Below are 115,343 nucleotides of genomic sequence, written 5' to 3' on the forward strand. Positions count from 1 at the left end.
CCCCCGCTGATGACCATTCTCCCCTTTTCCATGCGCCGTTTGGCGGCCGCGCTGATTACTGTGCTGGCCTTGCTGCTGGCGGCGGGCGTGGCTGCGGCGCAGGATTTCCCCCCGCGTCCGGAAGGCCCGATCTATGATGGCGCGGAGATCCTTTCTCCCGCGACAGAGGCAGAACTGGACGCACGGCTGCGTGAATATAACCGGCAGACAGGGCGGGCGCTAATCGTTGCGACCATCCCCTCGCTCGAAGGGGAAAGCATAGAGCCTTACGCAACCGGGCTGTTCGAGACATGGGGCATTGGCGGGGAGAAGCGCGATCAGGGGTTGCTGCTGCTGATCGCCAAGGAAGATCGCGAAATGCGGATCGAAATCGGCTATGGTCTGCATCCCTATTTCGGCGGGATCATGGCCGGCCGCGTCATTCGCGATACGATTACGCCGCGTTTCAAAGCGGGTGATTTCGACGGCGGTGTAACCGCGGGCATGGACCGGATCATCACCCATCTCAACCGCAGCCCAGAAGATGCGGTCGCAATCGAGGAAGCGGCGCAAGCCGCGCGGGGAAACAGCAGCAGGGATGGCGGTTTCCCGATCGGCTTGCTGATCTGGGGCGGATTTATATTCCTGTTCTTTATCTTGCCGATGTTCCGCGGCGGAAGGCGCCGCCGTTATGGCAGAGGCGTGGGCGGCGCGGTTGGCGACATCATCCTGTGGGAAGCGGGCAAGGCAATCGCGCGCGGCGCCAGCGGAGGCCGCTCTGGCGGGTTTGGCGGCTTTAGCGGCGGAGGCGGCTTCTCCGGCGGTGGCGGCGGATTTGGCGGCTTTGGCGGCGGCATGTCCGGCGGCGGCGGTGCATCGGGGGGCTGGTGAATCATGAAATATCTGAACGCTGACCAGCATAGGATCGTGACCGAGGCGGTGGCCGAGGCAGAGCTCAACACCTCTGGCGAAATCCTGACCGTGCTGGCCGACCGGTCGGACGGATATAGCGACGTGGTGATGGCGTGGGCGGCAGTTGCGGCATTCACCGCAATGACTCTGTTCGCGGTGTTCCCCGACCTGTTCCTCGACAAGATCGACTGGCTTTTTGGCGGCTGGGGTTCCGAATGGACGATGGCCGAAGTGCTGTCGATTGCGGTCGGCTTCGGATTGCTCAAATTCTTGGGCGTGTGGCTGTTCCTGATGTGGGATCCGATGCGCTTTGTCCTGATCCCCGGTCCGGTTAGAACCAGCCGCGTTCACGAACGCGCGGTTGCCCATTTCAAAGTGGGCGCCGAACGCCGCACGCATGGCCGCACCGGCATCCTGATTTATCTGTCGATGCGCGAACATCGCGCCGAAATCGTCGCCGATGAACCGATTGCCGAACTGGTCGATGCCGAAGTTTGGGGCGAAGCGATGGCGGACATGCTGGCCGAAATCAAACAGGGCCGCATTGCCGAAGGGATGGCCGCTGGCGTGCGCGATGTGGGCAAGGTTCTTGCCGAGCATTTCCCGCGTTCGGATGTCGATGAAAATGAACTCCCCGACCGGCTGATCGAGGTTTAGGGCCAGACCCCGCTTTCCATGAGCACGTCCACACCCGATGCCGACCAACCCGAACAGATCGTCTGGGAAGGCCGCTATATCTCTGCCAAGAAACGCGGCCGCTGGGAATATGTTGGCCGCCCGCGCAATATTCGCGCCGCGGTTATTCTGGCGGTTGAAGACGGGCCATCCGGCGACGCGCAGGACAGGCACGTCATTCTGGTCGAACAATACCGCGTTCCCTTGGGCAAGCGCTGCCTGGAACTGCCCGCCGGCCTGATCGGCGATCATGACGATGTCGCGGGCGAGCCCGACGAGGTTGCTGCCGCGCGCGAGCTGGAGGAGGAAACCGGCTATATTGCCGGGCGGATGGAAAATCTCGGTGAGTTCTTCTCCAGCCCCGGCATGGTCAGCGAGAGTTTCACTCTGTTTCGCGCGCATGGCCTCAAGAAAGTCAGCGAAGGCGGCGGGACCGACAGCGAAGATATCATCGTTCACCGCGTCAGACTGGATGAAATCCAGCAATTCATTGCAGATTGGCGCGCAGCGGGCCATGCAGTCGACGTGCGGCTGGCAATTCTGCTGGCCGGGGAATTTCTGAAGGATAAGTGACTTATGGTGGATCGCGTCAAAGGCAAATTGGCATTGGTTACGGGCGCGGCGCAGGGACTGGGCGCAGCGCATTCGATGCTGCTGGCGCAGGAAGGCGCGCGCGTTCTTTGTACCGATATCAATGGCGAAGGCGCGGCGGAAACGGCCAAAGGCATCAATGATGCGCTGGGCGCCGGGACCGCATTTTCGATCCAGCATGACGTGACCGATCCCGACGCATGGGAAGCCGCGGTGGACCATGCGCGCGACAATATGGGCGGGCTCAACGTGCTGGTGAACAATGCCGGCATCGGTGTCGCGGGCAATATCGAGACATGCAAATTCGAAGACTGGCAGCGCTGCTTCGCGATCAATGTCGATTCAATCTTTCACGGCTGCCAGAAGGCGTTGCCGCTGATGCGCGAACATGCGCCGGGTTCGATTGTGAATATCAGTTCGATCGCCGGACTGATCGCCAGCGACACAATGCCAGCCTATAATGCGTCAAAAGCGTCGGTGTGGATGCTGAGCAAATCCATCGCGCTGCATTGTGCGAAGAACAATATGCAGATCCGCTGCAATTCGGTGCATCCAACATTTGTCGACACGCCTATCCTCGACGGGACGGCGAAGCATCATAATATCGAAAAGAGTGTTTTGATGGACAAGCTGGCGCGGCAAATTCCGCTCAAATTCGTTGGTGAGCCCAACGATATCGCCAATGCTGTGCTGTATCTGGCCAGCGACGAAAGCCGCTTTATGACCGGGGCCGAAATGAAACTGGATGGCGGCATTTCGGCAATGTGAACTCTGTCGTCGCCCCAGCGGTTACGGAGTAGGCCGAAGGCCAACGCTGGGGTCTTTTCCAGACTGGCGCGCCATTCCGCCAGCGATCCCTGCCTCCGCAGGGATGACGGCCCCCTTTCGGGAGACCGTCAGTCTGCGATCAAGGCGATTGCTGCGTAAACCAGAAGCAGCGAACCGAAGCCGATCAATGTGCCAGCAACAAAGCCGATGCGGACCAATGTACTGTCAACATTGAAGTAATTGGCGATACCAGAGCACACGCCCCACAATTTGGCATTGCGCTTGTCGAGACGGAAGCCGCTGGATGGCGGGCCGCCGGCGGTTTTGCGTTCCAGATTGCTCATGCGATTGCTCCTGTGAGTGCAGCGTTCTGCGTTGCGGGTGCGATGGCGGTTGCGAGCAGGACGGCCGAGAAAACCAGCGAACCGGCGGCTGCCACCATGCGGTTGGTGAAATATTCAAACGAAGTCATTTTTCTTTCCTTTGGTTGGTGTGGTTGGATTGGATCAGGCGATCATGCCGGTCATGGTTGCATTCGGTGTTGCCGGTGCAATGGCGACGGCGAGCACGAAAGCGGTTGCGGTCAGCGAAGATACTGCGGCAAAAACCCGGCTGCTGATTTGGTCAAAGTTAAGCATTTTATTCCCTCATAATTTGGTTCGATGGGCCATTCCCGCCGATGCCAACCACTCTGCAGAGACCGTGCCAGTTTTGAAAAATGGCGGAATTCTGCGGTTTTTCCGGTTTTACGCCCATTTGCGAATATTAACGGATACTGAATGTTGGGATTTTTCACCAACTGTTGGAATTGCGGTTTGCGGTGGCGTTGAAACGCATGGCTGGTTAGGGCGATTGCAGTCATGGCGCTCGACCAAATCACCCTTTCCCATTTCCGCAATCACGCCGAAACGCGGATCGAGGGAACGCGCCAGTTCAATCTGCTGGTGGGTGAAAACGGGGCCGGAAAAACCAATGTGCTGGAAGCGATATCTTTATTCGCCCCGGGCCGCGGCCTGCGGCGCGCCGCCTTGGCGGAAATGGCCGGCAGCAGCGGCGATGGGGGAATGGCGATAGGATCCTCGCTCCGCGCGGAAGCCGACCAGGAACCGGTGCGTTTGGGCAGCTATTCCAAAGCGGCCAATCCTGGCCGCCGGCTGGTGCGCATCAACGGCAGCGAGACAAGCGCGATCGCGTTGGGCGAATGGCTCTCCATCGGCTGGCTGACCCCGGCAATGGACCGCCTGTTCACCGACAGCGCGGGCGCAAGGCGGCGCTTCATCGACCGTATGGCGCTGGCGCTTGATCCGCTGCATGCGCGCCACGCGACGCGCTACGAAGCGGCATTGCGCGAACGCAACCGCCTGCTGGGCGATGAGAGGGAACCCGAAGCCGCGTGGCTCGATGGTGTCGAGGCGCAATTGGCCGAACATGGCGCTGCGCTGGCGGCGGGCCGCGCAGGCCTGATCTCGCGGCTGATGGAGGAACTGGCAACGCTGCCCCCGCAACCCTTCGCCCGCCCTGCCCTGTCTTATCTCGCTGGCGGACCGATCATCCGCGAAGATCTTGCCGCCGCATTGCGCAGCAACCGCGCCAAAGACCGCGCCGCCTCGCGCACGCTGACCGGCCCGCATCGCGACGAATTGGGCGTCGCGATGGAAGGCAAGCAGGCCCCCGCCGCCAGCTGCTCTACCGGAGAGCAAAAGGCGATGCTGATCGCCATCGTCCTCGCCCATGCAGGGCTCGCCGCGCGCGGCCGCCCCAACCTGCTCTTGCTCGATGAAGTCGCCGCGCATCTCGACCCGATCCGCCGCGAAGCGCTGTTCGAACGCCTGCGCGATAGCGGCGCGCAAGTGTGGATGACGGGGACCGAGATTGGTCCGTTTGCGGCAATTCGCGATGAAGCTGCAGTTTGGCGGGTCGAGGACGGAAAGCTCACGCCGCTATAGGGGCAAGCACGCGCCGGAAATTACGCTTCCTCTTCCTCCAGGAAACGCGCGATATATTCATCCGAATAATCAACCTCCAGCTCGATCCAGATCGGCAAATGGTCGGACATTTCGAAGGTGCACCACTGCGCATAGCTGCGTTCGAAATCGGTATAGGGCTGCTTGCCGTTGGACCGGCGTTGGGCATCGCAGATGGGCCGGTAATGGGCGAGCATATCGGCATGCGAAATGCGCGGGCAGGAACCGGTCTTTTCCGCATCGGGCAGCAGATCGAATTCGTCCTGCGGGTATGGTCCGAAAATGGATTTGCGCCAGTCAAACAGGCCGTGACGGATCAGTTTCGTCTTCAGAGTGGCCGCACCCTTATTGGTGAACGCCATCTGGTCATAAAGCCTGTCGCCCTTCATATTGGTCGCGGGAAATTCCGGGACGATCATTTTGCTGTCGCGCAGCGCCTGCATGATTTCGCCATTGGTGGATTCGATGTTCATATCCCCCAGCAGAACATAGACCTGGTCTTCCTTTTTCGCGCGGCTGACCAACATCTTGGTGATCGCCCGGATTTCATCCGCGCGCATTTTCTTGGCATCGGCCGACGCGCCGCCAAAGATCACGTGAGTGGAACACAGGCAGAAACGGAACCAATCGGCCTGGAATGCGGCGAAGAAGGGAGAACGGGCAAACTGGTCGCTATTCTCCAGATCATCCTTGTCGATCACCAATTCGCCGATCAGGCGGCGGAAGAACACCCGATCGGTGTTATACAGAAACGCCATGCGTTCATTGTTGCCGCCCTTGTGGGTCGACACGTCGGAAACGAAATATTCCCAACTCGGGCCTAGCAGCTCGCGCAAACGCTCCAGCGGTTTCAGGTCGCCTTTCACTTCCTGCACCGCACAAATATCGAAAGCGCTGATGATCTCGGCAATATAGTGATAGCTTTCGTCAAGCCGTTCCGCCCCGTCATCAAAGGCGCGGATGTTCCAGCTGCCGATAATCAGCGAATTCGGCCGCCGGTCATTGACGATCGTTTCCGCAAGGTCTTTGCGAAGATTGAGCAGTCGGCTGGCAATCCAGCGTTTCTTGCCCGGGTAATTCGGATAAATTCCCGCTTCGGGGGTATGCCCGTAGGATTTGAGCCCATGATAAAACGGCATTCTTTCTTACCCTCCGAAATAAAACAGAACGCGACCTCTATCCAAAAAGCCTATCACCTTTCAAATATAAAACAAATATTCGCCTGAACTCGCACCAATTCGATTGCTGTATTTATGATTTTTGCAATAGAATTATCGGAATGATCGATTCAATTATAGATCAGGCAGAGCATCCTTGACCGCGGCCTTGGTCGCATCGACCAGCGCATCGATCCCTTCTTCGGTCGGGTGCACCCGATCGCTCTGGATCAGTTCGGGATTGGCGACCATCGGTTCCATAAAGAACGGCACCAGATCGGCATCATATTGCGCGGCCAGTTCGGGATAGAGATTGTCGAAATCATCCTGCAAATCGCCAAAATTGGGCGGCGCGCGCATCCCCATCAGCAAGACGGGAATCTCGCGCTTTTGCAATTCAGCCAGCATGGCTTCGATATTGGCGCGGGTTTCCTTGGGCGGGAGGCCGCGCAGCAGATCATTGCCGCCCAGCTCCAGAATAAACAGCTCCGGCTTTTCTTCCTGCGCATCGAGTGTGAAAGCCAGCCTCTGCAGCCCTGCGGCGGTTGTATCGCCCGACACGCCGGCATTGAGGACGCGCGCATTGATACCGCCCGCCCGCAAAGCTGCTTCCAGCTTTGCCGGGTAGCTATCGCTTTGGGCAACGCCATATCCGGCGAAAAGGCTGTCACCAAAGGCAAGGATGCGCCGCTCCGGCCCCATGACCGGCAGATCGGAAGCAGCATCGGCCTGCGCGCTGGCCGTTTCCTGCCCGGCAGGCGCGGGGGCTTCGCTGCCGCATGCGGCAAGCAGCGCGGCGGATAAAAGCACCCAAAATCCGCGGGGAACAATCGACAAACGGCGTAGTTGCATCGGTGAGCCTCCTTGCTCGTCCCTATCACCTATGCAATTGGGCGGCCGTGACAAGTCCTAACTCCATCTCCGCCAAAAATCTCACGCTGACCTATGATCCGGACAAAAATCCGGTCGAGGTGCTGCGCGGGATCGATCTCAACGTTGCCACCGGCGAAGTGCTCGCGCTGCTCGGCCCCTCTGGCTCGGGCAAGAGCTCGCTGATGGCGGTGCTATCGGGTCTGGAGCGCGCATCGGGCGGCGAACTGACCGTTGCCGGACAAGATTTCACCACGATGGATGAAGACCAGCTGGCAAAGGCGCGGCGCGGCCATATCGGTATCGTGCTGCAGGCGTTTCACTTGCTGCCGACGATGACTGCGCTGGAAAATGTCGCAACGCCGATGGAACTGGCGGGCGATCCCGATGCCACCAGCAAAGCCCAAGCCGAACTGGAAGCGGTTGGTCTGGGCCACCGGCTCGACCATTATCCCACGCAGTTGTCGGGCGGTGAGCAACAACGTGTGGCCATTGCCCGCGCGATTGCACCCGGCCCCGAACTGATTTTCGCTGACGAACCGACCGGCAATCTCGATCTGGCGACGGGGCATGACATTGTCGATTTGCTGTTCAAACGCCGCGCTGACACCGGGGCCACGCTGGTGGTTATCACGCATGATGTCGAACTGGCCGAACGCTGCGACCGCGTCGTCACCATCGGCGACGGTCTGATTGCCACCGACACAAAAGCAGCGTGAGCCAAACCATTCCATGGGGCACCGCTTGGCGGATTGCACGGCGCGATCTGAACGCCCGTTTCAAGGGCTTGCGGCTACTGCTGGTGTGCCTGTTCCTGGGCACCGGCGCATTGGCCGCGATCGGCACGCTGACCGGCGCGATCGAGAATGAACTGGAAAACCGCGGGCAGGAACTGCTCGGCGGCGATCTGGAAGTCGAAGTCTGGCAGCGCGATCTGCTCGATACTGAAAAGGCCGCCTTGGCCGAATTGGGCGAAGTATCCGGCGGAACACGGCTGCAGGCCATGGCGTCAGCGGGCGACAATGCCGCGCCGGTCGGGCTCAAAGCGGTCGATGGCAAATGGCCGCTCTATGGTACATTGACGCTGGCCGATGGCAGCGAGGCTGCGGCACCCGGCCCTGGCGATGCCTTACTGGCACAGGGCGCGATGGACCGGCTCGATATCGCGGTGGGCGACACTTTCCGCATCGGTGACGCTGAGCTGGTGGCCACGGGCGTTATCGGGACAGAGCCGGACAAACTAAGCGAGGGCTTCCAGCTTGGCCCGACAATCCTTGTTTCCGAAGACACACCGGCAAGGGCCGGATTGCTGGCCCCCGGCGCGATGTATCAGAGCAAATACCGCGTTGCGTTTGACAGCAACCGGTCACCCGAGGATGTTCAGGAAGAGCTTGAAGAGCAATTCCCCGATGCCGGGTTCGATTTCCGCACGCGCGACCGCGCCGCGCCCAGCGCGGACCGGTTTGTTTCGCGCATGGGTGAATTTCTGACACTCGTCGGGCTCGCTGCATTGGTGATCGCGGGGATCGGCATTGGCGGCGGCGTGTCATCCTATCTCGAGGCGCGGCGGCGCAGCATTGCTACGCTGAAGGTTCTGGGCGCGTCGAGCAGCGATATCGCGCGTATCTATGCCCTGCAAATCGGCGCGGCGGCGCTGGCCGGCAGCGTGGTCGGCCTGGCCGCCGGCGTGCTGGTCACGCCGATGCTTGGTGCCGCGCTGGAAGGACTTCTGCCGGTTGATACAGGGTTCGTATTCAAACCCGGCGCGCTGCTAATCGCTGCGGCCTATGGCTTGCTGGTCGCGCTGGTATTTGCCGCGACACCCATTCTGCGCGCCAGACGCTTTCCCGCAATGGCGCTGATGCGCGCGCGGGTTGTGCCGCTGTCGCGCGACGGACGCGCACTGAGTTGGGTGATCGGCGGGATGCTGGGCATCATTGCGCTCGCGCTGCTAACCGCGCGGCAGCCGATCCTGTCGGGCCTGTTTCTACTGGGCGCGATGGTGGTGCTGGGCCTGCTCGCGCTGCTCGGTTGGGGTATCCGCAAATTGGCGGAAAAAGCACCGCGGCCGTCGAACCCGCTGATCCGCAACGCGCTGGCCAATCTGCACCGGCCCGGATCCTCAACCGGGGCGCTGGTGACCGCGCTCGGCTTTGGCCTCAGCGCCTTTGTCCTCCTCGCCGCAATCCAGAGCAGCATCAATGGCAATATCGACCAGCGCGTTCCGCAGCAGGCCCCCGATTATATCGCGCTCGATGTGCCGCTCGACGGGGTCAGCCGGTTTGAAGAGCTGGTGAAGGCTGATCAGCCGGAGAGCGAGATCCAGACCGTGCCCGCGCTGCGCGGTGCGATTCTGGCCTATGGTCCGGCGGATAATATGACCCGCGTCTCCGATCTGGAGGAGCTTCCCGATGGTGCATGGCCGCTGCGCGGCGAACGCGGGCTGACCTATTCGGACGACGTGCCGGTGGGCAATGTACTGACCGAAGGCGAATGGTGGGACGCGGACCATAGCGGCGCGCCGCTGGTCTCGGTCGACGAGGAATTTGCCGCCGCAATCGATCTGAAAATCGGTGACAAGATCACCGTTGGCATATTGGGGGTGGAGAAATCCGCCCAAGTCGCCAATTTCAGAAGGCTCGATTGGGAGAATATGGGCTTCAACTATGTGCTGGTTTTCTCGCCCAATGCGATTGCCGATGCGCCGCATAATATCGCCGCGACAATCGACTTGCCCGACGGCGCGCCCACCGGGCCGTTGCTGCGCCAGCTGATCCGCGAATTTCCCTCCAGCTCGGTGATCGAAATCGGGCAGGTCCTGTCCGAAGCGCGGGTGATATTGAGCCAGGTTGGCGTTGCCACCTTCGCCGCTGCTTCGGTCGCGGTTTTGGCGGGGCTCGCTGTGCTGATCGGCGCGATAGCCGCCGCGCGGGCTGCACGAACATATGACACGGTTGTGATGCGCGTGCTGGGCGCGAGCAGGCGCCAGGTGCTGGTCATGCAGCTGGCCGAATATGGCATTCTGGCCGCAATCCTCGCGGTGGTTGCGCTGGGTCTGGGCAGCGGGCTTGCGTGGCTGGTGATCACCCAATTGTTCGAATTTGACTGGCTGCCCAACTGGTACGAAGTGCTCGCCGTTCTCGCCGGCGGGCTGGGTTTCGTACTGGTCTTCGCGCTTGCCGGATCATTGCCGCTGCTACGGGCCAAACCCGCCCAAGCGCTGCGCGAGCTGTAAAAGCAATCGGGGGAGGCAGCGCCCGCTACCTCCCCCGATCATTTTACCAATGCTTTTGGTTCTTATTCGAACACTTGCGTATTCGCCGGATCCTTCGGATCTTCGCCAAACCGGTTCGGCCCCGGAGTGCCGGGCAGGAACATGATCACGATGAACGCGATCGAGGCGATGAAACCGATATAGGGGATCATGCCCAGAACGATAAAGCCGAGATACCACCAGCCGGACATATCGCGGTCATGCAGCCTGCGCACACCGACAGCGATTGACGGAATAAGGATGGCCAGCGCAAAAATACCCAGCAGGCCTGCGCCCAGCCAGAAGATCGCGCCCAGTTCGCCGCTCGCGCCCATTGACGATGCGCTGAAACCGCCAGCGAACATCAGGCCGATAAAGATAAGATAGATAATGGTCGTCGCGAGTGCGAAGCTCCAATACTCCATCCGCCGCGACCGGCCTTCAAATTCTGCATACCGCTTCAGCGGCAACATTGCCCAATCCAACATTATCATCCCCTCTTTCTTGGTTGAACGGGCAAACCACCATACTTTACGGTAATTCGCAATAGCGGCTCCCAAGAAAAAAGGGGCCGCCTCGCGGCAGCCCCCTTCTTTATTGTATGTGTGTTCGGCTTAGAACTTGAAGCGGATTGTGCCGCCGTAAGTGCGCGGTGCGCTTGGATAGCCGGATACTGTTCCGGCCTGTGCGACACCGTCGAACACGGTCAGGATGTAATCATTGTTGAGCAGGTTACGTGCCCAAGCGCCGATTTCCAGCCCGTTGTCCAATGCCAGCGTCATTGACGCGTTGACCAGGTTCACTTCGCGATTGAAGTTGTTCGGGCCAAATGTAGGCAACCCGTTATTGATCGCGGTGTTGCTTTCGTGGCTGTAGTCCACACGGCTGATCAGACGATTGCCGCTGGCGCCGAATTCGTGCGTGTAAGTCGCCGAAGTCGAAATCGCCCATTCGGGAATGCCGCCCGGACGCTGGCCAGAAAGATCGCCAACCGGGCTCTCGGTGAAGCTGTCATAAACCGCATCGAGATAGGTCGTGGCGAAGGTAAACACCAGATTGCGTACCGGAGTAATGGTCGAGTTGAATTCGAAACCGGTTACCGACTGCTGACCGGCATTGTTGAGCTGGAAGCCCGTGCCGGTGAACAGGAAGCTCTGGAAACCTTTGATCGTCTGGTCGAACAGAGCAAGGTTGAAGGTCACTCCGGGGAAGTTACCTTTCAGACCGATTTCATACACCTCTGCTTCTTCCGGCCCGGCGAAACGCGAACCCGTGGTGAGGTTGGTCACGGCAAGGCCCGCATCGGTTATAGGCGAAGAAGGTGCCGCAAAGGTCGAGCGGACCGGACCGGGGATGAAGTCACCGAAGGCCGGACGCGAATCGCGCGACAGGTTGACCGAACTCGCCTTGAAGCCCGTTGCATAGCTGAAATAGGCGTTCAGGTTTGGCGAGAATTCATAGGCCGCCCGCAGCAAATAGCTCCAGTCGTCATCGCGTGTCTTGCCGTCTTCGACCGCATTCGGGATCGTCAGGAAAGGCGGCTGGAACTGGAACGGGGTGAGACCCAGGAACGGGTTGCCCGGGCCGGTCGCCAGGTTCAGCAGAGCAGCCTGGTTCGCAGCCGGAAGCGCCTGGAACTGCGCCCGGTTGGTCACCGCACCAGCAGAAGCAAGAGTGATGAACGCATCGACCACGTTGATGTTGGCAAGCGGGTCAAATGCCTGCCCTGCCAATGCGAAGTCCTTCTTGTCGTCGGTGTAGTTGAACCCGCCGGTCAGCGTCAGACCATCGAATGGTTCGAAATCGACCGTGCCGAAGATCGACCAGGCCTGGTTATCCATCGAATAACTCTCTCTGGTCAGCGGACCAGCGGCAAAGATGCTGTTCTGCTGGACCCCAAGCGGAGCAAGACCTGCTTCGACCTGGTTGAAAGTAAAGGTCGGATCACCTGTGGCAGCGCGCGCCAGCAAGGTGAAGAAATTGCGCGAAGCGGTACCCGTGGTCAGCGCGCTTTCCTGGGCCACGCCTTCATCGAAGTAGAAGCCACCAAGAAGGAAGTTGATCGGACCGTCGAAGTCCGAAGCAATCCGGAATTCCTGGGTGAAAGTTTCGACCTGCTGGTCGCGCACTTCGCTGACGATGTCGGCGCTGGTGAAATCGACGTCCTGATCGACGAAGTTCTTCAGTTCGCGATAAGCTGTGATCGAAGTCACCGAAATCGGGCCGTTGTCCCAATCAACCTGAACCGAGCCGCCATAATTGTCGACCTTGTTGACCGGCACCTGGTTGAGGAAAGTGTCATAGCTGAAGAAGTCGGTGCTGAGCGCCCCGCCCACACCGAATACGGCTGCCGCGGTTGGGCCAGCGACCAGCGTGCTGACTACGCAGCAATTTTCGTCGATCTGCGAATAATCGGCAATCGCGCGGATTTTGAGGTTGGACGTCGGCTCAACCAGCAACTGGCCGCGTGCGGTCCAGCGATCACGGTTGCTGATGTCCTCGCCCAGATTGACGATCGTGCCGTAGCCGTCGCGCTTGTTGTAGCTCGCGTCGAGAGAGAATGCGGCGCTTTCACCGATCGGGCCGGTCACATCACCTTTGACAAAGATGTTGTTGTAATTGCCGTAGCTGGCTTCGATCGAACCGCCGAATTCATATTGCGGTTCGCGGGTGATGACCGAAATCACACCAGCCGAAGCGTTCTTGCCGAACAGCGTCGATTGGGGGCCGTTGAGAACTTCGATCCGCTGCACATTGGCAAGGTCGTTAAGCGACGAGGCCGAGCGCGAACGGAAAACGCCATCGATGAATACGCCAACCGATGGCTCGATGCCGAAGTTGTTATCGCCGTTACCGAAACCGCGAATGATGAAAGTCGAAGACGAAGAGTTCTGCAACTGGCTGACGCGCAGCGAGGGGGTAACAGTTTGCAGATCGAGAACGTCGCGGATTTGCGCGCGCTCAAGCGTTTCGCCCGAAGTCACCGAAACAGAAATGGGGGTTTCCTGCAGCGTGGTTTCACGCTTGGATGCGGTCACAACGATAATGTTGTCGTCGAATTCGGCGTCGCCTTCTTCGGCGGCCTCGTCAGCGTCCTGCGCCATGGCAGAAGCTGGCATCGCCAGACCGATTGCTGCGACACCTGCGAAAAGCGTAGCACGCGTTGCCACGCCAAAATTACGAGAAGTGATTTTCATGGTATCTCCCATACAGTAAGATGGTCGAGCCGTTCATCTTGAACGTTGTCTCGCCAGTGTTCGATTACTCTGGCGGCGGCTATGCGTGCAAAACACTGAAAGTGGAAGCATTACGTTACGTAAGCCCACCACCAAATCCGCCCGGCCGCCTGATTTTGTTGTAAATTCGCCACAAAGCATACTGCATGACAAAGCTTGCCGAAATGCAGCCCCTCAGCTAGGGCGCGCGCCATATTATCTCCCCGATGTTGCACCGCACAATTGCCTGCACTCCAATGAAAGCACAATCCGATGTCCGCTAACCAGCGCAACGTGGCGATTATCGCCCACGTCGACCACGGCAAAACCACGCTTGTCGACCAGCTTTTCCGCCAGTCAGGCACATTCCGCGACAACCAGCGCGTGGAAGAGCGCGCGATGGATTCGAACGATCTGGAAAAAGAGCGCGGGATCACGATTCTCGCGAAATGTACCTCGGTCGAATATGGTGAAGGCGACGATGCGCGCCGGATCAATATTGTCGATACGCCCGGACACGCCGATTTCGGCGGCGAAGTGGAACGCATCCTGTCGATGGTTGATGGCGTTATCCTGCTGGTCGATTCCAGCGAAGGCGCGATGCCGCAAACCAAATTCGTCACCGGCAAGGCGCTGGCGCTGGGCCTCAAACCTATCGTCGTGGTCAACAAGATTGACCGTCCCGATGGCCGCGCTTCCGAAGTGCTGGACGAAGTGTTCGATTTGTTCGTCTCGCTCGACGCCAATGACGAACAGCTCGATTTCCCCGTGCTCTACGCATCAGGCCGCGATGGATACGCCAGCGAAGACATCGATGCCCGCGACGGCGATCTGACGCCGCTGTTCGAAACCATCGTCAATCACGTCCCTGCACCCGATGCAGACGCTGATGCGCCGTTCAAATTCCTCGTGACCCTGCTCGACCGCGACAATTTCCTCGGCCGCGTGCTGACCGGGAAAGTTGAATCGGGCACGATCAAGGTCAACTCGCCGATTCACGCGCTCGATGCAGCGGGCAAAGTGATCGAGGCAGGCCGTGCATCCAAGCTGATGTCATTCGAAGGTCTGGAACGCGTTCCGGTGGAGGAAGCCAAAGCGGGCGATATTATCTCGCTCGCCGGTCTGGCGGTGGCAACCGTATCGAACACCATCTGCGACCCCAGCGTCACCGAGCCGCTGCAAGCACAGCCGATTGATCCGCCGACATTGTCAATGCGCTTTGCCGTCAATGACAGCCCGCTGGCGGGCCGCGAAGGCAGCAAAGTTACCAGCCGGATGATCCGCGACCGGTTGGAGCGCGAGGCAGAAAGCAACGTCGCGATCAAGGTCACCGAATCTGCTGACAAGGACAGCTTCGAAGTCGCCGGGCGCGGCGAATTGCAGCTGGGAGTGTTGATCGAAACCATGCGCCGCGAAGGATTCGAGCTCGGCATCAGCCGCCCGCGCGTGCTGTTCCGCGAAGACGAAAACGGCAATCGCACGGAGCCTTACGAAACCGTGGTGATCGACGTGGACGATGAATTTTCCGGAACCGTCGTGGAAAAGCTCGCGCTGCGCAAAGGCGAAATGGTCGATATGCGCCCCAGCGGCGGCGGCAAGACCCGCATTACCTTCAGCGCGCCATCGCGCGGGCTGATCGGCTATCACGGTGAATTCCTGACCGACACGCGTGGCACCGGCATTATGAACCGCCTGTTCGAGAAATACGGACCCTACAAAGGCAAGATCGAAGGCCGCCAGAACGGCGTGCTGATCAGCCGCGAAAATGGCGAAGCGGTGGCCTATGCTCTCAATGCCTTAGAAGAGCGCGGCGAGCTGTTCGTGCAGCCCAAAGAGAAGCTCTATGAAGGCATGATCATCGGCGAGAATGCCAAGCCCGAAGACATGGAAGTCAATCCGCTGAAATCCAAACAGCTGACCAATTTCCGTTCAAGCGGCAAGGATGACGCAATCCGCCTGACCCCGCCCAAGATCATGACGCTGGAACAGGCCATCGCCTATATCGACAATGATGAAATGGTCGAAGTGACACCGGAAAACATCCGCCTGCGCAAAGCCACTCTCGACCCGCACGAACGCAAGAAAGAAAAGCGCCGCGAAGAGGATTGAGTTGCAGCTCTGTCACCGACAAAAGCTGGACGATCCGCACATATAGCTGGAGGATTTTCCTGCAAGATATCGCATCTGCGAGCGGTCCATATAGCCCTGGATCACATCGCCCGCCGTCGGTCCGGAAGGCGGGCGGGCCGAGGAGCGCGAGGCGTAGATCGTCGAGGATGCTGCCCACGGGTTGTAGCGACGCTGCACCGGCTGCGGCGGGAAACGATAACGGTACTCGGCTGTTACGGCAGCGCTGGTGGTGCCGCCGCTGTTGATCCTGCCTTCATAGGCCGTCGTAACCTCGCCATCGTCGAGTAGGTCGGCCCGGCCGGCTTCGATTATGCTGCTGTAGACATCGACCGCGAGATTGAATTTCTCCTCCGAATACCCTGTGCGCTGCTGGACCAGTGCACGTGCCAATGCCCAATCGCGGCGCGCAAGGGCAGCGCGAGTCTCGCTCAAGACGCGCTGCCGTTCGGCAAAAGCCTGCCGCTCGCGTTCGCGCCGCGCGAGACCTGCGGCGAGCTGTTCGGGAGTAAGCGAGCGGTTGTGCTGCGCGATCACCGCCGCTCTCATGTTCCGGGCGAAAAACGCCCGGCCTTCGGGACCAAAAGCTTCCTGCGTGAAGCTATCGGCGGCGGTCGCACCTGAAAGCGGTTTCGGGTTGAGGATCACCGGGTTACGAAACAGGATCGGGCGATTGGTGACATCCAGACCATAGCCTCCGCGCGCCGCCATCCCTTCTGTATAAGCAATAATGTCGATCGTGCCATCGGGCCGCGTCGCCCGGACCGCTGCGCGAACGATACTCTGCGCATTTCCGCCAGCTCGCTGCAGCGCCTCCGGCACGGCAATCGGGTCGAGCGCAATATATTGCGCCAACTGCTTCGTCCCGCCGAGAAGATCATAATGATAGCGCGCCTCGAGCTGGTGCATCGTCGCAAGCGGAAACTGGCATTCTCCCATCTTGCGATATGGATCCTGCCCATCACATTTTTGCGTCGTATAGTAGTTTCGAAAATACGGAGCGAGCCTGATACCTTGCGGGGTCTGCCACACGGCGGCAAGAACGCTTTCCGGAAAATGGAGCAACGGCTCGTCTTTGCTCTCGACAGTAACCCCGAGGCCGATCGGTTTCATGCCCAGCAGGTTTTGATATTGCTCGCGCGATTGCCGGTCTTTATCCGCATTCAATCCCCATTCGCCATAGACCGTCTTGGCGACGACCGCATCGGAATAGGGCATGAACAGCTGACGTTCAGCGTCGATCACTTTGAATATCTCGCCCGACGGATAGGATACCGCGAAATTCCCCTTAAGCGCTGTCGTTCGTGCCCAATCTACCGATGGATAGGACTTTTTCTTCCAGAACAGAAAACCGTCATAGAGCCGCGCCTCGACCGTGCCGTCGGCCAGCGCGACGCGCACCAGATTGTCGTGCTTCGGCAGGACGATCACCGGCGCCCGCTCTCCATCGCGTCCGGGGCTGATGACGTTCGGTATCGGCGGATTGACCCGGACGTTGTTCTTGAACGTATCCCAGCGCAGCAGGCGTACGGTCTGCGTTGAGCCGTCATCGTCGCTGGCCAGATAATAGCGGTAGAGGTTGAAATAGGGCCGCATCACCAGATGATCGCGATCGGCCATCTCCTTCACCCGAATATACCCCTCGCCGAGCTTCTGCAGCTTCCCGCGCGGCAGGGACAGCGCGTACCATGTGTCCTTGCCCGGCTTGCGCACCAGCGCGAGATCGGAATTGACCGCGAACAGGCCCGAATATTCGGGCGGAATTATCCAGCGAGCGCTGCCTTGGGCATCGAGGTGATAAATGCCGAAGCGTATCGACTGATCCCGCTCGGCGCTCAAAACTGGTGTGGCTTCATCAACAAAGCGCGCAAAGTGATACGTGCCTTCGCCCCATTGTGCTCTGGCCCGGGCTGTCACTGGCATGTCAGCTTGTTGCAACTGCCCCGACGCGTGAAGGCTCAGGCCGGATGGCGTTGAGGGAGGTGCACTGCCAAACGCCGCCGAGGTGAACGCTAGACATGAAGCCAGAAAAACCAAGACAGAATGAACAAGTCGCATCCACGATTACTCCCAATTCACCGAGGAAGCGGAACATACCGGCCTGCAAGTTCTTGGCAAGACTGGTGAAACCATCCGCTTTGGCGCAACAGGTCTCCTCCAAAAGCAGCGGCTGTGCCCTAACACCACCCCTTGCCCCGCCCCGACCAACGCAATACCATCCCCCAATGACCTTCCTTCGCACTCTCGCCGCTGCGCTCTTGCTGCTTTCCGCCCCCGCCTTCGCCAATGATAGCGAGGCGGAATGGGCGGTTGGCGGCCTGGTGCTGAAATCGAACGACCAGATCAGCATGGATAGCGAGGATCTGTTCATTTCGGCCGAGGAAGTCCGCGTCGATTACATCTATACCAACCACGCCGATCGCGATCAGGATGTGGTTATCGCCTTCCCGCTTCCCGCGCTGCCGATTGCGGATAATGGCTATGCCGATCCCTACGCCTATCCCGACTGGGATGAATTCGGCTTTGCGACAACGGTGGATGGTGATCTGGTCGGTTTCGATCAGATTGACCGTGCGGTGGTGGGCGCGCGCGATGTTACCGATTTCGTTGTCGCGCGCGGCTGGCCAATCCACTGGTATCGCGATGAAAGCTTCGTCGACCGGCTGAATGCGCTTCCCCCGGCAGAACGCGATGCGGCCCACGCGCTGGGGCTGCTCACCACATTGCCCGATGCCGAGCTGGTTATCCCCGCATGGAAGGGACAGCGATATATGCTGCGTGTGCAGACTTTTCCGGCGGGCAAAAGCGTGCGCGTGGGGCACCGTTACACACCGATTGCCGGCGGCAGCGTGGGCGGGATGCTCTACCCTTCGGCGCGCGAGGATATGCCCGAGGCAATGGCCGAATACCGGACACGCTGGTGCATCGACGACAGCTTCCTGTCCGGCGTTGATAGACGGCTCACCGCGCATGGCGCTGACGAGACAGTCTATTATTCGGAAACCTGGCTCGGCTATGTCCTGTCGAGCGGGGCAAATTGGCGCGGGCCGATCAAGAATTTCCGGCTGGTGGTCGACAAGGGATCACCCGACAACCTAGTCAGTTTCTGTATGAACGGCGTGCGCAAGATCTCCCCCACCCAATTTGAAGTGGTCAAGAAAGACTTTGAACCCACCGGCGATCTCAACATTCTGATCACCGGGTTTCACAAGGTCGACGAATAGTTTCGCGAATGGTGGGGCGTGGCCCCTCTCCTATCCGACAACATGCCTATTCGATAAGCTGTCCGCAGGTCAGGCAGAACTCGGGCTCCAGCACTTCGAGATCGCCCGTCGTGGCTTTTTCATTTTCAAGCGCATCCTTGGCAATCGCTTCGAGCAGCGCTTTCCAATTGCTGGTGTCCGAGATCGGACCGATGCCCAACCGGCTGCGCAGCGCGCGCACTTCGCCATCGGTTTGCGGGCCCCAAACCCCGTCGCGGCCAATCGGCGTCTGATAGATCAGCGAAATCACATTCTGCAGAAAGATCACATGGCTTTTCGCCGCCGATTTGAATTTGACCGAAGTCCCGTTGTCGAAATGGAAATGGTCCTGATGCGCGCGGTTGTAATCATAAGACAGCACGGTGCCGAAATGGCGGCGCAGGATTGCCTCTATGCCCAGATAAAGCTGCGGGCGCTGGGGGAATGTGTCGGTCACCCAATTGCTGCCGTCGTCGAATAGAAACGCATCGAGATCGAAAGCGCGGTTCTGGTGATGCAGGCTCGACCCGCTGCCCGCGCGGCTGACCCCGCCGCTCAAAATCTTGTCGACTTTCAGCCCCGCAAATTGCTTCAGCTTGTCCACCACTTCGGTGAAACAGGCTTCGCATTCGGCCGCAAAACCGGATTCGATGAAGGGGCTGAAGGGAACACCGGCAACGCCATAATGGCCGGTCACCGAACGATCATAGAGCAAGGGCTTGCCCGCAAGGTTGTCTATCCGAATATCAGCCATAGTTCCTCCTAATAAATTTCATATCAATACGAATCCAGTCGTGTAGATTCGATATCATTACATAATTTCTATTATAATACGATTCTCAATCCCGCATTTTATAAATAGCCTTCTCCGAATACGATAATAATTTTAGTTAAAGGTCGCGGCGGTACTTGACCCGAAGGCGCCATCATAGGCCAGAGGCAGCGGTGGCCAGCGCGGCGCGCATTTGGTACGGCGCGCGCCATGCAAACCGGAACTTACATCTCGCTCGCCGCCTATTTCATCCTGATGCTCGCCATCGGGTTTTACGCGTGGCGCAAATCCACTTCGGACAGCGAGGGGTATCTGCTCGGCGGGCGCAATCTCCACCCGGCGGTGGCGGCGCTGTCTGCCGGCGCATCGGACATGTCGGGCTGGTTGCTGCTGGGGTTACCGGGCGCACTTTACGCAGCCGGTCTGGTTGAGGCATGGATCGGGATCGGGCTGTTTTTCGGCGCGCTGGTCAACTGGATCGTGGTTGCCCCGCGCCTGAGGCAACAGACCGAGGAACTGGGCAACGCGCTGACCATACCGCAATTCCTCGCCAACCGTTTCCCCGACAAGGCGGTGGCGCTGCGCGTGGTATCGGCGGTGATCATCGTCGCGTTCTTCGCGGTCTACACCGCATCGGGCCTGACCGCGGGCGGCAAGCTGTTCGAGACAAGCTTTGCGGGTCTGTTCGGCGCGGCAGGGATGTCCGATTACATGATCGGCATCTGGATCACCGCGGGTGTGGTGCTGGCCTATACCATGGTGGGCGGATTTCTGGCAGTCAGCCTGACCGACTTTGTCCAAGGCTGCATCATGGTGGTCGCGCTGGTACTGATGCCGATCGTGATCCTGACGGGCGGCACCGATCTGGACGCAGCCGCCAATGCGGCAGCGGCAGCGGGGAATGCCAATTATCTCAGCCTGTTTGGCGGGCTCACCGTGGTCGGCTTTCTCAGCACCGTCGCATGGGGGCTCGGCTATTTCGGCCAGCCGCATATCATCGTGCGTTTCATGGCGGTCCGCAGCGTCGCGGATGTCAGAACCGCGCGCACTATCGGCATGAGCTGGATGGGCGTGGCGCTGATCGGCGCAGTGGGCGTGGCGATTGCCGGGCGCGCCTATGCCGAACAGAACGGCATCGTGGTGGAAGACCCCGAAACGATCTTTATCATTCTGGCCAACACGCTGTTCCATCCGCTGATCACCGGTTTCCTTCTGGCCGCGCTGCTCGCTGCGGTGATGAGCACGATCAGTTCGCAGCTATTGGTCGCATCGAGCAGCCTGACCGAAGATTTCTACCGCCTGTTTCTGCGCAAACAGGCGAGCGAGCGTGAAACGGTCAATGTCGGACGGATCAGCGTTTTGCTGGTCGCGCTGCTGGCGATTGCGATTGCCAGCGATCCCGATAGCCAGGTTCTCGGCCTGGTCAGCAATGCCTGGGCTGGCTTTGGCGCGGCCTTTGGCCCGCTGATCATCCTCTCGCTGACATGGAAGAAGATGACCGGCGCGGGCGCGGTGGCCGGTCTGGTCACCGGCGCAGCGGTGGTTGCCGGATGGATCGCGATGGGCTGGAACGCGCAATTTATGGGCGGGCCGGGCCTTTACGAGATCATCCCGGGCTTCGTTGCCGCGTGGATTGCGATTGTACTGGTCAGCAACCTGACTGGAAAAGGCGAGGCATCGGCGGCCTGAACCGCCCCGCCCCGCCAATTCCTGTTGCATCGCCCCTAACCGATCAAACGCGTCACACCAGCCATGCCAGCGCGGCAAATATGGCGGTGCCAAAGATAAAGGCACCGGCGGTTTTGCGGCGGTAAGGCTTGGCCATCAAGCCCACTGCCAAGCCGCCGGTAATGACCAGAAACAGCGCGATACCGGCAATGATCTGATAGAGTTTGAACCATGCGGGGCCATGGCCCTTATGCAATTCCATCAGGCTGTATTGTAGATCGGGCTGGTTCAGCGTCGCGCCCCACTCGCCATCGGTATTGCGCAAGCGGACAAAGCTGCGCGAGGTTGGCCGCGTGGTGATCAGATCGGGCGTAACCCGCAGGCTTTCGAAATGTGTCGGCAGGTCATTGGCCGCAAGAACTTCGATGACGGTCTGATCGACATCGGGACTGTCCGGGTCAATCACTATGCCCGCCGGGATTGAAAGGTCGCTTTCAGCAAGCTCCGCTTCGACCCCGGCGAGCTTCATCGCGCCTGTAACCGCCACCAAGAGGAAAGCTGGAGCGAGTGCAGACGCCATGAGTAGGTGCGCGAGAACGAGCCAGTTTCTGGCTTTCACATTGCTCATTGCCACGTGCCCTACCTCAGTAACCTGTCTTTTCCGCCGGTTCGCGCAAACGCGCGGCCAGCGGCGGAAGATCGGTTGTTGTCTTTTCGGCGATGACAGCTTTTGCCTCTGCTATCGCGGCATCAGCGGTCTTTTCGCCCGCTTCCACTTCGCCTGCGAGATTGAGCAGCGGCATATAGAGCTGGTCCGGCTCTCCCTTCTGGGTCAGCGCGAAAGGCTTGCCCGCTTGCTCCATGCCGGTCCAGATATCGCGCACACCGGCCCAATATTGCGCTGTCTTGGCCCAGTAATCGTCAGCAACTTCGGTCGGAAATTCGCCATCTTTGACATAGGTGTTCACGCCAATTTCGCGCACCAGAACGCGCGCCTTGCCATCCAGCGCGAGCTTGGAATTGTCCTGTTCGTGCACCCATCCATCGGGCGTGATCGCGTGCCGGTTCATCGCCACCACCGCGTGATAATCATCGCGCTTGGTCATGTCGCGCCGGGGCAACGGGCGCCATTCGGCGGGCGGAACCCATTCGGACACGCCATTATCGTGGCTCCATGCCCCGACCGCGCCGTAACGCGGGGAATCGTCTACCTGGTAAACCGCCTGCGACCAATTGCCCGCGCGGTCATCTTCATCGACATCGCGCATTTGCCATGCATTGCCGCCGATGAAGTTGAGCACTTTTGCTGGTTGATATTGCCAATCCTGCCGCCAGTGTTTGATCGGGAATTTTTTCTCACCGCCCACAACCAGAATGTGCTGCAAGCTGATGAAATCCCCGCGATCCTCGATCACGCGGACAATTTCGTACCCGCCCGACAAATAGGGATCCTTGGGCTGGTAACCTTCGGTGAAAGCCACGGTTTCGGTGAATTTGAACTGCACCTTGTAATCGCCTGCCATGGCCAGAATGGCTTCGCGATCGCGCGCAAATTTGATTTGCTCTGCCGATTGCGGATCGCCCGATTGGGCGCTTTGCGTTGGGGCGGCCGCATCCTGTGCTATTGCGGGCGAACACAGCAGGCCGATTGCGCAGACCGTTCCGGCCAGCGATGCTTTGAGATGTCTCATTGTCGGTTTCCTCTTGGTTAGAACTGGATGCTGACCGAGGCGCTGGCGTTGCGGCCAGGCTGGGTATAGGCATCGGTGATGGTCGATGCCGTGGTCAGCCCGCGAACATCGCTCCAATATGCGTATTTCTTGTCGGTGATGTTGAAGATTCCCGCGCGCAGCGTGACCATCTCTGCGATCCGGAAAAATGCGGTTGCATCAAAGATCGCAAATTCGCTGGGGCGGAAGCAGTCACCGCCGGTGCAAACGCCATTCGTTTCACTGGCCGGCTTGCGCGCGTTGTACGTGGTGATCAGTTCACCGCCGAAATCGTCGCCCGGATCGCGATAGCCAATGCCAAACACCACATTGAGCGGATCGATGGTCGACAGTGACGCCGCCGGAAGCCCGGGCGATCGCACTTCACCATCGGCCAGAGCCAGCGCAAAGCGCGCGCGGAAACCGCTGTCTGCCTGATACGATGCCTTGGCCTCTACGCCCTCCACTTTCACGCTGTCGAGATTGACGAATTGGAACACCGTCGGATCGAAAGGGGTGCCCGATCCGCTGACCGCTTCCTGGCTGATGAAATTGTCATAATCCGCAGCAAAGCCGGTCAGCGTGACATTGAACGTGTCATTGGCAAAGCGCACGCCCAGTTCGAATGTCTCGCTGGTTTCCGGCCCCAGATCGGGGTTCGGCGCAGAGGTGTAACCGAAGGCCAGATTTTCGAAGAAATTGTTTACCTGGCTCGGCGTGGGCGCGCGGAAGCCTTGCGCATAATTGCCGAACAGGCGGACATTCTCGCCCAGTTTCGCCACCGCGCCGACTTTGGGCGACCAGCGCGATCCGCTTTGCGCCGAGGGGGTAAAGGTTGGCAAAAGCGGGTCATTCGCGGGGTTGAGATCGTAAAAATCGTACCGGATCGCCGGATAGAGCGTGAAAGCTCCGTCGCCGATCTCGATAGCATCGCCGATAAACACCCCGCCCAGCGTGAAATCGGTGACCGGGAAGGCGCGCGATGGGAACACTTCCAAAGTTGGCGGCTCGACCCCGTCGCGCAATCCTTCTTGCGTGGTCCAGCTGACATCGCCGCCAAGCGACAAGGTGTGTGCGATGCTGCCGGTGGTGAAGCTGGACCGGAAATCCGCCGTCGCCCCGTACACTTCATTGTCGAACGTGTTCAAACGTTCGCGGTCGGGACGCGGGGTGGCCGATGTTGCGGTGCGGTCTTCATCGGCGAACTGCACATCATTGCCGTCCTGCCAATAGGCCGCCACATGCGCGTAATCGAGCAAGCCCGCCCCCGCGCTGTCGGCGGTCCATGTCCAGTCGAGAGAGGCGCGTTTGCGCTCTGTCGTGTCGGTCGCGGTCAGATTGTCGACAATCCAGCTGGGCGTCGGCCCAAACAGGAACACCGGCCCCACGCCCGACAGGATGTTGGAGAAGGTTTCGCGCTCCAGATATTCGCCGGTCAGGCGGATCCGGTGATTGCCGTCATTCCACACCAGCTTGCCCAGAAACGCATCGGAATGCCCGTCTTGCGGGTTGGGCGTTGTCCGCGCCGGCCCTTCGACATCGACCGTGCCCTGGTTGTCCAGCTCCTCAAAATCGCGCCGCGAATATGCGAGCATGCCCGATATGTTGCCCGACATCCCCGCAATCGCCACGGTCTCGGCAAATTCATTATCCGCCGATGAATATTGCGCGCGGGCAAAGCCGCCGAAATTCGCGCCCAGCTGGACAAGGTCTTCGGGATCGGAAGTGGTGAAGCTGATCGCGCCCGACAGGCCGTCGCTGCCATAGAAGGCAGAGGCCGGACCGCGCAGGATCTCGACCGATTTGATCAGGCCGATATCGGTCGCATTGCCGCGGCCCACATCCTGCGCGCCAAAGCTGTAACCTTGGGGCGAACGGATGCCGTCCACCTGGATCAGCACCCGGTTGCCGCCGATCCCGCGAATGTTGAAATCCTCGTTACCCGCGCGGCCGGTGGTGCCCAGCGCCGCGCCAAAACGAGCCGGGGCGCGGCGAACCGTCACCCCCGGCTCGAAACGGACCAGATCGCGAATATCAGTGGCAAGCTCATCCGCGATCTGTTCGGAATCGATCACCGTAACCGTGGCAGGCGCATCGGCGATGGTTACCGGCGCGCGCGTGGCGGTGACGGTGATTGTATCCTTGTCATTGGTCTGGTCACCAGCCCCCTCGGCCTCCTCCGCCGCAAAGGCGGATTGGGAGATAACCAAAGCAAGAACGCTGGCAGCAAAAGCGGAAGACCGCCCGATCGGAGAGTTTTTCAATGTCGATTTCCTTCTGCGACTCACTGCTATTGCGAGTCAGTTGCATTAGCAATTAGAAGGCTGCGTGATTATGTCAACAGGGGGTTTTGGTGATTGTGGGGAAATGGGTGGCTGCTGGGCGTGGGGCGGCCTCAGTGCGGCGCGGGTGCGGCGCGGCAGGGCGTGCCGCTTTGCGGTAGTTTGGGGGTTTGAGTGGGACAACGGGGGAGCGCGGGGTGGCGCAATAATGCCAACTCTGAGCCCCTTCCTTTTCAAAGCAGGGGGCCCGGGGTGGCTGCGACTCGGCAGAATCGATTTGCCAAGCGGCACCACCCCACTGCGACTAACTTCACTACATTCAGCAAGTCTCGTTGCCCCTCCTCTAAAGAAGAGGGGCCGTATCTGTGCATCGATCAGGCTTCCAGCGGAAGCTTGATTTCGCCCATAATCCGCCCGGTTTCGAGCAGGATTTTCACGATATTCTGGTAATGCCCGATATCGGCATAAGACAATGCCCGGCCCTTGCGATCTTTCAGCCATTTCTGCGCGGGCTGGTATCCACCGATGTAGAAATCCCACGCAGCCTCGGGCACATTCGCGAAATATTGGTGCTTATTAATGTGCACCTTCCCGATCCTCCCCGCTTCGGGGAGGGGGACCGTCGCAGACGGTGGAGGGGCACCCCCGCCATTCGCGGAACCATTTTCAGGGCCATCTGACGGTGCCCCTCCACCATCCTGCGGATGGTCCCCCTCCCCCGAAGGGGAGGAACTCCATTTCGGATAGCCCGGGGCGACGACGCTATCGTCCTCTTCTTCCCCAACCTCGCCCATAAAGGGAAAAGGCGCCTCGCCAATCGCGGCGGGCTCCATCAGATGCAGACGGCGCAGCGCCTCCCCCTTTTCGCTGACATGGGCAAAGATTTGCGGAGACGCCGGATAGGGGATGCGCGGGAAGTCGATCTTGAGAAATTCGGCAAAGGTTTCGCGGTAATCGGGGCTGTGCAGCACGCCGTAAATATAGTCGAAAACTTTGACTTCGGACGGCCGGTCATCGCCGGTGGCGGCGCGGAAGGTGGCCTTGCTCCCCTCCCCCTGGGGAGGGGTTGGGGGTGGGGGTTCGACGCCCGATTGACGCCGCACACCCACACCCTCCGCGCCTGTCGGCGCTCCTCCCTCTCCCTCAAGGGAGAGGGCGTGTAGTCTCGCCATATCGGTGTCGGCGGGATCAATTCCGGCGGCTTTGCAGATTGCGTTGTAGAGCTTTGGATCGAGATTGAGTGTGCGCTCTGTGGGCGCGAGCGCATCGACCTGCTTGGCGCTCTCGTCGGGGTAGAGGTAGAGGGGGAAAGAGTAAGTGGTTTCTTTTGTTTGCAACGAAACTGAACACATGTCAGCGATGAATTCAGTCGCAAGCGCATGTTGAAAATCAAAGGTACTTTGCTGTCGACAAGTGAGAAGGCCCAGATTTCTTGCGCCGCGATAGTGACGCATGACGCCATCAATCGGGCGAGAAATGAAGCCATTCGAGTTTCCAGTGTAGAATGTCCAGCGAGTATCAAACGGTCGATATAAGGCCTTCTCTAAATCGTTGTGTGCGAGATTGTCAGTAACGTCTTTTTTGGCTTCAGCCACTGACCAACCTTGGACATCCTTTCGCAGATTGTATTTTTGCCTAAGTTCTTCCACTGGCAAATCGCGAAAATCTTCGAGACGGCGACGTAGAGTTTTTTGTTCGAAATCTAATGTGGCTGCGTCGCGCGCCGTCTTCATTCCGACGTTGCTTACCGTGAAAATGTCTACAAGAGAGAAGCCCTTCTCATATAGAACTAAATTCTCATAATTTTTCCGGATGAATGCATATTGGGGCCCGAATAGATCGATCTCTGAAAAATTTGGCGCCTGCAAGTCAGTCGCACCAAGGCTTGCTGATTTGGCCGAGCGACTACCCCATAAATCACCATGAAATACCTTTGCGTTTTTCTCTTTTTCTCCATTGAAGCCCTTGCGCCTCGTTGCGACAATTATCGCCACGCCTTGCTGAATATCGAAAACGTTGGAATCACTAGAACCATCGGGACTACTCTCTTTTCGTTTTGAGTTCCCGTGAAGATCCAAGACCCAAATCTTCTCGAAAGACCTTAGCAAATGCCAGCGCATTCCGCGAAAGGTTATGTTGTCCAAATATGCATGGTTTGTAACGAATGCGAGCACGCCTTCGCCATTTTGTTCAATCAATGCTTCCGCCATTCGGATGAATTTTACATAGTCATCGTCAAGCATGTGCTTGCGTTCCTGAAGTCTTTTGGTTCCCCCAGGCTCTTTCTTGTAGTCCTCGATCAGAATAGTGATCCAGTCTCCGTTGTTCTGAGAGATTCCCGAATAAGGCGGATTGCCAATCACGCACATGATCGGCGTCTGCCGCTTCACCTCGCTCGCCCCGCGCGCTTCATCGGCCAATTGCTGGAAGAACAAATCCTTCACCTCGCGCTCGGCGGGTTCGAGCGCATTGGTGAGCCACACGGACAGGCGCGGCGGGGCCTTGCTCGGATTATAGCCACTCTCGGTCAGCTGCATATCCAGCTTCATATGGCACATGGCATAGCTGGCCATCAGCAGCTCAAACCCGTGCAGGCGCGGCAGCAAATCTTCCTCTACATAGGAACTCCATTTGCCCGGCGCGCGCGCTTTCACCCGGTCGGCAATCGTCTGCACCGTCTTGGCAAGAAACGTACCTGTACCCGTTGCCGGATCGAGCACTTGCACGCGGTGCACGTCCTTCTTGATCGTCACCGGCTTGCCCTTGTTATCCGTCTGTCCGGTATCCCAATCGACGGTCACTTTGCCGGTATCGGCCAGCCCGTCTGCAATCCCGAATTCGCTTTTCAGCACATCATCGACCGCGCGCACGATAAAATCGACCACCGGCTCGGGCGTGTACCACACACCGCGCGCTTTACGTTTCTTGGGGTTGTATGCCGCCAGAAACGTCTCGTAAAAATGGATAAAGGGATCGTTGCGCGCAGTAAATTTGCCGAAATCTTCAAACAGCGCATGCGGATCGCTGGCGCGCAGCACCTCCGCCAGATCATCGACCACATATTTCAGCCGGTCGGGAATGTCATAGCCCGCAATATATTGGAACAGCCCGCGCAGAAACGGGTTGGATTTGGGCAGTTTTTCAAGCGCTTCCTGACGGCTGAACGTATCCAGCGTATCGTCATGCAGCCGCGCGGCAAACATGCCGTAAGTGATCGTTTCCGCGTATATATCGGCGAATTCGCCCGGGGTCAGATTGGGCAGCAGATTGTCTTTGAAGGTGTTGAACTGGCGGCCCAGCCCGCTGCGGAATTCGGGATCTTCGCCCAGCGCAATCCCGACCTCGTCTTTCATAATCGCAGCCTTGCCCGCCATCATCTCCGCCAGTTTTTGCGCGCTGCGGATGCTGACCGGTTGCTGCGCGGCAAAGCTTTTCAGTTGCCGCTCAAGCTGTTCGAAATTGTCGGGCAGCGGCTGCAATCCGCCCAGATCGCCCATAAAATCCGCGATGGAAACGTGGTGGATCACTTCCTTGTCGCGGATAAATTCGAAATCGACGCCGTTGGTGTAGATCAGATTGGGGTATGCGTTTTCGTATCTTTTGCGCTGCTCGACCGAATATCCTTTCAGCTTGATGACATCCTTCGGCAGGTCTTTTGCCTCTGCCCAGCCAAACGCAACGCCATCGCGGTGGAACAGGAAGTCGGGCATACCGCCTTCGCTGCGTTTGGGTTCGTTGATGACTTGGGCGCTGTCATCCACGCTTTCAAACAGGCGCTGCAAAGGCGCGCGGTAGCTATGCTCGGTCGCATCGCCGCTTTTGTAAATCCGGGTGATCTCGGCAAGGTAACCGGCGATATCCAACGAACATTCCCCCTACCGATGAAACGGATGCCCGTTCTAACGCCCCTGACACGCCTGCCAAGGTGGTGATTTTCCTACACGCGCATTCGCTGCTAGCTTCGCCTTGTCCTTCTTCGCACCGGATTTCGGCCGGAAGGGGCAAAATACGCCTGTTCATCCCCCTTTCCGGATGTACTTTGTCAACTAACCCCCCGATTCCGCGATCGTCACGCTGCGAATCGGGGTGAAAACGGAGAAGAAGCTATGGCCAAGATTACTGGATTGGGCGGTGTGTTCTATGTCGCGGCAGACCCCGAGGCGACGCGGGCGTGGTATCGCGAGAAATTGGGGATTGATGGCGAATACGGGCCGCAGCTGAACTGGTCGGAAGAAACCGGCGACAAGCCCTATTCGCTGATCAGCCATTTCAAGGATGATCAATATATCAAGCCGGGCAAAGGCGGCTTCATGATCAATCTGCGGGTTGATGATCTGGACGGGTTTGTCGCGCTGCTCAAAAGCCGCGATGTCGATGTGCTCGACAGTGTGGACGAGGGATACGGCAAATTCGCCTGGGTGCTCGACCCCAATGGGGTGAAGATCGAATTGTGGGAACAAGCCGAAGCGCCCGAGTAATGCGGCCTGTGGCTGGTCACAGAGATCGGGGTTGGCGGATATTAGGCGAGTGTTAACTATACTACGCAAAAATACTCCCCATGCTTCGCCCTGTGATCCTGATTGCGCTATGCACCGCGCTTGGTGCGTGTAGCTTGCTGCCAAGCGGCAAAAGCCAGGACGCCCCTCGCAGTACCGGTTCGGCGAGCTTTCCGGTGTCTGCCTCGGCTCAGCAATGTCTGGCGAAACTGGACTATAGCGGCGCCCGGTTCGAAGCCCTGCCCGACAAATCTTACGGCGCGGGATGCACCGCATTCAACGCGGTGCGGCTATCCGATTTGAGAGGCGACAATGCGAGTTTTGCCTTGTCCAATCTGGGGCCGGTGACGTGCCCGACGGCCAATGCCTTTGCCGGATGGGCGCGATACGGTGTTGACCGGGCTGCGCGGCAGATTTTGGGAAGCCCGCTGCAGCGCATCGAGACAATGGGCAGCTATGCCTGCCGCAATGTCGCCGGATCCAGCCGCCGCTCCGCCCATTCGCGGGCAGAAGCGATCGATATCGCTGCTTTTGTCCTCGCCGACGGGCGGCGCATCAGCGTGATCGGCGATTGGTCAGACGGGACATCGCAAGAGCGCGAGTTTTTGCGGATCGTCCACCGCAGCGCCTGCAAACGGTTCGGGACGGTTTTGGGCCCGGAATACAATGCCGCACATCGCGACCATTTCCATCTGGAAAAGGGCGATGGCAGCTTCTGTCGTTAAAGTTTCCAGGGCCCGAATTCGATACAGTTTTCAACCTGCGCCTCGAGCCGCAAGCGAACCGCCTCCGCCGCATGATCCGCACCCATTTTGTGCATCATGTTTGCCCGATGAATTTCCACCGTTCTCGGGCTGATATCCAGTTCGCGGGCAATCGCCTTGTTGCTCATGCCTTTGGTCAGCCATTCGAGCACCTGGCGTTCCCTCCGCGACAATGTCGACAACAGAGCGCGCGCATCGATCAATCGGCGCCGGGCGAGGCTGAAATTCGCCGCTTCGGTGCCCAGTTTCGATAGCGTCTCGTCAAAGGCGGCTACATCGAGCGGAAGCGTGAGATAGTGCAATGCCCCCGCCTTCATCGCCGCGACAATGCGATCTGGAGAGGGCGCTTGTGCAACCGCCACCAGCGGCAACCACACACCCGCATTGGCAAGCATGCGCATCAACCGGTCAATACCGCCATCCTCCTCGACATCGCGGGCAATGATCAATCCATCAACCGGCGGACGGTCAACAATTTCAGCCAAGTTCGCGTAGACTTCTGCATGATAGCCAAGATCAAAGGCGATGCGCGATAGCTCTGCCCGGCCCCGACTGCCCGGATCAACGATATGCAGAGTAAGCGATCCTTCCATGCCCAAAACATTGCCGAAGTGAATACCTATTGGCACGTGCAGATCGGTCTGATTTGGAGTTACTTTACGGCTGTTTGAACACCACTACAGGCGGAAAGCGGAACCATTCTGGAGGTAAAATACGCACAAATGCGCAGCCATTTGTACTTACGGACATGTGATTAAGGATCGTTGCGTAGGGCATATCCGATAAGCGGAATGCGGCCTTGCCCGCCGCGGCATTGTGCCCCATATGTTCCGCATGTCCCAGCTTGTTATTCGCCGCGGTTTGGAAGAGCCCGACACGTCCGAAGATTTCGTGCCGCACAAACCCACGCGTCCGGAAAAGTCAATGCCGGGCAAGAAGTTCGAGATTGTCTCGGACTATGAACCGGCGGGCGATCAACCGACGGCCATCGCAGAGCTAGTTCAAGGCGCAAAGGACGGCGAAGCAACGCAGACGCTGCTTGGCGTCACCGGATCGGGCAAGACATTCACCATGGCCAAGGTAATCGAGGAAACGCAACGCCCCGCGCTGATCCTTGCGCCCAACAAAATTCTCGCCGCGCAGCTCTATGGCGAGTTCAAAAGCTTTTTTCCCAACAATGCTGTCGAGTATTTCGTATCCTATTACGATTACTACCAACCCGAAGCCTACGTCCCGCGCAGCGACACGTATATCGAGAAAGAATCCTCGGTAAACGAGGCCATCGACCGGATGCGTCACTCGGCCACGCGCGCTTTGTTGGAACGCGATGATGTGGTGATCGTCGCCTCTGTTTCATGCCTTTATGGTATCGGCTCGGTGGAAACATATTCGGCGATGATCTTCGACATCAAGAAGGGTCAGGTGGTCGATCAGCGCGAGTTGATCCGCAAGCTCGTCGCGCTGCAATATAAGCGCAACGATGCGGCCTTTGTACGCGGCACATTCCGCGTGCGGGGCGACAATCTGGAGCTTTATCCAAGCCACTATGAAGACATGGCCTGGCGGATCAGCTTTTTCGGCGACGAGATCGAGGAGATCAACGAATTCGACCCGCTGACCGGCACAAAGGGCGCGAGCCTCGATACGGTGCGCGTTTATGCCAATTCGCACTATGTCACGCCCGGCCCTACGATGAAGCAAGCGACCGAGGCGATTAAGTTCGAGCTGCAGGAACGTTTGAAAGAATTGAACGAAGAAGGCTTGCTTCTCGAAGCACAGCGCCTCGAACAGCGTACCAATTTTGACCTCGAGATGATCGCGGCCACCGGAAGCTGTGCGGGTATTGAAAATTATTCGCGCTTTCTGACCGGGCGACTTCCCGGAGAGCCACCACCGACATTGTTCGAGTATCTTCCCGAAAACGCGCTGCTCTTCGTCGATGAAAGCCACCAGACGGTGCCGCAGATCGGTGCGATGTCGAAAGGCGACCACCGCCGCAAGATCACGCTGGCGCAATATGGCTTCCGTTTGCCCAGCTGTATCGACAACCGCCCGCTGCGCTTCAACGAATGGGACGCGATGCGACCGCAGACGGTGGCAGTCTCGGCCACACCCGGATCGTGGGAACTGGACCAGACAGGCGGTGTGTTTGCAGAGCAAGTCATCAGGCCGACAGGCTTGATCGATCCGCCGGTTGAAATCCGCCCGGTAGAGGATCAGGTTCAGGATTGCATCGATCAATGCCGCCAGACGGCCGAGAAAGGCTATCGCACGCTGGTCACCACGCTGACCAAGCGGATGGCCGAAGATCTGACCGAATTTATGCACGAGGCAGGTCTGAAGGTCCGCTATATGCATTCCGACGTCGAGACGCTGGAGCGGATCGAGCTGATCCGCGATCTGCGGCTCGGCGTTTATGATGTGTTGGTGGGGATCAACCTGCTGCGCGAGGGGCTCGATATTCCCGAATGCGGGCTGGTGTGTATTCTCGATGCCGACAAGGAAGGGTTCCTGCGCAGCGAAACCAGCCTCGTCCAAACCATCGGCCGCGCGGCGCGCAATGTCGATGGCAAGGTTATTCTCTACGCCGACCGGATTACCGGCAGCATGGAGCGGGCGATGGCCGAAACCGACCGCCGCCGCGAGAAACAGCGCGCCTATAACGAAGAACACGGCATCACCCCACAAACGATCAAGCGCAACATCGCCGATATCGTGGCCGATACAGCGAGCAAAGATGGCGTGGTGGTTGAAACGGGCGATGACGAGGTCAACAACCTAGTCGGCCACAATTTGCGCGCTTACATCGAAGACCTCGAAAAACGCATGCGTGACGCGGCTGCCGATCTGGAATTCGAAGAGGCGGGCAGGCTGCGCGATGAGATCCGGCGGCTTGAGGCTGACGAACTGGGCATCCCTGATGAGGACAAGAAGGCGCCGCTTGTCGGGCGCGCGACGGAAGGCAAGCCGGGCACACGCAAGATGCGATACGGGAAGACACAACGGAAGTTTGGGCGTTGAGAAACACGATAATCCTTGTCTCTTCAGCAATAGCACTCTCCGCATGCAAGCCGGCGGCGACGGATGACTATGTTGATCGCGCGCAAAGGGTCGAAGCCGGAGAATTTGCCAGTGCGCCTATCGAATCACCGGATACCGAAGGCGCTGTCTGGGTCGATAGCGACCGGCCGGACCGCCTGATCTATGGCAAGCCGGGAGCAACCCCGCTCTTCGCCCTCGCCTGTGAAACGGTGGAAGGACAGCGAATGGTCCACCTGACCAGATTTGCAATTGCCGATCCGCAGGCCACCGCATTGATTGCTTTGGTCGGAAACGGGCATGCAGCACATCTTCCGATCAAGGCCGAGTGGAACGAGCGTGTGTGGCTGTGGGAAGGATATTACTTTGCGCAATCGCCCGCACTGGAAGTTCTCACCGGCCCTCGCCGTGTAGAGGCGACATTGCCGGGCGCGGGTAGCGTTATTCTGAATGCGAGCCAGCGTCCGGCGGAGCTGATTGAGGCGTGCCGGCAGTCTCCAGCTGATACTGCTGGGCCAAAGTAACCAGACTGTCCGGCGTCAGGATCTGCGGCAAATGCTCGCCCTCCTTCCCGGGCGCATACCAGACATATAGCGGAATACCCGCAACCCCCTGCTGCGTTAGGTAGGAGGAGATCACCGGATTTTCGCGTATTGTCCAATCGCCGCGGATTGCGATGACCCCCGCCTTTTCGAATGCAGCGCGTGTCGCTTCGCGCTCGATCGCAACGCTTTCGTTGAGTTTACAACTTACGCACCAATCGGCGGTCATCCACACAAATACGGGGCGCCCTGATTTCCGGGCATTGGAAAGCGCGTCGGCGCTAAAATCTATCGGATTGAGGATGGACGGGGCGCTTCGCACTGCAGCCGTCGAATAGCTGGCCGGCAGCGCAAATGCCGCAAAGATAAGGAACGGCGCGGCGATGAGCCCGAATGCAGGCCACGCCATTTTTCCTGCTTTTTGCAACCGGCCAACGACTGCCAGCGCAATGAACAGCCCGATCAGCAGCACCATGGTAACGAGCGCAAATCCCTGCCCGCCCAGACGAGAAACAAGCCAGATCAGGGCCAAGGCCGTCAGCCCCATAGGGATCGCCATCAGTTTGCGAAAACGCTCCATCCATGCGCCGGGCTTGGGCAGGATGCGCCGAAGGGGTGGAAAAAAGCCGATCAACAGGAACGGCAGCGCCAAACCAAACCCCAATGCAGCGAACAGCGTCAATGCCTGCACGGTGGGTAGCAACAGAGCTGCCCCGAGCGCCGCTGCCATGAAGGGGCTGGTACACGGTGTTGCCGCGACGGCGGCGAGCAGCCCGGTTGCAAATGCGCTCGCCGGTTCACCCTTGCGCGTGATCGAAACGGCGGGAAGTTCGAATACGCCCGCCAGATTGGCGGTGATCGCAAGCGCCAGCACCAGCAGCGCAACCACCACGGCGGGCTCTTGCAACTGGAAAGCCCAGCCGACTTGCTGACCCGCCGCACGCAGCGCGAGCATGATCCCGCCCAGCGCAACACAAGCCAGGATCACGCCAATACTATAGGCTACTCCTTCTTTGCGCGCTGTATCTTCGCTGGCACCGGAGCGCGCCAGACTGAGCGCTTTCAGGCTCAATATCGGGAACACGCAGGGCATGATGTTGAGAATCAGTCCGCCCGCAATGGCCGCGAGCAACAAGGAAATCAGGGAAATGGTTTCGATCGCGGGAACTGCACCGGCTTGCGCGGAGAATTGTAGCCCAGACCCATCGCCCAGCGCGAGGATGCCCGATATTGTTTCCGGCCTTGGCGCAAATTCGATTTCGCTCCCCTCGGGCAGCTCGAGCAAATTCAGAGACACTTCGGCGATCAACCTGTCGCCTTCTCGCGAGTATTCTTGCTCCGCGGCATAGGCTGGTGCCAGGCCATCGCCCAAATCCCTTTCCGCGATGAAAATATGTGGATCATCGACTGCAAAATCAGCCGGGATCGGCAAGCTGATACGCAGCGTTTCGCCCGCAATTTCGAACAAGCCTGTGCTATCCAGTTCTGGAGGGACTGCGGCACGCCAGCGCATGACGCGCTCATCCGCAGCAGCATCCCCGCCGATGGGTATCGCAAGTTCCAGCCTCCCCTGTTCAGGCACGCAAATCTTGTCGGTGCAGGCCAGCCACTGCGCATCAAGCGCGATATTGGTGAGCGTGCCGGATGCGGCGGATTCGGGAACCTTCACGGGCACAAGAACCGCATAGGGGCCCTCGTAGATGTGGTTCATCAGATCGCCGATGAGAAGCCGTTGCGGCACCGGATATTGCGGCTCGCCCGCTTTCCAGCCGTCGGGAAGGTCCCACTCCAGTGTCATTCCATAACCGGCATCTCCGGGGTTCTGCCAGTAGCCGTGCCATTCGCCGGAAATTGGTGTGAAATGCAGCGCAAGAACGATCTCTTCACCCGGCTGCGCAGGCCCTTCGGCAAGCAAAGCGGCTTCGATATTGTTGCCATGGCCGGGAATATTCTGCGCCGGTGCGAACTGGCCGCTCGCAAGGAAAGCCAGCAAAAGGCACAAAGCCGCAATCCGGTGCGCCAGATGGCGAATGGCAGGCATTGCGGGTAAACTCCTTGCGTAATCCCCGCTCGCGCATTTAGGGGGTGTTGACCGATCCCGCAATGCAAGCCGCCCCTATCCAAAGGCCGCAACATGCCCATTTTTCGCAAACTACGGACATTTGCAGCCCAACCGCCGGCAGAGCAATTTGCATTTGCCGAGGCAGTCCTGCTGCTGACTTACACGCGGATCCTGGTCAATTTCGTACCGAGCAAGCGATGGCGCAACCAGATAGCAGTGTCCAAAGATGCCTCCGGCGATGCTGTACAGCTCGACAAGTCGCAAAAGCAGATCGCGCGGCTGGTGATGCGGGCGATCAAACAGGCGGGGCGCAATGTGCCGGTAGAGTTCGTCTGCCTGCCGCAAGCCTTGGCGGCGCGGTCAATGCTAACACGCCGGGGTCTTCCCAGCGAATTGTTCATCGGCACGAAACTGGCAGCCGAAGAAGATCGCGAATTCCACGCATGGCTGAAATCGGGCGAAGTGGTTGTCACCGGTCATTGCGACGAAGCCGAATATGCGGTTTTCGGAACCCAGCGCCGCCCCTAGGCGCCCTGCAAAAGTCAACTACGGTCCGAAAAAGCGCCGCACAGCGCGGCCAATCCCGAGCAGCGGTGACAAAATCAGCAAAAACCACAAGGCCCCCGGCACAAGCGGGACAGTTTCCAGATCACGCGGCCTTGCCAGTTCTTGCAGCAGGGCGTGGCGGCGATAGCCCTTCCCCCGATGCAGCATCAGCGTGTGCCGGAACCGATCGCGAAAATGCCTCCAGTCTTTCAGCTTGTGCCCCTTGCCAGGCAATTGCCCATAAATCATCGCCATTTGGAGCTTCGTCAAATGGCGGCTGTCACGCTGATCAATGAGCTTGGCGAAATCGGGCGGCATTGGCGCCCCCAGTAGATCGCGCGCCAGACGCAGGCTCGCAGACCCCAACCGTTCGAGTTTGTGCCGCGCAAACAGTTCGGCGGCGCGCTTTGCTTCCTCTTCGGACAGCCCGCGAACGACCCGGTCAACATCCGCCAGCCATTTCAGCCGGACCCAGCCCGACTTGGCACCATGCACACAGATATAGACAAAGTGCAGCGCGGGCGGCAGCACCGGCAGTGCGAGTCCGCAGGCGTTGTCCTCTACCACATCGTCCGGCCACGTCCGGTCAAGCACGGGCAGCATCGCGCAATTTTGCACCATCGACCAATGCAGATCGAGCTGGACCCCGTCGCTCTTTCTCACAAAGGCAAATGCATTATGCAGCACCATGAAGCTGCGCCGCATTGTCTCATTCAAAGTGAACTTCGGATAATAGCGTTCAAAACCCTGTTCACGAACAATCGCCTCGGCATCTTGGAATCTTTCGGGCGCAACAAGCAAGTCGATATCGATCATCTCTCGTTCGGATGGTTCGCGATAATATTTGGCCGCGACACTCGCGCCTTTCAGCGTCACGCAGTCGATTCCTGCATCAGCAAGCAAGTCGGTAAGTTCCCGCGCTACCTTTACCGATTTCATATAGGTGATTGCATTGGCAGAAGTGGCCGACGCGATCTTTTCAGCGATGGCCGCTGGTGGCTTTAAACTTGCGAATTTCGCGAACCCCGCGTGAATAAGAGCGCCGACGCGGTGCCGTTCAATCAGCGCATCGAAATTGTTCCAGTCAACCGGTTCGGTGGAATTTAAAATATCGTCCAGAAAAGGCGAAGCCTCAGGCTCTTCCGCGATCAGAAGAGTCAGCAATTTCTGTTCCTGATCCAATAGATTGCGCAAACACGCCCCCCTCTTCGGTAAGCTGCTTGTTGCTTTTCGCTCCATCTGGCAAGGGCCAGCACACCGCAATTTGTAAACACAAAGATCCCGCAACGCCCTCATGAGCAAAGAACTGATCGAAAAGCGCCGTCAGGTGATCAAGAAACACCTGTTCCTGTTATGCCCGAATAACAGCGGCTCTACCTATTTGTCGCGCGCGATCGGTACTTCGCGATCGGTCTGGAGTCTGGATCGGGAAGGCCAACATGTTGTCGGTTTTGCCGGGCCATCGACCGTGGAAACACCTTGGCCGCTGATTTGGGGCGCCGCCGACAAGAGCCTGCGGCACTTTCGCGATTCACCGGAATATGACTGGGACCGAACCAAACGAGCATGGTATTTTCACGCATCGGCGAAACGCGAGAATGCGCCCGTTTTTCTGACCAAGTCCCCGCCTTTCCTGCTGATCCCGGACCAGCTCGCAGCCAATTTCATGGATGTCAGTTTTCTGTTCATGGTGCGCAATCCCTACGCCATGCTTGAAGGAATTGTCCGGCGCTGGGGGCGGTCCGGATCAGAAACCATCCGTCAGAAACTTCCGCGCATTGCGGCGAAACATATTGTCACGTGCCTGACCGCCCAGCGTGCCAATATCCGGGAATACACGGCCAATTCGATCGCGTTCACCTATGAAACCCTTTGCGCTCAGCCTGACGACGTCGCGAAGAGGATTACCGGATTGGTTCCGGAGCTGGACGATCTTGACCTGACCCAGAAGATCGCGGTCAAGGGCACCTATAACGAACCGCTTCGTAATATGAATGACGATGCGATTTCGCGACTGAAACCGGAACAAATTGCGATGGCGAACGAAATTTTTCGCCCCAATGCGGAACTCTTGTCGCATTTTGACTATCGACTAATCGAGACATAGGCATAACGATGCGGTGCAGCTTGATTGTTGCGATCGCGAGGGGGGAATTCAATCTGTGCCGCCAAGGGTAAAAAAGCCAGCAAACATACGCAATTTGGGGCCGGTTGACGCGACCGCTTTGATACGCCTTGCGCAACGAATTTCGCCGCAGACCTGGGGTGAGGAGGATTCGCGCAAGGAAAACGACTTTGAAGTGTTCCACCACACGCAGCACGTCGTGTTTCGCTTTATCAGGGACAATCGCGATCCCGAAGATTTCTACGCCAATCCATCCTGGGACATCTGGGAACCTGTGCTGATGCCGGTGATGGAAGCGGCGATAGCTCCTTATAAGTTTCGCGATCCGAAATTTCCCAAGGCGATGCTGGCAAAACTGGCTGCCGGTCACCGGATTGATTCGCACAAAGACGGGGCAGGATCGAACCAACACGTCCACAAAATCCACGTCCCGCTTGTCACCAGCAAGGATGCCAAACTGTTTGTAAATGGGGAATTCTTCAACCTTGAAGTGGGCTCGGCCTACGAAGTGAACAATATTGTCGCGCATGGTGCCAAGAATGACGGTGCAGAAGACCGCATTCATTTCATCTTCGAAGCCTATGAAGGCGATTACGCAGCGGCCACCGCAGCACAGCAATAGGACAGAAGAGCGAATGCCCATTTACAGCGCCTATGGCCTCGCCATCCGGTCAGATATCGACTTGCCGGCTCTCACAGAAATTGATGCCGACACTATCGATATCGAAATTCGCGGCGAGACAATTCCCGAGGATGCCGGTGGAAAGACGAAGTTCCGCAATTGGGAGGCTGAGTCCGGCCGTTTCCTGAGCCATTTTCACAATGTCGGACGGATATTGGTGACCGGCGGTGATACGATCCTTTACGACCGCGAAGCCGGCGCCGATGATACGCAGATCGTTTCAATTTTGCTGGGCACCAGCTTGGCTGCAGCGCTGATGCAGCGCGAATTGGTGCCGATCCATTCCTGCTCGGTTATGACCGACAAGGGTGCGGTTCTTGTCATGGGACGGTCCGGCGCGGGAAAATCGACCATGCTAGGCGGACTGCTTGAGCTGGGTCTGCCAATGATTGCAGATGACGTTACCGGTCTCGACATTGCTGATGACGGAACCCCCATTGCCATCCCGGGCTTTCCGGCGATGCGTTTGTGGCAGGATTCGCTCGAAAGGCTGGGCCGCTCGTCCGAAGGGCTGGCTCAGGTGCGCAGCGATATGGCAAAATATTATCTGCCGGTTCCCGCATTTCACAATCACGAAGAGCCAATTCGCGCCATCATACATATCACGGGGAGCAACAAAGCCGCTGTAGAGATTGAACCGATCGCTCCGGCAAACAAGGTCGAAATGCTATCACGCTATATCTTCCGCAAAAGCTTCATTGACGGGATGGGCCTGCGTCCGCTCGCGTTCGGGCGGGTTGCAGCAACGGTGGACAAAGTCACGATGTTGAGCATCACACGGCCCGCCCATGCGGTAAAGCCGAGGAATCTGGCGCAGCAAATGCTCGATGAAATTGGCAAGGCGGAAACGGCATCCTGACCCAAGCCGCCTTCGGGCCGGAGCGAACGCTTGTCTGGCTGGCATCCTATCCCAAATCGGGCAACACATGGCTGCGCAGCTTGCTGACGGCCTATCTCTTTCCTGACGAAGAATTTAGCCTCAATGCGATGATCGGCGAGCAGGACCCGTTTGATCGCCAATTGCTGGACGATCACGCCGGAATTAGCTCTGCCGATTATGCGCCGGAAGAGCTGATTTACTACCAGGCGCAGTTGCACCTCGAGATGGGGCGAGCCAACGAGAACCGGCGGTTCATCAAGACGCACAGCGCCTATATCAGGTCAGCTGACGGGGTTGCCCTATTCCCCGATCAGGCGAGCGCCGGGGCAATCATTGTCGTGCGCAATCCGATCGATATCGTCCCGTCCTTTGCCCACCACCAGAATAGTGATCTCGACTGGGCAATTGACGAAATGGAAAATCTGGACGCTGGCCTCAACAAATGGCCAACGCGAAGCAGCATGATGTTGCCGCAAACCATGTCGGATTGGTCCGCGAATGTGCGCAGTTGGCTGGATCAAACGGCCATTCCCACGCATGTCCTACGCTATGAAGATATGCACCGCGATCCGGAAGGCTCGCTGGCGGCGGTGCTTCGGTTTTGTGCAATCGATGTAGAGGCAGACAAGGTAGCCAAAGCGGTGGATCGCTGCCGGATTGACCGGTTGCGCGAAGACGAAAAGAGCGGCGGATTTAACGAACGGCCATCGGCGAGGCGAACTTTTTTCAGATCCGGCAAGACAGGCGACGGCGCACGTGCCATGTCGGACAAACAGAAGTTACGGATTTTGGAAACCCACCGATCAACTATGGAAGCGTTGGGATATTCCGCAGATCTGGATGATTATATTTTGAAACAGGAAGAGGGCAAATAGACAGATGGCAGACACCGCGATTTCGCTGGAGACCGTAGTTTCCCGCAATGAAGATGTGCTGTTCAGCGAAGTCGCTGACGGTATGTCGCTTATGGATATCGAAAGCGGTAAATATTATCACTTCGATCAAACCGGGGCACGTATCTGGAAACAGATCGACGGCGCGATGGCTGTCAGCGCGCTGTGCGACGGCTTGCAAAAGGAATTTGACGTGGATGCCGAAACCTGCCGCGCCGACACGCTGGAGTTCCTCAACGAATTGAGCGGTTTGGATATGCTTGTCATTCAGCAATAGTCGGATTTGTACAATCCTGGGCCAGCTAAGATGGGTAACGTAAATTTACATTTGTGCTTGCAATCGCGCGCCTATCCTTTGAAATAGGGGCTGGAGGCAGCAGATGAGGTGTTGCCTAAGAGGGAAATAGATACAATGAATCAATCAGATAAAATTGAGTCCGCTCAGACGCGTAAGTCCTGGTCGAAACCCGCTGTGATAACTATCACGCCGGTCAAGGCGACACGCGGCGGCCCCGGTAATGTCCGCCCGACCGAGAATGCTTTCTACTCGACGTCGTAACCACGTCTGTGGTGAAAGCCGGCTCTCTATGGGCCGTTTTCAGGAAAACCAAATTGGATCCCGGGCATGGTCAATTGACTGATGCCCGGTTTCTATATGCCTGGCTTGTTGATGCGCGAAACGGTCGCTCTTGCCAGACAAGGCGTGCGATTAGCGTTCTGAAACTGCGTTCTGCCGGTGGTTATAACTGGCAACGAATCCCAGGCTGCTATGCTATTTCTTGAGCTTGACCGATGCTTTCGCCACGGTGCGCCAGAAGCGGCTGCGCCAACCCCGCTGGATCGCGCATCAATCCCGTTTGCGCGCGGCCCGTATCGCATCTGGGCAGATGCACGCATAGATGACCGCACAAACATCGTAGCAGCGCTTGGACTAAGCGCTTCGATTGGCGATCCGGAACTTGCCCTTGAAGCCTATTTGCGCTGGGGTGAAGCCTGCACCGACCACCTGCTGGGCGATTATGCTTTCGTTATTGCTGATGCCGAACGCGGAAGGATTTTTTGCGCGCGCGACCATGTAGGGGCGCGGCCATTTTTCTATGCGTTGGACGGCAAGTCTCTGCGCGTTTGCAGCGAGATTGCACCGCTTATCGATGCTTTTCCGGAGTTGGATGAGCTTGATCCGGAATTTGCGGCGGCTTTCCTCGCCAGCAATCGCTTTTCCTCGGCAAGCCGGACATTCTACAAAAACATCCATAAATTGCCCGCAGGGCATTCGCTAACACTCGAAAACGGTTCGCAGCGCCTTACCCGATATTGGCAGAATGAAACCGTTGCGCCGCTTCGGCTCTCTAGCGACGCTGAATATGTCGATGCTGCAAGATCGCTATTTGAAACGGCCGTGGCTGACCGGCTTCGCGGGGCAAGCCGCCCTGCGGTGCATTTGAGTGGCGGGCTGGATTCAACTGCGATTGCAGCCGAAGTTGCAAAATATCAGGCCGCGCATGGCGCCTCAGAACCCGCCGCCTATGCGTGGTATTTGCACGCCACGGACGAGGCCGCCGACGATGAAACAAGATGGATTGCAGCCGCACAGGCCGCGCTGGGACTGAAAGTTGTTGCGCCACCGGCCGAAGAAAGCGCAATCGTTGCTGTGCTGCGGGCCGATGGGTGCAAGGTGCCTGCCGCGCTGAATCTGCTTCACGAAAACAGCATCCAAAAACATGCGAGCGAGGCAGGAGTCGATACGATCCTGTCCGGCTGGGGCGGCGATGAGGGGCTATCCTTCAATGGCCGGGGCTATCAGGCGCAATTGTTCACATCGCTGCGCTGGGCAGAATTGGCCGCCTTGGGCGGCGGCGGCCCGGTTGGGCTCGCGCGCGGGCTGAAGCGCGGTTTCGGCGAATGGAAGGCAGACCCGCTGAGCAGGATCGAGCCAAAATCAATCGCCAACACCTACCTCGCGCCGGATCTGGCCGGATCTGTTGCGCTGGCGGGATTGCCGGCATTGTCTTTCAAGAATCCGAAAAGTGCGATGGTCAGTCTGATCGGTATCGGCGGAACCGCGGAGCGGATGGAGGACTGGGCAATCAGCGGCCGCGCGCACGGAATTAAATACGCATATCCGCTGCTAGACAGGCGGATAATGGAATTTGCTCTGTCGCTGCCCGGCCATATGTTTATGCGCCCGGGTGTCCGGCGATGGATCATGCGGCAGATGCTCGATCCGAAACTGCCCGATCTGGTGCGCCACAATTCGAGCAAGCTGGAAACTGCCCGCGTGAACTCGCTTTTTAAGATTGTCCGGCCTGCCATGATGACCTGCGCCGATCTGTTGGAAAGCAGCAGCGATCTGGGGCCGCGCGCCGATTTCGTGGACATCCCCAAATTAATCAATGATTTGCGTGGGCCAGAGGAAGGCTTTCCCAAGAATTTCTCGCACAAGCGCAGAGCGCTGCAATTTCTGCTATTCTAGGCATAGACATGCAGAACCCGTCTTCCCTTCCGACCAAACTGGTTACTGTCACTTCGCGTGATTATTTGCCGGGAACGCAGGTCATGCTGCATTCCTTCCTGCGAACCAATCAATGGTTCGACGGTTCCATAATCGTTCTTGAGAATGATCTTCGCCGAGGCGACAAGGCTGCGCTGCAAGCGAACTTTCCGTCGGTAACGTTTCCCGGGGTTTCGACCGAACTGGACCAGGCAATCGACAGGCTGGTGGCAGAATTCCCGAAACTGGCCGGACGCCGCACGCGTTTCCTGTCGCTGGACGCGTTCCAGCCGGAAAGCGGCGATACTGCTCTGTTTCTGGACAGCGACCTTTTGTTTTTGGAAGACATCGCAGACATCGCAGACATGGCCGCGATGGATGGCCCGATCATCGCTTGCGGGGATAGATCGCAATTGGTCGGAACGCACCGCGATCCGGTTTCGATGGAGGAAACGGACACTCCGTCATCGCAGGGATTTTCCAGCTTCAATGCAGGGCTGATGATCTTGCGACAAGACGTGAGGACCCAATCGGTCTGGCAAGAACTGCTGGCCCATCTTACTCCCGAAGCCTGGAAAGACGTGACCACCGACCATACAGATCAGGCCGTTTACAACCGTGTATTCGGCGATCGGGTGGTTCTGGCCGATCCCCGATTTAATTATCTGATCGGGCATGCAGGCCAGCTGCGCGGATCCGCCGATGTAACTCTAAAAAGTGCCAAGGTGCTGCACTTTAATGGCCATGTTAAGCCCTGGCTGTTTCACCAACATCTGCCCGCAACCGCCAGCGATGCCAGCTTCATTGCCGCCTTGGGCCATTGGAATGATGCATATCGCCGGTTTCTGACCGCGCATCATTTCAACGTCAGCGCTGCCGATAGCTCAGCCTAGCGACGGCGGATAACCAGCTCGGTATTTGCTGCGAACGGCCCGGTCAGCACGCTCTTGCTGCCATCGCGCCACAAGACTTCGATTTCGCTAACCGAGTTTGCATCGCCAATCCCGAAATGCGCCTGCGGATAGATCCCACTGGAAAACCCGCCGCTTTGGCGAACTTCACGCAGCTGTTTGGTTCCCGCTGGCGTCCGGATGATTATCCGAGCGCCGACCCCTGCACGGTTTCCGATACTGTCCTCAAGCCGCACCCAAAACGCCGCGCCCGAAGGCGCATCGTTGCGGTGGATGATCGGCTGCGTCACAACAGATGGGCGGATCACATCCATGTCGCCGTCCCGGTCATAATCGATCAAGGCATAGCTTGTTGTCGGCATACCGTCTTCGAGCCCGAAGCGCGCTTCTTCGCGCAGGAAGACCTTGCCCTCCTGATTGCGGTAGTAAGCATTGGGCACCGTCCCGCGGTGATAAATCATTCCTGATCCGACAAACAGATCCTGCCATCCGTCCTGATCAAGATCGACAAAGCGCGAATTCCAGCTCCATCCGGGGACATCGACGGCCAAATCCTCCGTCCGGTCTTCGAATGTGCCCGCCTCGTTGCGCTGCAGCAGGACATTGCGGCGGCGAATGCCGCCAACATAGTCCAATTCTTCGATGGCCTTTTTGGCATCGGGAAAGCGTTCGGTTGCGGCGCGTTCGCAATGCCTCACGAAAATCTCGCCAAAATCGGCCAGTTTTCCGCAATATTGGGTGTCGTAATAATACCCGGACCGGCGGATGGCGGCGACAGCGGCACACATTCCGCGATATGTCGGATCGGTAATTTCACCGCATTTGGAATAGCGCGAATGCCCCAAATCCATGGGCAGAGAACGGTTGCGCGCTTCAACGAAGCACTCGGAAACGGGCGCTTGATTGAAGTCCTTATCCTCGCAATATCCGATCGATGGTACATCCTGTATCCGGTCACCGATTTGGGCGATTCCTCTGGGCATCGCGATTTGCGCAGAATAGAATTCCTCGCGCAGATCATTGTCGATGTCGCCCATATCGAAGCTCATCGTCGTGGTGGTCAGGTAGGGCACCAGGCCGTCTGACTTCCGCGCCAGCACAAAATTCCGGCCTCCTTTGTTGAGGTAAATCTTGTCTGCCGTGGAAACATCGTCGCCGATAATAATGTCGGGCCGACCGTCCAGATCAATATCCGCCACCAGCGAGCTTAGCGACTCACCGGGAATACCGGTTAGCTCCTGCGCTTCAAAACGCTCGCCGCCCTCGTTCCAGAAAATCCGGTCTTGCGAGGCAAGCAGATAGGGATCGGCATTGTTGCCCACCGTTCCCATTGTCCAATTGGCCGCAATGAAATCGAGATCGCCATCATCGTCGAGATCGGCAAATGCCGGCGCGCCCACCAGTCCGGCATTGCCATTGGGCAAGATGGTGCGATCCTTGTGGCTGAATGCCCCATCGCGATTCCACAAGATGCTCGTTTCATACAGGAAATTCGAAAGCATCAGATCGGGCAGCGAGTCTCCGTTGAGGTCAGTAAAGGCCATCGATCCGACATATTGATCCGCCAACGGTCCAAGATCGATTGGTACTTCGACAAAGGTTCCTTCCCTGTTGGAAAAGAGCTGGAGGCCGCCGACCGACGGGTTGCGGGCAATTGCCAGATCAACCCAGCCGTCTTGCTCTATGTCGCCGGATGCCATGGCCCAGAACATCAAATAGGGCTCCAGCACATCGATTCCGACGGGATAGGGCTGGACATCCAACCCGATTTCCGGGCCGAGCAACCGGTGAAAACCGGTTTCAGCATCTGCCCCTGCATTGACCATCTTTTGCGAGGAAAGTGCGGAAACGGTGCCCTTCCCGGTATGGTCAATCGCCGGACCAACCGGCTGATAGGTGACAGATTTTGCGGCTGGTCCTTCGGCAGCGACGGTAATCAAGGGCGCGACGGGGCGGTCCAGAGTAGAACCTTCAAGATAGGCCATGTTGGCCTCATGCGCTTGAAGGACAACATATTTGTCCGCGTAGCTGGCGGCCACGCCCGCGACTACGGCGAGACCAGCCAAAGCCGCCATCATTCCGCCGGCAATCTTCCACGATACGGCCCTCCCCACGATCATGAAGGAATAGATGCTGTAGCAGCCAAGCGCGAACAGCAGCGGCATTACGAATTTGATCGGCCAACCCGCATTGATCAGAATGACGGCCAAAATAACGTCGAACGCGATGGGGACCGGCAGAACGATCGCGAGACAGGCAATCCCGATCATTGCCAGCAAAATCATGATCTCCGATTTGGGAACGCCGACGGTCCGGCGGAATTCATCCCAGTCGAACAAGGTCACCAGGATCGAGCCGAGCACGCCTGCCAGAATCATCAGCGGCACCGTTACCGCAACGATAAACAACAGATTACGGCCGAAAGTCTTGGCCAGCCACGCGAAAGCTTTGGACCAGCTATCAATATCCGAAGCCGGGACAGGGAGCGGGCGCAACGCTTCCAATTTCCGCGAAAGCCAATCGCGATTGTCATCCAGTTTCTCATGCGCCAGGTCGAGCGCCTCTTCGCGGTAGCCGGATTTGCCAAGAATCCGCGTCAGCAGCGGCACGCCGACCAGCACAAAGGACAACGCTGCGATCAGCTTTATCGAAGCAACATGAAACGGAAGCAGCGCGAAGCTCATGCTCACCACGATCACGTTCAATGTCGGGGACGCAACAAGCGCGCTCAGCGTGGTCTCCAACCGCATTCCCGCGCTGTGAAACCCGCGCGCGATTGGCGCGGCGCAATTCACGCAGACCCCCAAAGGTGTGCCGATTGCAGCGCCCAAAGCCGCGTTTGCGAAGGGGTTTTCAAATCCGCGCCGTTCGATCAGCCCGAACAGTGTCAGCGCACAGGCTGCGAACAGCACGCCAAAGGTCATGCCTTTCCAATTGGTGTACATCCAGTTCACCGAATTGACGGCGATTTCCCATAAGACACCGCTATTGGGCAGCCATTCCACGATCTGGTCGAACGCGATCCCACCCATATTGGTGTCGCCGCCCATCATCGCTTTCTCGTCGAGCGCCGGATAGCGCGACTGGGTCCAGAAATAGAGCGCGATAAAGGCCGTGAGCGCGATTGCCAAAATCAGTCGGCGGTCGGCCAGAAAGCGCGCAATCGCGCCCTGTCCGGCATGCGGTTGAATAGTGTTCATGGTCCCTCAATCTCGGCACGAAACACATTCGCTTGCCGATGCCGTTGTCCTAGCGGCCAAAATCAGCGCCGCAAGCCCTGAAACCCTTGCCTCCTGCGTTTATGTCCTTCTAGTACAAAGCCGACACTCTGATCATTTGATCGGGACCAATACCCCGCGGAAAGAAACACGATGAACAACAAGCGTGACCTGTTGATTTTGGGCGGCGGCCTGGTTGGAATGACTCTGGCGCTGACCGCGGCGCGCAAAGGGATTTCCAGCCATGTTGTCGATCGAGCAGATCCGGCAGATCTGACGGCAGAAGGCTTTGACGGCCGCGCTTCGGCAATTTCAACCGCGAGCTGGAACCTGTTCACCAATATCGGTCTGGCTGACAGGCTGGAACCGCATGGGTGCGCCATCGCTTCGATCGCGGTGACTGACCAGATGAAGCCCGGTGGGCTCGATTTCACGCCGGAAGCGCATGAAGGCACCTTGGGACGGATGTTCGCCAATCGCGAATTGCGCCTCGCCTTGTTCGAAGCGGCCAGCGAAGAACCGTTGATCGATTGGCATGCAAAGAGCGAGATCACCGCGCGCCACCGGGGCGAGCATGGCGTATCGGTGACGCTTGCGGATGGGGACGAATTGCACGGCAGCCTGATGGTCGCTGCCGAAGGGCGCGGCTCGCCAACGCGCGACGAAGCCGGCATCGTCATCGCCAAATGGAGCTATAGCCACCGGGCGATCGTGGCCGGACTGGTGCACGAAATCCCGCACGGGAACGTTGCTTGGGAAATCTTCTACCCGTCGGGGCCTTTCGCGCTGCTCCCGATGCTTGACGCTGAAGACGGGGCGCATCGCAGCGCGCTGGTCTGGACCGTTGATGAAAGCGATGCGGCGGGAACGCTCAAACTATCCGACCGTGCGTTTCTGGCCGAAGTGGCCAAGCGGATGGGCCCGATGTTTGGCGAAATCCGTTCGGTTGGCCCGCGTTCATCATTCCCGCTGGGATTTCATCATACAGCCAAGATCGTGGACGACCGCTTGGCGCTTGTCGGCGATGCGGCGCACGGAATTCACCCGATCGCGGGACAGGGGCTCAATCTGGGCCTGCGCGATGTTGGCGCGCTGGTCGATGTTCTTGCCGAAGGAATGCGGCTTGGCCTCGAACCCGGCGATGCGCAATTGCTTTCCAAATATGAAAACTGGCGCGGTCTGGATGCGTTTTCCGTGGCATTGGCTACCGACGGACTGACGCGGATATTCGGGGTACCGGGCAAAGCCGCCTCTGCAGTACGGCGTCTGGGAATGTCAGGTATCCAGCGCACGCCGCTGCTCAAGAATTGGTTCATGGATGAAGCGCGCGGGGTGAGAGGCGATTTGCCCGAATTACTCAGGGCGTAGAGCTTACCGCCCTACTCAGTTCCCGGTGTCTTCAGCAGGGCTTGCCTGATCGATCCTGCGCCCGGCGCGATCGCGCAATTGGCTGCGTTCTTTTACCGCAGAGATTTCGAGAATATCGAGCGCGTCCTGGATCTCGGCATAGCGTCTTGCCTGCCGGATCCACCCTTCGGCATTTTTCACGCCGGGCATGGTCTCCACTTCCTCGATCGCGACGCGGATACGACCGGCCTCGAGAGCATAACGCGCTCGATCCAATGTGCGGTCGGGGCGCGGCGATGCGGTCCCCTCGCGGCGGATCACGAACAACTGACTGAACTCTTTGCGCAGACGCTCTAAGGATGGCCCCTCGTCCGCCTGCACCAGTTTGGGCTTCAGCCCTTCGAGCTGCGCAATCAACTGGTCCAAACGGATCGGATCGCTGGATGCATCGATAATCGTTGCCACCGCATCCGGCTGTGCAGCGCCAAAACGAAGCCGCAGCTGATCGACGAGATAGCCCAGTGGCTCTCCCTTCTCCAAGGTGCGCCGCGCAGCAAAGGCAATCAGCAGACCTTCCGCCCTGCCCGCATTGCCCGATGCCGCTTCTGCTTGCAGTACCAACCGGTCCAGCCGCTGTTCGGCCGCTGCCAATCGCTGATCCAAACCGCCTTGCTTGTCCACGACCCGCTCGACAGCTTCGGTCGCCTGTTCTGCCTGCTCGACAATCTCTTTCGCGTCTCCCGACTGGGTCAGCAGACCTTCACGCAGCTCAAGCGCGGCTGCCGCACCGGTGATCTCCGCTGCAGTATCTTCTGCAGCATCATCGCCGCCCCAAGAGCCCCCACCCCAATATTGATACCCTGCCACGATACCCGCGAGCAGCAAGGCGCAAAGCACCAGGCCAAAAATGGCAATCATTCGTCCGCCCTTGCGGGGTTGCGGGCGGGATTGGGGTTGCGTGGTATCCATCAATATCCGTTCAGTATCCGTATCACCGGTACATTGGGGTTTCTTGCCACATCATTTACACATGTTTTTGGTCAAGGCCAGCAAGGCGGCGTCGCTTGGCTGGTCCGCGCATTGCAGTTCGCCCCAACCCTCACCGCATGCAGCGGCAACCCGCGGACCAAGCGCGGCAATACGAATTGCACCTCTGTCTACGCCCACCCGGCTGCATTCATTGGCAAAATGGGCAGCGGCACCCGCCGAATGGAGGAGGACCACAGCGTGATCAAGCAGTGCCTCGCCAAGCTGCGGAGACATTTCCGTGGCATCGGATTGATAGACCACCCTGTCCACGATTGTGTGCGAGCGGGGCGGAGACAGCTCGACATGATCGCGGCCCGCAAGCCGCAGGAAACGGATCGCTTTTCCCGAATGCTTGTCCAGCAGCGATTGCAAACCGCCTTGCCCAATATCCGCAATCGTAAAGCCCGCGTCCTGGGCGGTTTCTGCGGTCGTTTCGCCAACCGCATAAACGGGCAGATCGAGCAGCAAAGCAAGCTGCGGACCGCCGTGACGGATCGCGTTTGCGCTGCCGATCAGAATGCCATCGAAGGCCAGATCGTCCGGCGCGCTCCATTCGGCCGGGCGCACTTCAAACAGCGGAAAACCTTTGATTTCCAGTCCTGCCCCGTGCGCGCGGGCAATGGTTTGAGACAACCCCGGCTCCGGTCTGATGGCAATAATATTCTTTGCCATCATCCGCCCTGAAACAAGGCCGCGATCCCGGGCGTGGCCCTTGCCAACAAATCGCGGCCGAATGCGCGTATTTCATCGAGCGCGCTTGCCTTGCAGCGGACAGAACCATCCACGCGCTCTGCGCCATCCGCGCTGAACAGAGAAGCGGTCAGATCGATCATATCGCCGTCAATAAAGCTGAGCGCAGCTATCGGGCTGTGACAGGTTCCGCCCAATGCTTCCAGAAGAGCGCGTTCCGCCATCACCGCCGCGAAGCTTTGCTGGTGGTTGATTGCCCCGATCAATTCACGCGTTTTCGCATCATTGGTGTTGCATTCAATCCCGATTGCACCTTGCGCTGGCGCCGGAATCCAATCCTTTGAATCAAGCGGCGTTCCCGTTCCTGCCTGATCCAGCCGCTGCAAACCGGCAGCCGCCAGCAAGGTTACATCTGCCTCTCCCGCTGCCAGCTTGGCCAGCCGCGTCGCGACATTTCCGCGGAAGGTCACGATGCGGCAGTCCGGGCGGTGGTAGAGCATCTGCGCGGCCCGTCGCGGCGCGCTGGTGCCGACCACGGCATCCCTGGGTATCTCCCGTACCGACGACGCACCGATCAGCACGTCGCGCACATCGGCGCGCGGAAGAATCGCCGCAATCGTCAGGCTTTCGGGCCGCAAAGTCTCGACATCTTTCATCGAATGCACCGCGGCATCGATCTTGCCTTCGGCGAGCCACAGATCAAGCTCTCGAGTCCACAGCGCTTTGCCGCCAATATCGGCGAGCGGGCGGTCCTGAATTTTGTCTCCGCTGGCGCGGACTTTGACCAGTTCCACCTGATCCAGACCCCACCCATGCGCATCACACAGGCGGCGACGCGTTTCTTCTGCCTGGATTACGGCAAGCGGTGATTGCCGCGTTCCAAGGCGCAGATGTGGATGGTCAGTCATAAGGTTGCTTGCCCTAGCCATTCATCTGGTTCAGGGGAAGCGCCATGGGTATCGTTCTTGGCATTGAATCGAGCTGTGACGAGACTGCGGCGGCGCTGGTCAGCACCGACCGCCAGATCATTGCCCAACGTATCGCGTCACAGACAGAAGAACACGCGCCCTATGGCGGCGTAGTCCCCGAGATTGCGGCGCGCGCCCATGCAGAAAAGCTTGCCCCGATGATCAGCGATGTGATGGCAGAAGCGGGGCTGGAGCTATCCGATCTTGATGCCATCGCGGCGACAGCAGGCCCCGGGCTGATCGGCGGCGTTATGGTCGGTTTGGTGAGCGCGAAGGCACTGGCGATGGCAAGCGATGTTCCGCTGATCGCCATCAACCATCTGGAAGGCCATGCGCTGTCGCCCCGGCTGGCTGATAGCAGCCTGGAATTCCCCTATGCATTGCTGCTGGTCTCGGGCGGGCATTGCCAGATTTTGATTGTTGAAGGCGTGGGCGAGTATCGCCGGCTGGCCACCACGATTGACGACGCATTGGGCGAAGCATTCGACAAGACAGCAAAAATATTGGGGCTGGGTTATCCCGGCGGCCCGGCGGTTGAGAAACTAGCCAAGCGAGGCGATCCCGGCAAAGTCCCCCTGCCCCGCCCTTTGGTCGGAAGCGGCGAACCGCATTTCTCTTTTGCCGGCCTCAAGAGCGCAGTCCTGCGGGCAAAGGAAAGCGCAGAATATTGCGACGCCGATATTGCTGCGAGCTTCCAGCAGGCGGCCGTTGATTGCTTGCTCGACCGGCTCCGCGTCGCTCTTGGCCCGCATAATGACATTCCCGCACTTGTCGTGGCGGGTGGCGTGGCCGCGAACCAGACGATCCGCAGTGCTTTGGAAGACTTTGCCTCTGCCAATGCGATGCGCTTTGTCGCGCCGCCGCTGGCGCTGTGCACCGATAATGCCGCGATGATAGCTTGGGCGGGTGCCGAACGTTTGGCCTCTGGCCAGAATGACCCACTCGATTTTGTCGCACGGCCGCGATGGCCGCTCGATCCCGAAGCAGAGCCGGTTCGCGGTGCAGGAGCAAAAGCATGACCGGGCAGCAGGATCGCGGCGGACAGGTCGCAGTCTTGGGCGGCGGCGCATGGGGTACTGCGCTGGCGCAAATGCTGGCGTCGGATGGCAGAGAGGTTCTGCTGTGGGCGCGCGAGCCCGAATTGGTCGACGAGATCAATGCGAAACATAGCAACAGCTTGTTCCTGCCAAGCGCGACATTGGCACCGACCATTCGCGCAACCGGCGATCTGGCAGATTTGGCCGAGTGCAGCACGATCCTTGCCGTAACCCCGGCGCAGCATCTTTCCGCTGTCATCGAAGCAATGCCCTTCGCCCCGCAGGATCTGATCCTGTGCAGCAAGGGCATCGAAGCATCGACCGGCCGCCTGATGAACGATGTCGCCAAAGACGCCGCGCCCGAAAGCGACATCGCGATTCTTTCCGGCCCCACTTTCGCGCATGAAGTTGCCGATGGCATGCCAACCGCTGTCACAATCGCGTGCAGCGGCGGCGAGGCGCAATGGCAACGGATCAAGCCGATCATCGCCCGCCCGCATTTCCGGCCTTACTACTCGGACGATGTTGTGGGTGCGGAGATAGGCGGGGCGGTGAAGAATGTACTCGCCATCGCTTGCGGCGTGGTCGACGGTTTGGGTCTGGGCCAAAACGCGCGGGCGGCGCTGATCGCGCGCGGATATGCCGAGATGCTGCGATTTGGCGAAGCCTTGGGGGCACAGCGCGATACGCTGGCCGGACTTTGCGGTTTGGGCGATCTGGTGCTCACCTGCTCTTCGACGTCCAGCCGCAATTTCTCGCTCGGCAAAGCGCTGGGCGAAGGGCAGTCGCCCGAGAGCCTGATGGCCGATCGCCGGACCGTGGCAGAAGGCGCGCATACCGCGCCTGTCCTCCACCAGCTTGCCCGCCAACACGCAATCGCCATGCCCATCGTCGAAGCGGTCAACGCTCTGCTTGGCGGGGCGCCGGCGCCGGATGTGGTCGCGAACCTGCTCGCCCGGCCGCTGCGCGCAGAGAATGCGGATAGCCAATAGTGGTGGACACTCCGACGCAATCTTCCGCCGCGCCTGCGCAACCCGACTCCAACGCCGAGGATTTGCAGGCGCTTGCCAAGGGCGGGCGCACCAATACATTCGGCTTTGTCCTGCGCCTTGCCGCGCGAATTCCGTTCCTGCTGATCGCAACGCGGCTCTACGGGCCGGACGCATTGGGAATCTTTGCCTCTGCCTTCGTATTGATCGAAATTCTCGCACTGGTGTGTTCGCTGGGTGAGAAACGCGGGTTGGCCCAGCGTTTGACAGAGGGTGATGACCCGCCGGTCAATCTGGTATTTGACGGCTTGTTGTTGGCGCTGATCGTATCTTCGCTTGCGGCATTGGTCTTGTGGTTGTTCCCCGCACCAATGTTCCCCAACGGGATGAGCAGCGATCTCGATATCTGGATGGTCGTCACGATCCCCGCCTTCGCGCTGACAGAGATATTGCTGGCTGCGCAGGCCTATCGCTTTGACATCGCCACAACCGTGCGCGCACGCGCGGTGGTAGAGCCTTGGACAATCTCGATCATGGCGGGCGTGTTTTTCTACATTCCTGCAACGCAGGAGGCGGGGCTTGCGCTGGCCTATATCTGCTCGATCTTCGCGGCGCTTTTCACCGCGGCCTGGGCGTTCTTCCGCACCTATGGTCTACCCCAAGGCTGGCGCCCGCATCCTGTCTATATGGCCAAGATGATCGCAAGAGCGCTTCCGCTGGTCGGGGCTGACGGGATTGAGCGGGGCACGCGATTGCTCGATATCTTTATCTTGGGTTTCTACGCCTCTCCCGCCGCAGTCGCAATCTATTATGTCGCACAGCAAATCGCCACTTTGCCGCAAAAGCTAAAGCAGAGCTTCGAGCCGGTCCTGAGCCCGGTGATCACCAAGAATTTGAAAATCGGCAATCTCACCGCAATCGCCTCACAAGTCCGCCAGGTCGGCTTCTGGATTATCGCGGTGCAGCTTGGCATCGCGCTGATACTCGCAGTGCCGGGTGAAGCGGTGATGGGCCTGTGGGGCCCGGAATATGTCGGCGGCACCGGCGCGCTGGCGATACTGCTTGCAGCCGAGGTAATCGCGGCCATGGCGGTCGTTTCGGAAAGCGTATTGGTCTATATCGCGCGTAAGCGAAATCTGGCGATCTCGGTCGGGATTCTGGCGCTTCAGGGCGTGCTTACCGTCGGGCTGATAATGCTCGCGAGCAAGCTCGAACTTGGCGAGCCGTTTAAGGCAGCAGGGGCTGCGATGGCGCTGTTTATCGCGCTCGGCGTGTCCAGCCTGATCAAGGCGCTGCTGCTCAAGAAACTGCTCAAAGCTCCGGTCAGCAATTGGCGCTGGGCGTTGGTGTGGGCCGCGGGGCCAGCCGTCGTGGTCGGCTTTGCGGCGACATTCCTTCCCGAATGGGCAGAGCTGCTCATCGGTATTCCGGCCATTCTGGCCACCTATTGCTGGGTGATCTGGAACAAGGGCTTCGGCGAAGAGGATCGGGTCTTGTTCCGCAAGAACCTCGGCAGTTCCGAAGGTGGATCAGAGGGCGGCCAGGCAAGCTGACCGCGCGTCTTCTTGCAGTTTGAACACATCAGTCTGTCACATGGCGATCCGCCAATCTGCGCGAACCTTTCAGAAGCAAATCAGGCCATTCAGAAATCATTCACGCCATGAGATGATGTTACACGTGACTGATTAGGGATCGAAGGGGAGATCACGCATGCGTTTTGCGGCTACTGTCATCACATTGTCCGGAATTGCTTTCTTGTCCGGTTGTGCAACCAGCCCGGATGGCGGGTACACCAGCGCAGAAGCCGACAAGGCAGGAACGGTCTCTACACCCCCACCGCCAGTGGTTGCGTCTCCGCCACCGCCGCCTGCTCCGTCACGGATTGTTGTCACTGGGTCGCGTGCGCAGGGCGCCCCGGCCAACCAGTTTGGTTTCTACGAAGCCCGCGAAGCCGCTCCACCAATTGACGATGCAAGTGCCGGGCCAGCTACCTCTGCGACAGAGGGGCTGCGCTATATTCGCCCGGTCGTCGTTCCCGAGGAACCCGATCGCGAACGGTATGACGGTGAAGAAGTCTCCCCGGTCAAACTGGTCTCAACCGATCCGCTTTCGACCTTTTCGGTTGATGTCGATACCGGCGCCTATGCCAATACAAGGCGGTTCCTGGCGCAAGGCCAATTGCCCCCGCGCGATGCAGTGCGGACCGAGGAAATGATCAATTATTTCCGCTATGACTATGCGAAACCTGCAAGCCGATCGACACCGTTTAGCGTCAATACCGATGTCGCGGTGACGCCGTGGAATGCGAACACGCGGCTGCTGCGCGTCGGCCTGCGCGGATATGATTTGCCCCGATCCGAAAGGCCGGCCGCCAATCTGGTATTCCTGATGGACGTATCGGGATCGATGGGCAGGCCCGACAAGCTCCCGCTGGTCAAAACCGCGCTGGCTGGTCTGGCGGGTGAGCTATCCCCGCGCGACAAGGTTTCGATCGTTGTTTATGCGGGCGCCGCCGGGCTGGTGCTGCAGCCGACCAATGACGAACGCAAAATCAAGCAGGCGCTCGACCGCCTGAGCGCGGGTGGTTCCACCGCTGGCGGAGCGGGTATCCAGCTCGCCTATCAGATCGCCGAAGACAACATGATCGAAGGCGGTGTGAACCGCGTAATCCTGGCCACCGATGGCGATTTCAACGTCGGCGTTTCCGACCGCGACAAACTGATCGAAATGATCGAGGAAAAGCGCGATAGCGGCATTACCCTGACCACGCTGGGCTTTGGCACCGGCAATTACAACGAAGCGCTGATGGAACAGGTCGCCAATCACGGGAACGGCAATTACTTCTATATCGACAGCGCTTTGGAAGCGAAGAAAGTGCTGGGTGACGAAATGTCATCAACGCTGTTCACCATCGCCAAGGACGTCAAAATCCAGGTTGAATTCAACCCTGCTGTGATCAAGCAGTACCGGCTGATCGGATATGAAAACCGCGCCTTGCGCAACGAAGATTTCGACAATGACCGTGTCGATGCAGGCGATATCGGTGCCGGGCACCAAGTCACCGCGATTTATGAAGTTGTTCCCGCCGGGGCGAAAGGCTGGGTTGGCCCGCGCCGATATGAGCGGACTGCCACAGGCGCGGGTGCAGGCGAGAGTCTGATGGCCGAAGCTGCCTATATCAAGCTGCGCTACAAGCTGCCCGATGGCGACACGTCGCGTCTGATCGACACCGTGGTTCCCTCCATCGCGCTGCGCAATGCAAGCGCACCGCAAGGCGACTTTGCCTTTGCCACTTCGGTCGCGGCATTCGGTCAGCGGCTGCGCGGCGATCCCCTGCTGGGTGAGTTCGGTTTCGACGATATCCAGCGCCTGTCAGGCAAGCAAAGCGACTATTGGCGGCAGGAATTCGGGCGGCTCGCGGGCGTTGCGGACAGCGTTTCGACCCGATCGGGCGGATAACAGCGTTTAGTCCCTTTTCGCAGGCGGCGGGCATGGCTAAGATACGGCCATGCCATTGCAGCCCCCTAAAATCCGGCCCGCTATAGCGCTGCTTGCAGGCGCGCTTGTTACCGTAGCTATCGGGTTTGCCGGTGCGGCCACGACAGCCAATGATATGGCGCGCGATCTTTCTGCCGCGTCGCAGCAGGCAATATCCGATGCAGGCGGCGATGGCATTTCAGCGGATTTTGCGACCGATTCAGGCCAGCCCACGCGGCACCCGCTGCTAAGCGGCGGAGAGGATTTTGACGAAAAGACGCGCGCACAGGTGGCCCGGGCTGTGGCTGCGATTCCCGGCGTCGGCGGCATCCGCTGGTCCGACGGAACGATGGCCGCAGATCGCGGGGAAACGCCGCTTACGTCTATGCATTGCCAGGACGACGTCGATGCTCTTTTGCGCGCGCGGACAATCCGTTTCGAAGAATCATCCAGCGCGATGGATGCCGCCAGCAAGGAACTGCTCAACGAAGTCGAGGCGGCATTGCGGCCCTGCCTTGGCAGTATAATCGCCATTGTCGGCCATACGGACAATTCGGGGCCGGAGCCGGGCAATCTGGCTTTGTCGCGCGAACGCGCCACCGCCGTGCGCGATGCATTGGTCCGGCGGGGCATCCCGCGCGATGGGCTGCGCGCAATTGGCGTGGGATCGAGCAAGCCGGTGGCAGGCCTGGACAAGGCCGATCCGGCAAATCGCCGCATCGAATTTTCAGTGATTGCCAAGCAACCGCTGGTGCCAACACCCATTGATACGCCGGGGCCGCGCTGATGCCGATTTGGTTTGAACTGATAATGTTGCTGCTCGCCACCTATGCTCTTGGTATTGTGATTGGTTGGGCGTTCTGGGGACGCGAAATTACCGCCATGATCGGCAGCAAAAGCCCCGCCGACGACAATGAAGAAGAGACGTTTTGATGATCGAATTGATTGAGGCCAACTGGCCGCTTTTTGTAATCGCGCTGGTAATCGGAATTCTGGTTGCATGGTGGATTTTCGTCGCCATGCGGCGGACCAAAGTGCAGACCGACACATCCGATGTGCTGGACGAAGGCAAAGGCCCGGCGAACCGCAATCAGGCACTGATCGATGCGCCGCACGCGGCAGCTGACCGGGCGGCTGCACCGGAACCCGCGGTCGAAGCCGCCGAACCGGCGAAAATGCCCACAAGCGCCAGTGGCGGCGATGATCTGTCGCGGATCAAAGGCGTTGGGCCCAAGCTGAAAAGCCTGCTCAATTCGCTGGGCGTTACCAGTTTCGGTCAGATCGCAAATTGGACCGATGCCGAAATCGACGCAATCGACGCCAAGCTGGGCCGTTTCGAAGGGCGTATCCGGCGCGACAGCTGGGTGGAACAGGCAAAGCTCCTCGCCGCCGATGACACCTCGGGATATGAAGGCAAGTTTGGCAAACTCTGAACATTTTCAGGAGAATATGAGTGACTGACGCAGTTTTTCCGGTGCCCGAAGAGTGGGCAAAAGAAGCGCTGATCGACAACGCGACCTATCTGGAAAAATACCAGCGATCAGTCGATGATCCCGATGGCTTCTGGCGCGAGGAAGCGCAGCGGATCGACTGGATCGAGCCGTTCGGCACAGTCAAAGACACGTCATACGACAAGGACGATTTTCACATCAAATGGTTCGAAGGCGGCAAGCTCAACATCGCCGCCAATGCGCTGGACCGGCATCTGGAAACGCGCGGTGAACAGACCGCAATCATCTGGGAGCCCGACGATCCGTCCGAAGACGGACGCACGCTTTCTTACCGCGAATTGCATGCGGAAGTGTGCCGCTTTGCCAATGTCCTGAAAGCCAACGGGGTTGAAAAGGGCGACCGTGTTACCGTCTATCTGCCAATGGTACCCGAAGCGGCGATCGCGATGCTCGCCTGTGCTCGGATCGGCGCTGTCCATTCGGTGGTCTTCGCCGGTTTCAGCCCCGATGCGCTGGCCGGGCGGGTCGAGGACTGCCAATCCAATATTATCCTGACCGCTGACGAGGGGCTGCGCGGCGGCAAGCCGATTCCACTCAAAGCCAATGTCGATGCGGCGTGTGAGAAAGTACCGGTCGACACAGTCATTATGCTCAAACGTACCGGGGCCAATGTTCCAATTGTCGAAGGCCGCGATGTGGACTGGGCCGAAGCGGTGGCAGCAGCCTCAGCCGAATGTGCTGCCGAAACAATGGACGCCGAAGACCCGCTTTTCATCCTCTATACTTCGGGATCAACCGGCAAACCGAAGGGCGTTCTGCACACCACCGGCGGCTATGCCGTGTGGACCAGTATGACGCAGGAATATGTGTTCGATTACCAGCCCAAAGCCGACGGTTCGATGCCAGTATATTGGTGCGCGGCGGATGTCGGCTGGGTCACCGGACACAGCTATGTCGTCTATGCCCCGCTGATTAATGGCGCGACCCAAGTCATGTTCGAAGGCGTGCCCAATTATCCCGACCATTCGCGATTCTGGAATGTCATCGACAAACACCAGGTCGAGATATTCTATGCGGCGCCAACTGCGCTGCGCGCATTAATGCGCGAGGGTGACGAATATGTCACCAGGACCAGCCGCAAATCGCTGCGTCTGCTCGGCTCTGTGGGCGAGCCGATCAATCCCGAAGCTTGGGACTGGTATCACCGCGTGGTCGGCGACCGGCGCTGCCCGATTGTCGATACGTGGTGGCAGACGGAAACCGGCGCGGCGATGATTACCCCGATGCCCGGCGCGACCGACCTGAAACCGGGCAGCGCGAGCAGGCCGATGTTCGGCGTGAAGCCCGCCCTTCTCGATGCCGAAAAGGGCACAATTCTGGAAGGCGCTGCCCAAGGCGCGCTTGTCATCACCGACAGCTGGCCCGGCCAGATGCGCACTGTGTATGGCGATCACCAGCGCTTCTTCGACACCTATTTCAGCCAATATCCGGGATACTACTTCACCGGTGACGGATGCCGCCGGGACGAAGACGGATATTACTGGATCACAGGGCGGATTGACGATGTGATCAATGTCTCTGGCCACCGGATGGGCACCGCCGAAGTCGAAAGCGCGCTGGTCGCGCATGAACTGGTCTCCGAAGCCGCCGTTGTCGGCATGCCGCACGAAATCAAGGGGCAAGGCATCTATGCCTATGTCACCACCAATGCGGGCGTGGAGGACAGCGAGGATCTGCGCGCCGAACTGGTCAAATGGGTGCGCAAGGAAATCGGGCCGATTGCAACGCCCGATGTGCTGCAATTTGCCCCCGGTCTGCCCAAGACGCGAAGCGGCAAGATCATGCGGCGTATCCTGCGCAAAATCGCTGAGGACGACACCGGCAATCTGGGCGACACATCGACCTTGGCCGACCCGAGCGTGGTCGATGATCTGGTCGCCAACCGGGCCCAGAACAAACAATCGTGACCGGACAAATCCGCCCGCTACGCAGCGCATTATACCTACCCGCCAATCGCGCCAGCGCGGTTGCCAAGGCGCGGCAGGCAGATTGCGATGCGGTGATCCTAGATCTGGAAGATGCGGTCGCCCCGGAAGCCAAGGGCGAAGCGCGCGAGGCAGCAATTGCCGCCGTCCGCGAAGGCGGGTTCGGGCACCGCATGCTGGTTGTGCGCGTCAATGCGATTGATAGCGAATGGGGGGCGAAAGACATTGCCGCGCTGTCGCAATGCCGCCCCGACGCAGTGCTTGTTCCCAAGCTCTGCCATGCTGACGAAGCAAACGCCTATCGCCAAGAGCTCGGGGAAGGGCCGGAACTATGGGCTATGCTGGAAACCTGCATCGCATTTACGCAGCTTGGCGCTATCTCCGCCAAGGCGGCCGGTTCCAAGCTGACGACCTTCGTTCTGGGAACCAACGACCTGGCGCTGGAGATGCGCGCCAAGCTGGATACGGCCCGCGCGCCTTTCCTGCCTTTGCTCACCCAAGCTGTAATCAGCGCGAGAGCCCACGGCCTGTCAGTGCTCGACGGGGTATTCAACGATATCGCTGACGAGGGCGGATTGGAGCAGCAATGCCGGCAAGGTGCGGATATGGGTTTTGACGGCAAAACCTTGATCCACCCCAAACAGCTTTCGATTTGCAACGCGGCCTTCAACCCGTCCGAACAGGAAGTTGACCGCGCCAAAGCGATTGTCGCCGCCTTTGATCTGCCCGAAAATGCGGGGAAAGGTGTCATCAAAGTGGACGGCAGGATGACCGAAATCCTGCATTTGCGCGAAGCGGAACGCACGCTGGCGCTGCATCAGGCCACGCAGCGGCTCGGCACTTGAAATCGCTGCGCTTGCGGCCCACAGCGATCCCTGCAAAAGCACAGTAAATTAGTTTCAGGAGTAACTATGGCCGGAATGGTGCCTTTCAGCTGGGAAGATCCCTTCAATCTGGAATCCCAACTGACCGAAGACGAACGGATGATCCGCGATGCGGCGCATGGATTTGCGCAAAGCGAATTGCAGCCGCGCGTGCAGGAAGCCTTCCGCGGCGAAGTGGATGCGCCGGAACTGTTCCCGCTGTTTGGCCAGGCCGGCCTGCTGGGCGCGACCGTTCCCGAAGAATATGGCGGCGCCGGCGCAGGCTATGTCTCTTACGGATTGATCGCGCGCGAGATTGAGCGCGTTGACAGCGGATACCGGTCGATGGCCTCCGTCCAGTCCAGCCTCGTCATGTATCCGATCTACGCTTACGGATCCGAAGAACAGCGCCGCAAATATCTGCCCGGGCTTGCCAGCGGCGAGTTGATCGGCTGCTTCGGTCTGACCGAGCCCGATGCCGGCTCCGACCCCGGTTCAATGAAGACCTATGCCAAGAAGGACGGCGACGGTTACTCGCTTTCCGGTTCCAAAACATGGATTTCCAATTCGCCATTCGCCGATGTCTTCGTGGTTTGGGCCAAGAGCGAGGCGCATGGTGATGGCATTCGCGGATTTGTCCTGGAAAAAGGAATGGAAGGGCTCTCGGCGCCCAAAATCGAAGGCAAGGTTAGCCTGCGCGCATCGACCACCGGCATGATCATGATGGATGATGTAAAACTGCCCGCCGATGCGCTGTTGCCCGAAGTCCAGGGGTTGAAAGGTCCGTTCGGCTGCCTCAACCGCGCGCGCTACGGGATCAGCTGGGGCAGCATGGGCGCAGCGGAATTCTGCCTCCATGCCGCGCGTCAATACGGGCTCGATCGCAAACAATTCGGGCGTCCGCTGGCGAACACGCAGCTGTTCCAGAAGAAACTGGCCGATATGATGACCGACATTGCGCTGGGCCTACAAGGCTCGCTGCAAGTCGGGCGGCTGATGGATAAAGGCGAATTTGCGCCCGAAATGATCAGCATCGTCAAACGAAACAATGTTGGCAAAGCGCTCGATATCGCCCGCCATGCGCGCGATATGCATGGCGGCAACGGCATCAGCGACGAATATCAGGTGATCCGCCATATGGTGAACCTCGAAACGGTGAACACCTATGAAGGCACGCATGATGTCCACGCGCTGATTCTGGGCCGCGCGATTACAGGACTGGCGGCGTTTTGATTGCGGCCTGTCCTACAAGCGTATTTGGTGCCAAAGAGGGTGGCATGACCGCCCACAACCCCCTGTTTAATCTGCTGAATTGCGCGGAGGATACAGCCCCGGCTTTTTTCCTTTTGAACAGTGGTCCATGTGGTCCATGTCTCCACCAACAGGGGGCCGCATTGTGAAACTGTTTGGCTATTATCGCAGCTCCACCAGCTACCGGCTGCGCATAGCGCTGGAGCTGAAAGGGCTCGCTTACGAGAACGTTCCGGTCAATCTGCTGAAGGACGAACAGAAGGGCGATGCTTTCACTAGCCGCAATCCCTTCGCCGGGGTTCCCATGCTGGAAGCCGATGGCCGTGACCGCGCGCAAAGCATGGCGATGATCGAGTGGCTCGACGAGGCATATCCCGAACGGCCTTTGCTGCCTTCCTCCGCCGAAGATCGCTATACCGCGCGTGAACTGGCCTATGCCATAGCGACCGAGCTGCATGCGCCGCTCAACCTGCCGGTGCTCAAATTCCTGGCGGCGGAATATGGCAAGTCGCAGGAAGAGGTGGTCGAATGGTATCGCCACTGGCTTGCCAAGACGCTGGTTCCGGTTGAGGCACGGCTCGCACAGCTCGGGACGGGAGACTTCCTGTTCGATGCGCCGGGCATCTTTGAAACCGTGCTGTTGCCGCAGATCTATAATGCGCGGCGGTTCGAATATGATCTGTCCGATGCGCCGCAGATGATGCGCATCGAGGCGGCTTGCCTTGCGCTTGAACCCTTCCAGCGCGCGCACCCTGACAACCAGAATGACAATCCGGAGAACATCTGACCCATGAAACTCGCAACGCTAAAAGATGGTACTCGCGACGGCAAGCTGGTCGTCGTGTCGAAAGACATCACCCGCTATTGCGCGGCCGACAATATCGCGGCGACCATGCAAGATGCGCTCGACAATTGGGACGACGTCGCGCCGCGGCTGGAAGCGCTTTATCGCGATGTCGAACATCAGGCTGTGCCGTGCGAGCGTTTCCACGAGGGCGAGGCGCATTCGCCCCTGCCCCGCGCCTATCAATGGGCCGATGGCAGCGCCTATATCAACCATGTCGAACTGGTGCGCAAAGCGCGCAATTCGGAAGTTCCGGAGAGCTTCTATTCCGACCCGCTGATGTATCAGGGCGGTAGCGATACTTTCCTCGCCCCGCGGCAGGACATCCCGCTGGGCGACACCGCATGGGGTTGTGACATGGAAGGCGAAGTCGCCGTGATCACCGGCGATGTGCCGATGGGTGTATCCGCAGAGGATGCAGCCGGTCACATCAAGCTGGTGATGCTGGTGAACGACGTGTCGCTGCGCGGCCTGATACCCGGTGAACTGGCCAAGGGTTTCGGCTTCTTCCAGTCAAAACCGTCCAGCGCATTCTCCCCCGTCGCGGTCACGCCTGACGAGCTGGGCGATGCATGGCAGGACAGCCTGATCCACTTGCCATTGCTGGTCGATTACAACCGCGAACCCTTTGGCCGCGCCGAGGCTGGCGTCGATGCCACATTCAATCTCGCGCAATTGGTCGCACATGCGGCGAAGACGCGCAATCTGGCCGCCGGCACGATCGTAGGATCGGGTACCGTTTCCAACAAAGGCGAAGATGGCGGCCCCGGCAAGCCGGTGAGCGAAGGCGGCGCAGGATATAGCTGCATTGCCGAAATCCGCATGATCGAGACGATCTATGACGGCGGTCCGAAAACGCGCTTCATGCAGCCGGGTGACACGGTGAAAATCGAAATGAAGGACAAGGACGGCCACACCATCTTCGGAGCGATCAAGCAGGAAGTTGTGCAGGCCTGATCACCCAGAACTGCAATCTATGGTTCCAGACCCACAAGCAGTTTGACTGATGCCGCGCTTTAGCAGATGGTCCCCGCATACAGAGGCGGTCAGGCCGCCCGTTTGACAGGGATCTGCGATGTTTAAGTACTGGTTCTCAATTCCATTGTGGCAACGCGTCATCGGGGCGCTGGTGCTGGGTACGGCGCTAGGGCTTTGGTGGGGCCCTGGGGCTGAAAACATAAAATGGATTGGCGATCTGTTCATCAAAGCGATCAAAATGCTGATCGTGCCGCTGATCTTCTTCTCATTGATCTCGGGCATCGCCGCATTGGGTGATCTCAAAAAGCTCGGCAGTGTCGGTGGCAAGGCGTTGCTGCTGTTCGCTGCAACAGCGCTTATATCCGTCACTCTCGGTGTGACCCTTGGGAATATCTTCCAGCCTGGTATTGGTCTCGAAGTTGCCATGCCGGAGGGCTTAACAGACAAGCCACCACCGGTTGACTGGATCGCGATGGTCTTGCGCATGATTCCTGACAACCCGATCATGACAATGGCTGAGGGCAATGTATTGCCGCTCATCGTGTTCGCCATGCTTGTCGGTATTTCAGTACTGATGGCCGGCGAAGAAGCTGCCCCGATTGTTCGTGGGGTAGATGCTGGCGCTGTGGTCATGCAGCGCATGACATTGATCGTTATGGAACTCGCTCCATTCGGGGTCTTTGCTCTTATGGCGTGGGTTGCGGGCACCTTTGGATGGGCGTCTTTGATCCCGTTGGCGAAAGTAGTCGCGCTGAACTACGCTGGGTGCTTCATCATTATTTTGCTGGTCTATCCGGCTATCATCAAGTTCATTGCGAAATTGCCGATCATCGATTTCTTCCGCGGAATCGTGGACGCTCAGGTGGTCGCTTTCTCCACGGCGTCGTCCAATGCTGCCCTACCCGTGACCCTGCGCTGCGTGCAACGCAACCTTGGCGTCTCCCGGTCGGTTTCAAGCTTTGTGGTGGCGCTCGGCGCGACGATCAACATGAATGGCACAGCCATGTATCTGGGCCTTGTAGCTGTATTCGGCGCACAAATTTACGGAATTGATCTGACGGTCACGAGCTACATCTTGATCGGTCTAACCGCGACACTGGGGTCAATAGGCGCAGCAGGCATTCCTGGATCAGGACTGATTATGCTCGGGCTTGTTTTGGGCACGATCGGAGTGCCGCTTGAAACCATCGCATTTGTGGCCGGGATCAATCACATCATGGATATGATGCGCACGATGAACAACGTTACCGGCGATGCTACTGTTGCGGTGGCCGTTGGCCGGATGGCGGGCGAGATCGACGTCGAGGAATATGTCTCGGACGACGACATCTAGGCCGGCGCGCGGCCACGCGTTTGGTTGGAAATACCCGGCCTGGGCAAGGGCCGCAGCACGGCCAATCGGGTCAATTCGACCAACGTCTGATGACGTCCGACTGGTGCGCTAGACTGGCGGGCCATCGCCACTATGTAGACAATGGCTGGGGACGTTGGATTTGGGATATCAAGCGTTGCGGCTCGTCGCAGGCGAACTCGTCCCAAAATCGGCATCAGCTATAGTTCAGAAAAGACAATTTAGTCGTCGCGGTTGCAAATCAAGCGACAGGAAATTTGAGAAGAGCATTATGAAAACGAACTTCATCAAAACCGCCGGGCTGGCTGTGCTTCTTTGCACTTCGACGGCCTTGACCGCTCAAACTTCCGACAATTCCTTCGCGCGCAATCAGAGCGATCCTGCCTTTGCCCAATTCCAACCGAAGGCGAATGCGGTCAAAACACAGATTGATTATACGATTTGGGATGAAGCGCTGAAGGCGCTCGTCATTCGTATGGGCAAATCAATCCGCGAAGGCGCCCCCAGAGTGGAGCCCGGCATGGCGACGCGCCGTATTTACGGGCATGACTCGCGCTATCGGCTGGAAGGCAACCGCGTCGGTTTCTCGTTCTTCACCGAGGAAGTAACGCAGTCTCTGACAGAATACCGCAAGGATCTGGAAGAGGTCGCCAATTCGATAGATGTTTCGACCTTGAGCCGGAATGAGCAGCTGGCCTTCTGGATGAACCTGCACAATGTCGCGGTCGTCGAACAGATTGCGCTCGAATATCCGGTCAGCCAGCCTTCGCGAATGTCGATTGGTGAAGCCAAGTTGCCCGTCGATGACGCCCCCGTCATCACCATCAGAAACGTCAAGATGAGCCCCAAGGATATCAGGACCAAGATCGTCTATCCTAACTGGAGCAATCCCAAGGTGATCTACGGCTTCTTCCGCGGCGATATCGGCGGACCATCGATCCAGCGCAAGGCGTTTACCGCGGCGAACCTGAACGACACTCTCGACAGCTCGGCGCGGGAATTCATCAATTCTCTGCGTGGAACCGAAAAAACGGGCAGCACGATGAATGTGTCCAGGATCTATGCCGAAGCGCAGCCCTTTTACTTTAGCGATTGGCCGAATGCGCTGCGCAGCCACTATTCGACCTATGCCGAAGAGGATGTGATCAAAATCATGTCCGAGACATCGACAGTTGAGCCCAAATTGTACGAGTTTGACATTGCCGATCTGTCAAATGGCGAACGCGACCCCAATTACAATTACCTGCAAGATGCCGAAAGCTTGGGAATCCGCGTCCCGACAGCCATCGCCCGATTGATGGTCGAACGCCACCGCAAGATCGAGAAGATCATTAAGCGCGGCGAGAGAGTGGGCGAAGTAACCTTCATCGATGTCAATCTGACCGGTGAGTCTGTCGAGCCCAAAGAAGTCGAATAGACCCCGCAAATTTGGTTGGAGAGCGCAGCGCTGCGGCAAATGGGAGCGCTGGCGAAAAACAAAAGGAGCGGCAACACAGTTATGTTGCCGCTCCTCTTTTGTCTCTAGCGGGCTAGCCCAGCCCACCCGAAGTGACTGTCGATCGACGGCCTTAGAGGCCACCCGGTCCACAGTCGTTCTTCAGGAAGTCGAGCATTTCAGTGTAGAGCTTCTCCTGATGGTTATACATCAGCGTGACGTAGAAGTGGTCAGCCCCTTCAAGCGTCACAAAGCGGTGCTTGGGCTGGAAATTCGCCTTTTGCGTCGCAGTTGCTGCTCCTGTGACTCCGTTTGTGGACCCCACAGCTGCGTCGTCAGGGGCATCAACCGTACCGTCCGAATTCTCGACGAGCACTCTTGGGTTCAGCATGCCAGCCTTTTCAAACTCGGACTTATAGTCCTCAAAATTGAAATACAGCACGCGTGCATCGACATCGCCGTGAACCATGAATACCGGCACGTTGACCTTATCGACTTCGTTGATTGGGTTAACGCCAATCATACCGCGACGCTTCGCCCAATCATCGATCGCTTTCGGCGTGTAGGGGTTGCTACGCTTGAGATAGACCTTTTCAGGGTCAGCAACAGCTGCGCCGGCAATGACACACTGATATATCTGCGGGTCACGCGATGCTGCGACCAGCGCTGCATATCCGCCGTAAGACCAACCGAACATCGCCATACGATCCGGATCGACCAGCCCCTCTTTGACGAGATAAAGCGCGCCGTCGTCCTTATCGTCCTGCATTTTGCCGCCGTGCTCACCATAGGCCGAGTCGAACAGTTCCTGCCCCCAACCAACCGACATACGGTATTGCGGCTGCAGCACCATATAACCGGCATTGGCGAGGAATTGGCCCCATTCATCATAGCCGATGACTTCGTTCACATGCGGTCCGCCATGCGGCAACACAACCAGCGGAAACGGCCCTTCGCCTTTTGGCTTGGTGACATATCCGGCAATCGTTTTCCCGTCGCGCGCGGGGTAGCGGATGAATTCAACATCAGACAGATCGCTGGGTTTGAGCAGCGGATTGCGGCTGCCCAGTTTGACCATCTTGCTGTCTTTCACCATCCAGTATGAACCCGGATCGCGAGGACCGCTGTTGTAAACAATCATCGTATTGCCATCGCGCGAACGGCTGGAGATGCTAACCGCGTGGGAATTTGGAATCTGCGCTTCTAGCGCTTCGTGAAGAACCTTTTCTTCCTCATCAAACCACACGCGCTCGCGCTTGGCCCAGGGGTACCGCGCGGCAACAAGTGTATCATTGCCAGGGATCGAGTGGCGTTGGATCCACATGATATCGGCCTGGTCGGTGGCGGCGAGCTTCTCTCCATACTGGCCGGTTTCGAAATTGAATTCCCAAAGCGCAGCTTTGTCCTCTCCGCGGTTGTCAATGACATAACCGATATTCGGATTGTTGGGGTCAAAGGCCTTGAGGCCCATGAAGCCGCTCAGTGTCCGGTACAAATTTTCATGTTTGTCTTGGTCGTAACGCTCAAACTCTTTCCACGAGCTGTCGCCAATGCCACGGTAGTATGTGATCGCTTCCTTCGTTGTGCGATCGTATCCGCGTGTCCAGCGTGGGTTACCCTGATTGTCGAAGACGGCATCGGGATATTTCTCGCTGCCCTTTAGAACCAGTTCCTTGGTGCCTTTGCGCAGGTTGAACTTGTAATAGGAACGCGGACGGAAAGCAGCGAAAGGATCAACCCCGCCAATACCGCCATCAACAGTCGTTCCTTCCTCTAGAATAATGCTTTCCGGTTCGTCGGGAAGCAAGCTTGCGATGCCAAATTCACCCTTGATCTGCTGAAACTTGTTATCTTTCAAGCTATAAGCAAAAACGGTTTGGTCGTAAGTTCCTTGTTCCGGTCCGGGAACCGACTTGCGGCGCTGCTGCCATGCATTGCCGAAAATGTAGTTGTCGCTGACCCATTGCGCGCCGGTAATTTCCATCGGATCTGCATCAAGCGTCCGGAACGGCTTGGTCATATCATCGGTTTTGAAAATCTGCAGAAGATAGGTGCCTTTCTGGCTGCCGAGCACATGTACCAGGACGTGTTTGCCGTCTGGGGAGACTTCAACTGCATTTACCACGTCACGCAGCGCCCAATCGGAAATCGGAACGGTTGGTTCACCAGCGGCTTGAACAGATGCGGCCGGGGCCGTCAGTGCAAGTGCACCGGCAGCAGCGGCGAGCAAAGTAGACTTCAACGTTTTCATGATGCGACTCTCAAGATTTGGGGGTTACGGTTTCTATAGCACCAATACACAAAGCGGCCCCATACTCAAAGGTATGGAGCCGCTTCGCGTTACATCATCAAAGATGAATGGACTTAGAACTCAACATTGACCGAAGCGAAGAACTCACGACCGTTATAATCGTAACCTGCGCCCAGGGCAGTGTTTGCAATGTCGGTGATACCGCCTGCAAACGGGCTGACCTGTGGTGGTGCTGTGTCGAAAATATTGCTCACGCCGAGCAGGATTTCGAAGTTCGTTGCACGATAGCGAAGCGATGCCGTGTGCAGGAACTGCTCATCCGCGAAGCCAACCGGGCGACAGAACACCCCGTCACCGGCGACAACGCCGTCTTGAACGCCGAACGCGTCGCGCGAACCGCCACCAAGACAGGTGCTGCCGGTCTGGCCGATGAACTGACCAGCTTCGTTATAACCGAATACGTCGGAGAATTCGTCAATGACGTCCGGATCCTGATCAAAGCCGCCGATATAGCGGGTTGTCCAAGAGAAACGGAACTTGTCGATATCCGCCGAGAAGGTTGCACGGCCGGTCCACTTTTGCAGACCAACTTCACCCGCATCATCGTCGAATGTCTGATCGCCATTGTCGTTGATGAACAGCGAGCTCCGCTCGATCAGGTGGTTCGCACGAAGTGTCAGACCAAGATCAACCAGCGTGTTGCCGATAGCAACTTCTTTGCCGAAGCGGGCATTGAAGTCCATGCCGCGGACGCTTTCCTGGTTCAGGTTGATGAAGCCAGCAAAAATGTCCGAGACCAGCATTGAACCGGTAGATGCTACCGTAATACGGTCACAGAAGGTGCTCCGCTGTGCATCTTCGCGTGTGTAGCAGTCATTGATAATGAACTGCGGATTTGGCGAGATGATCGAGTCTTTCAACTTGATGTCGTAGTAGTTCGCGCCCAGCGCAACGTCCCATCCGTCACCAAAGGTTTCTTCGAATGCGAAACCGGCAGTGAGCGAACGCGATGTTTCCGGATCGATATCCAGCGCACCACCGCGAGCGATTTCGACGCTTGCGGTTTGGATTGGTGGCAATGCGTTGCCCGTTGTCGGGTCGATTTGAAGACCAGCGGTTGTCGGATCACGACCTTCACGAATACATGCGTCCAAAATACGTTGGTCGCGGGTTTCGTTGGTTGGATCGTAAGTTCCGGTCGTAGCGTCGAAGGCGTTGTCCGGAACAGCGCATGGGTCAAACAGAGTGTTGAAGCCCGTTTGCGAACCAAGGAAGTTTTCGCGCAGGTTCGGTGCACGGAACGACGTACCGTAACTGAACTTGAGCAGCAGCGGTTCAATCGGGCGCCAACCGGCTTTGATCGAATATGTGAAGTTGGTTCCGTAGAACTCTTCATCTGTCAGACGACCGGAAAGGTTCAGATTGAGCTCTTCAACCCAAGGCTTGCCCGCTTGAAGCGGAATGTCGATCTCACCAAAGACCTCTTTGATTTCCTTCGAACCGACAGCACCGCTATCGGCAAAGAAGCCAAAGAACAAACCGTTCGATGCCACGTCGCTGGCGATCGAATTGATTTTGTCACGGCGATATTCGACACCAAGCACGGCGCCGACCGGACCGGCAGGCAGATCGAACAGATCACCGGTTGCAAATGCGTTCCAGACGATTTGCTCGTAAGTGGTTTTGAACGACCGGTCACCGAACGCATAGGCACGTTCTGCTGCAGTCGCAAAATCACCTTGAGCAGAGTTCAGGACGCTCGGTGCAAACAGGTTAATCGGCACACAGCCCTGCGTCAGATCAGCAAGCGCTGCACTTGGGTTAGCAAGAGCAGAAGCATCACAAGGAGTGATTGCTGGCAGACCGCCGGTTACCTGGGCAATGAACGAGTTACCGACTGTTGCACCCGAGATGTAGTCGTCGGCAATTCCGTCACCGTTGTTGTCGAAGATGCCGTCACCATCGAAGTCCTGGGTAGGGTCGATACCAAGCGCGAAAGCAAGTTTGTCTTCACGGATACCGCGGACATTCGAACGACCGTCAGCGAACGAGTAGACGAATGAGGTGTCAAACGACCAGCTTGGCGAAATGAACGGAAGGTCGCCCTTGATACCGAAGACACCGCGATATTGCTCTTGCGTTACGTCGGTGTTGTTCCGGTCACCTTCAATCGCGAAGACTGGGCGAACCGAGATTGGGCCGAAGCCGGCAATGGCACCAAAGTTCGTGTCCGAACGGCAATCGACGCCAGAAACGTTGGTGTTACAGGGGTTGAATGGGTTGTTGTCCGGAACATGCGGGAAGATCTGGGCGAAGAATTCGTTTTCGCCGAAGATTTCTGCGCGCGTGTACATCGCTTCGAAATATGGTGTGATATTCGCTTCGCCAGGGAAGGTATACTCACCATAAGCAAGAACGTTGTAACGCTTTTGCTGGCTCAGGAACGTCTGCTCCGGGTTTGCACCGTTGAGGTTGTAGTCGTTCAGGAAGTCAATATCGCGAACGCCATCGCCGTCAAAGTCGATTGGACCGCCGAAGAATGACTCACTGTAACCCGGAATGCCCGAGTTACCGGCCTGCCCACCAAAAGTGGTTTCGTCAAAATAGACCGAACCAACGTTTGTGAACGGGATAATGATACGGCCGTTGAAACCGTTCTGGATACATTCGCTGGTTGAGGTGGTGATCGCACCACCAGAGTCAGCGAGTGTGAGCGCCTGATCATCGATGCCCAAGCGGCGGATTTCACCAGTGTTGGTGATATCAAGCTGGGTCGTACAACCGCGGAAGAACTCGCGGTCGCTCAGGCGGATGCTATCGCGGAAGTCATATTCCGCGCCGATGCCGAAGAAGCCACGGTCGGTGTTGAAGCCCCAAGCACCACCGATGGTGTAATCATCGCCGCCGCCCTCTGGGTTGATGTTGCCGAACGCGGTCAGTTCGAGACCGTCGAAGTCCTTCTTCAGGATTACGTTACCCACACCGGCAACAGCGTCAGAACCATAAACCGACGACGCACCGTCGAGCAGCAGGTCATAGCGTTCGATCAGGGTGCTTGGCAGCAGGTTCAGCGATGGAGCGGTAGGAGCGCCTTCCACACCAGCTGGCGCGAGGCGACGACCGTTGATCAGAAGCAGGGTGCGGTCAGCACCAAGGCCGCGAAGGTCAAGCGTTGTCGAGCCTGGGCCGTTGTTAAGAACAAAACCTTGGAATGTCGCGTCGATCTGAACGCCAGCAGCACTTTCAGAACGCTGCAGGATCGATGTTGGATCGAAAAGGCCTGCTGCCTGCTCTTCGTCAGTCGTCAGGACCTGAAGCGGCGAAACGCTCGAGAACGTGTCGCGCTTAATACGCGAGCCGGTAACAACGATCGGAGTTCCGTCGCCTTGGCTGGCGGAGTCGTCGGTTACGTCTACCTGCTCTTCTTCATCCTCGTCAGGGGCATCCTGAGCGTAAGCCGGTGCCGATAGGACGAGCGCCATGGCCGAGACCGAATAGGCCAGGCCCTTCAATGTGTCTTCTTGAAACTTTTTCATAAGTACTCCGATTGCGACAGACAGGGAGTTCAGCTTGCTTAACCTTCAATTCAGCCAAGCTCACAAATAAGATTGCAAGCCATCGGCGAATCGCACAGTTTTTCTGGTGCCTCTTCCCCTTGACCGCAGCGTAGTGCCGCAGGGGCGCAACCTTGTCAAAGCGCCTCAACGCTTTTCATCTTCATGTTGCGTTAATCACACAGTCAGGGTTCAGTCACGGTTCCAAACCGGCTTTTTTGGGACAGATTTGCCTGCAATTCGCTCTGCAGATGAATGGTCTGCCCGCTCGGGCCAAGGATTTCCAAACAAGTGGCGCTCAAGCGATTCGGTCAGAATTATCGCCAGAACCAAAATTTGGCGGCCGGCGAGCAAAAAGCAAAACCTGCCCGCCACATGCCCAAAAATGAGACCCGATTTCGGCCTGAATCGCGCACCTAAATGTCAATTTGACAGCTTCACACCTGGCAATTTCAGCTAGACCACAGAGCCAAGAGACCAGCTTCACCCACCGACTTAAGCGTTCAATAAAATGTCGAGAATATCCAAGTATTATTTCTCGTTTATTTAGCGAAAGACTTGATTAACTTGACTTCAGTCAGATAGTTTTGGTGGTTAACAACTAAGCCTTTGGGCTTAACTTATTTCTCAAATATTGATTTTTCTATTCATCGCAAAAAATGCACAGATGGCAGTTATTGGTTTGAGAGAATCGCGATGAACTGTGACTTTTTTCGTGGTTGCAAGATTTTTGAGTCAAAACTGGCTCCAACAATACAATTTGTCCGATGCATTACTTCATTTTTATGCATCTATACTGCAGTAGGCGGTGGCAACCGCTTTCTGCAATGGGTTTGTGCGCCTGAAACTTGTTGCGAGGGATTGTTCACCGGATGCCAGAGGCGGAAGCATTCTTTATAAATAAGCAGTTGCAAGCGCTCGATCCGCTTGCCCTTATCCGCCAAACCTTTTCCGAGCGAGAAGCCTTTCTCGCCGCCAAAGAGAAAATCACCAATACCGATATCCCTTTGGTGCCACCGGGGCAATTTACCACTGGCGTCACCTACCCTTCTGCCAAAGAAGGTAAACCCGAATGGCATCTACCCCATTACATCTTGCACCGGCAAAATGACCGCTGGTCGACCAACCTCACGCTTAATCGCGCGACTTCTGATCCGGGCGCGCCAATAGGTAGTCTGTCGATTGATCTGCAATCGCTGCCTCCGCCTGCCGGGCATGCGACAAGCCGCGCGATTCCGCACACATTGGCGCTCCGCCTGGGCTTCCACGTGCCGGTGGTCGGCGACCCGGCCACCGACAGCCCTGCCCCGCGCCCAGAAGGCGCCGCAGAATTCGCCGGTGACTGGGAGAATCTAGATCCCGATACAATCGGCATTGTCAAACTGGAAATCGCCCCAAACGGGCCCGACGATCTCATCGTCGTCGCTCACGAGAATTGTCCGCCAAAGCGCTGCATAGTCGGAAAGGAGCTGGCGCAATTCGTCGATGGCAAAGCGATGGTTTCCTTCCGCAGTGAAGCCAAAACGGTTTCATTGCACTTGAGCCGGGAAGGCGATCATCTGGTCGTCTCCGAACATGTCGACATTCACGATCCGCAGTCTCCCGGCGACTATCTGACGACGCATATATTCATGCTCAAACGGGCGATCCGCGATCTGCCTATCATCTGGATGGATCTTGGCACTCCCGATCCGGTCACCGGCAATGTGCGCCGGTCCGTCACCCAGATACCCGATCACCAGACATATGCGCGCATCCTGTCAGTCATGACCGATCCTGTGCATGCTGCGCGGCTGGAGCTTACCTGTTCGGCGACGGTGGGGCAGCGCATCATGCGCCAGGTCTTTGTCGGAAATCTCCGGACAGCCGATTTTGTGGCGGAGACTGGCAAAAAATCCTTCGAAATGGATCAGATAGTTGCGGCAACGATCCGAAACCAATTGGCTGCTGCTGTCCTGAACAATCCCGCGGATCTCAACAGCTTCAGTACTATCTTCGAAGTCCACAAACCTGCAACTCTGCCCCCTCCTACACCGCCTCCACCGCCGCCGCACCGTGGCGATCTGGGGAGCATTCTAATTGGCGGGCTTGTATCCGGCCTCTTGCGCGGAAACTCTTCCGGTACGACGAGCGATTTCCGCAGTAGCTCGCGGTCCGAAGTTTCCGCGCGCTCCTCGCATATGTCCTCAGCGAGCAGAGAGGCCATTTCGTCGCGCAATCGCGCGCGCGTGGACGCTGCCGAGCGATTCAGAATGGCACGCGATGCCGCGGGGACCGGGAACGCGGCACGGGCCGCCCTTCCCGCGACCAATGCAGCAGCAACCTTGAAGATCGAGCAAGTCGCAAAGGAATCGCTGATAGATCGCAAGCTGCCGCGCCACACGCTTGTGGAGCCGACCGGCGAACCGGTTTTGACCCGGCGCGGTGACAGCGCGGTCCAGATCGTTGCCCCCTTCACCTTCGATCTACAGCGTCATGCATATATGTTCGATATGCCCCCGGAAAACGCACAGGGGCTGGTCTTGCTGCGGCACGAAGTGAGCACCGGCGGACGAACCGCCAGCTTCTTCCAGGAGGGTCTGGACAGCAAACTCTATTATTACGAACCCGAGGAGTTCCGCCTCGCCCGCGATGACAATGCGCCATTTGCGCCATCGATGCTGTTCCACCTTAGCGAAGTGGTAGACCCAGAGGCAGATGAGGGCGAGGGAATCGCTTTCGAAGTCACCCTGACCTATCGCGCGGTTCCCTATATCAATCCGTCTTTACTCACACAGGCGCGCGCCGAATTCGGTCCGGATGCGCGCTTCGCCCCGATTTCGCCAACGATCAATTCGCTAACCATCAGCCTGCCCGGCGAAAGCGGAGCGGCTGACATCGTCCTTCGCGACGAAGCCGAGGTCGATTTCAGCAACGGCATCAGCGACATGATCAACCTGACCGAAGATCAGTATTTGCAGTTCACACGCGCGCTGCAAACTGCTTCGGGCATCGGACTGGAAGGCCATGTCGAGGCGGTCCTGATGGACGGCACGATTGCAAGCGTACCCGTCAGGGTCGGCCTGCGGGACAGTGCCGAGTTTGCATTCGATCATGCGGTGGACAGCGTGGACGCGAACACGGCCCGCGTGACATTGCGTAACCGGATCGAAAGCCCGGTGCGCATCGATCATATCCACGATGTTGCTTTGCCCGACGGCGCATCTGCCGCGCCAACCCAATTGGCCTCTGCCGACCCGATCGAACCCGGCGCAACGACCAATGTCGACTTTGCGCTGAACCCGCCGGGCACGCCATCAGCATCGCTTGATCCGCAATTCGATGCGTCTGTCCTGCCCGACTTTCTTGCGATCCTCAGCCAAACGACCATCACGCAAGGCTACTCTGATCGTGACTTCTCGATTGATGTCAGCATTGACCCCGCCTTCTTTGCCTCCGCCGCATCCGATCTGGGCCCGCTGACCGCGATAGAGATCGCGTTTCGGACCCTGGAAGAGCCCGTTCTGCTCACCGCGGCGCAGCCGAGCCAGACGGTAACCCTGCCGATGCCGCTGTTGCTGTTCATCACCAATGCCAGCGACGCGCAGCATTACAGCTATCAAATCACCGACATTCATGGCGGCGAACGCGGCGAGGCAACCGCCTACACCGCTGGCAGCGGCAATCTGGAAGTCACTCCGGTCGCAGGTGCCAACCCGTTTGGAGGAGGCTTCGGGTGATGGTGCTGGATATGCCTCTTGGACAGTCTCAAGGCGTTTTCGCAGATAGCGATCAACCCGGATTGGTTCATGCGCTGCCTGACGGCTTGGAAGTCGCTTCAGATCCTGCGGGGCAGGCTGAGCTCAGCCTGTCGCTTCATCGCGGAGCAGGCCGCGGGGGCGGTGTATTTCAGGCACGATGGACGCCGGTGCGCAAACCCGCAACAGCGCCGGCGCAGATCGGTTGGCAGTTAGCGACAGCGAGTTCGGCTCGACTTAGGATAATTGCGCGCACGCCAGTGACCGCGCTCGCGGAACTCGCCGCATGGCGTGACATTGTGCTCGATGGAGAAGGCGGTGCGATCGCGACCATCCGTTTGTCGCAGCACGAGGCCGAAATCATGCGCGACCTTGCGCTGGGGGACAGCAACCCGCTTCAGATTGAGCTGGAACTTGCAATGCCCGGTATCGTGGGCGGGCTGCCTTTCATCGCTGAACTGCAAACGGAAGCGGTGCACGGCCTGCTGTCGGCGCAGTTTGGGGCAAACCCTGCCGATGAGAATGAGATCAAGGCAGCATTCCAATCCATACCCAAAGCCATGCTCAGCTTCCGTCGCAACGGGTCGGGTCGCAATCCGGGCGATGACGCCCTCAGGAATGAGCTGGCGCAGCGCGCAATCTACGCCATGTTTGAACCGTCTAGCGAAGTTCCCGGACAATACACCTTTGGTGAGCTTCCACCGCAAAGCCCTTTGTCGATCCGGCTCGACTTACCCCGCCGTGACCAGCACATAACCCGCGTTTCATGGTCTTTCCGCGAATTCGTGGCCAGCTTGGAAAATGACGATGCCATCGCGCGTCATTTCCCCCAACGCGATGATATCAGGCCGTTTGACACGGTAGAAATATCTGCACTCAATCAGGTCCCGCTTGATAGCAGTCACGTGCAAAGGTTGCGCGTCGATCTAGAATTTACCGGGCGAACGGGAACGCCGGTTCACGAAACGATCGAATTTCGTCCGGGAGATCCGTTGATCAAGCGGATTTCTGCCACCTGGCCATCTCTGACCCATCGCTTCGAGATGCGCAGCAAGCTGACTGCATTCGTGACGCAGCCCGTCGGGTTTCGAGGCCCCGCCTTCGCCTGGCCAGATCCAGCGCAATTCTCCGACGCTGCCGATCCACTGGCAATTGATCTCAGTTCCAGCCGGCTAGGCTTGGCGATGACCGAAATTCGCGCGCTCGACGGCCTATTCGATCTCTGCGCGTCATGCACATACCGGCTGAATTTCGGCCCTAGAGAATTTGAGGGCACTCTGGATCCTTCGCGGATGCGCGGCTTTGTGATGTATCCGGCGGGCGGGCCGGTGCCCAATGTGACAATTGTCGCGCACCCGATCGACCCATCCCATTCTGACGTCATCGTGCATGACGGGCCGCCCGAAGGCGGCCAGGTGCTCATTTCGCCGCTCGAAGCGCAGCGCCGGGAACCGCTGTGGGTCGAGGCGCAAATTGCAGATCCTGAAATCCCCTATGCCGTGATCGAAATTCGCAGCTCCGAAGGCGCGCGCATCACCACACGCATAGTTCGCCCGGGCCAACCAGCGCGCATCGCCCGCTGGCCCAGCCTGTTTGCCCCGCTTGCCTACGAACACCGACTTTCGGTGGTTCGCCGAGACGCCGAGGGCCGCACCAAACCGATCGAGACCGAAGAATGGACCCCAGGCACCGCGCCGGTCCTGACCATCAATTGAACCAGCCCGCCATGGGCCAAAGGAGAAGAGCCAAATGTTGACCGCACCAGCAGTTGCCGAAGTGGATGGTGTAACCATTTGGGCGGACGATACCGACTTCTTCCGCTTTTATCTGACCAGCGCCAATCCGCGCGTCAGGCTCGATGACAATGGCGATCCAGTCTTCCTGCTGGTCCAATATGACATGTCGGAAGAAGATCGCGCGGCCGACCCGACCTTGCCAAGCGGCGGCGGGTTCATGAATTTCGATGTGACCTTTTCGATCACGGACGAAGAGGAAACCGCAGCACGCGACCTGATGCAGCCGCGCGTTGATGCCGAGTGGGAAAGGCTGCGCAACGGCACGGCCGAGGAAAAGAACAAGCGCGGCGTCAAAGGCACATCCGAAGCCCCACAAGTCGAATTTGCGAGCCCGACCTACACGCAGGGGACAGTCGAAATGTTCGCGCCGCAATCCGATCTGCTTGTCGATGCGCAAGTGGCGCAAGGCGAACCCGATCTTCTGGCCGGCAATACTGCGGTGTTCAGCATCGATCTGAGCGCTGCCGGCTCCCAGTTCATGAGCGAAACGCTGACTGGAGGCGATGGGTCGGACCTGACCCCGATCCAGGTCGCGTATCATTTGAACTTCATGGCCCGATTGCCGCCTGTCGATATCGTGGTTCTCGCCAACACCCAGCGCATTTACGAACAAACGCGCAAATATATGGACGGCGAAGGGCGCGATGCCTGTTCGACATACGATTTCAAGAACTCCGACATCAACACAAGTACAGCCGAATTGAGCGGCATGATCGAGGTTAAGATCGATCCCGGCTCCAGCCATGTCACTGACGAGGTGATGGAGGAGCTACGCCAATATGCGCTCGACATGATGCAATCCCAGATCGAGAGCAGCTTCTTCACCGACGATCCGCAAGATGCCTACTTTTCGCAATTCCCCGATGGCGCGCCTCCTGAATTTTTGGAGGAAGAATCAAACCGCAATCGCAACAACAAGAATTCGAAGAAGTATCTCAAGAAAGTCAGCGATACATCGACCATCGATCTGACCTTGAACCTGCAGCAGCACTCGGTCGTCGAGTGGAAGATCAATCCGCAATCCACATTGCAGACATTCTTTGCCGGAATGCCGCCAGCCCAAATCGAACGTTTCGTCCGGCAGGTGCGGACGGGCAGCCCGTTCTTCCAGTCGCTCAATCTCGGCGTCCGTGTATTTGGCGAATTTGATGACAGCGATCTCGAGGCCGTCGAAGTCCAGCTGCGCTATACAGGCTTCGACTTCAACGGGGAGAATTTGAGCAAGGAGAAGGTGCTGACCTTCACCGACAATAGCTCGCAAACGTGGAACCCCGACCTGATCGGCGCTGAACGCGAGGTCCAATATCGCCGTAGGATCAAGACCGCTGGCAGAGAGTTCGGCCCGTTTTCCTCGTGGGAACGGACAAAGGCCAACGCGATCAATATTTCGGTGGCAAAACCGGGGCGGGTGCAACGCTCGATTGCGCAGGGCCTGCTCGATTTTGAATCGCTCGACCTCTCGGCGGCCGAAGTCACCCTGCGCTATCAAGACGGGGAGCTGGGCGTTGATCCGGTGGAAGAGGTGGTCGTGCTCAATCCCGCCACACCAACCGCCACTTTCGATCACCAGATCGGCGTGGAGGCACGCAAACCGGTTCTGTACCGGACGAAATATAAGTTCAAAAACAATGACATCATCGAAGACGAGGCGTTTCGCGAGAGCACATCGAACCTGATCCTGATTGATCATCCCTTCGAATCCACTCTGGCGGTGCAGCTTCTGCCGGTAGGAGTGGGGTGGAGCGAAGTCGTACAGACACAGGTCGCGCTGTCATATGATGATGAAGACAGCAATTTCCACGCGCATGACGTGGTCACTCTGAAGACAAACCAGGATACGCGCGAATGGCTGGTGCGTCTGCGCGATCCGGAAATGACCACCTACCGGTACGAAGTGATCACCAGCTACAAAGATGGTGATCACGACAGCAGCGGCGAACTGACCAGCAGCGGGTCGGGAATTTTGCCGATCGAAGTGCGCGAACCGCGCACGACCAAAGTTGTCATTGTGCCCAGCCGCATCAATTTCGAAGCTACGCCGAGCTGCGAAGTTGTGGTGACCCACGAAGCGTCCGGGACGGTTGAATCCTTCTTTATCGATAGTTCTAAAACCAGAGAATGGACGGTTCCCGTGAGGCCGAGCGATCCGCTGTCGTACAGCGCGGTTGTCACCTTCCATACGCCCGATGGCGAAGACATTGTTTTCGATCCAATCCATGGCGAAGACAACGCTCTGGTTTTGCCGCGCTACAATCCGCCGGAACCAGGAACCATCCACTATCAGATCATGCCGACGCTGATCGATTTCGCGAAGACTCCGCTGGTCGTGGTCGAGCTACTCTACGAAGATGAAGCCAACGGCGTCCGGCACGAGAACAGCTTTGCGTTTTCGGCGTCGACGCAGAACATGGACTGGGAAATCCATGTCGAGGACAAAAACCGCAGATTGCTGCGCCAAGTAACGCGCCATTTCGTCGCTCCCGACAACATTCCGCACGAAGCCGAACCCGCATTCCAGACCAGCAACCTGCTGGTCCTGAAGCCCTTCGTCGCGCCCGAAATTTGAGAACCCACCCGCCAGGAGAAACACCATGCTGAAAGTCCCAGCCTTCCAATATTACGAAGACCTTCGCGTCACCGTCTATCAGGACGATACCGAGTGGTGGAAATTCTACCTGCTGCCCGACTATGTCTCGATCCGCAAAGACATCAATGGCGATCCGGTGTTCCTTTTGGTGAAATACGCCTTTGGCGATCAGGACCGGGAAGAAAACGAAGATTTACCGCGCGGCGGCGGATTGATGGCCTTTGACATCGAACTGACCGTTCAGGAATCCGATGAACCCGATTTGCGGGATCGCTTGCAAAGTTATGTCGACCGCGAATGGAACCGGCTGAAAAGCTTTGCCGATGCCGCGAACCACGACATTGAAAGCCTGACACTGAACAGCTGGCACAACCGCACCAATGGTGTGCCGCGACCAGCGGGTGACCCGACCACCCCGCCCAGCCTGACGATCGATGACGTTTCGCTTGGCCTCAACCCGGATCGGCCCACTGCGCCCCCGGGTGACGCCCCGCCGCAGATCCAGCTGTCCTACCCCGAATTTACCGAGGGGACATTCACCGTCCTTGCGCCGCAATCTGACGGGTTGGTCACCCATTCGATTACCGAAGGCCCGCTTTCGCTGACCGGCCCCAACACAGCGGCCGTGATGATCGAGCTTACCGAAGCGGGTGCCACTTTCATGCAGCAAACTCTGGTCGAAACCAGCGGTGTCGGGGCGACCAATCTGGTTCCGCTGGGCGCGCGAATGGACCTCAAATTCAAAGCCCGCATCCCGCCCGCTTCGCTGCATGTGAAAGCAGACACCCGATCGGTCTACAAAGCGATGGAATCCATCGATCACGACTATGACGACTACGCATGCCGCGAAGATGACATCGCGCATTACGAAACGATGATGGAAGCCGCCATCGAGTCCAAATTGATCGATGTCACACTCGATACCGGCGAGCTCGATCTCGAAAGCGATCTGGTGGAAGAGCTGATGGGCATCTCGATGGAGCTGATCCGCGATCTTCTGTCAGAAGAACTGTTCGAGGAGACCGATCCGCCAGACGATGTTGATGACGACCTGCTGAAAGAGAAGACCGACTATTACATCATGAAGCAAGAGGAGCGGATATCCTTCAAAACGATGAATACCAAGATCGAGATCAATTCGATCATCGAAGCTGAAAAGCACCCGCAAGGGACCATGCAGGCATTCTTTGCCGGCGTTCCGAAATCCAAAATGAACCAGTTTGTCCGGGTGGTAAATCTGGACGATGATTTCTTCAAAACGCTCGGCCTGACGGTCAATTGCTTTGCCGATTGGGAAAACGATCCAATCGCCTTTGTCGAAGTGCAAATCCAATATGACGGCCGCAACGAGCAAGGCCAGATCGAGCAAAAGCAGGAAACCTTCACGTTCGACAAAGACACTACGTCTGGCGAATGGGACCCGAGCCTGATCGGCAAACAGCGCGGATACAAATACCGTTGGCGCCTGGCCTATACCGGTCAGGAAGCAGGCGAATTCTCGCGCTGGGAAAAAGAGCGCAGCCCGATGCTCAACATTACGGTTCCGTCCAGCGGTCGGATCAATCTGCCGATCATCGCCGGCAATGTCGATTTCCAGCAAACCGTGCAACAGGTCCAGATCGCTGTCAGCTACGAAGACCGCAGCGACGATGTGGCTTCGCAAACCGAAAACTTCGTCCTGATGGCCGGGCAGTTGGAACAGACCTACAGCCGTGATCTGTTCACCGATTGGGACAAGGAAATCACCTACAAGCCGACTTTCATACTGAAAGACGGGCAAGTGATCGAGGGCGACGAGCAATCGACCGATGAACGCTCGCTGCTCATCAATGCACCCCTGTTTGACAAGCTGGATGTCAATTTTGTTCTCGTGGCATCGCAGGCCGCCGATATCGCGCAGGTCTTGATCGATGTGCGATATGATGACGATGCGAATGACTATCACGTCGATGAAGTCCTTCGCCTGAAAGACGCCAACGAGTTCAAGAGCTGGTCGGTGGTGCTTCAGGACCGCGACAATCGCAATTTCCGCTACAAAGCCGTTATCACTTTCAATGACGGCACGATGACCGACACCGGCTTCATCGAGATGGAAGGTGACCAAACCATCCCGATCAAGGGGAATGCCCCTCCGCGTCTGAATGTCACGGTGATGCCCAGCGTTATCGATTTCGGGACCACGCCGCTGGTGACCTGCGATTTGCGGTACCGCGATCCCGACAATGCGATCGATGCGCGCAAGACGCTGTTCTTCGACACCAATAACAAGGCGCCGGTTCCGTGGACATTGCCAATTTCGGATTCCTCACGACAGACATATAGCTACGATGTTGATTACCATGCCCTGTCGGGGACGATTGACCGCGAAGAGATCGAAACCGACGACGGTGTGCTGGTGATCAAGCGGGCGATCGTGCCCGAAGTGAAGTGCATATTCACCTGCACCCAGATCAATTTCACCGACACCCCCGTTGTTGAACTCCAGATCGAATATACCGATCCGGTCAACGGCAATGATATGAGCGACACGCTGATCGTCAGCAGCGTCGCTGACAATCCGGTGTTCCAGCACATGGTGCAGGAAGACAGCCCGCGCGAATTCACGCTGACGCGGATCTACCACTTGGCTGACGGCCAAGTTCATCAGGACGATCCGCAGGTCATCAACCGCAAGCGCTACGTCATTCCGCGGCACATGCCCGACCCGGTGGTGGTTGAAGAACCGGACACCCCCGAATGATGGCGAACCACTTTTCCCGAAAACGAAAGCTGCATCTGCAGGAGAATGAGCCATGCTGAAACTGGGCCCTCCCTACTTCGACATAGAAGGCGTTGCCGTGATGAGCGACGCCCATGATGACCGGCAATTCTACTATGTCCCCAACGCCCCGCACATTGCGGTTGATGACCAGGGACGTCCGGCCATCCGGTTCATCGTGCTGAAGGATGCGCACGATGCGATCATCGGCAATTCCGACGATACCGAGAGCTTGCCCGCTGGCGAAGATAGTGAAGATATCAGCGGTTTCCTGTTCTTTGACACCGTTCTGAGTTGGCCGGACGAAACGCTCAACAAAGTCCGCAAGGAGCTATCCAAACGTCTGGAAGATGCGCACGAGGAAGAGACCGGAGAGCGCATCGAGATTGAAGTACAGCTCGCTCCCTTGCCTTACCGCAAGGGCTCTGTGCGATTGACGATGCTGGACAAGACAACGCGCGAAATCCAGATCGAGCCCGAACTCGGCCCCGATGGCGAACCGCTCACCGAACCGGAGACCGAAACTGTCTCTGCGTGGGTGCCCTTCGCCCATACCCCCGGAGTTCCGTCGCTCTATGGCGAGAACCGTGCCGTATTTCAGGCAAAGCTTAGCCGAAAGGCCGTCAAGCTACTATATGGTGCGTTCTCCGGTTTGATCCCGGCCTCCGTCTATTACGATTTGCAATATGTCGGGCAAATGCAGGGCTACAATGTGAGCGTGTCAGCCGACTGGGAGCAAGTCTACGACTTCATCCAAAAGCGTCATGGGGTCAATCTCGGTTTCTTCTCTGCAGATGTCGAGAAAACCACCACGGAGATGATCGAGAACAAGATCATCAATATCGAAGCCGAGGTTGATGCCACCGAAACCGACATCGCCGTCGAACAGCAAATGGACGATTTCGAGACTGTGAAAAGCGATCTGCAGGACATGGTCTTGCAGACCTTCTTCGAACCAACCACCAACCCCAATGAAGATCCCGATTCTATAAACACGCTGTCCCGGCTTCACGGCCTCAAAACAAGCTGGGCCCCGGTCGGCTATTCCCGCCGCGAGCTTTCTGTCACCGAGCTGCGTTCGATTTCGGTCGATTATACTGTCCGCCGCGCTGTCAAACGGCGGATTGCGCCGCAAGCGCATATGCATGTCTTCTTCGAAGATCTGAATGTCACGCGCGACGATCTTGTGACCGTTGTGGATGGCAACGATTCCATCTGGCGCGAAGTCGACATGCAGGTTGGCGTGAATGGCGATTTTGAACGCAACGACATCAACCAGGTCGTGGTCGATGTTCAATATACCAAGACGCTTGATCTGGAACCGGATCTGGAAGCCGACCCTGACGCGCAATGGAGCTTCGTGTTCGAAACCGGCGAAGAACGCTTCAACCGCTCAAGCTGGTACAGCGACGATGTAGGAACCAATTTTTTCTACCGGTACCGGGTATTCTTCAACGGCAGCGGCCTGCCCGGCCCGGCCAGCTCCGCCGCCAGCGAATGGCGACGGATCGACAGCAATGTGATCATGGCCGACACGGCCGAGTTGTTCGAACGGCAAGACGTGCAAATCCAGGCCGTCAATAGTTTCCCTTGGGATCGCTATCCGCAAGTTTTCGTGCGGCTGCGTTATGACGACACAGTGTCCGAATGGCGGCACGAAGATGCCAAGCTCCTTTCGCAAAATGATGCGATATTCACCACCGCTTTCCGCCAACGCGCGAAGGACGGGATCGAGCCAGAATATCAGCTGCAATATCTGCGTAATGATGGCGAGTCGATCACGACCGCTTGGGAGCCTGTTAAAGGCGATATCGAGCTGATCCTCAGTCCGGACCCGCAGCAGATGGAAGTGCGGGTCATCGTGAGCCCGGCAACCCGCATTGGCGATCACGGCTTTGTCATTGTCGACATGAACTACGAGGATGTGGACAACAACGTTTCCGAGACTGTCAGCATGATGTTCACTGCCGACAATGTCCGCCTGCCGCAAACCTGGAAAGTTCCGTGGAAGGACCCGACGAAGCGCCGGTACAAGATGAGCCAGCTGATCATCGATTCCGAAGGCAATGTCACCAATACGGGCTTTGTCGAGACAGAGGGAAATACCCAGATTGTCGGGACAACTTTTGCCAAGACAATGACCGTCCAGCCCAAGATGATCGGGCCGGAGCTTGGCCCCCAAAACATCGACAAGATCATGCTTCGGCTGAAATATGAAGATGCGGCCAACGGTGTGCTGAGCGAGCGCATGCATGAGATATCCGCACCCGGGGACGTTCCCAGTTGGACGGTGATGCTGAAAGACGCATCGCTGCGCGAATATAGTTACGAGCTGACCTATGTGCTCAATACAGGCTTTACCCAATCGACCGGAATACGCACGCAAAGCGATAATTTCCCGATCTTTTCAACGGCGCTGCCCGAGTGAGCCTAACCGCCCGCCTCGACGCTTCTGAAGGAAGCAAATTTTCGCCTGTGGAAGCACCGGCGGAAAGTGCGGATGTGGCGGCCCCTGTCCCCACACGGAGCTGTATCGAGGGCGGGGGTGATCTGATGGTGACCTTTCACGCTCCCGGACCGGTTACTCGTGGGACCGCCACCAGCACAAGCAAGCCCTGCGGCCCGGGCGCACGGCACTGGGATCGCGCGGCACAAGGCAAACCACCGGGCGAAACTATCATTTGGATGGACTCGCGCGGCGGGAGTTTGGGCGAGGTTCTGGAATTCCTACCCAAACCAGGCGCTCCTGATCTGTTCGCTGAGCGGCTCGGCTTCCTCCGGTCATGCGGGCGCATCTACATGGCGACAAAGGCGGAGCCCGAGACCGGCGAAAGCTGGCTTTCATTCGCTCTCGACCGCCGCGTTTCGCCGCGTCAGGCGCTGACGAATTTGGGATGCATAGGCGGATGGCCGGCAGCGCAAGGCATGTTGTCGCGCGTTTTTGGCCGGACAGTCACCGAACGCACCCGGCCATGGAGTATCGCACTCCCGCTTTCCGGCGAAGCTCTGGAAAGCCGGACCTTCCGTCTCGGCACCGCCGCATGGGGCCGCCTCCCCGAAGACGCGGGCAAGCGTGCGCATATGGCCGCAGCACTCGATGAAACGGGCGGCGACGGCTCCGGTGCTGCCGATGACTATGCCGCAATCGCCGCATTGCACACCGGCCCACTCAACTTCGCCAACGCCATAGGCTCTGCGGCCGAAGTCGATGTGAGCCCGAATGGGGCACAGGGCCTGCTGCTGACCCTGAGAACCCAAACCCCCAATTTCAACGCCCCGAATTCCCAATCCAAACCTGACAACCGAGGAGACACCTGATGTCCAAGATTAATCCTGACCTCCAGCTCACACTTCGTTCACTCCTCAACGAAGATTTGAGCGACGAGGCGCGAGAGGCCCTGGGTGTTGGCGTCAATGAAGATGGCACCGACCAGATATTGGTGATGGTGCAATTTTCAGGCGAATCCGCCCCGCTTGTTGAGGCTGGTCTCACCATTATTACCCGTAATGATGATCTGGTTACCGGATCGATCGCGCCTGAGAACGTCGAGGCGCTCGCTGCAATTGAGTCAGTGCAAAGGATTGAAGGCGATTCACCACTTGAGCCAGAAGTTCAGCTATCCGTTGCGGACGTGCGGGCCGACCAGGTGAATTCTGGAGCCGGGATAGGTACTCCGCCTACCAACTATACTGGCAACGGCGTCATTGTCGGCATTATCGATTCAGGCACCGACTACCAACACAGCGCATTCAGAAATGGAAACGATTCCCGAATCTTGAACATCTGGGATCAAGGGCTCACTCCGCAAGGAGCCGAAACACCACCCAATGGGTACGGCGGTGCGGGGGTCGTCTACGACCGTACAGAAATCAATGCCGCGTTGGCGTCTGCCAATCCTCTATCCAGAGTACGCCATGTCGGTGGCGATCATGGAACGCATGTTGCCTCAATCGCGGCCGGCAATTCAGCGACCCACCCTGGTATCGCAACGGGCGCTGATCTCATTGTCGTCCGATCCAGTCCTACCTCAATCCACGCTCTGCATGCCCTTAGCTTTATCTATGACACCGCATCATCGTTAAATCGCCCATGCGTGGTCAATCAAAGCCAAGGTCATCATCGGGGGGCCGCACATGATGGCACCTCTCTTTACGAACGCCATATCAACAAACTTCTTGGTCGACCCGGCCGCGCATACGTGAAGTCGGCAGGCAATGATGGTGATAACGATGTGCACCATTCAGATGTCGTGCCCGCGAATGGAAGTGTGACATTTCAGGTGCAGGTCAGGCCCAATCAAGGCAAGACCGATCTGGATATTTGGTATCCCACAGGAACCAATCTCAGCGTGAAGATCACCGATCCTGCGGGCACGGATCATGGCCCCCATGTGCAACCGCCGGATGGGGGTGAATTACCGCTTCCTGTTCCAACAATAACTGCAGGCGGTACATCCGTGGAGTTTGCATTCGAAACAGACTTCACTCCCAATCATCACAACCAGATTGTGATCCGAAAAACCAATGTTTTCCCCGGGCAAATCGATGGGGGCAATTGGACAATTACGCTGACCAATCCGACCGGCAGTCCTGTTGAAATCGATGCGTATCTTCATCCGAACCGAGGGGGTTACGGATTTGTTCGGGCACCCGCTCCGGTCGGGGAATCAGCGAGTGACCGGGCCGCCAGGCTCGCTCGCAACGCCGCCCAAAGCATATCGATACCTGGCACTGCGCACGAAGCAATCGCTGTGGGTAGTTATGTTACCAGGATCAGCTCGCTCAACACGCCAGTTGGCGAAATATCGAGCTTTTCAAGCCGCGGGAAAACCCGCGATGGACGTATCAAGCCCGACCTGTGCGCACCCGGCGAAATCATCGAAGCAGCCCAAGCAGGCACGGCCGCTGGTCATGTGTTTATGGGAGGAACTTCGATGGCGGCCCCGCACGTTACCGGTGCAATCGCGCTGTTGCTGGAGAAACAACCTACCCTTACGCAGGAGCAAATACGCAAGGGACTGCAGACCACCTGCAGAACCGATGCGCGAACAGGAACAGGTAGCCAAGTCCCCAACAATACATGGGGCTACGGCAAACTCGATGCGCGCGCATTGTTGGAATATGAATTCCCTGCATCCGAAACGCGCAATTGGGTACGCATCCGGTCCAGCCTTTACAATTGGACCGAGGGGGACACCCCTCCCAGTTTCGAAATCATGTCCAATGAAAACGGCCGCGCTGTTGTCGAGCTCGCATGGGGTTCAACCGATATTCCCCAACGCCCTGCGCGAACCCCTGCAGAGCCGATACGCTACTACACCACAGCCGAGCATCTGACGGCGAACATTAACAAGGCTGATGGTTCGACCATGGCTCTCGACATTCCCGAACAGCAGATCGTGCTGACCGGTAACAAGGCCACATGGACCATGCCGCAAGATCTGTGGGACGCCTATCGGGAGGAATTAAACAAGGCGCGCCAAACCCCGCCGCAAAGCCAGATGGGGCAAATGCTCTATTATCGGGTCCGATTTGAACCGACCGGGGCAGCATCGGCAATAATCTGGCCGGACGATTCATCCTTCAACGCATCACCGTTCAACAACCGGATGAATATCATCGCGCTGAACGTTGATCCGATTACCCAGGTGGTCCCCGATCGGGCGGCAATGTTGGCCATGCCGCGACACGCCAGCGAGCTCGAATGGCTATGGCAGAACTTGCCGGAGGACAATCCCGACCGGATTTCCCTTGCGAATATCTTCAGCCACCGCTTCTTCACCAACCAGATGGAAGTTGAGCTTCGCGGAAAGCTGCTGACCCTGTGGGTTCAGGCGGGGCCCGCACGCTTGTGGCTTTACACCATGCTGGATCGCCAATTCCGGACCGATGCCGGATTGGAAATGACCGTTCTGAAACAACCATGCATCCGCGAAAATATCATGCTGATCGATCATTTGCTCGAGCTACCGAACATCGTCCCCCACCCTGACATTGCCGGGGTTCGCGTGTCTGAACAATTGCTCGACGATGTGCTGACCGAAATTCGCGATCCCAATGGCCAGATGAATCAGGGACTGGCCGGCACCTGCGCCCCAACAGGGATCCAGACGCTGCTGATCAATGAAAACGCGGCAGAATATGTGCGGCTGATGCGCGGTCTGTTGTCGGTCGGCAAGCAAGCTACTCTCGCGAATGGAGATGTGATTGAGCCACCGCCGGGAATTTACCGCGTGGCGCTATATGCAGGAGCCCAATCAATCGGCTTCTACGCGCGCACGAATTCTGAGCTCGGTTTCCAGGCCACCATGCTCAAATATGCGAAAGGATCCGGTTTCCCTCAATATGATCCTTCCGCGCCGCCGAATGATCCCAACGGAATAAACACGGTATTCCAAACGACGATTGCCGGCGGCCTGACTTTTGAGGAGATCGAGACCCTGCTGGAAGGGCTGTTCAACAAACCATTCACCCGCACTCATTCGTCGCAGCCCACCGCCGCATTGCGCAACCAGTTGGTGACCGCAATGGGCAGCACGAGCGAGCCTCTGCTGACTGTCCTGAAATGGGGTCCATCGACCTCGCCGGGCCTGCATGCGGTGCTGTCATTGCGCCACGAAAGCGGGCGGCTGATGTTCAAGAACCCGCAATATACGGGCGAGACGGCCCCAGCTGATTGGCAACCCAATTCAAGCCAGGAAAACCCGCCCAGGTTGCTCGATGATCCCACACAAGCCCTTGAATCGATGGGCGATGACGACCTGTCCGGTTGGGTTCGCGCCTATTACTCCGCTTGATCGCGGCTAGATTGCAGGAGAAATTCCAATGCTCGCACTTTATGACAAAACTCAGGCCATTCCCGGCGTAATCGTATATCGTGATCATCAAGACCCCGGGCAATTCTACTTCATTTCCGAACGCCCGCGCATCGCACGCAACAATGGTGTGCCCGCGTTAAGCTTTGTGAAGTTTCGCCGCGACATCACCGACAATGTCGATTTCGAGGAAGGCGATTCACTTGGCGGCGGCATTCTCAACTTCACCGTCGATCTTGCCGTGACAGAACGCGAGCAGGACCAGATCAAACGGGAAATCAAGCGCGCGTTCGAGAATGTGCCAGAAAACATCAAACTGGCCCCGGTTTCGGTGCGCGATGGATCGGTACGCCTTTCGGTAATGCGCGACGCCGCCGACGATCCGGAGGCATCACCCGATGCTCCGCGCGGATTGCGGCTGTTCGAGGAAGTGCATGGTTCAACAAAACCCTCGCTGATCGGTGACCAACGGGCGACTTTTACCGTGATGCTCAACCGCGAGATGGCAACGGCGATGGAGCAGACTCTGCGCGGCGGAGTGAGCATGTTCGGCGTGAATTACCAGCTGTTCTTCCTCGGAATGACACCGGCGATGAGCGTGAAGGTCGAAGCTGACTACAAGCGGGTCTATACCTCGCTCGAGACTGAACTCGGTGTCCAGGGCCAGATACAGGCTGTCAGCATTGCTGCGGATATCGAGGCAGCATATCAGAAGCTGCGTGAAGACGGTGTGATCAAGGTGGAAATTACCGAATTCACCGACGATGCCGACCTGAAGGCCAAAGGCCACGCCGCATGGGACTGGTTCAAGGGCCAGCTGACTGCCGACTTTTTCCAGAGCACGATGCCCGTGCCAGCAATCATGCAGCCCGATTCAGGCGGGGGAATTCTTGGCAGGTTGCAAGATATGTTCGGTGCAATCCCGCGCGCTCCCGCGACAGGGTCGCTATCACCCGGGCGCGGCGCAGCTGCCACCACTCCGCCCAATACAGCCCCAGCTGCAACCGGGCCGTCTGACCAGGTTACACCCACAACCGAAACCAATCGCCGCGAAGCCGCAGCGCGTGGTGGCGGGGGCGGCTCTGGTGCGGGAAATCTCGCATCCGAACTTTCACCCTTCCGCGTCGGGTTTTCGCTCAAGATCATGCATCAGGACGAGCTGCGCACACGCCGCTTCGATTACAATTTGCAAAGCGCGATCCAGGCGGAGGCGAATCCTAACGGTATGTTCTCCGGCCTCGTTGACGGATTCAATATGGACGATCTCATTTTCGAGGTTGATATGGACGATCCGTTCTTCGATCGCCTGCGGACCACTGTCACGATGGGGCAGGATCTGGCCGCAATTGGGGTCTCTTCGGTCGCGGTGAATATGGAATATCCCGGCGAACGAGAAGCCGGCGAAAATGCCGAGCATATCGACGGATTTGAATTCCGCCCCGGCGACAGCGAGAACAAGCTGTTCACCACATTCCTCGATGACGATGGAACGCGTGAATATCGCTACCGTATGACAATCACATTCGATCCGACAACCGAATGGCGCGGGAAAGACAGCCAGGTGGTCACTCCTTGGTTGGTCTCTGCCGAAACGCAATTGACGCTTGCACCAATCGATGCGGTTGAACGGCTCGACGTCGAGATTGCGCTAAGCAACCAGCACTCCGAAAGCGTCACCCAAGTTGAAGTCGAGGTGCGCTACGAGAATCCCGCAACCGGCTTCAAGGACAACCGTACATTCGTTCTTGAACCGGGCGGGGAAAGCCACAACTGGCGGCTCCGCCTGGCTGACAATGCGCCGCGCGGATATGAATATCGCGTTCGCTATTTCTTCGCGCAAGGCAACACGATGATCGAAACGCCTTGGGAAGAACGCGATCAGCCTTCGATCATCGTGAATGTTCCCTTCCGCAGCAAGCATCGGGTGATGGTCAATCCTCTCCTGCTCGATTCCGCAAACCTGCTGCAGGCCATCGTCGATATCGAATACAGAGAGCCGGACACCGGATACACGGTTGCGATGCGCCAGGAATTTATGGGCGGCGATGTGTTGGTCCCGCAGAGTTTCGAAATTCCGACGCTGGCGGAAGACCCGCCGCCAATCGTCTATTCGACGACCATCCTCAAGCTCGACGGACAAGTGATCACCGAACGCGATCAGGAAACCGAAAGCGGGATCATACTCCTCAGCGAAGGGACCGGGGTTGTTCAGCGTGTCGAAGTGCGCTTGCCGCAGGACTCGCTGGGGTCGTTCCAAGCACTCAAGGTGGATTTGACAGGTCGCGGTGATGTGCCAGACACAACCTCTGTCATATTCACCCCGAGCCAGACTCAGAAACAGCTTGCAGCGTTGGTCCAGCCATCTGGCCGGTTCAAAACCTATGATTTCAAGGTGACGGGATACGACCAGTTGGGTGTTGCGTCAGAGCTGGCAGCGGGCAGCAGCACCGACCGGGTGATGATCGTTCCGATGCAATAGCCATGACCAAAGCGGGCCGGTTGCTTTTATCCGGCCCCGCACCACTCGCTTGCGCTGCGTGGGACCAGCTGTCTCCAACGTCAAATTGCCTCGGCGGCAGTCGGTTCACAGCACGCGCGTGACTGTCTTTAGAACGCCGCTGATCAGCTTTGCGCCTTGCTCGACCTTGTCGAGAATGTTCGCAATGTCTTCCATCTGGTCGAGCAGATCATTGGCCCGATCCGCAGCATCGGTGAGCTGCGCGATGATGTCATCGGTGACATCCTGACTGAGCAGCAACGCGCCCAATTCCAGCTCCAGATCTTCCATATCGCGCCGCGCGACGGCCAGACCTGCTTCAAGCATGGCGGCTCTAACCTCGTCGCCCTCGATCATTCGGGCTCTGGTAATCTGGCGGCGAACTTTGGTTACATACTGCGTGAACAGATCTTGCGCTTTTTGTTGGGCCTTGAGCGCCCGCTCAGCCTTGTCTGTCATCGCGCATTCTCCTGCTCCAGATCGCCTATCGCATCGACGAAAGCCTTGGTTTTGATCACAAGATTGTCGATGCGCTCATTCGCCCGCGCCAATGCATCGATGCTTTGCGGCTGCCGAAACGCCTCGACCATCGCGACATGCGCCTCTGCGATGGCCAAATGAACGCGCCACGGGGCGTTGTTTTCCATCTGCGCCAGCTGATCATAGGCAAGCCGCAGATCGCGCGTGGCGGCAATTGCTTCCTCGCGCGATCCACCATTTCTCAAGGCCACAATCGCGCGCTGTTGCGCCCCGTTTGCAGCATCAAGAGCATTGTAAGCGGCAAGGATTTCTTCGCTGGTTTGCGAGCGATACCAACCCGCGATTGCTCGCGACGACAGTTGCACCGCAGGGTCGGATTGCTCGACCAGTTTCTGCAACAACCGGTAGCGCTTCGTTTCAAAATATTCGCGCAGCAGGGTGGAGCCTAGCCCGGCACCCGCATCGGCCAAATTGGCAGTCGGACGGGACAGTCCTTCGCCTTCCGGCCCCAGCCTTTTTGCATCATCTACCAAATTGAGCACAGCTGCAGCCGCACTATCGAAATTGCGCCCCAGTTCGGCAGGCGCGTTGCTTCGTGCCAGAGTATCCAACGCTTCCGCATAGGCACCAAGGCTGCTCGACAGACGCATCGCATTTTCACCAGTGATACCCGGAAGGCCGTCTTCCAGTTCAATAAAGGCTGGAACGATATCGCCGTTTTCGATTTTCAAAGTCCGATAGCCGCAATGCTCGGAGAAATCGGTCAGTCCCGGGTCTCCGATCGGAACAGACAAGCCTATCGGTGCAGCGCAATTTTCCAGCTCATAAAATGCCTGTTGATCGACCACTGCTTCGTCATATTCATTGGCCAGCAGCCCTTCGATATCATCGCGGGCGTAGCGCCTTTCGACTGTGTTGGCAGTGGCGCGGACAGCAGCGGAAAAATCGCCGATTGCGGGTTGGACGGGTGCGGTCTGGCATCCGGCCAGAGCCAAGCTCACGCATAATAGCAGGCGCTTGATCATAGGTTTCCTCCCTCGGAAACATTGCCCGAATACGGGCAAGTAACATCGAAAGAAATAACGTTACGCAAAGTAAGAGTACTGCGCGTAACAGAATCTCTCAATCTCCAGGATTCAGCCTATATGCAAAATTGAACTATAACAACCTTGTTTGATACAGTGAAAATGTAGAATTACTCTTCAACCGTTCTCGCGATTTGCTCGCAGTTTTATTTTAACAATCATCGCTCTTGCAAAGATTGCCCGGTTGATTTCAGGATGGGCTTGGCGATGTACTCCCACACAGTTTGCGATCCAGTCAGAATCTCCGCAGTCGCCGTCATCCCGGGTTGCAAGTCTATCGCTCCTTCATCCTCACGCGGTCGCATTGTCGCCGTATCGACTTCCAGATTGACCCGGTAATAGGTGTTCACCGATCCATCTTCGCGTTCTTCGGACAAAGTGTCGGGTCCGATAAACACTACTTTCCCGCTGCCCGATCCATAAACCGCATTGTCATAGGCATCGAAATTGACGCGTGCTTTCTGATCGAGCTGGACAAAGGCAATGTCACGCGGGGACACGCGTGCGGTGACGATCAGCTTCTCTCCTGTCGGGACGATCTGAAGAACTTCGTCCCCGGGACGCAGCACGCCGCCAATTGTGGTGAGCCTGACATTCTTCACGATCCCGTCGGTCGGGGCGACCAGCTCCGCGCCGCGCAAACTGTCTTCGCGCTGCGTGAGAACTTGCTCCGCGGCAACGAGCTGTTCTTCGGTCTCGGCAAATTCGGTCTGTAAGTCGCGCACATATTGCGAGCGAATGTTGGAAATACGCCCGCGCGTCTCGACAATCGTGCGCTCCATCCGGATGATTTCGGATCGGGCGACATCGCCGGTTTCAAGCAGAGGTTTGTTGAGATTGAGCTCTTGCTGTTGCAATTCCGCGATCTCCTGCAGACTTTGTATTTCTGCTGCGAGCGCGGATTGGCGGCGGCGGAACAGCTGCCTCTGATTGGACGTAAACTCCGGATAGTCAGAAAGGCCAGCCGGGAAAGTAAGCGGTTTACTGAACAATTCCGCGTCGATCCGCGCCATCCGGCTGCGCAAAGCAGCTACTCTTGCACGGGCTTCGCGGACCGATGCCGCAAGTTGAACCGTATCCAGTTCGACCAAGAGCTGACCGGCCTTTACCCGGTCGCCTTCGCGCACCGCAATTCTGCTGATCGATCCGCCTTCTTCGCTTTGGACAACTTGAACCCGGGCAAAAGGTATGACCGTTCCCGGCGCACGCGTAACTTGATCCAGCTCAGCCCAATTGGCCCAGGCGATAAAGCCGACCAACGTCACGCTGATTGCAATGATAATCCAGTGGGCAGTGCGCAGCATCTTCATGTCGTGCCCTTCTTCGCCGAAAGCGAGCTGGTCACCGTGCCTTCAACGGGCGGCCTCGCCTTTACGCCCTTACCAGAAATTGACTTGGGCATCATGTCACGCAGCACATCCTGCGTTGGACCATCGCGGATGATTTTGCCATTGGCCATCACGACGATCCGCGAGAAACGGGTGAGCAGCTGGATCTTGTGTGTCACCATAATCAGGATTGAATCGTCTTCCAGCACGCTGTCGATGGCATCCAAAGCAGCCGTTTCGGTTAGCTGGTCCAGGGATGCGGTGGGCTCATCCAGCAACCACACTTTGGGGCTCGACAAAAGCAGTCGGTTGATCCCCACAAGACTGCGCTGTCCGCCCGACAGGCCGATGCCGCCCTCCTGAATTTGCAACGCAAGCCCGTCTTCACGCGCAGCGATCAGATTGTCGAGCTTCGTCGTCCGCGCGACTTCCATGATTTCCGGATCGGTTACGTCACCCAGCCCCATAACCAGATTGTCGCGCAAAGTGCCGTTGATCAGCCGCGCATCTTGCGCGACATAACCAACATGGCGGCGGGCAATATCCTCCGCCACTTGCGACAGGTCCAAACGCCCCAGAAGCACACTTCCCTGCGTTGGTGAATAAAGGCCCGATAGCAGCTTGAGCAGGGTCGATTTGCCCGAACCAATGCCGCCAATCACCGCCACGCGTTCACCGGGCCGGATTGCAAACCTGTCAATTTCCAAAGATGGCCGCTGCGCACCGACATAGGCAAAGACTGCACTATTGATGTCGTAGCCGCCTTCAATGTGATCGGGCCGCAAGGCCCCCGCTCCGCTCGCGGTATCGAGCGGCAGCCTCATGATCCCGTCGAGCGCGTTGAGCGAAGATTTCGCATAGCCCCACTGCACAATCAAATTGGGCATCTGCGCCACGAGCGGGCCGTTGATCCGCCCGGAAATAATCGAGCAGGCAAGCAATGCGCCGGTGGTAATCTGGCCAGTGGCAGCCAGATAGGCGCCCCACCCCATGATCCCGACATAGGCAGTTTGCTGGAGCGTAGAGAAAAGCGAACCCGCGACTGCAGACGCCTTCTTCACCGGCAGCTCGTAATGGTTGATCTCGCGCACCAACCGGTTCCAGCGCCCCATCATGAACCAGCCGCCGCGATTGGCCTTCACCGTCTCCGTCGCGTCGAGCGATTCAACCAGCATCCCGTTCTTGCGATTGCCGCTGACCTGAGCGCGATCTGTGCCCTTGCGGATGATCCGCGACAGGAACAGCGCGAACAGCAGAGCAATGGGCAGACTGATAATCGGGACCAGCGCCAGCTTACCTCCGATCATTGCGATCACTGCAATAAAGAACAGTGCGAATGGCAAATCGGCGAGCAGGAATAGAGAGCTGGACGACATGACTTGGCGGACCTGCTCCTGGCCGCGAAGCTGCGCCGCCATGGTGCCGATACCAGGGGGACGTGCATCAAGCCGGATCGCCTGAGCGCGAGCAAAAAAGAACTCGCTTACTTCGGCATCGATTTCCTGTGCTTCGCGCTCGATCAGAAGGGCTCTCAATGACCTCAGGCACAGATCGAGCAGCAGCGCGAAAGCGACACCGGCGGTCAGCACAAACAAGGTGTCAAAACTCGCCAGCGGGATCACCCGGTCGTAAAGCTGCATTGAATAGAGCGATGTCGCCAGCGTAAGCAGATTTGCAAAAACGGTGGCCAATCCCGCCATGATCAGCGGTTGCTTGCGCCGCTTGATCGCGCGCCAGAAGACGCCTACGGCACTTTCGTCACCCGCCGCGAGCGGATCGGGAAGGCTCAATGTGAAGAATATCTGGTCCGGATTGTACGGTAGTGACGTGCGGGAGCCGACCAGGGCCATCATCTCTTCGCCATCCCACTGCTGGACCACCGCCCAACCTGTGTCGGGATCGTGGAGGATCAGAGGAAACTGATCCGGACGCGGACGATCTTCGATGCGCTTCGCCGGTGCCCAACCAAGCACTCCAACCAGCGCGGCCAGCGCGTCAACACCTTCGGGCATCGACACTTCGCGCAGCTCTTCATTCCAATGCGGCGACAAGGGCTTGCCGGTGGCCTTGGCATAGCGCTCTATTGCGCGTTCAATAAAAGTATCGCTCATTGGCCCGTATCCGCGCCGCTAGGCTGCCAGCGGCAGGTCCGGGCGTAAATCCGCGCTGTCGCCGTTGCCGCTAGAACCCGCGCATCGCTCTCCGACAAGCGCGCGCTGGCCGCTTCGCGAACCGCGTTCATCACGTCGAGCCAGCTGCGCCGACCGGCGATAAACTGGCGTCGGTAGCTGCCGACAATATCATCTGCGGCGCCCGTCGCCTGCGTACCTGCAGCAAGCCGCGCCTTGGCAGCTTTGAGCAAGACATAGTCGCGCCGCAATTCCTCGCGAACGCGCCGATGGGCCTGGCCAAATTCGGCCAAAGCGCGCGTCACCCGCGCGTCAGTAGAATCGATAGCCGCCAACTGCGCACCCCCATTGCCCAATTGCATCCGAAGCACGAAAGCCGCTCTCGCGCCAGTAATCTCGTTCTGCGACAATTGCAGGAGCAATTGCGGAAGCAATTGTGCTTTGGCAATATCGCGCTGCGCTTCTGCTGCGGTGATTTGGCTGGTCAAGGCTGCCAGAGTTGGGTCACACGCCATTGCTTCGATCAAGGCGACCTCTTCGGAGGGGAGCAACTCCTCCACTCCCGGCGGAGGTATTGCCGGATCGATCGCGACACCGCCGGTCAGCTCGTAAAGCCGGATACGCGCGCTTTCGCGAGTTTCCTCATTGAGAGCGAGATCGATCTCGACTTGCGCGGTACGGGACCGGCCAAGCGTCAAATCGGCCAGTGGAGAGACCTCTTGATCGACACGCCGTCCGATCGCGGCAAGCAGCTCTTGGTGTTGTCGCAAGCTCTCTTGCAGTACCGCGAACCGTTCATCCGCCTGCACATAGCCGTAATAGGCGCTGATAACGTCGAGCACGATTTGCCGCTGCGCCTCGTCGACCCGATCCTCTCCGGAGCGCATAGTCGCCCGCGCACGCGCAATCTCTCCGCTAATCCGCCCGCCGCTCCAGATCGGTTGTTCCAGCGCAAGGTTGAGAGCGAGCCCGTCCTCATCTGCCAGAGCCGATCCTGACGTGGCAGCAAGCGCTTCAACCGAGATGTTTGGGTATCGCTGCCACTTCGCGCCGCGATATTCAGCCGCAAGCGCATCGGCCTCCGCCTCTGCGCTTTCCACCAGTGGATGCGTTTGGGATGCAAGCGCTGCCGCGCGATCGAGCGGTTTGGGAATGGCTATCGGGGTGATCGGAACGATGGCCGCTGTCTCATCCGCTGGCGGTCCATAGGTTGCCGCTTCCTTGGCAACGGGTTCGGCCGGCGTTTCATCAATCGTCTGGGGAATGGCCGGCGTAGCAAGTGTCAAACCAGCAACAAGAAAACTGGCGGTCAATCGCCAGCGATGCTTGTTGCGGAGACTGTTGGAGACCGACATCAAATTTCGACCTGAATTGCCAAACCGGCTCATGCCCTCAGCATTATGCCATTGAGAACGTTGGAACCTAGGCGTCCGGCACATTTTTGGCAATGTGATTGCCGCTACGCCAACGCGCCGCTGCGACACAAGATCAATTGCGTAGTGACCTTGCGTAGCCAGCGGCGCGCAAATTTCGCGGTGAAATCAAGCTTACCCTATGGTTTCAACCATCAGGTTGGAGACATCATAGCGCAGCTCCATCGGATCGTGCTGGACCGACAGGCCGTGAGTCACAGCTTCGGCGCCCTGTTTGCCCCCATCCTCGACATCCTGAACGGGCGTGCTGTCTTTGTCGCTGGCGTCGTCGCTTTCTTGTCCGCTCGGGAACCAACCGGCCCATGTCTCCGGCCCAAACCCGTTTGCGGTCAGGAAATCGATTACCTGCTGCTCTGACTGATAGTTGGCGTACTGGATGTTGCCGTCTGCATGCATGTAGGCATGGAGATAGGCCGTACCATCGGTCAGCGCGAAATAGACTTCCTGAAGGCCATCGCCATCATAGTCGTCCGCGCCGAGAACGCGGTTGATGTTCTCGATCAACAAATCGTTCTGGAAGCGGCGCTGGCTATCAGTATCGCTACCGGCTTCAACGGTGCCATTGGCCACCAGCGGATCGATATAGATCCCCACGACGCGCGTCTCACCGGCCCAGCCATGATCATCGAAATAAACCAAACCGTCTTCGGCGGTCCCGACCGTGGCAAAGCGGCCAATCAGCGAGTTAACGAGAATCTGGTCAATATCGCCATCGCCGTCCACATCGGCGCTGCCGATCCGCAACCAGCCGCCATTGCCGCCCAAGGCGTTGCCGTCGAAGTCTTGAATGGCGTTCATCGCACCTTGATAGACCGACGGATCGGTAGACTCGAAGTTCACCGATACGCCCGTGCCAGGCAGCAAGCGGATCGTCTGGTCATCGAATTGCAGATACTCGATTGCGGTCAGCGTATCGGTGCCATCGGCGCCCACAACCTGGAACACGCCCGTCGCAGTCTGCGTCACCGTGTAATCGGCGCGGTTGCCTCGCACCACCGCCGTGTCGATGTTCGAACCGCCATCGAGACTGTCATTACCCAGGCCGCCGGTGAGGGAGTTGCCCACATCATTGCCGATCAGCGTGTCGTTGCCCGAACCGCCAACCGCATTTTCAATAACGGTGCCGCGGGCAATGCTCATATTGCCGACACTGCCGCCGACATTCGAGAATGTCTCAGCGTTCAAATTGATCAACTGCGCGGCAGAATATGGCGAGTAATCGAGCGTATCTTCACCGCCATTGTCGATGATAGTGAAGGCCAGCAAATTACCAGCACTGTTGGTCACGTTGGCGCCAATGCCATAGATATCGCGTCCGGTAGTGTTGCCGAAGCCATAAGTGTCATCGCCGGTGCGTGTGGTGGTGACGACACCATAAATCTGCTGGATGGCAACGATGTCAGCGCTCATGGGGGAAAGCGTGAAGACACGGCTGAAACCCTGACTGCTGAAGAACGAATTTTCCGTCTGGCTGAAATAGGACATGACCGTGGTCGCCCAGGAATCGTTCAGATAGCTCGCATCCTGCACGTAATCGGCAGTCGAGTTGTAATTGCCGCCATGGCCAAGACCCAAGGCATGCCCGATTTCGTGGATATAGGTCTGGAACGAATAGCTATCGAGCGTAGTTCCCGAATTGGCCAGCCAGTCGGTCGACACGTTTACATTGGACACGGTGATCGTGTTGCCCGTCCGCGTCGAAGTAGCGAATGCACCGCTTTCATCATCGTCAAAGATGATCTGCCCACCGGAGGCGACCTCGTTAAAGGTAACGCCCAGCACATCGCTCCATAAATTGAGCGCTTCGCGGGCGAGGTATTGGCCATCAGCAGTCAAGGCGGTGATGTTGACGTCGATCGAACCGCCCGGTGCAACATTGAAACTGCGGGCAGAGCCTGCCCCGCCCCAATATCCATTGATCAGCTGGTCGGCGATCTGGTCATTGGTGAATTCCTGAAGCGGCGGAGCGACCACGGCTTCCAGCTGATATGCACCAGACGAAGAATTCGCCCACCCACCCACGTCGATGTAGAAAGTGCCGCTTGTTTCCGTTTCGAAACGCACGCGCGAATAGGTTCCCGAACTGTCGTCGTTAAACGCCAAGACATTGCCGTCTGCATCGCGGATCGTAAGCGTGGTGTCGGCATCCCCGCTGGGGCCGGTCGCGCTTGTTGTAAATTCGTAGAGCGTGCCAGCTTCAAGCGTCACCGCGTACCAGTCACGATCGCCGGTTTGTTCGAGCGTGCCAACTGTGGCCGGATCACCAATTGTAATCGTCGCGCCAGTTGACGCATCGCCCGCGACAGAATCGTCAAGCGGGAAAGAGCTGGAAATATAATATTGGCCAGTCGACGTCCCCCATCCCGATACGTCGAGATAATAAGTTCCAGAAGTTGTCGCGGTAAAAATGATCTCTGACTGATAGAGCTGCGCCCCGGTATTCATGTCGTCATTGGTGGCGATCTCGACGCCGTTGGAATCGCGCAGCGTCAGAATACTGTCGCGCAGACCGCCGCCCGGCAAGTAAGTTGAAAACTGGTATGTTTCCCCCGCTTGAAGCGTGATCCGAAACCAGTCGCTGTCACCGGCGGTGTCGATTGAACTCGTCACAGCGCCGCCCGGCGCCATCACGCCGGTTGTGCTGGTGTCGCTCGAAATATTGTCCTCGGAGCCGACCGAACCGTCGCCGGGCTGGTGGATTTTCCCATCGTCGTCATGTTCATGGCAAGATGCGCAGCTGCAACCATCGATATGCGATGTGTTCTTGGTCTGGCTCAGCGTTTCGCCAAGCCGATCACCCCCTGCAACCAAACCCAGACCATAGGGGTCCAAACCGGGAAAGATTGTGTCCCGCACAAATTCATTGACCATTACTGTCATCTTCTCGTCCACCTATTTTATTCTGTGCAACTGCTACCGGCTTTGCCTTAATTTGTTTTCAGCATCTGGGCCACGGAGTCAGCCAATTTGTCCAAATCGTCCTTGGCGAGAGGCCGATCCATGACATCGACAGCGACCACGGGATAGTCCGTCACTTCGCCACCATCTTGTCGGGAAACCTGCGCTTCAGCAGAGCCGCGCTCGTGCAATTGTATCGCTACAGTCAGTGCACCTGCTTTGGCTGATGTTCCATCTGCCGCTATAGCCTTGCTCAGACGATCTTCAAAACCGCGGCAAATTTCGCTGTCAGAATAAGCGCCTGACAGGTATTTTGCACCCTCAACAGTGCAATTTGCGGATACGTCCTTAGCCACGCAGGCAGCCTGCGTAGTTAGAACAAAGGCCGAAAAGACCGAAATTTTCGCAATTCTTGACATCGGTGAATCTCACCATCTGAACCCCTCTTCAATAGAACTATCAGTCCATGCTGGCCCGTACAAGTAAATGCATGGCAAATTCATGAAATTGCACGCTTCAATCCGATATCGGCAATATTCCGAAGACAAGGGCCGCCCTGATGAAAGATCGTTATCTTCCCCTTCAACGAGAATTGCCGCGAAGGGAGTCTGTAAGATCCGCCTGAGGGGTTTGCCCGGGGTAAACGGTTGCTCGCGAGCTAGGGTCGCGGGCACCCTTACACCATCGTTTCAACCATCAGGTTTGACACGTCATAGCGCAGTTCGATCGGATCATATTGGACTGAAAGACCATAGGTCACCGCCTCAACGCCTTGCTTACCGCCGTCTTCGACATCCTGAACAGGCGTAGTATCCTTGGCACTGCTTTCTTCTGCTCTGCTTGGGAACCAGTCCGCCCATGTGCTTTGATCATAGCCATTGGCGGTCAGGAAATCGATCACCTGTTGCTGTGACTGGTAGTTGGCGTACCGGATATTGCCGTCTGCGTGCATATAGGCGTGGAGAAAAGCCGTACCGTCGGTCAACGCGAAATAGACTTCCTGCAATCCATCTCCGTCATAGTCGTCACTTCCCAGAACATCAGAGATGTTGTTTATGAACAGGTCGTGTTGGAAACGCCTCTGGCTGTCGTGGTCACCGCCTGCTTCAACCTCGCCTGATAGAACCAGCGGATCGATGTAAATGCCGACCACACGCGTGTCTCCGCCCCAGCTGTGATTGTCGAAATAGACCCGTCCATCAGCACCCAATCCGACTTCGGCGAAACGACCGATTTGGTGATTGACGAAAATATAGTCGGCGCTTCCATCGCCATTCGCATCGGCCTGACCGATTAGCTCCCAATTCGATGCACCGCCCAGATCATTTCCGTCAAAATCGCGGATATTGAGCATAAATGTATCCGGATCCGCTGTGGCCGGATCGACAGCGACACCTGTGCCTGTATCGAGCAGCACGGAGATATCGGCGAACTGCAGAGTTTCAAAACCAGTCAGGGTTTCGCTGCCGAATGCACCCGTTATCGTGAATTGCCCCGGGACATTTTCTACAATCGTGTAGTCACCAAATACGCCCTGATAGTGAGCTATGTCTTCGCCTTCACCACCCGATATCAGTCCGGTCGTCGTTCCACCTAAATTATAATATACGTCGTTTCCGGCACCCAGATTGACTTGGCCATTGATTAGGCCGGAATTGCGCAGCTCGTCCCCCGGGCGATAAGTTGTGATGTCTGCATTGATCGTGCCGGAATTGTTGATCTGCACGTTCAGTTGGTAATCCGAATAATCAACGAGGAGATCATCGGCCGAAATTGTGCCGCTATTCACGATATTGGCGCCCTGCAACCACAAATAGAACGCCGCCGATCTATCGCCGCTTTCATTGGTGGTCGTTGCGGTAATTTCACCTTCGTTGATGATGCTGAAATGCCCACCGCCCGTTACAACGCCGTAAGCTCCAGCTCCGCCTGAAACATCAATCCGCCCTGAGTTATGCACCGTAGCGCCATTGAAGTTGAAAATGCCGATCGCGCGATCAGTCTCGGACGAAACGATTAATTCTCCTCGATTATCGACGGCATAGGGCTCATCGAGCTCGGGGCCGAACGAAGCATCGTATGTGTGAATGCCCAATGCGGCCCCGTTGACCGCGAAGCTGCTGATGGTGCCGGAATTCAGAATAGGCCCGTTCGCAGCGACAGAGATCGCAACACTGATGCCGCTTTTGGTCGATTCCGAGTAAATCAGGCCAGAATTATCGATCAGACCGCCATGATTGGAATAGACGGCCATCGCGCCCAACCTGTCACTGATCCCGTCGAACCAGCCCAGCATCGAAAGATCGCCCTGAACATAGCCGATAATGCCATTATTGTTCGAAGGCACTGTGTCGGACACGCTGATGATTGTGCCGTCATTGTCGAGAACGCTGAAATCGTTGATCGCGAGAACTGTATTGCCCTGCTCCGAATACCAGGTTTCGGATTCGGATATCTGCAGATCGTCTCTAACCACAAAGAAATTGGCAAATGACAAGCCGCTATAGCGTTCGCTACCCGCGATCACGCCGGGTTCGGGCGCGGCATCGCCTGTGGCAATCGCATCAAGCCCGACTGCGCCCGCCGGTGCCGAAGCAGAAATAGTGACTGCGATACCCGCTGCCACCAGCACGCGTTCACCATTGATGCGAAAGGCAGAGTATGAAACGCCGTCGACAGTCTCGGCGCCGTCGGCAGCCCATGCCCCAACCAGGTGTAACGTACCCGTATTCGTGCCGCTGACAATCAGCTGATTGTCATTATTGAGCCCTGAAACATCGCTGGCACGCACCACCAGCCCATCCGACGCGCCAAGTTCGATCTGTTCGAAATTGAGCAGTCTGCCACTGGCCACAACCGCGGAAAGATCAAGCAGTCGGCCAGTGCCCGCCAGAGCAAGCGTGTCGTGGCCGTCTTCACCGTTTATGAAAGCGAAGGTGTAGTCACCCAATTCGACCCTGTCGGTTCCTGCGCCTGCAAGAACAACGTCTCCGCCAAGAGTAACGATCAGATCGTCACCAAATTCGCCGTATAGCCCGTCATTGCCAAGGCCGCCGATCAGAGTGTCTGCGCCCCAATCGCCAATCAGCAGATCGTTTCCGCCATTGCCTTCTAGCCGGTCATCCCCGGTTTCACCCCGAACATAATCCGAAAAAGCAGAACCAAGGAAAACATCGTTTCCAAAACCGCCATTGGCGAAGCCTTCAAAGCTACCCCCGCGCGTGTCGAACAGATCATCGCCATTGCCGAGCAAAACATCGCCCCGGATTGCGCCGTGATTGACGAGGATATCGTCTCCTTCGGCGAGCATGATCGCGCCTTCGATGACGCCGGTCGCGCTATTCGTTACACGGTCGGTCGATTCTTGCTGCGGCGAATAGGACGCACCCGATGCGAAGATAGCAATGTCAGCCCGGATCGTCCCTTCGTTGACGACCTCCATCCATTCAAATTCCAGATGCTGGATGAATATTCCGATGGAGGCAAAATCCACGTCGAGCGAAATCGCCTCAATCAACCCACGGTTGACGATCTGCGGGTCATAGGTCGCGCCTGCTCCGGTATAGGCGCCGCGGTTGAACACCACGCCCGTTGCATTGGCACCAGCGGCTTGGATGATGCCGTTGGTTTCGTTGATGAATGTGCCGCCATTGTCCATGATCACGCCGGTGGCGCCCGCATTGGGGGAATGGACCGCAATTACACCTTCGTTGGTCAACGATCCGAACGGATCTTCGGATGTATAGCCGTGCACATTGGCTGCTGCACTGTAACCATAAAGCCATCCCGAATTTAACGAGTGACCGGCAGCAAAAACCACGAAGACACTTTTGTTCTCATTCTCGACCGCGATGACGCCGTTATTGGTTACTGCGCCCCAGCCGGATGCCACGCCAAAATCGGCCAAGCCTGTCCGGGTCTCTGTGCTTGGCTGATAATTCCAGATCACACCGTGATTGATCAGACCATGAGGATCCCGGCCGGAATAGACATCATAGTCGATATAGACCGCCATCGATCCGTTGAGACTGCTCGACTCATATTCGGATAATCCCAGCCCATTGGAAAATAGGATCACACCTTCATCGATTACTGTTTCGGTTTCGAGTACGCGTGTCTCGTCAATCGTCACAACGCTTGGGCGGGCGATTGGTGGTGTTAGCAATTCTGGCATTTAAGCATCCTGAAAAACTGGTTAGCTCGCATTCGCAGGCGCAGCGCTTTTACCAACCAATTTTTTAAACAAGAACAGAAAAATGACGTGGAGGTGCCATTTGACCGATAAAGGATAGTCGGCTGCTAACTAAAGAGAATTTCCGATTGCGATGGTCGAAAGTCCGACATTGGACAGCGTCGACAAAAACTTCTGCAAATCCGCACCAGGAGCGCTGGAAACATAGAGCAAATCGCCATCCCTTATGGCGAAATCTTGTGCCGCAAAGAAGCCCGCCCCCTGCGACAGGTCGACACGGTAAATCACCGGCACTTTGCCTTCCAAGGTTTGGCGTGCGTTGGCGGTAAGCGCCGGGTCAAGTGCAGCAGGATCTTCCAACCTGAAAACGAAAACTCCGCGAATATCCGCCCGATCATCGCGCAAGCCGCCGATCCGCCCCAAGGCTTGCGCCAATGTCAGCCCTGCCCCTTCAAAGGGAACTTCCGCGTTCCGTGTAACCGCACCCAGAGCGATAAAACTGTAAGGTTGATGCAGCACCGTCAGTACATCGTTGGAGCGCAATGTTATGTTCTGAGCGGGGTCAAGAATGATCGCATCGAGCGGCATGGTCGCGGCCTGATCACCGCGGGTTAGGCGGATGGTAGTTTTGTCCACGTCTTCGGTTGGCCCACCTGCCGCAGCGAGAATATCGAGCAAACGTTCCCCTCGTGCAGTCAAAGGCACGCGGCGCGTATTCGCAACTTCACCCAAGATCGTGACATTGCTTGCCTGGTTGTCGATCAAACGGACCAAAGCTTGCGGATCGTGAGCGCGGCCGCGCAGCCGCGCCACAATGTCGCGTTGCAGTTGAGAAGTGGTGCGCCCGGCTGCTCTTACATTGCCGACAAATGGAATGGCGATCGTGCCGTCTTCCTCAACACGCTGTTCCGGGATAGCTGCGCTTTGCGCGAGCGCGGCTCCCTCTGCTGCGCGAGAAGGGCCGCCTACTCCGAATAACACTGCCGGCGGTGCTTCCCATAAGGTTACGCCAACAATATCGCCGCGTTCGATTAGCGACGCCGCAACAGCCCTTTCGCCAAACACTTCAGAAAAGTTCTTGCTTTGCGCATAGTCCGCGATCCGCCGCGTCGTGTTGTTGTCCAGATTGATGATCGCGATATCCGCTGCGGCATAGGTCTGGCCGCCAGCGTCATTGATTGCACGCGAACTGGGTCCTGCTGCCCCGAAAGAGGAGCAACCTGCGAGCATTATCGCACATACCGCCGCCATGACGGTTGAAGCAAAAGGACGTGCGAGAAACGGAGCCATCATAGGTACCTAGCATAGACTGATTGCAGGCGGTCGCGGTAATTTTCCTGGCTATAACGCGCGGCCTGCTTGATACCACGCGCGGTCAGATCAGCGCGCAAATCAACGTCGGCATCGAGTTCGCGGATTGCGGTAGAAATTGCCTGCGAGTCGTAAGGGTCGACCATGCGTGCTGCATCCCCGACAACTTCGGGAAGCGACGATGTGTTCGAACAAATGACCGGGGTTTTGAGCAGCATTGCCTCCAATGCCGGAAGCCCGAATCCTTCATAGAGCGACGGGAAAAGTGCGGCTTTGGCGCCCCTGATCAAGCTGACCAGCATTCCGAATGGCACATAGTCCAACCGGATAATCCGTTTGCGCGCACCGCGCGTACGCTCGATGCTGCCAAATGCGCTCTTTTCCATCGCATCTTCGTTGAGCAATGCGAGTTCTTTTTCCGCTTTCCACGCCTGCGCACCGATGATCACCAACGGGGTGGAAACTTCGCTCGCCATATAGGCTTCGATCATCTTTCCAATATTCTTCTTCGGCTCCAACGATCCCCAGAACAGAAAATACTCTTTATAGCCAAAGCCGGTTACACCCTCGACTTCGCGAGCGACCTGATCATCGGGCTTTTCGCGAAATTTCGCGGGAATCTGGACCGATTGATATGTATTGGTGATCTTCTGCTCGGGAATGCCGAGCAGATCGATCAAATCCTGTTTGGAATTTTCAGAAACCGTCACAATGTGATCGGCCCGATCGCCAATCAATCGCATTAGCCGCAGGTAGCGTCTCTTGTTGTCGAGTGTGGTATAGGGCAGCCGCAATGGCACCAGATCATGCATTGTATAGATGTTGGGTGCGTCCTTGATGCGGACAGGCAAAGGATAGGTCCAATGCGCCAGATCGGGTGCTTCGGGCAGCTTGATATTCATCAGCCGCTTCCAAAGCCAAAACGCACTTTGCGCGTTCTTGAACAAATCGGTCGAGTTATAAATGGCGTCGTAATAGGGTAAACGCGCGGCAAAAGTCCGTGAAATTACACGGCCAGACATCGGAATCTGCTTGGCGCGATATCTGAACGGCAGGCGCATCGCAGCCCGCGCACGCTCGATCATTTCGAGGATTCGCGGCTGCTCTACATTGCCGTCAAAGAACGCAATTTCCCGTAGCAGATCATCTCGGTTCAGCGAGCCGCGATTGCCATAAAGAACCGACACTTTGTGGCCCAGATCGCGAAGCTCATAGCTGAGATTGCGCGCATAGGTCGCAACTCCGGTGCCTTTTTCGAGCCCCAGATTATACCCGTCGATTAGGATGGTTTTCTGATTATCCGACATCGCTCAATTAATCCGGTTCTCTAGTTGGCGAGCCTGGATAGCTGCACGCGTTTGCGGCCAATCCGCGAATGCGCCCGTGGGAAGCAACTGATCCGCGCTTGATGCTTCCCCCGGACTGCCGCCGACAAGGCATTTCGCCCGTTCAAACAACGCGTGATTATCCGGGGGCGGCGCAAGGGGGTTACCAGCGTCCAAGACCATCGCCGCCGCGAGCGCATCAAGCGTTTCGTGCTGCCTGACCTGATCCAGCATGTCTTCGGGCTCGCATTCCGCTCCTGCCCGAAGCAACCAGTTCAAAGCATCAAAGTCGGGCTTTGACGGCGGTTGCCAAGCACTGGCTCTTGCCGTTGGAGCGCGAAGGGGCAATCCGTCGATCGAGTCGCCTTGCTGCTCGACGACAAAACCCGCATGAACTTCTACGTCAGCCATGGGCTCACCCAGGGCAACCGCTGTGCGATAAGCAATCTCGGCATTGGCAAAATTGCCTAGCACTTTCTCGACATGGCCAAGCTGCGTCCAATAGCTGCGTTGGTACGGATAGAGCGCCAGTGCCTTGCTATATTCGGCCGCCGCCCGCTTCCAATCGCTTTCATCGCGCGCCCAATCGCCCTGCTGGACATGCACGCGGAACCGCTCGTCGGTCAGAGCGGCGTGCTGCGAGGAATCCACCATCCGAGCGCGGTTGCTATAATTCACTGCGACCGGCTGCGTATGCATATCCACACCGATTAGTTCCTTATAGGTCGAATAGGCGACTTCAAAATCGTCGAACTGGGACAGCCTGCCATCATGCAGGATAGCCCATCTGTTGCAATGTTCGCGGACATAGCCGGCGTCGTGCGAGATTATCATCATGGCGCGGTCGCTGCGCACGTCAAACAGTTCATAGTTGCAGCGATCATGGAACCGGGCATCGCCAACCGCACCGATTTCATCGATCAGAAAACAGTCAAATTCGATGATCATCGAGATCGCGAATGCAAGCCGCGCGCGCATTCCCGAAGAATAGGTTCGCACCGGCTCGCGCAGATAGGGCCCGAGTTCGGCAAAATCCTCCACGAAAGCCAGATTCTTCTCAAAATCCTGATCGTAGATCGACGTGATAAAGCGGATATTGTCGATCCCGGTCAATTGCGGCTGAAACGCACCGCCAAAGGCCAGTGGCCACGACACCGACATGGACCGCTCGATCATACCCGATGTCGGCTTTTCTGCGCCGCTGACCAAGCGGATCATGGTCGACTTTCCGGCGCCATTGCGGCCAAGAATCCCTAACCGCTCTCCCATTGCCAGATCGAAATCGATCCCTTCCAACACGACATTGCGGCCAAAGCGGGTGGCGTAGGATTTGTGGAGATCGCGAACGTGAATCATTCCGGAACCACGCGATTGGCTGTCCAACGGACCATCATCAGCGCAATCGCCGTGAGAATCAGATTAAAGCTCGTCAGATAGGCTATGCTGTAATGCGCACGTGCGAGCGATCCGAACCACCCTTCCCGAACCAGCTCCACCCCGTGGACCATTGGAAAATACAGCACAGCTTCCTGCGCAACACGGGGCAGCGCATCGACCAGAAATGCTGCCCCGGATAGCGGAAACAACAAATACGAAGTCGGGTGCCACAATTTGTCGACCACCTCGCTCTGATGCGAAAGCGCACCAAGGAACACTGCCAGAGCCGCACCGAACCACGCCAGCAGCATCCAACCGCCAGCGACTTTCAGAAAATCCTCAGGCAGTTCCAGAATGCCCAGCGCCGTGAACGCCAAAGCCAGAGTAGCAAAGGAAATCGTTGCCCCGCCAAATTCCAACAGCAAGCGCGCCAGATATACGTCGAGAACCTTGATGTTGCGGTGATAAATCAATGACAAATTGGCCCACAAAGCCCCCACGCAGCGCCCAGGCATGTTGCGCCACAAAAGGACACTGGAATATCCGGTCAGGGCAAAGGCCACGATCGGCAAGTCGCTGCCATGGACAGATTTGGTTGCCGTCCACAGCACAGTCACCCCCAAAGTGAACAGCATTGGCTCGACGAAAAGCCATAGGAAGCCAATATTGTGCCGCCCATACCGCGTGAGCATCTCGCGAATGAGCAGCGCACCGATGATCCGCCGGTTGACTTGCAGGCTGGCAATCAGCGAACCGTTGGCCGGCTCTGGTTTGGCAGGTACGCTTGCCATTCAGTCGCGGTGCTCCCTGATGCCGACCAGCAGCATCGATAAAATCCCCCATGCCAGCAATCCCAGCAGCAATGTCGCCAGAACTCCCCGAAGACGCCTGGGGTAGGCCGCATAGTCAGGAAGAGAGGCATCGGAAATGCGGTCCACATAGGCCTGCTTGCGCCGCGCCTCTGCTTGCGCGTCCTGCTGCGAAGCCAAGGCGACTGCCAATTGCTTTTCGGCAAATTGGGACGCGAGGTTCAATTCCTGATAGCGCGCGGCGTCGGCAGACAGCGAGCGCGATCCGCCGGCGATACTGCGCGTCTGTTTGGCAATTTCGCTTTCAAGTTCACGCACTTGTGTTCTGAGAAACGGGATCTGCGAAGCGCGCGGAGTATAGGTCCGCATTTGCAAAAGCTGCGTGCGTGTCGCGATCAGTTCTTCCTGCAATTGCGAAATGTTTTGCAATGCCACCTTGGCCTGCATTTCGGGATCGATAACACCCGCCTGATCGCGAAAGCGCGCCAATGCCAGCGACGCGCTGCGCGCATTATCCCGCGCCTCGCTTACTTCCTCGTTCGAAAAGCTGATCGCGTCTGCACGCGCGCGCGCGGATAGCGTATTCACCAACACTTCGGCACGTTCGAGCAGGCGCTTGTTGATGGTCTGCGCGTGTGCAGGATCGAAAGCCTCCACGCGCAGGCGCATAACTTGCGCGCTTGTACCATCTTCGATTGCCAGTTTCTCGCTGAAATATTCGTATAGCTGTTCGGAACTGTCGCCGCTCAGCCCGCCGAACCGATCAAAGATGGAAAGAGCGGGGCTTCCATAAGCATTTCGGACGAAATCGTCCTTGTCGATCTGCGCGAGCGCTTCGCGGGACTGAAGAAATTCGCGCACAGCCTCGCTCTCCTCGCTCGCCGCAGCGATTGAGCCAGAGCCGAGCACCGCGCCGAGCGGGGAAACGTCGGGCTTGCTAGGGCTGCGAACAATGATCCGCGATTCCGAAGTATATATGTCCTCCGCCAAGAAGGCGAAATAGACCGTTGCCAGGATTGTCGGCAGCACCACGACCGCCCAAAAAAGCGGGCTGATAGACCTGATCTTGCTCAACACTGGGCTTGTCAACTCCGACGCTTTTGCTCTGTCGGGGCATTGTAAAGGTGATAATCGCTACCAACGCAAGTTGCGGTACCGCCCCCGTAATGGTCAAGACGGGCAAGCCAGCCATCAAGCGCCGCAAAATGTTCAGCCCAATTGGGAGCACGGAACGCGTCTATAGCTGCCATTTGCCGCCGCCATTCCCCACCGCCAACGTGGAACTCCGCGATAACGGCTGCCCATGCGTTGATGTCGGTTGGGTCGATAAAAGTCGGGATTGTCTGGCCAATCTCGCGCAAGCTTGGCAGATCGCTAGTAATCACAGGGACACGCAGCTGTAATGCTTCGATCATTGGCAAGCCGTATCCTTCCGCGAGCGTAGGCAGCAGCACAGCACGCGCTCCCGCCACCAGCCGCGCAATTTCCGCATCTTCCATGCCGGACCGGACTTCGATCAATTGGCGCAAGCGCGGATCGCTCTTCATAGCCTTTCGGATCGATCCGGCGCCCAACCCCCAATTTCCCGCAAGGATCAAGCGCGGCGTTTTTCCGCCAAGCCGGTCAACCAACTGCGCCCAAACATCAAGCAACAATGCATGATTCTTCCGCGTTTCAATGGTGCCAACCGAAACGAAATAGGTGTCACGTCGCAGATCGCATTCCACACGGCGCGGCAGTTTGGCTCCGGCGATTGGGGCAACCAACATTGGCGGGATATCGAGAGCATGATCCGTTGCGAACTTCCTCAACTCCTCAGCCGTCGCCTGTGAATTGACGACAATCCCAGCGCCCTGCTTCAAGGCGCCAAGCACCCGGCCGCGATGCCTTTCCGTCTTATGCGGCGTCGTGAGATGCGGATGGGTGACGGGAATCAGGTCGTGGAGAAAGTACACCGGCTTTAGCTTGTGCCGGGCGATCTCTTGCCAATGCAACGCCAGGTCAAAATCAGTATGGCTGACATTGAAATAGTGAGCTCCGCATAATTCCCCGGGTTTCGCGGTGGACCACGGTAGCCTGACAATCAGCGCTGCCAATCTGATTCGAAACCGCTGTGCAGGCAGTTCCAATGCCGCAAATAGATTGCGCGATGCCTCTTCGTTCAACACAATCATGCGCCCGCGAATTTGCAGCACGGCGCGTGCGCTTTCGGCAAATCTGGCTGCATATGCATCGGCCACGCGATCGATACCACTCGGCGTTTGTCCTTTCAGACGTCGCGCCACGCAGCGGGTCATATCAAGGAGCAGCGGGGCGCCCATCAGGCACTCTCCAATGTTCCGAACAATTCGGGGAGATGCTCGCCAATTTGTTCACGCGCCAGCGCAAGCGCGCTCGCATCGTCGACATCGATCCACCACGCATCGCCAATATCGACTGTAGAAGCCCGTCCCGCATCGGCCAGATATTGCATGCCGTCCGATAGTGACCCGGGCTTGCCATCGCGAATGGCGGCGCGAATGGCCGCTGGAAGCGCGGGAGATACACGAAAAGCGCCGCAATCAACGGCGCTGTATTCGGTCAAAGATTTGCCAATATGCCGAATCTTGCCATCATCGGACGTCATCACCCAGGTCGCATCTTCCGGGTCGACCAGCGGAGAGTTGGTGTGGCGATCAATCGCCAGCACTGCGCCGTCCTTTGCGTCCGGGCCGGAGACCAAGGCCGCCAGCACATCGCGTGAAAAGATATGGTCGGCCATAACCAGCAGGAAATCGCCGTCAAATTCTTCCGATCCCGTTATCACGGAACGACCGTTGGGCTGGTGGAAATCGTCCACCCGGCGGGGCTCGACGGGGATTGCTGCGCGGGCCGAAATCGCCGGCAAGGCAGTTTCGATCTCTTCTGCCTGATAACCGACTGACACGACGATCCGCGTCGCACCCACGCTTGCCAATTGCCGAACGGAAATTTCCAGCAACGACAAACCATCCAGCTCGGTCAAAGGCTTGCATGGCGCGACATCGCGAATCCGGCTTCCCAGACCAGCCGCCAGGATCAGCGCCTCCATTGCATTTCGCCTGTTTGAGTGAGCGCGAGCATCCTTATTCGGCAGCCTCAATATGGCGCGAGACATATTCGTCCAGCATTCGCAAAGCGGCATCTTCACCAATTTGCTGAGGCGGGTGTTTGCAATAATAGGCACTCGGCGCGATCAAAGCGCCGCTGTCACCATTGTCGAGCGCATATTTGCAAAAGCGGATGGCATCCATCACGCAAGCTGCGGCATTGGGGCTGTCCTCAACTGAAAGCCGCAGTTCCATTTCAACCGGAACGCCGCCCCATTGGCTACCCTCGATCCGCATGAAGCAGACCTTGTTGTCCTTCTGCCATGGAACATATTCGGACGGGCCAATCTGGATATTTTCGTCGTCCAGCCGTGCCGCCAACGCT

At 57.8% G+C, this 115,343-nt stretch carries 82 protein-coding genes and 2 pseudogenes (1 of these 84 cut by a window edge); 45 read left to right on the top strand and 39 right to left on the bottom strand.

All coding sequences use genetic code 11. The features are described 5' to 3' along the window. The first annotated feature begins 9 nt into the window (after positions 1-9). The 4 genes from GRI41_RS08120 to GRI41_RS08135 are packed head-to-tail and all read left to right on the top strand — an operon-like array spanning position 10 to position 2,925. Positions 10-870, top strand: a complete 861-nt coding sequence (locus GRI41_RS08120) for a TPM domain-containing protein (RefSeq protein WP_235901095.1) — start codon at positions 10-12, stop codon at positions 868-870. 3 nt (positions 871-873) lie between these two features. After that, the gene (locus tag GRI41_RS08125) at positions 874-1,548 is read left to right on the top strand and encodes a TPM domain-containing protein (protein WP_160604320.1); all 675 of its coding nucleotides are present in this window, start codon (positions 874-876) and stop codon (positions 1,546-1,548) included. An 18-nt stretch (positions 1,549-1,566) separates the two neighbouring features. Further along, a complete protein-coding gene (locus GRI41_RS08130; protein WP_160604322.1) occupies positions 1,567-2,139 on the top strand; it encodes an NUDIX hydrolase in 573 nt (190 codons plus the stop codon). Positions 2,140-2,142: 3 nt separating this feature from the next. Continuing rightward, positions 2,143-2,925, top strand: a complete 783-nt coding sequence (locus GRI41_RS08135) for an SDR family oxidoreductase (protein WP_160604324.1) — start codon at positions 2,143-2,145, stop codon at positions 2,923-2,925. A gap of 128 nt (positions 2,926-3,053) precedes the next feature. Here the strand turns inward: GRI41_RS08135 and GRI41_RS08140 are convergent, their stop codons facing one another. From GRI41_RS08140 to GRI41_RS14405, 3 genes are read right to left on the bottom strand one after another with little or no spacing between them, the layout of a single operon-like run. Beyond that, the gene (locus tag GRI41_RS08140; RefSeq protein WP_160604325.1) at positions 3,054-3,269 is read right to left on the bottom strand and encodes a PspC domain-containing protein; all 216 of its coding nucleotides are present in this window, start codon (positions 3,267-3,269) and stop codon (positions 3,054-3,056) included. Continuing rightward, positions 3,266-3,397 carry a hypothetical protein gene (locus tag GRI41_RS14400; protein WP_268893181.1) on the bottom strand — a complete coding sequence of 44 codons (132 nt, stop codon included), beginning with the start codon at positions 3,395-3,397 and terminating at the stop codon, positions 3,266-3,268. The genes GRI41_RS08140 and GRI41_RS14400 overlap by 4 nt, the downstream gene beginning before the upstream one ends. Before the next feature lie 34 nt (positions 3,398-3,431). After that, positions 3,432-3,563, bottom strand: a complete 132-nt coding sequence (locus GRI41_RS14405; RefSeq protein ID WP_268893182.1) for a hypothetical protein — start codon at positions 3,561-3,563, stop codon at positions 3,432-3,434. Between the two features lie 222 nt (positions 3,564-3,785). On the opposite strand from GRI41_RS14405, the gene recF reads away from it, so the two are divergent. Then, positions 3,786-4,871 carry a DNA replication/repair protein RecF gene (gene recF, locus GRI41_RS08145; protein WP_160604327.1) on the top strand — a complete coding sequence of 362 codons (1,086 nt, stop codon included), beginning with the start codon at positions 3,786-3,788 and terminating at the stop codon, positions 4,869-4,871. 20 nt (positions 4,872-4,891) lie between these two features. On the opposite strand, the gene GRI41_RS08150 is transcribed toward recF, so the two are convergent. Both GRI41_RS08150 and GRI41_RS08155 read right to left on the bottom strand, forming a co-directional pair. Beyond that, the gene (locus GRI41_RS08150) at positions 4,892-6,028 is read right to left on the bottom strand and encodes an endonuclease/exonuclease/phosphatase family protein (RefSeq protein WP_160604329.1); all 1,137 of its coding nucleotides are present in this window, start codon (positions 6,026-6,028) and stop codon (positions 4,892-4,894) included. A gap of 153 nt (positions 6,029-6,181) precedes the next feature. Then, positions 6,182-6,898, bottom strand: a complete 717-nt coding sequence (locus tag GRI41_RS08155; RefSeq protein ID WP_202388677.1) for an arylesterase — start codon at positions 6,896-6,898, stop codon at positions 6,182-6,184. A gap of 47 nt (positions 6,899-6,945) precedes the next feature. On the opposite strand from GRI41_RS08155, the gene GRI41_RS08160 reads away from it, so the two are divergent. Together GRI41_RS08160 and GRI41_RS08165 are read left to right on the top strand one after the other, a co-directional pair. Further along, positions 6,946-7,635 carry an ABC transporter ATP-binding protein gene (locus tag GRI41_RS08160; RefSeq protein WP_328600530.1) on the top strand — a complete coding sequence of 230 codons (690 nt, stop codon included), beginning with the start codon at positions 6,946-6,948 and terminating at the stop codon, positions 7,633-7,635. Continuing rightward, complete coding sequence (locus tag GRI41_RS08165) at positions 7,632-10,151, top strand: ABC transporter permease (protein WP_160604332.1); 2,520 nt, start codon at positions 7,632-7,634, stop codon at positions 10,149-10,151. The genes GRI41_RS08160 and GRI41_RS08165 overlap by 4 nt, the downstream gene beginning before the upstream one ends. A 62-nt stretch (positions 10,152-10,213) precedes the next feature. Here GRI41_RS08165 and GRI41_RS08170 read toward each other — a convergent pair whose 3' ends face one another. Both GRI41_RS08170 and GRI41_RS08175 read right to left on the bottom strand, forming a co-directional pair. Beyond that, positions 10,214-10,657, bottom strand: a complete 444-nt coding sequence (locus GRI41_RS08170) for a DUF805 domain-containing protein (RefSeq protein WP_160604334.1) — start codon at positions 10,655-10,657, stop codon at positions 10,214-10,216. A 126-nt stretch (positions 10,658-10,783) separates the two neighbouring features. Further along, positions 10,784-13,366, bottom strand: a complete 2,583-nt coding sequence (locus tag GRI41_RS08175) for a TonB-dependent receptor (protein WP_160604336.1) — start codon at positions 13,364-13,366, stop codon at positions 10,784-10,786. A gap of 291 nt (positions 13,367-13,657) precedes the next feature. Between GRI41_RS08175 and typA the strand changes: the two genes are divergently transcribed. Continuing rightward, positions 13,658-15,493, top strand: a complete 1,836-nt coding sequence (gene typA, locus GRI41_RS08180) for a translational GTPase TypA (protein WP_160604338.1) — start codon at positions 13,658-13,660, stop codon at positions 15,491-15,493. A gap of 12 nt (positions 15,494-15,505) precedes the next feature. On the opposite strand, the gene GRI41_RS08185 is transcribed toward typA, so the two are convergent. Continuing rightward, positions 15,506-17,434 carry an SRPBCC family protein gene (locus GRI41_RS08185; protein WP_160604340.1) on the bottom strand — a complete coding sequence of 643 codons (1,929 nt, stop codon included), beginning with the start codon at positions 17,432-17,434 and terminating at the stop codon, positions 15,506-15,508. A 302-nt stretch (positions 17,435-17,736) separates the two neighbouring features. Here GRI41_RS08185 and GRI41_RS08190 point away from each other — a divergent pair, with 302 nt between their 5' ends. Next, on the top strand, positions 17,737-18,735 hold the full coding sequence (locus tag GRI41_RS08190; protein ID WP_160604342.1) for a DUF4424 family protein: 999 nt from the start codon (positions 17,737-17,739) through the stop codon (positions 18,733-18,735). Positions 18,736-18,781: 46 nt separating this feature from the next. Here GRI41_RS08190 and GRI41_RS08195 read toward each other — a convergent pair whose 3' ends face one another. Continuing rightward, positions 18,782-19,507, bottom strand: a complete 726-nt coding sequence (locus GRI41_RS08195; RefSeq protein ID WP_160604344.1) for an extensin family protein — start codon at positions 19,505-19,507, stop codon at positions 18,782-18,784. Positions 19,508-19,735: 228 nt separating this feature from the next. Here GRI41_RS08195 and putP point away from each other — a divergent pair, with 228 nt between their 5' ends. Beyond that, complete coding sequence (gene putP / locus GRI41_RS08200) at positions 19,736-21,214, top strand: sodium/proline symporter PutP (RefSeq protein ID WP_160604346.1); 1,479 nt, start codon at positions 19,736-19,738, stop codon at positions 21,212-21,214. 52 nt (positions 21,215-21,266) lie between these two features. Here putP and GRI41_RS08205 read toward each other — a convergent pair whose 3' ends face one another. From GRI41_RS08205 to GRI41_RS08220, 4 genes are all read right to left on the bottom strand, one after another. Continuing rightward, complete coding sequence (locus GRI41_RS08205; protein ID WP_160604348.1) at positions 21,267-21,773, bottom strand: hypothetical protein; 507 nt, start codon at positions 21,771-21,773, stop codon at positions 21,267-21,269. A 64-nt stretch (positions 21,774-21,837) separates the two neighbouring features. After that, positions 21,838-22,884, bottom strand: coding sequence for a DUF6607 family protein (locus GRI41_RS08210; protein WP_202388678.1), 1,047 nt, complete (start codon positions 22,882-22,884; stop codon positions 21,838-21,840). A gap of 17 nt (positions 22,885-22,901) precedes the next feature. Beyond that, positions 22,902-25,166, bottom strand: a complete 2,265-nt coding sequence (locus GRI41_RS08215; protein ID WP_235901096.1) for a TonB-dependent hemoglobin/transferrin/lactoferrin family receptor — start codon at positions 25,164-25,166, stop codon at positions 22,902-22,904. Positions 25,167-25,558: 392 nt separating this feature from the next. Continuing rightward, positions 25,559-29,047: a type ISP restriction/modification enzyme gene (locus tag GRI41_RS08220; RefSeq protein WP_160604350.1), complete on the bottom strand. Its 3,489-nt coding sequence runs from the start codon at positions 29,045-29,047 to the stop codon at positions 25,559-25,561. Positions 29,048-29,290: 243 nt separating this feature from the next. On the opposite strand from GRI41_RS08220, the gene GRI41_RS08225 reads away from it, so the two are divergent. Both GRI41_RS08225 and GRI41_RS08230 read left to right on the top strand, forming a co-directional pair. Then, on the top strand, positions 29,291-29,662 hold the full coding sequence (locus GRI41_RS08225; RefSeq protein WP_160604352.1) for a VOC family protein: 372 nt from the start codon (positions 29,291-29,293) through the stop codon (positions 29,660-29,662). A gap of 80 nt (positions 29,663-29,742) precedes the next feature. Then, entirely contained in the window at positions 29,743-30,405 is a 663-nt protein-coding gene (locus GRI41_RS08230) for an extensin family protein (protein WP_160604354.1), read from the top strand. On the opposite strand, the gene GRI41_RS08235 is transcribed toward GRI41_RS08230, so the two are convergent. Continuing rightward, a complete protein-coding gene (locus GRI41_RS08235) occupies positions 30,402-31,073 on the bottom strand; it encodes a response regulator transcription factor (RefSeq protein WP_328600532.1) in 672 nt (223 codons plus the stop codon). The genes GRI41_RS08230 and GRI41_RS08235 overlap by 4 nt on opposite strands. Positions 31,074-31,278: 205 nt before the next feature. On the opposite strand from GRI41_RS08235, the gene uvrB reads away from it, so the two are divergent. Further along, positions 31,279-33,465 (top strand): excinuclease ABC subunit UvrB, encoded by a 2,187-nt coding sequence (gene uvrB, locus GRI41_RS08240; RefSeq protein WP_160604356.1) that lies wholly within the window; start codon positions 31,279-31,281, stop codon positions 33,463-33,465. Beyond that, positions 33,462-34,007, top strand: a complete 546-nt coding sequence (locus GRI41_RS08245; RefSeq protein ID WP_160604358.1) for a hypothetical protein — start codon at positions 33,462-33,464, stop codon at positions 34,005-34,007. Before uvrB ends, GRI41_RS08245 begins: the two co-directional genes overlap by 4 nt. On the opposite strand, the gene GRI41_RS08250 is transcribed toward GRI41_RS08245, so the two are convergent. Beyond that, positions 33,925-36,066 carry a protein-disulfide reductase DsbD family protein gene (locus GRI41_RS08250; protein WP_160604360.1) on the bottom strand — a complete coding sequence of 714 codons (2,142 nt, stop codon included), beginning with the start codon at positions 36,064-36,066 and terminating at the stop codon, positions 33,925-33,927. The genes GRI41_RS08245 and GRI41_RS08250 overlap by 83 nt on opposite strands. 93 nt (positions 36,067-36,159) lie before the next feature. Here GRI41_RS08250 and GRI41_RS08255 point away from each other — a divergent pair, with 93 nt between their 5' ends. After that, positions 36,160-36,615: a lasso peptide biosynthesis B2 protein gene (locus tag GRI41_RS08255; protein WP_160604362.1), complete on the top strand. Its 456-nt coding sequence runs from the start codon at positions 36,160-36,162 to the stop codon at positions 36,613-36,615. 18 nt (positions 36,616-36,633) lie between these two features. Here GRI41_RS08255 and GRI41_RS08260 read toward each other — a convergent pair whose 3' ends face one another. Further along, entirely contained in the window at positions 36,634-37,827 is a 1,194-nt protein-coding gene (locus GRI41_RS08260; RefSeq protein WP_160604364.1) for a nucleotidyltransferase domain-containing protein, read from the bottom strand. Between the two features lie 100 nt (positions 37,828-37,927). Here GRI41_RS08260 and GRI41_RS08265 point away from each other — a divergent pair, with 100 nt between their 5' ends. The 7 genes from GRI41_RS08265 to GRI41_RS08295 all read left to right on the top strand — a co-directional run bounded on the left by GRI41_RS08265 (position 37,928) and on the right by GRI41_RS08295 (position 44,597). Then, the gene (locus GRI41_RS08265; protein WP_160604366.1) at positions 37,928-38,740 is read left to right on the top strand and encodes a sulfotransferase; all 813 of its coding nucleotides are present in this window, start codon (positions 37,928-37,930) and stop codon (positions 38,738-38,740) included. A 118-nt stretch (positions 38,741-38,858) separates the two neighbouring features. Next, a complete protein-coding gene (locus tag GRI41_RS08270; protein WP_160604368.1) occupies positions 38,859-39,380 on the top strand; it encodes an aspartyl/asparaginyl beta-hydroxylase domain-containing protein in 522 nt (173 codons plus the stop codon). Positions 39,381-39,393: 13 nt separating this feature from the next. Then, the gene (locus tag GRI41_RS08275; RefSeq protein ID WP_160604370.1) at positions 39,394-40,299 is read left to right on the top strand and encodes a hypothetical protein; all 906 of its coding nucleotides are present in this window, start codon (positions 39,394-39,396) and stop codon (positions 40,297-40,299) included. 38 nt (positions 40,300-40,337) lie between these two features. Continuing rightward, positions 40,338-41,195, top strand: a complete 858-nt coding sequence (locus GRI41_RS08280; RefSeq protein ID WP_268893197.1) for a sulfotransferase domain-containing protein — start codon at positions 40,338-40,340, stop codon at positions 41,193-41,195. 4 nt (positions 41,196-41,199) lie between these two features. Further along, on the top strand, positions 41,200-41,490 hold the full coding sequence (locus GRI41_RS08285) for a PqqD family protein (protein WP_160604372.1): 291 nt from the start codon (positions 41,200-41,202) through the stop codon (positions 41,488-41,490). 492 nt (positions 41,491-41,982) lie between these two features. After that, positions 41,983-43,686, top strand: coding sequence for an asparagine synthetase B family protein (locus GRI41_RS08290; protein ID WP_160604374.1), 1,704 nt, complete (start codon positions 41,983-41,985; stop codon positions 43,684-43,686). A gap of 8 nt (positions 43,687-43,694) precedes the next feature. Then, a complete protein-coding gene (locus tag GRI41_RS08295; RefSeq protein WP_160604376.1) occupies positions 43,695-44,597 on the top strand; it encodes a glycosyltransferase in 903 nt (300 codons plus the stop codon). Here the strand turns inward: GRI41_RS08295 and GRI41_RS08300 are convergent. Further along, positions 44,594-47,815, bottom strand: a complete 3,222-nt coding sequence (locus GRI41_RS08300) for an FG-GAP-like repeat-containing protein (protein ID WP_160604378.1) — start codon at positions 47,813-47,815, stop codon at positions 44,594-44,596. The genes GRI41_RS08295 and GRI41_RS08300 overlap by 4 nt on opposite strands. 171 nt (positions 47,816-47,986) lie before the next feature. Here GRI41_RS08300 and GRI41_RS08305 point away from each other — a divergent pair, with 171 nt between their 5' ends. Then, the gene (locus tag GRI41_RS08305) at positions 47,987-49,201 is read left to right on the top strand and encodes an FAD-dependent monooxygenase (RefSeq protein ID WP_160604380.1); all 1,215 of its coding nucleotides are present in this window, start codon (positions 47,987-47,989) and stop codon (positions 49,199-49,201) included. 15 nt (positions 49,202-49,216) lie between these two features. Here GRI41_RS08305 and GRI41_RS08310 read toward each other — a convergent pair whose 3' ends face one another. The 3 genes from GRI41_RS08310 to hemC form a co-directional block, all read right to left on the bottom strand. Then, entirely contained in the window at positions 49,217-50,098 is an 882-nt protein-coding gene (locus tag GRI41_RS08310) for an MICOS complex subunit MIC60 (RefSeq protein ID WP_235901098.1), read from the bottom strand. 102 nt (positions 50,099-50,200) lie between these two features. Further along, positions 50,201-50,842, bottom strand: coding sequence for a uroporphyrinogen-III synthase (locus tag GRI41_RS08315; RefSeq protein ID WP_235901099.1), 642 nt, complete (start codon positions 50,840-50,842; stop codon positions 50,201-50,203). Between the two features lie 38 nt (positions 50,843-50,880). Then, complete coding sequence (gene hemC / locus GRI41_RS08320; protein WP_202388679.1) at positions 50,881-51,807, bottom strand: hydroxymethylbilane synthase; 927 nt, start codon at positions 51,805-51,807, stop codon at positions 50,881-50,883. A 44-nt stretch (positions 51,808-51,851) separates the two neighbouring features. Here hemC and tsaD point away from each other — a divergent pair, with 44 nt between their 5' ends. The 14 genes from tsaD to GRI41_RS08385 all read left to right on the top strand — a co-directional run bounded on the left by tsaD (position 51,852) and on the right by GRI41_RS08385 (position 67,510). Beyond that, positions 51,852-52,886 carry a tRNA (adenosine(37)-N6)-threonylcarbamoyltransferase complex transferase subunit TsaD gene (gene tsaD, locus GRI41_RS08325; protein WP_160604386.1) on the top strand — a complete coding sequence of 345 codons (1,035 nt, stop codon included), beginning with the start codon at positions 51,852-51,854 and terminating at the stop codon, positions 52,884-52,886. Then, entirely contained in the window at positions 52,883-53,896 is a 1,014-nt protein-coding gene (locus GRI41_RS08330; protein ID WP_160604388.1) for an NAD(P)H-dependent glycerol-3-phosphate dehydrogenase, read from the top strand. The genes tsaD and GRI41_RS08330 overlap by 4 nt, the downstream gene beginning before the upstream one ends. Positions 53,897-53,898: 2 nt before the next feature. Next, a complete protein-coding gene (locus tag GRI41_RS08335) occupies positions 53,899-55,446 on the top strand; it encodes a lipopolysaccharide biosynthesis protein (protein WP_160604390.1) in 1,548 nt (515 codons plus the stop codon). 157 nt (positions 55,447-55,603) lie between these two features. Continuing rightward, positions 55,604-57,352 (top strand): vWA domain-containing protein, encoded by a 1,749-nt coding sequence (locus GRI41_RS08340; RefSeq protein ID WP_160604392.1) that lies wholly within the window; start codon positions 55,604-55,606, stop codon positions 57,350-57,352. A gap of 49 nt (positions 57,353-57,401) precedes the next feature. After that, the gene (locus GRI41_RS08345; RefSeq protein ID WP_160604394.1) at positions 57,402-58,157 is read left to right on the top strand and encodes an OmpA family protein; all 756 of its coding nucleotides are present in this window, start codon (positions 57,402-57,404) and stop codon (positions 58,155-58,157) included. After that, entirely contained in the window at positions 58,157-58,303 is a 147-nt protein-coding gene (locus GRI41_RS14250; RefSeq protein ID WP_202388680.1) for a hypothetical protein, read from the top strand. The genes GRI41_RS08345 and GRI41_RS14250 overlap by 1 nt, the downstream gene beginning before the upstream one ends. Beyond that, positions 58,303-58,803 carry a hypothetical protein gene (locus tag GRI41_RS08350; protein ID WP_160604396.1) on the top strand — a complete coding sequence of 167 codons (501 nt, stop codon included), beginning with the start codon at positions 58,303-58,305 and terminating at the stop codon, positions 58,801-58,803. Before GRI41_RS14250 ends, GRI41_RS08350 begins: the two co-directional genes overlap by 1 nt. Before the next feature lie 20 nt (positions 58,804-58,823). Continuing rightward, complete coding sequence (gene acs / locus GRI41_RS08355; RefSeq protein ID WP_160604398.1) at positions 58,824-60,788, top strand: acetate--CoA ligase; 1,965 nt, start codon at positions 58,824-58,826, stop codon at positions 60,786-60,788. Then, a complete protein-coding gene (locus GRI41_RS08360; RefSeq protein ID WP_160604399.1) occupies positions 60,785-61,651 on the top strand; it encodes an HpcH/HpaI aldolase/citrate lyase family protein in 867 nt (288 codons plus the stop codon). The genes acs and GRI41_RS08360 overlap by 4 nt, the downstream gene beginning before the upstream one ends. Positions 61,652-61,726: 75 nt before the next feature. Continuing rightward, positions 61,727-62,902 carry an acyl-CoA dehydrogenase gene (locus GRI41_RS08365; RefSeq protein ID WP_160604703.1) on the top strand — a complete coding sequence of 392 codons (1,176 nt, stop codon included), beginning with the start codon at positions 61,727-61,729 and terminating at the stop codon, positions 62,900-62,902. Between the two features lie 163 nt (positions 62,903-63,065). Beyond that, positions 63,066-63,707: a maleylacetoacetate isomerase gene (maiA, locus tag GRI41_RS08370; RefSeq protein ID WP_160604704.1), complete on the top strand. Its 642-nt coding sequence runs from the start codon at positions 63,066-63,068 to the stop codon at positions 63,705-63,707. A gap of 3 nt (positions 63,708-63,710) precedes the next feature. Next, positions 63,711-64,721, top strand: coding sequence for a fumarylacetoacetate hydrolase family protein (locus GRI41_RS08375; protein WP_160604401.1), 1,011 nt, complete (start codon positions 63,711-63,713; stop codon positions 64,719-64,721). 118 nt (positions 64,722-64,839) lie between these two features. Further along, positions 64,840-66,075 (top strand): dicarboxylate/amino acid:cation symporter, encoded by a 1,236-nt coding sequence (locus GRI41_RS08380; protein WP_160604403.1) that lies wholly within the window; start codon positions 64,840-64,842, stop codon positions 66,073-66,075. Between the two features lie 289 nt (positions 66,076-66,364). Then, the gene (locus tag GRI41_RS08385; RefSeq protein WP_160604405.1) at positions 66,365-67,510 is read left to right on the top strand and encodes a DUF547 domain-containing protein; all 1,146 of its coding nucleotides are present in this window, start codon (positions 66,365-66,367) and stop codon (positions 67,508-67,510) included. Positions 67,511-67,661: 151 nt separating this feature from the next. Here the strand turns inward: GRI41_RS08385 and GRI41_RS08390 are convergent, their stop codons facing one another. Together GRI41_RS08390 and GRI41_RS08395 are read right to left on the bottom strand one after the other, a co-directional pair. Continuing rightward, the gene (locus GRI41_RS08390; RefSeq protein ID WP_160604407.1) at positions 67,662-69,779 is read right to left on the bottom strand and encodes an alpha/beta hydrolase family protein; all 2,118 of its coding nucleotides are present in this window, start codon (positions 69,777-69,779) and stop codon (positions 67,662-67,664) included. Positions 69,780-69,892: 113 nt separating this feature from the next. Further along, positions 69,893-73,315, bottom strand: a complete 3,423-nt coding sequence (locus GRI41_RS08395) for a TonB-dependent receptor domain-containing protein (protein ID WP_160604409.1) — start codon at positions 73,313-73,315, stop codon at positions 69,893-69,895. Positions 73,316-74,205: 890 nt separating this feature from the next. Between GRI41_RS08395 and GRI41_RS08400 the strand changes: the two genes are divergently transcribed. The 8 genes from GRI41_RS08400 (at position 74,206) to GRI41_RS08435 (ending at position 93,505) form a co-directional block, all read left to right on the top strand. Then, positions 74,206-77,052 (top strand): cupredoxin domain-containing protein, encoded by a 2,847-nt coding sequence (locus GRI41_RS08400; RefSeq protein WP_160604411.1) that lies wholly within the window; start codon positions 74,206-74,208, stop codon positions 77,050-77,052. 278 nt (positions 77,053-77,330) lie between these two features. Next, the gene (locus GRI41_RS08405) at positions 77,331-78,785 is read left to right on the top strand and encodes a hypothetical protein (protein ID WP_160604413.1); all 1,455 of its coding nucleotides are present in this window, start codon (positions 77,331-77,333) and stop codon (positions 78,783-78,785) included. Positions 78,786-78,819: 34 nt separating this feature from the next. Further along, positions 78,820-81,432, top strand: coding sequence for a hypothetical protein (locus tag GRI41_RS08410; RefSeq protein WP_160604415.1), 2,613 nt, complete (start codon positions 78,820-78,822; stop codon positions 81,430-81,432). 25 nt (positions 81,433-81,457) lie between these two features. Next, positions 81,458-84,193 (top strand): hypothetical protein, encoded by a 2,736-nt coding sequence (locus tag GRI41_RS08415; RefSeq protein WP_160604417.1) that lies wholly within the window; start codon positions 81,458-81,460, stop codon positions 84,191-84,193. Between the two features lie 52 nt (positions 84,194-84,245). Then, positions 84,246-86,639 (top strand): hypothetical protein, encoded by a 2,394-nt coding sequence (locus GRI41_RS08420; protein WP_160604419.1) that lies wholly within the window; start codon positions 84,246-84,248, stop codon positions 86,637-86,639. Then, a complete protein-coding gene (locus tag GRI41_RS08425; protein WP_160604421.1) occupies positions 86,636-87,529 on the top strand; it encodes a hypothetical protein in 894 nt (297 codons plus the stop codon). Before GRI41_RS08420 ends, GRI41_RS08425 begins: the two co-directional genes overlap by 4 nt. Beyond that, positions 87,529-91,008 carry a S8 family peptidase gene (locus GRI41_RS08430; protein ID WP_160604423.1) on the top strand — a complete coding sequence of 1,160 codons (3,480 nt, stop codon included), beginning with the start codon at positions 87,529-87,531 and terminating at the stop codon, positions 91,006-91,008. The genes GRI41_RS08425 and GRI41_RS08430 overlap by 1 nt, the downstream gene beginning before the upstream one ends. 28 nt (positions 91,009-91,036) lie before the next feature. Then, positions 91,037-93,505, top strand: a complete 2,469-nt coding sequence (locus GRI41_RS08435; RefSeq protein ID WP_160604425.1) for a hypothetical protein — start codon at positions 91,037-91,039, stop codon at positions 93,503-93,505. A 105-nt stretch (positions 93,506-93,610) separates the two neighbouring features. Here GRI41_RS08435 and GRI41_RS08440 read toward each other — a convergent pair whose 3' ends face one another. The 17 genes and pseudogenes from GRI41_RS08440 to GRI41_RS08515 form a co-directional block, all read right to left on the bottom strand. Continuing rightward, on the bottom strand, positions 93,611-93,982 hold the full coding sequence (locus tag GRI41_RS08440; protein WP_160604427.1) for a hypothetical protein: 372 nt from the start codon (positions 93,980-93,982) through the stop codon (positions 93,611-93,613). Beyond that, entirely contained in the window at positions 93,979-95,028 is a 1,050-nt protein-coding gene (locus tag GRI41_RS08445; protein ID WP_160604429.1) for a hypothetical protein, read from the bottom strand. Before GRI41_RS08445 ends, GRI41_RS08440 begins: the two co-directional genes overlap by 4 nt. Before the next feature lie 218 nt (positions 95,029-95,246). Continuing rightward, on the bottom strand, positions 95,247-96,398 hold the full coding sequence (locus GRI41_RS08450) for an HlyD family efflux transporter periplasmic adaptor subunit (protein WP_160604431.1): 1,152 nt from the start codon (positions 96,396-96,398) through the stop codon (positions 95,247-95,249). Beyond that, a pseudogene (locus GRI41_RS14500) lies at positions 96,395-97,108 on the bottom strand (ATP-binding cassette domain-containing protein); the annotation flags it as partial. The pseudogene GRI41_RS14500 and the gene GRI41_RS08450, both read right to left, overlap by 4 nt. A gap of 222 nt (positions 97,109-97,330) precedes the next feature. Next, positions 97,331-98,527 (bottom strand): annotated as a pseudogene (locus tag GRI41_RS14505) (ABC transporter transmembrane domain-containing protein); the annotation flags it as partial. Continuing rightward, entirely contained in the window at positions 98,524-99,831 is a 1,308-nt protein-coding gene (locus GRI41_RS08460; protein ID WP_160604435.1) for a TolC family protein, read from the bottom strand. The gene GRI41_RS08460 and the pseudogene GRI41_RS14505, both read right to left, overlap by 4 nt. A gap of 261 nt (positions 99,832-100,092) precedes the next feature. Further along, a complete protein-coding gene (locus GRI41_RS08465) occupies positions 100,093-102,858 on the bottom strand; it encodes a M10 family metallopeptidase C-terminal domain-containing protein (protein WP_160604437.1) in 2,766 nt (921 codons plus the stop codon). A gap of 47 nt (positions 102,859-102,905) precedes the next feature. After that, on the bottom strand, positions 102,906-103,295 hold the full coding sequence (locus GRI41_RS08470) for a hypothetical protein (protein WP_160604439.1): 390 nt from the start codon (positions 103,293-103,295) through the stop codon (positions 102,906-102,908). Between the two features lie 257 nt (positions 103,296-103,552). Beyond that, positions 103,553-107,050, bottom strand: a complete 3,498-nt coding sequence (locus GRI41_RS08475; RefSeq protein ID WP_160604441.1) for a calcium-binding protein — start codon at positions 107,048-107,050, stop codon at positions 103,553-103,555. Positions 107,051-107,179: 129 nt separating this feature from the next. Continuing rightward, entirely contained in the window at positions 107,180-108,298 is a 1,119-nt protein-coding gene (locus tag GRI41_RS08480) for a polysaccharide biosynthesis/export family protein (RefSeq protein ID WP_160604443.1), read from the bottom strand. A 59-nt stretch (positions 108,299-108,357) separates the two neighbouring features. Beyond that, on the bottom strand, positions 108,358-109,686 hold the full coding sequence (locus GRI41_RS08485) for a glycosyltransferase family 4 protein (RefSeq protein ID WP_160604445.1): 1,329 nt from the start codon (positions 109,684-109,686) through the stop codon (positions 108,358-108,360). A 3-nt stretch (positions 109,687-109,689) separates the two neighbouring features. Beyond that, a complete protein-coding gene (locus GRI41_RS14465; protein WP_328600533.1) occupies positions 109,690-111,087 on the bottom strand; it encodes an ABC transporter ATP-binding protein in 1,398 nt (465 codons plus the stop codon). Then, positions 111,057-111,872, bottom strand: a complete 816-nt coding sequence (locus GRI41_RS08495) for an ABC transporter permease (protein ID WP_160604447.1) — start codon at positions 111,870-111,872, stop codon at positions 111,057-111,059. The genes GRI41_RS14465 and GRI41_RS08495 overlap by 31 nt, the downstream gene beginning before the upstream one ends. Next, positions 111,873-112,964 carry a Wzz/FepE/Etk N-terminal domain-containing protein gene (locus GRI41_RS08500; RefSeq protein ID WP_235901101.1) on the bottom strand — a complete coding sequence of 364 codons (1,092 nt, stop codon included), beginning with the start codon at positions 112,962-112,964 and terminating at the stop codon, positions 111,873-111,875. It lies immediately after the preceding gene. 11 nt (positions 112,965-112,975) lie between these two features. Further along, positions 112,976-114,211, bottom strand: a complete 1,236-nt coding sequence (locus tag GRI41_RS08505; RefSeq protein ID WP_160604449.1) for a glycosyltransferase — start codon at positions 114,209-114,211, stop codon at positions 112,976-112,978. Beyond that, entirely contained in the window at positions 114,211-114,960 is a 750-nt protein-coding gene (locus GRI41_RS08510; RefSeq protein WP_160604450.1) for a phosphocholine cytidylyltransferase family protein, read from the bottom strand. Before GRI41_RS08510 ends, GRI41_RS08505 begins: the two co-directional genes overlap by 1 nt. Positions 114,961-114,994: 34 nt before the next feature. Continuing rightward, on the bottom strand, positions 114,995-115,343 hold the 3' end of the coding sequence (locus GRI41_RS08515; protein WP_160604451.1) for an inositol-3-phosphate synthase. Its footprint extends 752 nt past the window's final position; only the last 349 of its 1,101 coding nucleotides appear in the window; its start codon lies beyond the right edge, outside the window — the gene reads right to left on this strand; its stop codon occupies positions 114,995-114,997.

Source organism: Pontixanthobacter aquaemixtae (assembly GCF_009827395.1).
In the GTDB taxonomy this organism is placed as follows: Bacteria; Pseudomonadota; Alphaproteobacteria; order Sphingomonadales; family Sphingomonadaceae; genus Pontixanthobacter; species Pontixanthobacter aquaemixtae.

Coding starts and splice junctions, on each gene's coding strand:
- GRI41_RS08230 (WP_160604354.1), top strand. CDS start 29,743: ATGCTTCGCCCTGTGATCCTGATTGCGCTATGCACCGCGCTTGGTGCG.
- GRI41_RS08380 (WP_160604403.1), top strand. CDS start 64,840: ATGTTTAAGTACTGGTTCTCAATTCCATTGTGGCAACGCGTCATCGGG.
- GRI41_RS08505 (WP_160604449.1), bottom strand. CDS start 114,211: ATGGGCGCCCCGCTGCTCCTTGATATGACCCGCTGCGTGGCGCGACGT.
- GRI41_RS08265 (WP_160604366.1), top strand. CDS start 37,928: ATGAGCAAAGAACTGATCGAAAAGCGCCGTCAGGTGATCAAGAAACAC.
- GRI41_RS08295 (WP_160604376.1), top strand. CDS start 43,695: ATGCAGAACCCGTCTTCCCTTCCGACCAAACTGGTTACTGTCACTTCG.
- GRI41_RS08485 (WP_160604445.1), bottom strand. CDS start 109,686: ATGTCGGATAATCAGAAAACCATCCTAATCGACGGGTATAATCTGGGG.
- GRI41_RS08150 (WP_160604329.1), bottom strand. CDS start 6,028: ATGCCGTTTTATCATGGGCTCAAATCCTACGGGCATACCCCCGAAGCG.
- GRI41_RS08305 (WP_160604380.1), top strand. CDS start 47,987: ATGAACAACAAGCGTGACCTGTTGATTTTGGGCGGCGGCCTGGTTGGA.
- GRI41_RS08375 (WP_160604401.1), top strand. CDS start 63,711: ATGAAACTCGCAACGCTAAAAGATGGTACTCGCGACGGCAAGCTGGTC.
- GRI41_RS08140 (WP_160604325.1), bottom strand. CDS start 3,269: ATGAGCAATCTGGAACGCAAAACCGCCGGCGGCCCGCCATCCAGCGGC.
- GRI41_RS08365 (WP_160604703.1), top strand. CDS start 61,727: ATGGTGCCTTTCAGCTGGGAAGATCCCTTCAATCTGGAATCCCAACTG.
- GRI41_RS08400 (WP_160604411.1), top strand. CDS start 74,206: ATGCCAGAGGCGGAAGCATTCTTTATAAATAAGCAGTTGCAAGCGCTC.
- GRI41_RS08205 (WP_160604348.1), bottom strand. CDS start 21,773: ATGGCGTCTGCACTCGCTCCAGCTTTCCTCTTGGTGGCGGTTACAGGC.
- GRI41_RS08350 (WP_160604396.1), top strand. CDS start 58,303: ATGATCGAATTGATTGAGGCCAACTGGCCGCTTTTTGTAATCGCGCTG.
- GRI41_RS14250 (WP_202388680.1), top strand. CDS start 58,157: ATGCCGATTTGGTTTGAACTGATAATGTTGCTGCTCGCCACCTATGCT.
- GRI41_RS08255 (WP_160604362.1), top strand. CDS start 36,160: ATGCCCATTTTTCGCAAACTACGGACATTTGCAGCCCAACCGCCGGCA.
- GRI41_RS08170 (WP_160604334.1), bottom strand. CDS start 10,657: ATGTTGGATTGGGCAATGTTGCCGCTGAAGCGGTATGCAGAATTTGAA.
- GRI41_RS08290 (WP_160604374.1), top strand. CDS start 41,983: ATGCTATTTCTTGAGCTTGACCGATGCTTTCGCCACGGTGCGCCAGAA.
- typA (WP_160604338.1), top strand. CDS start 13,658: ATGTCCGCTAACCAGCGCAACGTGGCGATTATCGCCCACGTCGACCAC.
- GRI41_RS08330 (WP_160604388.1), top strand. CDS start 52,883: ATGACCGGGCAGCAGGATCGCGGCGGACAGGTCGCAGTCTTGGGCGGC.
- GRI41_RS08440 (WP_160604427.1), bottom strand. CDS start 93,982: ATGACAGACAAGGCTGAGCGGGCGCTCAAGGCCCAACAAAAAGCGCAA.
- GRI41_RS08310 (WP_235901098.1), bottom strand. CDS start 50,098: ATGATTGCCATTTTTGGCCTGGTGCTTTGCGCCTTGCTGCTCGCGGGT.
- GRI41_RS08285 (WP_160604372.1), top strand. CDS start 41,200: ATGGCAGACACCGCGATTTCGCTGGAGACCGTAGTTTCCCGCAATGAA.
- GRI41_RS08340 (WP_160604392.1), top strand. CDS start 55,604: ATGCGTTTTGCGGCTACTGTCATCACATTGTCCGGAATTGCTTTCTTG.
- hemC (WP_202388679.1), bottom strand. CDS start 51,807: ATGACTGACCATCCACATCTGCGCCTTGGAACGCGGCAATCACCGCTT.
- uvrB (WP_160604356.1), top strand. CDS start 31,279: ATGTCCCAGCTTGTTATTCGCCGCGGTTTGGAAGAGCCCGACACGTCC.
- GRI41_RS08185 (WP_160604340.1), bottom strand. CDS start 17,434: ATGCCAGTGACAGCCCGGGCCAGAGCACAATGGGGCGAAGGCACGTAT.
- GRI41_RS08450 (WP_160604431.1), bottom strand. CDS start 96,398: ATGAAGATGCTGCGCACTGCCCACTGGATTATCATTGCAATCAGCGTG.
- GRI41_RS08480 (WP_160604443.1), bottom strand. CDS start 108,298: ATGCTCGCAGGTTGCTCCTCTTTCGGGGCAGCAGGACCCAGTTCGCGT.
- GRI41_RS08190 (WP_160604342.1), top strand. CDS start 17,737: ATGACCTTCCTTCGCACTCTCGCCGCTGCGCTCTTGCTGCTTTCCGCC.
- GRI41_RS08495 (WP_160604447.1), bottom strand. CDS start 111,872: ATGGCAAGCGTACCTGCCAAACCAGAGCCGGCCAACGGTTCGCTGATT.
- GRI41_RS08155 (WP_202388677.1), bottom strand. CDS start 6,898: ATGCAACTACGCCGTTTGTCGATTGTTCCCCGCGGATTTTGGGTGCTT.
- GRI41_RS08410 (WP_160604415.1), top strand. CDS start 78,820: ATGTTGACCGCACCAGCAGTTGCCGAAGTGGATGGTGTAACCATTTGG.
- GRI41_RS08250 (WP_160604360.1), bottom strand. CDS start 36,066: ATGCCTGCCATTCGCCATCTGGCGCACCGGATTGCGGCTTTGTGCCTT.
- GRI41_RS08415 (WP_160604417.1), top strand. CDS start 81,458: ATGCTGAAAGTCCCAGCCTTCCAATATTACGAAGACCTTCGCGTCACC.
- GRI41_RS08345 (WP_160604394.1), top strand. CDS start 57,402: ATGCCATTGCAGCCCCCTAAAATCCGGCCCGCTATAGCGCTGCTTGCA.
- GRI41_RS14405 (WP_268893182.1), bottom strand. CDS start 3,563: ATGCTTAACTTTGACCAAATCAGCAGCCGGGTTTTTGCCGCAGTATCT.
- GRI41_RS08125 (WP_160604320.1), top strand. CDS start 874: ATGAAATATCTGAACGCTGACCAGCATAGGATCGTGACCGAGGCGGTG.
- GRI41_RS08135 (WP_160604324.1), top strand. CDS start 2,143: ATGGTGGATCGCGTCAAAGGCAAATTGGCATTGGTTACGGGCGCGGCG.
- GRI41_RS08300 (WP_160604378.1), bottom strand. CDS start 47,815: ATGAACACTATTCAACCGCATGCCGGACAGGGCGCGATTGCGCGCTTT.
- GRI41_RS08435 (WP_160604425.1), top strand. CDS start 91,037: ATGCTCGCACTTTATGACAAAACTCAGGCCATTCCCGGCGTAATCGTA.
- GRI41_RS08395 (WP_160604409.1), bottom strand. CDS start 73,315: ATGAAAAAGTTTCAAGAAGACACATTGAAGGGCCTGGCCTATTCGGTC.
- GRI41_RS08470 (WP_160604439.1), bottom strand. CDS start 103,295: ATGTCAAGAATTGCGAAAATTTCGGTCTTTTCGGCCTTTGTTCTAACT.
- GRI41_RS08510 (WP_160604450.1), bottom strand. CDS start 114,960: ATGGAGGCGCTGATCCTGGCGGCTGGTCTGGGAAGCCGGATTCGCGAT.
- GRI41_RS08385 (WP_160604405.1), top strand. CDS start 66,365: ATGAAAACGAACTTCATCAAAACCGCCGGGCTGGCTGTGCTTCTTTGC.
- GRI41_RS08475 (WP_160604441.1), bottom strand. CDS start 107,050: ATGCCAGAATTGCTAACACCACCAATCGCCCGCCCAAGCGTTGTGACG.
- GRI41_RS08430 (WP_160604423.1), top strand. CDS start 87,529: ATGTCCAAGATTAATCCTGACCTCCAGCTCACACTTCGTTCACTCCTC.
- GRI41_RS08420 (WP_160604419.1), top strand. CDS start 84,246: ATGCTGAAACTGGGCCCTCCCTACTTCGACATAGAAGGCGTTGCCGTG.
- putP (WP_160604346.1), top strand. CDS start 19,736: ATGCAAACCGGAACTTACATCTCGCTCGCCGCCTATTTCATCCTGATG.
- GRI41_RS08195 (WP_160604344.1), bottom strand. CDS start 19,507: ATGGCTGATATTCGGATAGACAACCTTGCGGGCAAGCCCTTGCTCTAT.
- GRI41_RS08175 (WP_160604336.1), bottom strand. CDS start 13,366: ATGAAAATCACTTCTCGTAATTTTGGCGTGGCAACGCGTGCTACGCTT.
- GRI41_RS08445 (WP_160604429.1), bottom strand. CDS start 95,028: ATGATCAAGCGCCTGCTATTATGCGTGAGCTTGGCTCTGGCCGGATGC.
- GRI41_RS14400 (WP_268893181.1), bottom strand. CDS start 3,397: ATGACTTCGTTTGAATATTTCACCAACCGCATGGTGGCAGCCGCCGGT.
- GRI41_RS08130 (WP_160604322.1), top strand. CDS start 1,567: ATGAGCACGTCCACACCCGATGCCGACCAACCCGAACAGATCGTCTGG.
- GRI41_RS08465 (WP_160604437.1), bottom strand. CDS start 102,858: ATGACAGTAATGGTCAATGAATTTGTGCGGGACACAATCTTTCCCGGT.
- GRI41_RS08390 (WP_160604407.1), bottom strand. CDS start 69,779: ATGAAAACGTTGAAGTCTACTTTGCTCGCCGCTGCTGCCGGTGCACTT.
- GRI41_RS08210 (WP_202388678.1), bottom strand. CDS start 22,884: ATGAGACATCTCAAAGCATCGCTGGCCGGAACGGTCTGCGCAATCGGC.
- recF (WP_160604327.1), top strand. CDS start 3,786: ATGGCGCTCGACCAAATCACCCTTTCCCATTTCCGCAATCACGCCGAA.
- GRI41_RS08120 (WP_235901095.1), top strand. CDS start 10: ATGACCATTCTCCCCTTTTCCATGCGCCGTTTGGCGGCCGCGCTGATT.
- GRI41_RS08225 (WP_160604352.1), top strand. CDS start 29,291: ATGGCCAAGATTACTGGATTGGGCGGTGTGTTCTATGTCGCGGCAGAC.
- tsaD (WP_160604386.1), top strand. CDS start 51,852: ATGGGTATCGTTCTTGGCATTGAATCGAGCTGTGACGAGACTGCGGCG.
- GRI41_RS08275 (WP_160604370.1), top strand. CDS start 39,394: ATGCCCATTTACAGCGCCTATGGCCTCGCCATCCGGTCAGATATCGAC.